Source organism: Actinoallomurus oryzae (assembly GCF_039541955.1).
Classification (GTDB): Bacteria; Actinomycetota; Actinomycetes; order Streptosporangiales; family Streptosporangiaceae; genus Actinoallomurus; species Actinoallomurus oryzae.
In genome coordinates, this window is record NZ_BAABHF010000058.1 from 56,430 (window position 1) to 159,353 (window position 102,924).

At 72.4% G+C, this 102,924-nt stretch carries 99 protein-coding genes and 1 tRNA gene (1 of these 100 cut by a window edge); 59 read left to right on the top strand and 41 right to left on the bottom strand.

Translation table 11 applies throughout. From position 1 onward, the window contains the following. Window positions 1-48 carry the 5' portion of a selenide, water dikinase SelD gene (selD, locus tag ABEA10_RS44905; protein ID WP_329234417.1) on the bottom strand. It extends 939 nt beyond the left edge of the window, so the window shows 48 of its 987 coding nt (coding positions 1-48); it begins with the start codon at window positions 46-48; its stop codon lies beyond the left edge, outside the window. Between the two features lie 119 nt (window positions 49-167). On the opposite strand from selD, the gene ABEA10_RS44910 reads away from it, so the two are divergent. The 4 genes from ABEA10_RS44910 to ABEA10_RS44925 all read left to right on the top strand — a co-directional run bounded on the left by ABEA10_RS44910 (window position 168) and on the right by ABEA10_RS44925 (window position 3,451). Next, the gene (locus tag ABEA10_RS44910; protein WP_345474824.1) at window positions 168-1,958 is read left to right on the top strand and encodes an AMP-dependent synthetase/ligase; all 1,791 of its coding nucleotides are present in this window, start codon (window positions 168-170) and stop codon (window positions 1,956-1,958) included. Between the two features lie 206 nt (window positions 1,959-2,164). Next, on the top strand, window positions 2,165-2,503 hold the full coding sequence (locus tag ABEA10_RS44915) for a DUF6412 domain-containing protein (RefSeq protein WP_345474825.1): 339 nt from the start codon (window positions 2,165-2,167) through the stop codon (window positions 2,501-2,503). Window positions 2,504-2,639: 136 nt separating this feature from the next. Continuing rightward, window positions 2,640-3,341 (top strand): YidC/Oxa1 family membrane protein insertase, encoded by a 702-nt coding sequence (locus tag ABEA10_RS44920; RefSeq protein ID WP_345474826.1) that lies wholly within the window; start codon window positions 2,640-2,642, stop codon window positions 3,339-3,341. A gap of 14 nt (window positions 3,342-3,355) precedes the next feature. Then, window positions 3,356-3,451 (top strand) — tRNA-Sec (locus ABEA10_RS44925). Window positions 3,452-3,846: 395 nt separating this feature from the next. On the opposite strand, the gene ABEA10_RS44930 is transcribed toward ABEA10_RS44925, so the two are convergent. After that, window positions 3,847-4,266 (bottom strand): winged helix-turn-helix transcriptional regulator, encoded by a 420-nt coding sequence (locus ABEA10_RS44930; RefSeq protein WP_345474827.1) that lies wholly within the window; start codon window positions 4,264-4,266, stop codon window positions 3,847-3,849. Window positions 4,267-4,373: 107 nt separating this feature from the next. Between ABEA10_RS44930 and ABEA10_RS44935 the strand changes: the two genes are divergently transcribed. After that, on the top strand, window positions 4,374-5,102 hold the full coding sequence (locus tag ABEA10_RS44935) for a DsbA family oxidoreductase (protein WP_345474828.1): 729 nt from the start codon (window positions 4,374-4,376) through the stop codon (window positions 5,100-5,102). Between the two features lie 80 nt (window positions 5,103-5,182). Further along, window positions 5,183-5,872, top strand: coding sequence for an SDR family NAD(P)-dependent oxidoreductase (locus ABEA10_RS44940; protein ID WP_345474829.1), 690 nt, complete (start codon window positions 5,183-5,185; stop codon window positions 5,870-5,872). A gap of 186 nt (window positions 5,873-6,058) precedes the next feature. On the opposite strand, the gene ABEA10_RS44945 is transcribed toward ABEA10_RS44940, so the two are convergent. Beyond that, window positions 6,059-7,111, bottom strand: coding sequence for an aldo/keto reductase (locus ABEA10_RS44945; RefSeq protein ID WP_345474830.1), 1,053 nt, complete (start codon window positions 7,109-7,111; stop codon window positions 6,059-6,061). Between the two features lie 121 nt (window positions 7,112-7,232). On the opposite strand from ABEA10_RS44945, the gene ABEA10_RS44950 reads away from it, so the two are divergent. Continuing rightward, window positions 7,233-7,838: a TetR/AcrR family transcriptional regulator gene (locus ABEA10_RS44950; RefSeq protein WP_345474831.1), complete on the top strand. Its 606-nt coding sequence runs from the start codon at window positions 7,233-7,235 to the stop codon at window positions 7,836-7,838. A gap of 38 nt (window positions 7,839-7,876) precedes the next feature. On the opposite strand, the gene ABEA10_RS44955 is transcribed toward ABEA10_RS44950, so the two are convergent. After that, the gene (locus tag ABEA10_RS44955; protein WP_345474832.1) at window positions 7,877-9,355 is read right to left on the bottom strand and encodes a carboxylesterase/lipase family protein; all 1,479 of its coding nucleotides are present in this window, start codon (window positions 9,353-9,355) and stop codon (window positions 7,877-7,879) included. Between the two features lie 83 nt (window positions 9,356-9,438). Here ABEA10_RS44955 and ABEA10_RS44960 point away from each other — a divergent pair, with 83 nt between their 5' ends. After that, a complete protein-coding gene (locus tag ABEA10_RS44960) occupies window positions 9,439-10,041 on the top strand; it encodes a TetR/AcrR family transcriptional regulator (RefSeq protein WP_345474833.1) in 603 nt (200 codons plus the stop codon). Window positions 10,042-10,089: 48 nt separating this feature from the next. Here the strand turns inward: ABEA10_RS44960 and ABEA10_RS44965 are convergent, their stop codons facing one another. From ABEA10_RS44965 to ABEA10_RS44975, 3 genes are all read right to left on the bottom strand, one after another. Then, window positions 10,090-10,983 carry an RNA polymerase sigma-70 factor gene (locus tag ABEA10_RS44965; RefSeq protein WP_345474834.1) on the bottom strand — a complete coding sequence of 298 codons (894 nt, stop codon included), beginning with the start codon at window positions 10,981-10,983 and terminating at the stop codon, window positions 10,090-10,092. Then, a complete protein-coding gene (locus ABEA10_RS44970) occupies window positions 10,980-11,537 on the bottom strand; it encodes a carboxymuconolactone decarboxylase family protein (RefSeq protein WP_345474835.1) in 558 nt (185 codons plus the stop codon). Before ABEA10_RS44970 ends, ABEA10_RS44965 begins: the two co-directional genes overlap by 4 nt. Window positions 11,538-11,917: 380 nt before the next feature. Further along, complete coding sequence (locus ABEA10_RS44975; RefSeq protein ID WP_345474836.1) at window positions 11,918-13,369, bottom strand: pyridoxal phosphate-dependent decarboxylase family protein; 1,452 nt, start codon at window positions 13,367-13,369, stop codon at window positions 11,918-11,920. Window positions 13,370-13,440: 71 nt separating this feature from the next. On the opposite strand from ABEA10_RS44975, the gene ABEA10_RS44980 reads away from it, so the two are divergent. After that, entirely contained in the window at window positions 13,441-14,406 is a 966-nt protein-coding gene (locus ABEA10_RS44980; protein WP_345474837.1) for a helix-turn-helix domain-containing protein, read from the top strand. A 76-nt stretch (window positions 14,407-14,482) separates the two neighbouring features. On the opposite strand, the gene ABEA10_RS44985 is transcribed toward ABEA10_RS44980, so the two are convergent. Next, window positions 14,483-15,427: a GNAT family N-acetyltransferase gene (locus tag ABEA10_RS44985; RefSeq protein WP_345474838.1), complete on the bottom strand. Its 945-nt coding sequence runs from the start codon at window positions 15,425-15,427 to the stop codon at window positions 14,483-14,485. A 198-nt stretch (window positions 15,428-15,625) separates the two neighbouring features. Further along, window positions 15,626-16,636: a hypothetical protein gene (locus ABEA10_RS44990; RefSeq protein ID WP_345474839.1), complete on the bottom strand. Its 1,011-nt coding sequence runs from the start codon at window positions 16,634-16,636 to the stop codon at window positions 15,626-15,628. Window positions 16,637-17,014: 378 nt separating this feature from the next. Between ABEA10_RS44990 and ABEA10_RS44995 the strand changes: the two genes are divergently transcribed. The 4 genes from ABEA10_RS44995 (at window position 17,015) to ABEA10_RS45010 (ending at window position 19,452) form a co-directional block, all read left to right on the top strand. Continuing rightward, on the top strand, window positions 17,015-17,806 hold the full coding sequence (locus tag ABEA10_RS44995) for a protein phosphatase 2C domain-containing protein (protein WP_345474840.1): 792 nt from the start codon (window positions 17,015-17,017) through the stop codon (window positions 17,804-17,806). Next, on the top strand, window positions 17,799-18,614 hold the full coding sequence (locus ABEA10_RS45000) for a hypothetical protein (RefSeq protein ID WP_345474841.1): 816 nt from the start codon (window positions 17,799-17,801) through the stop codon (window positions 18,612-18,614). Before ABEA10_RS44995 ends, ABEA10_RS45000 begins: the two co-directional genes overlap by 8 nt. 200 nt (window positions 18,615-18,814) lie before the next feature. Beyond that, window positions 18,815-19,060 (top strand): hypothetical protein, encoded by a 246-nt coding sequence (locus ABEA10_RS45005; protein ID WP_345474842.1) that lies wholly within the window; start codon window positions 18,815-18,817, stop codon window positions 19,058-19,060. After that, the gene (locus ABEA10_RS45010) at window positions 19,057-19,452 is read left to right on the top strand and encodes a hypothetical protein (RefSeq protein ID WP_345474843.1); all 396 of its coding nucleotides are present in this window, start codon (window positions 19,057-19,059) and stop codon (window positions 19,450-19,452) included. The genes ABEA10_RS45005 and ABEA10_RS45010 overlap by 4 nt, the downstream gene beginning before the upstream one ends. 9 nt (window positions 19,453-19,461) lie before the next feature. Here the strand turns inward: ABEA10_RS45010 and ABEA10_RS45015 are convergent, their stop codons facing one another. The 3 genes from ABEA10_RS45015 to ABEA10_RS45025 all read right to left on the bottom strand — a co-directional run bounded on the left by ABEA10_RS45015 (window position 19,462) and on the right by ABEA10_RS45025 (window position 21,422). Further along, window positions 19,462-19,935, bottom strand: coding sequence for a YflT domain-containing protein (locus ABEA10_RS45015; protein WP_345474844.1), 474 nt, complete (start codon window positions 19,933-19,935; stop codon window positions 19,462-19,464). Between the two features lie 76 nt (window positions 19,936-20,011). Continuing rightward, window positions 20,012-20,434 (bottom strand): DUF2795 domain-containing protein, encoded by a 423-nt coding sequence (locus ABEA10_RS45020; RefSeq protein WP_345474845.1) that lies wholly within the window; start codon window positions 20,432-20,434, stop codon window positions 20,012-20,014. A gap of 91 nt (window positions 20,435-20,525) precedes the next feature. Beyond that, entirely contained in the window at window positions 20,526-21,422 is an 897-nt protein-coding gene (locus ABEA10_RS45025; protein WP_345474846.1) for an alpha/beta hydrolase, read from the bottom strand. Between the two features lie 659 nt (window positions 21,423-22,081). Between ABEA10_RS45025 and ABEA10_RS45030 the strand changes: the two genes are divergently transcribed. The 3 genes from ABEA10_RS45030 (at window position 22,082) to ABEA10_RS45035 (ending at window position 23,829) form a co-directional block, all read left to right on the top strand. Next, complete coding sequence (locus ABEA10_RS45030; RefSeq protein ID WP_345474847.1) at window positions 22,082-22,954, top strand: helix-turn-helix domain-containing protein; 873 nt, start codon at window positions 22,082-22,084, stop codon at window positions 22,952-22,954. 49 nt (window positions 22,955-23,003) lie between these two features. Next, window positions 23,004-23,105, top strand: a complete 102-nt coding sequence (locus ABEA10_RS51460) for a DUF397 domain-containing protein (RefSeq protein WP_425551043.1) — start codon at window positions 23,004-23,006, stop codon at window positions 23,103-23,105. A gap of 460 nt (window positions 23,106-23,565) precedes the next feature. Then, window positions 23,566-23,829 carry a GlsB/YeaQ/YmgE family stress response membrane protein gene (locus ABEA10_RS45035; RefSeq protein WP_345474848.1) on the top strand — a complete coding sequence of 88 codons (264 nt, stop codon included), beginning with the start codon at window positions 23,566-23,568 and terminating at the stop codon, window positions 23,827-23,829. A 79-nt stretch (window positions 23,830-23,908) separates the two neighbouring features. Here the strand turns inward: ABEA10_RS45035 and ABEA10_RS45040 are convergent, their stop codons facing one another. The 3 genes from ABEA10_RS45040 to ABEA10_RS45050 form a co-directional block, all read right to left on the bottom strand. Beyond that, on the bottom strand, window positions 23,909-25,807 hold the full coding sequence (locus tag ABEA10_RS45040) for a propionyl-CoA synthetase (protein ID WP_345474849.1): 1,899 nt from the start codon (window positions 25,805-25,807) through the stop codon (window positions 23,909-23,911). A gap of 170 nt (window positions 25,808-25,977) precedes the next feature. Beyond that, entirely contained in the window at window positions 25,978-27,048 is a 1,071-nt protein-coding gene (locus ABEA10_RS45045; protein WP_345474850.1) for a lytic polysaccharide monooxygenase auxiliary activity family 9 protein, read from the bottom strand. Window positions 27,049-27,292: 244 nt separating this feature from the next. After that, window positions 27,293-28,279: an ornithine cyclodeaminase family protein gene (locus ABEA10_RS45050; RefSeq protein WP_345474851.1), complete on the bottom strand. Its 987-nt coding sequence runs from the start codon at window positions 28,277-28,279 to the stop codon at window positions 27,293-27,295. Between ABEA10_RS45050 and selA the strand changes: the two genes are divergently transcribed. From selA to cpt, 6 genes are all read left to right on the top strand, one after another. Next, window positions 28,278-29,564 (top strand): L-seryl-tRNA(Sec) selenium transferase, encoded by a 1,287-nt coding sequence (gene selA / locus ABEA10_RS45055; protein WP_345474852.1) that lies wholly within the window; start codon window positions 28,278-28,280, stop codon window positions 29,562-29,564. The genes ABEA10_RS45050 and selA overlap by 2 nt on opposite strands. After that, window positions 29,564-31,315: a selenocysteine-specific translation elongation factor gene (selB, locus tag ABEA10_RS45060; protein ID WP_345474853.1), complete on the top strand. Its 1,752-nt coding sequence runs from the start codon at window positions 29,564-29,566 to the stop codon at window positions 31,313-31,315. Before selA ends, selB begins: the two co-directional genes overlap by 1 nt. A 32-nt stretch (window positions 31,316-31,347) precedes the next feature. After that, window positions 31,348-31,659 (top strand): GNAT family N-acetyltransferase, encoded by a 312-nt coding sequence (locus ABEA10_RS45065; RefSeq protein ID WP_345474854.1) that lies wholly within the window; start codon window positions 31,348-31,350, stop codon window positions 31,657-31,659. Window positions 31,660-31,721: 62 nt separating this feature from the next. Then, entirely contained in the window at window positions 31,722-32,666 is a 945-nt protein-coding gene (locus tag ABEA10_RS45070) for a pirin family protein (RefSeq protein ID WP_345474855.1), read from the top strand. Window positions 32,667-32,780: 114 nt separating this feature from the next. After that, window positions 32,781-33,971 (top strand): RtcB family protein, encoded by a 1,191-nt coding sequence (locus ABEA10_RS45075; RefSeq protein WP_345474856.1) that lies wholly within the window; start codon window positions 32,781-32,783, stop codon window positions 33,969-33,971. Between the two features lie 17 nt (window positions 33,972-33,988). Beyond that, window positions 33,989-34,519 carry a chloramphenicol phosphotransferase CPT gene (gene cpt / locus ABEA10_RS45080; RefSeq protein WP_345474857.1) on the top strand — a complete coding sequence of 177 codons (531 nt, stop codon included), beginning with the start codon at window positions 33,989-33,991 and terminating at the stop codon, window positions 34,517-34,519. Window positions 34,520-34,635: 116 nt separating this feature from the next. On the opposite strand, the gene ABEA10_RS45085 is transcribed toward cpt, so the two are convergent. Further along, window positions 34,636-35,445: an alpha/beta hydrolase gene (locus ABEA10_RS45085; RefSeq protein ID WP_425551044.1), complete on the bottom strand. Its 810-nt coding sequence runs from the start codon at window positions 35,443-35,445 to the stop codon at window positions 34,636-34,638. Between the two features lie 93 nt (window positions 35,446-35,538). On the opposite strand from ABEA10_RS45085, the gene moaA reads away from it, so the two are divergent. The 5 genes from moaA to ABEA10_RS45110 all read left to right on the top strand — a co-directional run bounded on the left by moaA (window position 35,539) and on the right by ABEA10_RS45110 (window position 38,338). Next, window positions 35,539-36,522, top strand: coding sequence for a GTP 3',8-cyclase MoaA (gene moaA / locus ABEA10_RS45090; RefSeq protein ID WP_345474859.1), 984 nt, complete (start codon window positions 35,539-35,541; stop codon window positions 36,520-36,522). 75 nt (window positions 36,523-36,597) lie between these two features. Next, window positions 36,598-36,909, top strand: coding sequence for a DUF3467 domain-containing protein (locus ABEA10_RS45095; RefSeq protein WP_345474860.1), 312 nt, complete (start codon window positions 36,598-36,600; stop codon window positions 36,907-36,909). Beyond that, window positions 36,896-37,483: a molybdenum cofactor guanylyltransferase gene (gene mobA, locus ABEA10_RS45100; protein WP_345474861.1), complete on the top strand. Its 588-nt coding sequence runs from the start codon at window positions 36,896-36,898 to the stop codon at window positions 37,481-37,483. The genes ABEA10_RS45095 and mobA overlap by 14 nt, the downstream gene beginning before the upstream one ends. After that, on the top strand, window positions 37,476-37,709 hold the full coding sequence (locus ABEA10_RS45105; RefSeq protein WP_329234523.1) for a DUF6457 domain-containing protein: 234 nt from the start codon (window positions 37,476-37,478) through the stop codon (window positions 37,707-37,709). Before mobA ends, ABEA10_RS45105 begins: the two co-directional genes overlap by 8 nt. A gap of 74 nt (window positions 37,710-37,783) precedes the next feature. Further along, complete coding sequence (locus ABEA10_RS45110) at window positions 37,784-38,338, top strand: ferritin-like domain-containing protein (protein WP_345474862.1); 555 nt, start codon at window positions 37,784-37,786, stop codon at window positions 38,336-38,338. A 66-nt stretch (window positions 38,339-38,404) separates the two neighbouring features. On the opposite strand, the gene ABEA10_RS45115 is transcribed toward ABEA10_RS45110, so the two are convergent. From ABEA10_RS45115 to ABEA10_RS45125, 3 genes are all read right to left on the bottom strand, one after another. Continuing rightward, window positions 38,405-39,310, bottom strand: a complete 906-nt coding sequence (locus tag ABEA10_RS45115) for a DUF1275 family protein (protein WP_345474863.1) — start codon at window positions 39,308-39,310, stop codon at window positions 38,405-38,407. Window positions 39,311-39,427: 117 nt separating this feature from the next. Further along, on the bottom strand, window positions 39,428-39,634 hold the full coding sequence (locus ABEA10_RS45120) for a hypothetical protein (RefSeq protein WP_345474864.1): 207 nt from the start codon (window positions 39,632-39,634) through the stop codon (window positions 39,428-39,430). Window positions 39,635-39,794: 160 nt separating this feature from the next. Continuing rightward, entirely contained in the window at window positions 39,795-44,276 is a 4,482-nt protein-coding gene (locus ABEA10_RS45125) for an Hsp70 family protein (protein ID WP_345474865.1), read from the bottom strand. A gap of 267 nt (window positions 44,277-44,543) precedes the next feature. Here ABEA10_RS45125 and ABEA10_RS45130 point away from each other — a divergent pair, with 267 nt between their 5' ends. Both ABEA10_RS45130 and ABEA10_RS45135 read left to right on the top strand, forming a co-directional pair. After that, complete coding sequence (locus tag ABEA10_RS45130; protein WP_345474866.1) at window positions 44,544-45,518, top strand: ABC transporter ATP-binding protein; 975 nt, start codon at window positions 44,544-44,546, stop codon at window positions 45,516-45,518. Then, window positions 45,515-46,345 carry an ABC transporter permease gene (locus ABEA10_RS45135; protein ID WP_345474867.1) on the top strand — a complete coding sequence of 277 codons (831 nt, stop codon included), beginning with the start codon at window positions 45,515-45,517 and terminating at the stop codon, window positions 46,343-46,345. Before ABEA10_RS45130 ends, ABEA10_RS45135 begins: the two co-directional genes overlap by 4 nt. A gap of 297 nt (window positions 46,346-46,642) precedes the next feature. On the opposite strand, the gene ABEA10_RS45140 is transcribed toward ABEA10_RS45135, so the two are convergent. Together ABEA10_RS45140 and ABEA10_RS45145 are read right to left on the bottom strand one after the other, a co-directional pair. Further along, entirely contained in the window at window positions 46,643-47,044 is a 402-nt protein-coding gene (locus ABEA10_RS45140; RefSeq protein ID WP_345474868.1) for a DUF3099 domain-containing protein, read from the bottom strand. Between the two features lie 50 nt (window positions 47,045-47,094). Next, window positions 47,095-48,144 carry an alpha-hydroxy acid oxidase gene (locus ABEA10_RS45145; protein ID WP_345474869.1) on the bottom strand — a complete coding sequence of 350 codons (1,050 nt, stop codon included), beginning with the start codon at window positions 48,142-48,144 and terminating at the stop codon, window positions 47,095-47,097. A 220-nt stretch (window positions 48,145-48,364) separates the two neighbouring features. Here ABEA10_RS45145 and ABEA10_RS45150 point away from each other — a divergent pair, with 220 nt between their 5' ends. Further along, the gene (locus ABEA10_RS45150; RefSeq protein WP_345474870.1) at window positions 48,365-48,577 is read left to right on the top strand and encodes a dodecin; all 213 of its coding nucleotides are present in this window, start codon (window positions 48,365-48,367) and stop codon (window positions 48,575-48,577) included. 85 nt (window positions 48,578-48,662) lie between these two features. Here ABEA10_RS45150 and ABEA10_RS45155 read toward each other — a convergent pair whose 3' ends face one another. Both ABEA10_RS45155 and ABEA10_RS45160 read right to left on the bottom strand, forming a co-directional pair. Beyond that, window positions 48,663-50,042, bottom strand: a complete 1,380-nt coding sequence (locus tag ABEA10_RS45155) for a metallopeptidase TldD-related protein (protein WP_345474871.1) — start codon at window positions 50,040-50,042, stop codon at window positions 48,663-48,665. Continuing rightward, complete coding sequence (locus ABEA10_RS45160) at window positions 50,039-51,538, bottom strand: TldD/PmbA family protein (RefSeq protein WP_329234560.1); 1,500 nt, start codon at window positions 51,536-51,538, stop codon at window positions 50,039-50,041. The genes ABEA10_RS45155 and ABEA10_RS45160 overlap by 4 nt, the downstream gene beginning before the upstream one ends. A 116-nt stretch (window positions 51,539-51,654) precedes the next feature. On the opposite strand from ABEA10_RS45160, the gene fabG reads away from it, so the two are divergent. After that, window positions 51,655-52,359: a 3-oxoacyl-ACP reductase FabG gene (gene fabG / locus ABEA10_RS45165; protein WP_329234562.1), complete on the top strand. Its 705-nt coding sequence runs from the start codon at window positions 51,655-51,657 to the stop codon at window positions 52,357-52,359. Next, window positions 52,360-53,121 (top strand): enoyl-ACP reductase FabI, encoded by a 762-nt coding sequence (fabI, locus tag ABEA10_RS45170; RefSeq protein WP_345474872.1) that lies wholly within the window; start codon window positions 52,360-52,362, stop codon window positions 53,119-53,121. 207 nt (window positions 53,122-53,328) lie between these two features. On the opposite strand, the gene ABEA10_RS45175 is transcribed toward fabI, so the two are convergent. The 3 genes from ABEA10_RS45175 to ABEA10_RS45185 all read right to left on the bottom strand — a co-directional run bounded on the left by ABEA10_RS45175 (window position 53,329) and on the right by ABEA10_RS45185 (window position 57,098). Continuing rightward, window positions 53,329-54,288: a hypothetical protein gene (locus ABEA10_RS45175; RefSeq protein ID WP_345474873.1), complete on the bottom strand. Its 960-nt coding sequence runs from the start codon at window positions 54,286-54,288 to the stop codon at window positions 53,329-53,331. Window positions 54,289-54,452: 164 nt separating this feature from the next. Continuing rightward, entirely contained in the window at window positions 54,453-56,069 is a 1,617-nt protein-coding gene (locus ABEA10_RS45180; protein WP_345474874.1) for a helix-hairpin-helix domain-containing protein, read from the bottom strand. A gap of 84 nt (window positions 56,070-56,153) precedes the next feature. Further along, window positions 56,154-57,098 (bottom strand): aldo/keto reductase, encoded by a 945-nt coding sequence (locus ABEA10_RS45185; protein WP_329234575.1) that lies wholly within the window; start codon window positions 57,096-57,098, stop codon window positions 56,154-56,156. A gap of 346 nt (window positions 57,099-57,444) precedes the next feature. Here ABEA10_RS45185 and ABEA10_RS45190 point away from each other — a divergent pair, with 346 nt between their 5' ends. After that, window positions 57,445-58,263, top strand: coding sequence for an undecaprenyl-diphosphate phosphatase (locus tag ABEA10_RS45190; protein WP_329234576.1), 819 nt, complete (start codon window positions 57,445-57,447; stop codon window positions 58,261-58,263). A 26-nt stretch (window positions 58,264-58,289) separates the two neighbouring features. After that, on the top strand, window positions 58,290-58,946 hold the full coding sequence (locus ABEA10_RS45195; protein ID WP_345474875.1) for an MOSC domain-containing protein: 657 nt from the start codon (window positions 58,290-58,292) through the stop codon (window positions 58,944-58,946). Between the two features lie 51 nt (window positions 58,947-58,997). On the opposite strand, the gene corA is transcribed toward ABEA10_RS45195, so the two are convergent. Continuing rightward, window positions 58,998-59,969 carry a magnesium/cobalt transporter CorA gene (corA, locus tag ABEA10_RS45200; protein ID WP_345474876.1) on the bottom strand — a complete coding sequence of 324 codons (972 nt, stop codon included), beginning with the start codon at window positions 59,967-59,969 and terminating at the stop codon, window positions 58,998-59,000. Window positions 59,970-60,069: 100 nt separating this feature from the next. Between corA and ABEA10_RS45205 the strand changes: the two genes are divergently transcribed. The 4 genes from ABEA10_RS45205 to ABEA10_RS45220 are packed head-to-tail and all read left to right on the top strand — an operon-like array spanning window position 60,070 to window position 62,812. After that, window positions 60,070-60,732 (top strand): histidine phosphatase family protein, encoded by a 663-nt coding sequence (locus ABEA10_RS45205; RefSeq protein WP_345474877.1) that lies wholly within the window; start codon window positions 60,070-60,072, stop codon window positions 60,730-60,732. Window positions 60,733-60,742: 10 nt separating this feature from the next. Next, a complete protein-coding gene (locus ABEA10_RS45210; RefSeq protein WP_329234588.1) occupies window positions 60,743-61,291 on the top strand; it encodes a DUF3090 domain-containing protein in 549 nt (182 codons plus the stop codon). 27 nt (window positions 61,292-61,318) lie between these two features. Continuing rightward, window positions 61,319-62,083, top strand: a complete 765-nt coding sequence (locus ABEA10_RS45215) for an SCO1664 family protein (RefSeq protein WP_345474878.1) — start codon at window positions 61,319-61,321, stop codon at window positions 62,081-62,083. Beyond that, window positions 62,084-62,812, top strand: a complete 729-nt coding sequence (locus ABEA10_RS45220) for an NRDE family protein (protein ID WP_345474879.1) — start codon at window positions 62,084-62,086, stop codon at window positions 62,810-62,812. It abuts the gene before it with no gap. A gap of 31 nt (window positions 62,813-62,843) precedes the next feature. Here ABEA10_RS45220 and ABEA10_RS45225 read toward each other — a convergent pair whose 3' ends face one another. After that, window positions 62,844-63,806 carry an alpha/beta hydrolase gene (locus ABEA10_RS45225; protein WP_345474880.1) on the bottom strand — a complete coding sequence of 321 codons (963 nt, stop codon included), beginning with the start codon at window positions 63,804-63,806 and terminating at the stop codon, window positions 62,844-62,846. A 132-nt stretch (window positions 63,807-63,938) separates the two neighbouring features. Between ABEA10_RS45225 and mshC the strand changes: the two genes are divergently transcribed. From mshC to ABEA10_RS45260, 7 genes are all read left to right on the top strand, one after another. Then, the gene (mshC, locus tag ABEA10_RS45230; RefSeq protein ID WP_345474881.1) at window positions 63,939-65,192 is read left to right on the top strand and encodes a cysteine--1-D-myo-inosityl 2-amino-2-deoxy-alpha-D-glucopyranoside ligase; all 1,254 of its coding nucleotides are present in this window, start codon (window positions 63,939-63,941) and stop codon (window positions 65,190-65,192) included. Between the two features lie 243 nt (window positions 65,193-65,435). Further along, entirely contained in the window at window positions 65,436-66,467 is a 1,032-nt protein-coding gene (locus ABEA10_RS45235) for a LacI family DNA-binding transcriptional regulator (protein WP_345474882.1), read from the top strand. Between the two features lie 27 nt (window positions 66,468-66,494). Further along, window positions 66,495-67,769, top strand: a complete 1,275-nt coding sequence (locus ABEA10_RS45240) for an ABC transporter substrate-binding protein (RefSeq protein WP_345474883.1) — start codon at window positions 66,495-66,497, stop codon at window positions 67,767-67,769. Window positions 67,770-67,826: 57 nt separating this feature from the next. Further along, a complete protein-coding gene (locus tag ABEA10_RS45245) occupies window positions 67,827-68,837 on the top strand; it encodes a carbohydrate ABC transporter permease (RefSeq protein ID WP_345474884.1) in 1,011 nt (336 codons plus the stop codon). Further along, complete coding sequence (locus ABEA10_RS45250) at window positions 68,834-69,694, top strand: carbohydrate ABC transporter permease (protein WP_345474885.1); 861 nt, start codon at window positions 68,834-68,836, stop codon at window positions 69,692-69,694. The genes ABEA10_RS45245 and ABEA10_RS45250 overlap by 4 nt, the downstream gene beginning before the upstream one ends. Before the next feature lie 26 nt (window positions 69,695-69,720). After that, a complete protein-coding gene (locus ABEA10_RS45255) occupies window positions 69,721-71,355 on the top strand; it encodes a glycoside hydrolase family 13 protein (protein WP_345474886.1) in 1,635 nt (544 codons plus the stop codon). A gap of 62 nt (window positions 71,356-71,417) precedes the next feature. After that, window positions 71,418-74,006, top strand: coding sequence for a glucosidase family protein (locus ABEA10_RS45260; protein WP_345474887.1), 2,589 nt, complete (start codon window positions 71,418-71,420; stop codon window positions 74,004-74,006). Here ABEA10_RS45260 and ABEA10_RS45265 read toward each other — a convergent pair. Next, complete coding sequence (locus ABEA10_RS45265) at window positions 73,965-74,669, bottom strand: TetR/AcrR family transcriptional regulator C-terminal domain-containing protein (RefSeq protein WP_345474888.1); 705 nt, start codon at window positions 74,667-74,669, stop codon at window positions 73,965-73,967. The genes ABEA10_RS45260 and ABEA10_RS45265 overlap by 42 nt on opposite strands. 72 nt (window positions 74,670-74,741) lie before the next feature. Here ABEA10_RS45265 and ABEA10_RS45270 point away from each other — a divergent pair, with 72 nt between their 5' ends. Beyond that, a complete protein-coding gene (locus tag ABEA10_RS45270) occupies window positions 74,742-75,161 on the top strand; it encodes an ester cyclase (RefSeq protein ID WP_345474889.1) in 420 nt (139 codons plus the stop codon). Between the two features lie 27 nt (window positions 75,162-75,188). Here ABEA10_RS45270 and ABEA10_RS45275 read toward each other — a convergent pair whose 3' ends face one another. Beyond that, on the bottom strand, window positions 75,189-75,983 hold the full coding sequence (locus ABEA10_RS45275) for a TetR/AcrR family transcriptional regulator (protein ID WP_329234629.1): 795 nt from the start codon (window positions 75,981-75,983) through the stop codon (window positions 75,189-75,191). A 190-nt stretch (window positions 75,984-76,173) separates the two neighbouring features. Between ABEA10_RS45275 and ABEA10_RS45280 the strand changes: the two genes are divergently transcribed. Continuing rightward, window positions 76,174-78,072 (top strand): glycogen debranching N-terminal domain-containing protein, encoded by a 1,899-nt coding sequence (locus tag ABEA10_RS45280; protein WP_345474890.1) that lies wholly within the window; start codon window positions 76,174-76,176, stop codon window positions 78,070-78,072. Between the two features lie 41 nt (window positions 78,073-78,113). On the opposite strand, the gene ABEA10_RS45285 is transcribed toward ABEA10_RS45280, so the two are convergent. The 6 genes from ABEA10_RS45285 to ABEA10_RS45310 form a co-directional block, all read right to left on the bottom strand. After that, window positions 78,114-78,752 carry a response regulator transcription factor gene (locus ABEA10_RS45285; RefSeq protein ID WP_345474891.1) on the bottom strand — a complete coding sequence of 213 codons (639 nt, stop codon included), beginning with the start codon at window positions 78,750-78,752 and terminating at the stop codon, window positions 78,114-78,116. 13 nt (window positions 78,753-78,765) lie between these two features. Next, a complete protein-coding gene (locus tag ABEA10_RS45290; RefSeq protein ID WP_345474892.1) occupies window positions 78,766-80,133 on the bottom strand; it encodes a sensor histidine kinase in 1,368 nt (455 codons plus the stop codon). Window positions 80,134-80,148: 15 nt separating this feature from the next. Next, window positions 80,149-80,937 carry a hypothetical protein gene (locus tag ABEA10_RS45295; RefSeq protein WP_345474893.1) on the bottom strand — a complete coding sequence of 263 codons (789 nt, stop codon included), beginning with the start codon at window positions 80,935-80,937 and terminating at the stop codon, window positions 80,149-80,151. Continuing rightward, complete coding sequence (locus ABEA10_RS45300; protein ID WP_345474894.1) at window positions 80,934-81,701, bottom strand: ABC transporter ATP-binding protein; 768 nt, start codon at window positions 81,699-81,701, stop codon at window positions 80,934-80,936. Before ABEA10_RS45300 ends, ABEA10_RS45295 begins: the two co-directional genes overlap by 4 nt. 146 nt (window positions 81,702-81,847) lie before the next feature. Continuing rightward, window positions 81,848-82,702 carry a PAC2 family protein gene (locus ABEA10_RS45305; protein ID WP_329234647.1) on the bottom strand — a complete coding sequence of 285 codons (855 nt, stop codon included), beginning with the start codon at window positions 82,700-82,702 and terminating at the stop codon, window positions 81,848-81,850. 102 nt (window positions 82,703-82,804) lie between these two features. Then, window positions 82,805-83,263, bottom strand: a complete 459-nt coding sequence (locus ABEA10_RS45310) for a universal stress protein (protein WP_345474895.1) — start codon at window positions 83,261-83,263, stop codon at window positions 82,805-82,807. Window positions 83,264-83,455: 192 nt separating this feature from the next. On the opposite strand from ABEA10_RS45310, the gene ABEA10_RS45315 reads away from it, so the two are divergent. Beyond that, window positions 83,456-84,367 (top strand): aldo/keto reductase, encoded by a 912-nt coding sequence (locus tag ABEA10_RS45315; RefSeq protein ID WP_345474896.1) that lies wholly within the window; start codon window positions 83,456-83,458, stop codon window positions 84,365-84,367. 177 nt (window positions 84,368-84,544) lie between these two features. Continuing rightward, complete coding sequence (locus ABEA10_RS45320; RefSeq protein WP_345474897.1) at window positions 84,545-85,195, top strand: HAD family hydrolase; 651 nt, start codon at window positions 84,545-84,547, stop codon at window positions 85,193-85,195. On the opposite strand, the gene ABEA10_RS45325 is transcribed toward ABEA10_RS45320, so the two are convergent. Further along, window positions 85,192-86,376, bottom strand: a complete 1,185-nt coding sequence (locus tag ABEA10_RS45325; protein ID WP_345474898.1) for a cytochrome P450 family protein — start codon at window positions 86,374-86,376, stop codon at window positions 85,192-85,194. The two genes, ABEA10_RS45320 and ABEA10_RS45325, sit on opposite strands and share 4 nt — an antisense overlap. A 45-nt stretch (window positions 86,377-86,421) precedes the next feature. Continuing rightward, window positions 86,422-87,696, bottom strand: coding sequence for an MFS transporter (locus ABEA10_RS45330; protein ID WP_345474899.1), 1,275 nt, complete (start codon window positions 87,694-87,696; stop codon window positions 86,422-86,424). Between the two features lie 66 nt (window positions 87,697-87,762). Between ABEA10_RS45330 and ABEA10_RS45335 the strand changes: the two genes are divergently transcribed. The 8 genes from ABEA10_RS45335 to ABEA10_RS45370 all read left to right on the top strand — a co-directional run bounded on the left by ABEA10_RS45335 (window position 87,763) and on the right by ABEA10_RS45370 (window position 97,515). Continuing rightward, a complete protein-coding gene (locus ABEA10_RS45335) occupies window positions 87,763-88,731 on the top strand; it encodes a DUF5937 family protein (RefSeq protein WP_345474900.1) in 969 nt (322 codons plus the stop codon). 165 nt (window positions 88,732-88,896) lie between these two features. After that, complete coding sequence (locus ABEA10_RS45340; RefSeq protein WP_345474901.1) at window positions 88,897-89,334, top strand: hypothetical protein; 438 nt, start codon at window positions 88,897-88,899, stop codon at window positions 89,332-89,334. Between the two features lie 344 nt (window positions 89,335-89,678). Next, a complete protein-coding gene (locus ABEA10_RS45345) occupies window positions 89,679-90,680 on the top strand; it encodes an ABC transporter permease (RefSeq protein ID WP_345474902.1) in 1,002 nt (333 codons plus the stop codon). 60 nt (window positions 90,681-90,740) lie between these two features. Next, window positions 90,741-92,489, top strand: coding sequence for an ABC transporter substrate-binding protein (locus tag ABEA10_RS45350; RefSeq protein WP_345474903.1), 1,749 nt, complete (start codon window positions 90,741-90,743; stop codon window positions 92,487-92,489). Window positions 92,490-92,578: 89 nt separating this feature from the next. After that, on the top strand, window positions 92,579-93,592 hold the full coding sequence (locus ABEA10_RS45355) for an ABC transporter permease (RefSeq protein ID WP_345474904.1): 1,014 nt from the start codon (window positions 92,579-92,581) through the stop codon (window positions 93,590-93,592). Further along, on the top strand, window positions 93,589-94,638 hold the full coding sequence (locus ABEA10_RS45360) for an ABC transporter ATP-binding protein (RefSeq protein WP_345474905.1): 1,050 nt from the start codon (window positions 93,589-93,591) through the stop codon (window positions 94,636-94,638). Before ABEA10_RS45355 ends, ABEA10_RS45360 begins: the two co-directional genes overlap by 4 nt. Window positions 94,639-94,658: 20 nt before the next feature. After that, window positions 94,659-95,741 carry an ABC transporter ATP-binding protein gene (locus tag ABEA10_RS45365; protein ID WP_345474906.1) on the top strand — a complete coding sequence of 361 codons (1,083 nt, stop codon included), beginning with the start codon at window positions 94,659-94,661 and terminating at the stop codon, window positions 95,739-95,741. Window positions 95,742-95,826: 85 nt separating this feature from the next. Continuing rightward, complete coding sequence (locus ABEA10_RS45370; protein ID WP_345474907.1) at window positions 95,827-97,515, top strand: ABC transporter substrate-binding protein; 1,689 nt, start codon at window positions 95,827-95,829, stop codon at window positions 97,513-97,515. 139 nt (window positions 97,516-97,654) lie between these two features. Here ABEA10_RS45370 and ABEA10_RS45375 read toward each other — a convergent pair whose 3' ends face one another. From ABEA10_RS45375 to ABEA10_RS45385, 3 genes are all read right to left on the bottom strand, one after another. Then, a complete protein-coding gene (locus ABEA10_RS45375; RefSeq protein WP_329234688.1) occupies window positions 97,655-98,332 on the bottom strand; it encodes a response regulator transcription factor in 678 nt (225 codons plus the stop codon). Then, a complete protein-coding gene (locus ABEA10_RS45380) occupies window positions 98,329-99,528 on the bottom strand; it encodes a sensor histidine kinase (protein ID WP_345474908.1) in 1,200 nt (399 codons plus the stop codon). Before ABEA10_RS45380 ends, ABEA10_RS45375 begins: the two co-directional genes overlap by 4 nt. Window positions 99,529-99,679: 151 nt before the next feature. Beyond that, on the bottom strand, window positions 99,680-100,507 hold the full coding sequence (locus tag ABEA10_RS45385) for a RecB family exonuclease (RefSeq protein WP_425551045.1): 828 nt from the start codon (window positions 100,505-100,507) through the stop codon (window positions 99,680-99,682). Window positions 100,508-100,750: 243 nt separating this feature from the next. Here ABEA10_RS45385 and ABEA10_RS45390 point away from each other — a divergent pair, with 243 nt between their 5' ends. After that, a complete protein-coding gene (locus tag ABEA10_RS45390; RefSeq protein WP_345474910.1) occupies window positions 100,751-101,887 on the top strand; it encodes a site-2 protease family protein in 1,137 nt (378 codons plus the stop codon). Window positions 101,888-101,967: 80 nt separating this feature from the next. Next, window positions 101,968-102,873 carry a tRNA (adenine-N1)-methyltransferase gene (locus tag ABEA10_RS45395; RefSeq protein WP_345474911.1) on the top strand — a complete coding sequence of 302 codons (906 nt, stop codon included), beginning with the start codon at window positions 101,968-101,970 and terminating at the stop codon, window positions 102,871-102,873. Window positions 102,874-102,924 lie beyond the last annotated feature (51 nt).

Sequence of the window (102,924 nt, forward strand, 5' to 3'; positions counted from 1 at the left end):
GCAGGCGCAGCCGCCGCCGTGGGCGTACTGCGTGAGTCGATAGTTCATGGGGCCCTCCGCGTCGGTTCTCCACGATGGAACTTATCGCGTCGAAGCCCTTGTCCGAATCGCGTTCTACATGGTGCGATGCTGCCTTGTAAGCGAGCACTGACACCGGAGGCGTGCAAATGGGCGTGCTGGAGGAACGGGCCGAGGTCGAGAAGGCGATCGCGGGTGCCACGATCGCCGACGCCCTGCTGGAGACGGCGACGCGGCATCCGGACGCCCCCGCGTTCACCCAGGGTGAGGAGACCTTGACCTGGTCCGAGGCCCGGGAACGCGTGTTGCGGATCGCCGCCGCGTTCACCGCGCTCGGCCTGGAGCCCGGCGACACCGTCGCGCTGATGATGCCCAACCGTACCGAGCACGTCCTGGCCGACCTCGGCGTCGTGCACGCCGGCGGCATCCCGACCACCTTCTACGCGACGCTGGCGCCCGAGCAGATCGCGTACGTCGCCGGCGACTGCGACGCGCGGTACGCCGTCCTGGACGGGCCGTCCCAAGTCGAGCGCTGGGCGCCGGTCCTGTCCCGGCTGCCCGGCCTGCGGGCGGTGATCGTGCTGAACGACTGCCCGCCCGGCGATCCGTACCTGTCGTGGGAGTCGTTCCTGGGCATGGGGGAGGCCGGCGGCGAACGGTGGCGCGACCTCACGCCGGACTCCACGCTGACCGTGCTCTACACCTCGGGCACGACCGGCCGCCCCAAGGGCGTCATCATCACGCACCGCATGGCGCTGTACGAGTGCCGCGTCTCGGACATGACCTCCGAGCTCCCGGCGGGCAGCGTCGGTGTCTCCTACCTGCCGTTCGCCCACATCGCCGACCGGGTGATCAGCCTCTACCTGCCGGTCGTCCGCGGCACGCATGTCTACTTCTGCCCCGACCCGTCCCAGCTCGCGGCCACCCTGGCCAGGGCGCGCCCGCACGGCTTCTTCGGCGTGCCCCGCGTGTGGGAGAAGATGATGGCCGCCATCCAGGCCGTCCTCGCGGCGGAGCAGGACGACTCCCGGCGCGCCGCGGTCGCCGCCGCCATGGACGCCGGGCGGGCCTACGTCGAGTCCTGCGAGTACGGGCGGGAGACGACCCCGGCCGTGCTCGAGGCGTTCCAGCGCGCCGACGAGACCGTGCTCGCCCCGATGCGCGCCCTGATCGGCCTGGACCGCGTACGGCAGACGCTGAGCGCCGCCGCGCCGCTGCCGCTCGACGTGGCGCGCTTCTTCGCCGGCCTGGGCCTGCGCATCCTGGATGTGTACGGGATGACCGAGACGACCGGCGCGGCGACCGCGAACCGCCCGGACTCCTTCAAGCTCGGCACGGTCGGGCGGGCGATGCCGGGCATGGAGATCCGGATCGCCGACGACGGCGAGATCCTCATCCGGGGGACCATCTGCACGCCCGGCTACCTCAACCTGCCGTCGGAGGACCTGCTGGACGCCGATGGATGGGTGCACACCGGCGACCTCGGCGAACTCGACGACGACGGCTTCCTGAAGGTCGTCGACCGCAAGAAGGAGATCATCATCACCGCGGGCGGGGAGAACATCGCCCCGTCGCTCATCGAGAACCTGCTGAAGGAACACCCCCTGGTCGGCCAGGCCCTGGCCTACGGCGACGGACGGCGCTACGTGGTGGCCGTGCTGACCCTGGACGGCGAGGTGGCACCGGCCTGGGCCGCGGCGCGCGGCATCGAGGGAGACCTGGCGGACCTGGCCGCCCATCCGCTGGTCCTGGAGGAGATCGCCCGCGCGGTGGAGGCGGCCAACGGACGGCTGGCCCGCGTGCAACAGGTCAAACGCTGGCGCCTGCTGCCGGACGAGTGGACCCCGGAGAGCGAGGAGCTGACACCGACGCTGAAGCTGAAGCGCCGGGTGATCCACTCGAAGTACGCCGACACGTTCGCGGCCCTGTACGACGCCTGACCGGCCGCCAAGCGCCCGGCCGTTCGCCACGGCACAGGCCCCCTCGGCCACCCGCGCCGGGTTGATGCCCGGTCGGGGGCCGCTGCTCGGCGGTCGGCCCAGTCGGCTCACCGTCGGGTTCCCGCCCGGCCGAGGGGCGCCGGCCGTCCGTTCGCTCGGTCCGGATCTCTCGGGAACCGGCGGGACGCGGTGAGCGTCTGTAGGGCATGACCCGGATCCTGGCCGTCACCGTGGCGGTGCTGATCGCGGGCTGGGACGCCGCCGACGCGCTCACGCCGTCCGGGGTCCTGCTCGCCGCGGCGGCTCTCGCCGTCGCCGGGCTGGTGCTGCTCGCCGCACGCCGTCCGGCCGTGCGGCTCGCCCCGGAGGGTCCGGCGCGGTCGCAGGCGCTGCGCTCGCGCGCCCGCCGTACCGCCATCGTCCGGCTGTGCGACCCGGACGCCGCGGGCCGCCCGCGTCCCCGGGCACCGTCGGCCCGCACGCGGGCCGCCCAGCGTCTGTTTCACCCGACCGCTGCACCGGGGGCGCGTCTCCGCGCCGCCTGACCGGTTCCCCTCCTGCCCGGCGCGACACCGCCGGGCCGGTGAAACACCTGTGACCGCGGGTCTCCCGTGGCCGCCGCCGGACGCGGCCCTTTCGCCTGTCCTCTCCCGAGCACGAGCCGAAGGGTCTCCCCACCGCATGTTCGCACCGTTCGACGCCGCCGTCGGCGTCGCGTACCACCTCGTCACCGGGCTCACGTCCCTGCTGGAGCCGCTCACGGGCGGCCTCAGCGCCGCCGTCGCCATCGTCGTCTTCACCGCCTACGTCCGCCTGGCGCTGCTGCCGCTGAGCGTCCGCCAGGCACGGGCGAGCCGGGCGCGTCTACGCCTGGAACCCCAGGTCAGAAAGCTCCTCGACCGCCACCGCGCCGAACCGGTCCGCGCGCGTCAGGAGATCGGCGCCCTCTACCGCGCCGAGGGAACCTCGATGTGGGCCGGGATCGGCCCGTCGCTCCTGCAGATGCCCGTCTTCACCGTCGTCTACCGCCTGTTCCTCTCCCCGGCCGTGGGCGGCCACGCGAACCTGCTGCTGGCCCACACGCTGTTCGGCACACCGCTGGGCATGCGCTGGCTCCTGTCCGCGGGCGCCTTCGGCCCGCACGGCCTGGTGTTCCTGGGCCTGTTCGCCCTGCTCGCCCTCACGGCCTGGTGGACCTCCCGCCAGGCACGGCGCGGACCGGCCCCGCGAGGCGTCCTCGGCCGGGTGACCCGCGTCCTCCCGTACGGCACATTGCTGATCGCCGCGTACGTCCCCCTGGCCGCCGGCCTGTACCTCCTGACCACGACCCTGTGGACCGCGGCCGAACGCGCCACCCTCTGGCGCACCCCGGCCGCCACCTGAGTAGGCTCACGACCGGAGGCGGGAGGGTGCCTGGTGGCCCCCATGGTCTTCAAAACCACTGCACGGCGCTCGGCGTCGTGGGCGGGTTCGATTCCCGTACGCCTCCGCCACCTTCTCTTATAGCGTGCTGATCAGCGGAAATGCTGCAGCGTGCGGGTTCCGTGCACGCGTCATCGGATGCAGGGGAGTGCCGGCCTCGGCCCGCTGGTGCCACTGGGCGCGGAACATACGGGGGAGTTGGCGGCGGCCGCAGCCGCCGCGCACGTGACGGTGGCCGGCTACGCGGCCAAAGCCGATCGAGACCTTCACCCCGGCGGCGATGGTGCGGATGGACGCGCCGCGTGCGCGGCGGGCCGGGATCGCGGCGCGCTTATCGTCGTCGACCACCGGGCGGCGGCCGCCGCCCGGCCGCGGCGGCGGGCCGCCTCCAGACCGTCCGGCTCGGGTTATCGCCACTGGCCGTTCTGATGCGGGTGGTTGTCGTGGCGTCGGTGGCCGCAGCGGCTCAGGACCGGGACGCGGAGGAGGCGGTGGTGCCGGCGCGGGAACGGTTGGCGCGGATCTCGTCGTGGTGGTCGGCCGCCCAGCCGATCAGCTGCTTGACGATGTCGTTCAGGCCGCCGCCGAGCGGGGCGAGCGCGTACTCGACGCGCGGTGGCACCTCGGCGTAGGCGGTACGGCTGATCAACCCGTCCTCTGTGAGCTGGCGGAGGGTGTGGGTCAGCATGCGCTGGGAGATGCCCGGGATCTGGCGCTGCAAGTCGGTGTAGCGCATCGGGCCGCCCTCCAGGACGGCGATGATCAACATGCTCCACTTGTCGCCCACCCGGTCGAGCACCTGGCGGATGAAGTCCATGTGATCGGCGGGGATGCTCGCGCACGGCCCGACCGAAGCCGCCATCCCGATACCCGCGCTGTCCTGCATAGCGCCCGTTCCTCTCCGTCACGCACACCGATGTGCCTTTTGTATCGCCTTCCATACTGGCTCATAATGGCGTTACGAACAAATAGTAGGAATTGGAGGTCCGGGGCATGAAGGTAGAGATCTGGTCTGAGATCGCCTGCCCCTGGTGCGGTTTGGGCGGCCATCGGTTGGATCGGGCCGTGGAGCGATTCGAGCACAGCGGCCACGTAGAGGTGGTCCACCGCTCGTTCCCTCTGGGCAGTGGCCTCCCCGAGGACCGCACGCTCAGCGTCCGCGAATTCGTGCTGGCCAAGTACGGCGCCATCCCCGGGCAGGCCGGCGTACCGGATATCGAAGGCATGGCCGCCGCCGAGGGCCTGGCCCCCTACCGGGTCCTGGACAACCGAGTCGGGAACACCGACCTGGCCCACGAGTTCCTGGCCCACGCCTCCGCCGAAGGCAAGAACGGCGAAGCCTGGAACATGCTCTTCCGCGCCTACTTCGGCAAGGCCGAGTCGATCTTCACGCTCGACGACCTGCTCGGGTTCTCCGACAAGCTCGGTCTGGACCGTGAACAGGCTCGCCAGGCGCTCGCCGGCCGGCGCTACCGCCGTCAGGTACAGCAAGACGCACACCAGGCGCAGCGGCTCGGGGCAACCGGTGCCCCCTTCACCGTCATCGACGGCCGGTACGCCCTCGCGGGAGCGCAGGACACCGACACCCTGCTCGGCATCCTGCGCCAGGTCTGGGACGAGACCCACCCGACCGTTCTCGATGCCGACAACGACGCGGCGATCTGCGGCCCGGACAGCTGCGCGGTTCCCGCCGACCACGCCGACCACGCCGCCCACGCCTGATCCACACACCTGATCCACACACCGGCCGGGCATCGGGTCTCCGCATGTCCCGGCGATCACAACACGGAAGAGATCGCACTGTGCCCACTCTCGCCATCGTCGGCGCCGGCCCCGGCATGGGCCTGGCCATCGCCCGCACCTTCGGCAGCCGAGGCTTCGACGTCGCCCTGATCGCCCGAACCAAGGAGAAGCTGGAAACGCTGGTCGACCAGCTCGGACAGGAAGGCATCACGGCAGCCGCGTTCCCCGCCGACATCCTCGACCGCGCCTCACTGACCGATGCCCTGGACGCGGCCAAGGCCCACTTCGGCGGCATCGACGTGCTGGAGTATTCGCCGGCCCCGCACTCCCCGGTGCCCGGCCTCACCATGGCCGCCCCCTCGCAGGTCACCGTGGACAACCTGCAGCCGATGATCGAGTACGGCTTCTACGGCGCCGTCACCGCGGCCCAGGCGGTACTGCCCGCGATGCGCGAGGCGGGCGCCGGGACCCTGCTGTTCACCACCGGCGGCGGTTCCGTGGACCCGGTGCCGATGCTCGGCAACGCCAACGCCGCCCAGGCGGCCCTGCGCAACTGGGCGATCAACCTGAACAAGGAACTGGCCGGCACCGGCGTGCACGCCGCCCACGTAGCGATCAACGTCTGGATCGGCGAGGGCGTCGTGGACGCCCCGGAAGGCAGCCCGACGGCCACGCCCGAGCAGATCGCCCCCCTGTACTGGGACCTGCACGAAAACCGCGACCGCTCCGAGGCCGTCTTCAACGCCTGACCGGCCCGCTCACCCCCGTACTGTGCTCCAGCGTCCGCCCCGACATCTGCCAGGGCGCCGTCGACGTCGCGTCCATTGAGATCTGGCTCCGCGACCCCGTCCCGTGATCCAAGAAACACGGCCCAGACGACTGCTCGTGGAGACTTCGCGCAGGTGACAGTCGAATTCGCCCGGTGGTGAGCACGGTCAGATCACGGGAATCGGGTGGCGCCGGATGCGACCGGCGTCGCCGCCGAGGGTCGCGGGGAGTGCCGCGGTGGCCGACTCGTGCGGGACGCCGAGCGCGACGGCGCTGACCCGGTCGAGGCGGTCGTACTGCTCGTCGGTCAGGTCGAGGTCGAGCGCCTTCAGGTACTCATCGAGCTGGGCGGGCGTTCGCGGGCCGATGACCGGGACGACGGGCGTGGCGGCGCGGGCGGCGCGGCCACGCAGCCACGCCACCGACACCTGCGCGGCGGTGGCGCCGCTCTCCTCCGCGACGGCGAGGACGGCGTCGAGGACGGCGGTTCTCTGTTCGCCGTCCTCGACGCGCACGCCGACACCCCGAGCGGTCAGACGGCCTTCTCCGCCGTGCCGATACTTGCCGGTGAGCAGGCCGCCGGCCAGCGGGGAGTACAGGGCGGCGCCCAGGCCGAACGCCTCGGCCATCGGCAGCAGCTCGCGGTCGGCGGTGCGCTCGGCGAGGCTGTACTCGGCCTGCAGGCCGATGATCGGTGCCCGGTCGCGCAGCTCGGCGCCGGTCGCGGCGGCCGCGATTCGCCAGGCGGGAAAGTTGGACAGGCCGCCATGAAGGATCTTTCCGGCGCGGGTCAGGTCGTCGAAGGCGGCGACGATCTCCTCGACGGGGGTGAGGGTGTCGGGCAGGTGGACCCAGTAGAGGTCGACATAGTCGGTGCGCAGCCGTTTCAGGCTCGCCTCCAGCGAACGGACCATGGTCTTGCGACTGTTGCCGGTCTCGCCGACCCGGTTGTGGCCGGCGGCGCCGCACGTGTACTTGGTCGCGAGCACGAAATGGTCGCGGTCGGGGGCGAGCAACTCGCCCAGCAGGGTCTCGGCCTGCCCGCCCTGGTAACGGTCGGCGCTGTCGACGAACGTGCCACCCGCCTCGGCGAACGCCTCGAAGATCTCCCGTGATCGTTCCGGCCCGGCGCCGGTGGGCGCTGGGCCGAAGTTGGCGGTGCCGAGCGCGTACTCCGAGACGCGCAGGCCGGTGCGCCGGCCGAAGGTCGTGTAGTGCATGAGCCGGTCTTCCTTCCACGGGGACAACAAACCGGAATCTGATTCCGGCAAGCATACCGGAATCAGATTCCGATAAGCTCGGATCGCAGGCGGAACCGGCGGTGCACTGGAGGAGGCTGGGATGAACGCTTCGGACTCGGCGGCGTCCGGGAAACCGCTGCGCGCGCACGCCCTGCGCAACCGCAACGCGCTCCTGACCGCGGCGCGGGAGGCGTTCACCGCCGGCGAGGTGAACGTGCGCATCGAGGAGATCGCCCGCCGGGCCGGTGTCGGTGTCGGCACGCTCTACCGGCACTTCGAGACCCGTGAGGCTCTCATCGAGGCCGTCTACCGCAGCCGTGTGGACGACCTGTGCGCCATGGCGCCGCGCCTTCTGGACACGCTTCCGCCACACGAAGCGCTCCGCGCGTTCCTGGAGCAACTCGTCGCCCACTCCGCCGACAGCCAGGGCATGGCGGTCGCCCTCCAGACGCTCATGGACGGCCGGTCGTCGGTCTTCGCGCAGACCAGAACGGACATGGTCGAAGCGATCGCCACGCTCATGACCGCCGCGGCGCAGGCCGGCACGATCCGCGCCGACATCGCACCGCACACCGTCTTCCTGGCCATGGGCGGCATCTGCGCCTCCCACGACCAGCCCGGCTGGGAGACCGAGGCGCACACGGTCGTACGCCTGCTGCTCGACGGCCTGCGCCACACCGCTCAGGAGACCGGGCCGGTGCCGTAGAACCTTTTCGTGGTCGCGTTCCGTCTGGTTCCGCGTGCCTACGCGAGGTCGAAGGGGGCCGGGTCGTGTCGCTCCCAGATCCGGCGGGAGGCCTCTTCCGGGTAAGGCAGGGTCTTCGACTCGATATCCAGGACGCGAGTCAGCTGTCGCTCGGGCCGGTGGGCGGGCCACCCGGGGTCGCCGGCCGTGGCGAAGCGGACCCATGCCCGCTGCAGCTCGCGGGATACCGCCGAGACCTCCGGCGTCGGCCGGTCGCCGAAGAGGTGCCGACCGGCGGGGCTGTCCAGCGTGCCGAACGCTAGGGGAACGTCGAGGCTGTGGCAGGCGCCCAGGACTCCGCCGGACGCCGGGGCCGCCAGTCGCAGCTCGAAGAGAAAGGACGTGCCTCCAGCCGCCTGGTTCGCCTGGGCCAGCCGCAGTGAGGGCATCCGGAAGAGGGCATCGGAGTACACCAGTTCGAGCAGTTCTTCGGGGGTGGCCTGCGGGTAGGCGGCGCGGTAGGCGTCGGCGCCGTCCGGTGCCGGGGCGAACAGCTCCAGGGCCGTGTGTGCCTCGTCCTCAGTGAAGGTGCCCAGCCGCCCCATCATGACGCTGAACAGCCGGAATTCGTCGCGGGTGTGGCCGACGAGGAGCTCGATCCCGTCCGTACGGCCGTCGGTCAGCGCCCTCCAGGGTGTTTCGGTGAGCACCACGCCGTCGAGGACCGGGCACACGGCGACACCGATCTGCGAGAGCCGGCCCCAACGCTTGGGAAGGTCGGCGCCAAGGGCGGTGAGCTCGCCGGCCAGGCGCGAGGGGTCGATGCCGGACAGGGCTTCGGCGTCAGGTGCCGCACCGACCCGGCCCGCGAGCGCGGCGGTGACTTCTTCCGCCAGCGCACGGGTGCACAGCGATCCCGGCACCGAGTGCACGATGGCCCTGCGGAACAACCCCCGCGCCCGCTTCATCGTCAGCAGGGCCGCGACCGACCCCGCCCCGGCGGACTGTCCCGCCACCGTGACCTGGTCAGGGTCTCCGCCGAAAGCGGCGATATTGCGCTGTACCCATTCCAAGGCCGCGATCTGGTCGAGGAACCCGCGATTGGCCGGGGCGCCCTCGACGAGGGTGAAGCCCTCGGCCGCCACCCGGTAGTTGATGCTCACCACGACGAGGCCCGCGCCGGTCAGGGCCGCAGGGTCGTACATCGGGTCGCTGGAGGCCCCCGCGATGTAGGCACCACCGTGGATCCACACCAGCACGGGCAGCCCGGCCGTCCCCAGGTCCGGGGTGCTGACGTTGAGGGTGAGCCAGTCGTTCCCGGCCGAGCTCTCGGCCGTCGGTCCCGCCTGCGGAACCACGGGCCCGAACTCGGTCGCCTGCCGCGTTCCGTCCCACTCCTCGACCGGGACAGGCGCCTGGAAGCGCAGCGGCCCGACCGGCGACTGAGCGTAGGGGATGCCGCGGAACACCGCGTGCTCTCCCCGCCGGCGCCCTTCGAGGAGGCCCTCCGCGGTCCGTGCTCCTGGTCGTTCGGACATGCCACACCCTTCCTCCACGAACCGGCTCCCGGCTTTTACCGGTCACTAGTAATATGTCAACTGTATTGGAACAAGGAGGGACGATGCCCAAGCAGGTGGATCACCGTGAACGCCGCGAGACGATCGCCCGAGCACTGTGGCGCCTGGTGGAACAGCGCGGCATCGCGCACGCGAGCGTCCGCGAGGTCGCCAGGGAGGCGGGCATCTCCCACGGCGCGGTGCAGCACTACTTCGCCACCCGGGAAGAGATGTTGGTCTTCGCCATGGACTTCGTGTCCGAGCAGACATCACTGCGCGTCGCCGAAGGCGTCAGAGAGCTCGGCGACCCGCCGCACCCCCGGGACGTGCTCCGAGTGATGCTGACGGAGATGCTCCCTCTGCATCCCGACGCGCGTGCGACGAGCCGGATGAGCGCCGCCTACGTCCTGGAGGCACTGCACAACGCCAACCTCCATGCACGCGCACGCGACGGGTTGACCCATGGACGCGACCTCGTCGAGCAGATCGTCCGCCAAGCGATCGCCGATGGTCACATCGGCCCCGACCGCGACCCGGCGACAGAGACGAACCTGCTCCTGACGCTCACCGGCTTGACCCCGCTCATCGAACTGGACGTGATCGAGCCCCAAGAGGCCCTGACCTCCGTCGACCAGCACCTCGACCGGCTGTTCACGGACAAGGCCTGACCCCGCCGGAGACGTTCCGGTACGGACAGCCCGGAGACCGGCGAAGCCTCAGCTCCGCGTGACGTCCGGCGCGCTCGTGTCGCGTCGCCCCGCCGCCAGGTGTCGCAGCTTGTCCGGGTTGCGGATGATGTGGATCTCGGTGATCCGACCGTCCGCGACCTCGGCGCAGGCGACGCTGTCCGGGCGGCCCGCGACCGTGAGCAGCAGGCCGGGACGGCCGTTGACGTCCACCGCGTGGAGGCGGGGGTCGGCCATCGGCTGGGAGAGCACGGCGGCGAGGAAGCGGGCGACGTTCTTCGCGCCGCGCTGCGGGCGGACGGCGGCCTTCACCTTGCCTCCGCCGTCGCTCCAGGCCGTCACGTCCGGGGCGAGCAGCTCCATCATCCGGTTGAGGTCGCCACCGAGACAGGCGGCCAGGAACTCGTCGGTGACCCGCCGCCGTACCTCGGGCGGCGTGTCGTAGCGCGGCCGGCGGGACCGAACGTGTGACCTGGCCCGGTGGCCGACCTGCCGTACGGACGCCTCGCTGTGCTCCAGCATTCCGGCGATCTCCTTGAACGAGAAGCCGAAGACCTCCTTGAGCACGAAGACCGCTCGCTCCAACGGCGAGAGGGTGTCGAGCACGACGAGCATGGCGAGTGAGACCGACTCGGCCAACTCCACCTCCTCGGTCGCGTCGGGCCGGGTGACCAGCGGCTCGGGCAGCCACGGACCGACGTACCGCTCACGGGTGGCGGCCGCCGAGGCGAGCCGGTTGAGCGCGAGGTTGGTGATCGTACGGGTCAGATAGCCGACCGGGTTGTCGATCGGGGCGGACACCTGACTGCAGCGCAGCCAGGTGTCCTGCACCAGGTCTTCGGCGTCGGCGACGCTGCCGAGCATCCGGTAGGCGATGCCGAACAGCATGCGCCGGTGCTCCTGGAAGGTGGTCGCGTCGATCACGCTTGCGACGGTACCGCGCAGGCGTCCGAGAAGCCCTGGCTGGCCAGGCCGAAGGCGCTGTTCATGCGCGAGCGGAAGTTCTCCAGGGCGACGACGGCGGTCAGCTCGACGAAGGCGGCCTCACCGAGCCGTTCGACCAGGGCGGCGGCGAGCTCGTCGGCGACGCGGGGTTCGGTCTCGGTCATCGCCTCGGCGTACTCCAGGACGAGCAGCTCCATCTCGGTGAAGGCCTCCCGGTGGTCGCGCCACCGCGGGACCTTGGAGATCTTCTCCAGCGGGAGTCCGAGGGCGTCGGCCTCCCAGTGACCGAAGTCCATGCACCATGAGCAGCCGATCCTGGCCGCCGATGCCATGACGGCGAGGTGCTTGAGACCCGGGTCGAGCTTGTTCCACCTGGCCGCACCGCGCTCCTGCCGGACGTAGGTGAGCAGCACTCGCGCGTTGTGGCCCACGGCCAGGCCGGGGTCGAGCACCTTGCCGTAGGTACGCCGGGAGTACCAGGAGCCGATGCGGTTGAGCAGGGTCTCGGGCGGAGTGAGTGAGATCCGGGCCATGGCGAGTTCCTCCATCGTGTATCTCGCACCGGTGACTCGAGCGGGCCTTCCGCAGCAGGGGAAGGCTTCCGCAGGTGTGACAGGTGGGCCCGCCGGAGTGTGACATGCGATCATTCGGGGGAATCTCCGGTGCGGACTCCACCCAGACGCGCGCCACGTGCAGTCCGGCGTCGGGGGACGGCGCGCCGATGGCCCACATCGGCCGCAGCCGTCCCTCGCCGGGAATCGGCAGGCGGCGCCCGCCGGCCGCGTCGGGCGGGACGACCGGCGGAGAGCCCGGCGTCGCTCCGCCGTCGCCCGGGACGAGCGCGCAGGCACGAGCGAGAAGCTCAGGAACATCCACGCCCGCATTCTCCGCCTTCGCCGGAGGCGGCACGCCCTCACGCGCGCGAGCGCGCACGTGCGTCGTCCACGGCCCGGACGAGCGCTTCGATGTCGGCGGCGGTGGTGTGGTGGCTGATGACGCAGGCGCGCAGCGCGGCGCGGCCGTCCAGGGTGACGGGGCTGATCCAGGCGTGCCCGCCGGCCACGACCGCGTCCGCGAGCCCGGCGTGGTGGGCCCGGGACGCGTCGCCGGGCAGCTCGGCGGCGCCGGGGTCGGTGAAGCAGACGACGGGCAGCGGGGTGTCGTTGACGATGGTCCAGCCGCCGTCGAGGAGCCGGCGACGGAGGATGCCGGCGAGGCCGGCGTCGTGTTCCAGCTGGGCGGCGTAGCCGGTCCGTCCGGCGACGGCGAGGCTGAGGAACAGCTTCAGCCCCATGAACCGGCGCGACCACTGCTGGCTGGAGGTGTACGGGTCCACGGTGTCGGCGACGGCGCCCGGCATGTAGGAGGTGGTGACCCGGAAGGTCTCGGCGAGCCCGGCGGCGTCGGTGCACAGCAGGGCGCCCGCGCCCATCGGGACGCTGAGCCACTTGTGCGCGTCCACCGTGATCGAGTCGGCGCGCTCGATGCCGGTCAGGGCCCCGGCCAGCCGGTCGGACAGCGCCGCGGCGCCACCGTAGGCCGCGTCGACGTGCAGCCGCACGCCCTCCGCCGCGCAGAGGGCGGCGAGTTCGGGCAACGGGTCGATGACGCCCGCTCCGGTGGTGCCGGCCGTGCCGACCACCAGGAAGGGCAGGTCGCCGGCCCGGCGGTCGTCCGCGATCATGGCGGCCAGCCGGCCGAGGTCCAGCCGCAGGCCGGCGTCGACCGGCACGAGGCGGACCGCGTCGCGGCCGATGCCGGTGGCGTGCGCGATCTTCAACCAGGCCAGGTGGCTCTCGGCGGAGGCGTACAGCGTCGGCCGGCCGGGCAGTGCGCGCAGCCCGCCGGTGCCGTACCGGGGCCAGGTGCGGGTCAGCGCGAGTAGCACGGCCGTCAGGTTGGCCTCGGCGCCGCCGCTGGTGAACGACCCGGCCACCTCGTCGGCCGGGTACCCGAGCCGGTGGCCGAGGAAGCGCATCAGATGCGCCTCGATCTCCACCGCCGCCGGGGCGTGCGACCACGCCGCGAGTTGCGGGTTGGCCGCCGCGGCGAGCGTCTCGCCGACGACGCCCATCACCGTGGGCGCCGGGTTGAACAACCCGAAATAGCGCGGGTGCGCCGTGTGCACGCTCGTCTCGCGCAGCAACGCCATGACCTCGTCGACCGCCGTCTCCGGCGGGACGGGGGCGGCGAAGTCGTACGCGCTCACCGCCTTGCGCAACGCGCCCGCGTCCACCGGCCGGCCGACGGGCCGTGCCGGCAGCCGGGCGCGTTCTTCGCCGAGTACGTCCAGCACATGCCGCCACACGCGGGCGGCCGTCTCGGCGGAGGGATCGAGGAACGACTCGGACGACTCATCTGCCATGCGCCTCAGCCTCGCGGCCGGGCGCGCGACGGCCAAGTGGCGGGAACGACAACGACCGCTAAATTCGTGACATGAACGCGCGTGCCCAACCCCCCACGGTCGCCCTCGCCGTCACGGACGGAGTGCCGATCTTCGAGCTCGCCATCCCGTGTGAGGTGTTCGGCTACCCGCGGCCCGGCCTGACCGAAACCTGGTACGACTTCCGGGTGTGCGCGCCCGCCGGCGCCGTCCGGACCGCGGCGGGCTTCGCGCCCGTCACCGAGCACGGCCTCGACCGCCTCGCCGACGCCGACACCGTCATCGTCCCGGCGTGCCACAGCGTGCACGACACCCAGCCCGCCGAGCTCGTCGACGCCGTCCGCGCCGCGTACGAAAACGGCCGGCGGATCGTGTCGCTGTGCTCCGGGGCGTTCGTGCTCGCCGCCGCGGGAATCCTCGACGGGCGGACCGCGACCACCCACTGGATGCACGCCGATCTGCTCGCCCGCCGCCACCCCGAGGTACGCGTCGACGCGTCCGTGCTGTACACCGACGACGGCGACGTGCTCACCAGCGCGGGCACCGCGGCCGGTCTTGACCTGTGCCTGCACATCGTGCGTACCGACCACGGCGCCGCGGTCGCGAACGCCCTGGCGAAGCGGCTCGTCATGCCGCCGCACCGCCCCGGCGGCCAGGCCCAGTACATCGACGCCTGTCCCGTGCCCGACGACGCCGAGGAGCTCGGCCCGCTGCTGGACTGGGTCCGCGAACGCCTGGACCGGCCGCTGACCGTCGCGGCACTCGCCAGGCGGGCCAACCTCACCGAGCGCACCCTCATCCGCCGCTTCCGCGCCGCGACCGGCACCGCCCCGATGACCTGGTTGCGCAACATCCGGCTCGACCACGCCCGCTCCCTGCTGGAGACGACCGCGCTGCCCGTCGACCAGATCGCCGAGCGCTCCGGCCTCGGCAGCCCGGCCAACCTCCGCCACCACTTCACCCGGACCGTCGGCGTGTCGCCCAGCACGTACCGCCGAGCCTTCTCGGCGCGCACCTGACCCTCAGGCCGCGGCGAGAAGGGCGGCGGGGCCGCCGGAGACGGCGCGTGAACCGGCTCCGGCGGCCACGGGTGCGCTAACCCCACGTCATGTCGAGCTGGTGCTCGTACGGGGGGTAGCCGGCCCGCGCGAACGCCTTCGCCATCGGGGTGTTGCCCACATCCGTCGACGCCCGGATCCGGTCCACGCCCTGCGCGGCGAGGACCCGGGTGCCCTCGCCGAGGATCTCGTCGACGTACCCCCGTCCGCGGTGGGCCGGGCGTACACCGATGTAGGCGATGGTCGGGTTGTATCCGTTGTGCACCGGGATGACGAACCCCACGGGCTCGCCGTCCGGCAGCGTCGCGATCCGCCACCACTCCCGCGGGCTCCGGTAGCCGGTCAGCTCGTCCTCGTACTGCGCCTCGGCCGCCGCGCGGGCCGGCATGCGCGTCAGGTCGGCGCGGCCGTGGGCGTCGAGCGTGCCGTCCAGCACCTCGGCCATCAGCCCGATGAGCTCCTCGGCGTCGCCGACGGGACGGAAGACGAGCCGGCCGTCCGGCTCGGGGACGGGACCGCCGCGTCGCCACTCCATCCGCAGACGTTCGACGAGGGGACGGGCGCCCAGGTCCTCCAGCACGGACCTGCGCTCCTCGACCGCCCGGCGCGAATCGGGCGACTCGCGCCAGTCCGGTGGGACGAAACGGGTGTACTCCGGGATCGGGGCGCCCGGCGGGACGACCTCGGCCATCGCCGCCCTCAACAGGCGGGTACCCGCGTCGAGCCGGTCCGGCGCGGTGTCGTCGAGGTCGAAGATGTCGAGGAGGAACGGGGCGTCGTGGTGCGGCCGGCTCCACCAGGCGGCCCGGGCGACGAGACGGTCGCCGCGCAGGGCGACCCACATCCAGGAGGGTCTGCGTCGCCCTGCGGCGAGGTCGCCCGCGAACTCGCCGTTCGTCTGGTAGGGGAGCCGGGTGAAAAGCGGGAGTTCGTCCGGCCCGGTGAGCGGGCGCAGGGTCAGGTCGTTCTGTTCTACGGTCAAGCCACTCTCCAGTGGAGGCGTGCGCCCGTCCGTGCCGGGATCAGTGGTGGTCCACGTCCCGTGGGGGGCGGAGCGCGGTGATCAGCGGATGCATCGGCCTGCCCTCCTCTCGTACGTCGCGGGCCTCATGCGAGGCCGGAACACCAGTCCTACCCTCGCCCGGAGCCTGGCCGCAAACCCTTTTCCCCGTGATCCCGGTCAGTCGAACCTGACGTTCGCCAGGGCGGTCCGCGCGACCCGTTCGACCGTGCGCGCGGCGTCCGGTACGGACGTGGGCGCGATGAGGCGGACGGTGACGATCACGTTGGCCCGGCGTGCGATCAGGTCGGCCGTCGTCAGGCCGATCCCGGCGGTGCCGTCGGTGATCTCCCGTGCCTCGTCGGCGAGGCCGCGCACCGGCGCGGCGGTCCGGTCCGGGATGCGGGCCCCGGCCACCGTACGGCGGAAGCCGTCGTGCGCGGTCGCGCTGGCGCTCTCGAACGGGCCCTTGCGGGTCAGGCCCAGGCCGACCGAGAAGGTCCCGACGACGCCGGTTCTCCAGGTACAGCCCTCCTGTCGTTCGATGGGGCCGAGCAGGAGCAGGTCGGCGTCGGGCGTGCGGTCGCCGGGCGGAAGGAGCGCGTGGGCGGTCGACGCGAACATGGCGCACAGGCCGGGCAGCCGCCCGGCCTCGTGGCGCCACGGCCACGACGGATCGTTCCACGGCGCCTCCATCGCGGTCAGCAGCGCGAGACAGCCGACCCACACGGCGCCGCCGGCGGCGACGGCGCCCAGCCGGTGATGCGCGGCGCGTACGGGACGGCCGCTGCGCCGGGCCAGTTCGGCCACGGCCGCGTCGAAGACCGGGTCGGCGCGGTACCGGAACCGCGCGGGCGCGAAGAGCACCCGCGGCCGGTCGGTGATGACCTGCACCTTCTCCAGCAGGAGCCCACGGCGGAGCTCGACGCCCGTCACCTCCGGCCAGGGGATCGGCGGGCCGGCGGCGCTGCCCGGCCACCGTGCCTGCAGGTCCGCGGCGGTGAGGGCCAGCCGGCTGCGCGCCAGGACGGCCGGGTAGACGGAGAGGGCGGCACCCGTCGTGACCGCCATCACCATCGCGGGGGAGTAGGCGAGGAACGCCGCCCAGACGCACACCGCCGTGGCGGTCACCGCCAGCGCGCTCCACACCGTGCACCAGCACCGGAACCGGCGCGAGGAAGCCAGAATCACCGAAGCCATGGACCTGTCTCAGGGGTTAACCGCCGGGTCGAACTTTGTCATAATCCCTGTCATTTCGCCCGTAAGGTAATGCGCTGGGCGAGTCGCGCGCCTTCGTCCGCGCCGCCGAGGCCGGTGCCGATCGGCGCCGGGACCGGGCGCGTCTCACCGGGGCCCCACCGGGTGAGGTCCGCCGGCTCGGCGGCGGTCGGCCCGTACGCCCGGCCGGTTCGTCACCGGCCCTCGCTACCATCGCGGACGACATGAGCGAACGGAGCGAGCGAATCAAACAACACGCGCGCCTGGTCCCTCTCCCGACGAAGGAGGGCCCATGAGCGAGCGAGCCGGCAGTACCTCGCGCCCGGTCACACCTCCGGCGCGGGAGGTCTCGTGATCGCTTCCGATGAGACGCCGGCCGTCCCGCGTCCGGCGCAGGTGGGCTACGCGACGCGGGCCGCGCCCGGCGCGGTCAACGAGGATTACGTGGTGGCCGGCCCCGGCTGGGCGGTCGTGCTCGACGGCGCGACCGCGCCCGCCGGCGTCGACAGCGGTTGCGTGCACGACGTCGCCTGGCTGGTGCACCGGCTCGCGGCGGCGCTGAGCGCCCGCCTGGCGGCCGAGTCCGCCGGCGGCCTCCCCGACGTCCTGGCCGGGGCCATCAAGGACGTCTGCGCGGCGCACGGTGACACCTGTGACCTGGCCAACCCCGACAGCCCCTCCTCGACGGTCGCGATCGCCCGCTGGGACCGCGGCGAGCTGGAGTGCCTCGTGCTCGCCGACTCGCCCGTCGTGGTGCGGCGCACGGACGGCTCGGTCGTCGTCGTGGAGGACGACCGCCTCATGCGGCTCCCGGGCGGCCCTCCGTACACGCTCGAGACGGTCCGCTCCCACCGCAACCGGCCGGGCGGGTTCTGGGTCGCGAGCACCAGCCGCGCCGCCGCGTACGAGGCGGTCACCGCGACGTTCCGATGGGAGGACGTCGACACGGTCGCGCTGCTCAGCGACGGCGTGACGCGGCTGGTCGAGCGCTTCGGCCACACGTGGCCGGACCTGCTGCGGCAGCTGCGGAGCGCCGGGCCGGGCCGCGTGATCGACCTCGTACGGGAGGCCGAGCTCGCCGCGCCGGCCGCGCGCGGAAAGCCCCACGACGACGCCACCGCCCTGGTCGTGACGCGTGGCTGAGCCGGCGGAGCCCGGCCCGTCCCGGCACCTCGGCGCGCTCGGCCTGGCCCGCGACCCCATCGGGGATCCGCTGGTCTACCCGGGACGGCCGCCGGCGGAGTCCGGACTGCTGACCGGCGACCGCTTCCTTCCGCTGCGGGAGGAGCCCGGCACCCCGCCGGGAGGCCGGCGGCTGCCCGGCGGGGAGACCCTCGACGACGCCCTGATCGGCGCGGGCGGGCCACGGCTCGCGGACCGGCACCCCGTTCTGGCGGTCGGGTCCAACGGCTCGCCCGCCCAGGTGCACCGCAAGCTCACGGGACGTGCCCCGGTTCTGGTGCCGATGACGTACGCCGACGTGACCGGTCTCGTCCCCGGCGTGTCCGCGCATGTGAGCCGGCCCGGGTACGTCCCGGCGGCCCCGGTGCTCGAGCCGGGCGCCACCGCGCGGCTCATCGTCCTGTGGCTCGACGACGACCAGCTCGCCGTCGTGGACGCCACCGAGCCGAACTACCGCCGCCTGCGCACCCCGGGCGCCGTGCGCGTCTCACTGGGCGGCGTGCCGGTCGGCTGCGGACTGTACGCCGGGCGGCACGGCTGCCTCACCGATCGGAGGGGCCGGCCGTTCCGCCTGACCGCGCAGGCCACGCTGCTGGCGGCACTGCTCGCCGACCTGCCCGCGCTGGGCCGCCTCGCCGGCACGGACGACTCCGCCGAGCTGGCCGTGCGCGTCCGCCGCGACCCGGCGCTGCGCGAGGACATCCGGCTGCTGTGGCGCCGGGAGAACCGGGTCATCGAGCAGGCCGGGCTCACGCCCGACGGCGCCTGAGCAACGAACGCGAACGGCTCACCGCCGGATCCGCGGTCGTCCCGGCCGCCTGAGACCTTCGTCCAGGAGCCCGCCGGGCGGCCCGAGCCCCGCCGTACGACGCTCGCCGCGCAGGGGACTTCCGGGCGATCGCTGACGCGCGGAACCGGATTCACCAGCGAAGCCATACTTTTTCGCGGCTTTGGCCATACCATGGATCCATGGCCACGGAGAAGATCACGGTGACTGTACCCGCGGAGGTGCTGGAGAGCGCCCGCGCCGCCGTCGCGTCCGGAGCCGCGCCGAGCGTCTCGGCCTACGTCTCCGAAGCCGTACGCGACCGCGCGGCGCGCGACCGGCTCGTCGCCGCCGTGGAGAGCCGCTGGGGACCGTTCGACGACGAGGCGACCGACTGGGCGCGCCGGATATTCGAGAGTGGCGACGGGGACTCCCGGCGGACTCGGTGAACCTCTCCGGCCGCGTACTGGACGTTCCCGCACTGGTGGATCTCGCGACCGGCCGCAGCCAGCACATGCGCGCGCTGGTCGGCTTCGTCGCTGCCCGTGGCTACAGCCTGGTGGCGCCCGCGACCGCCCTGACGAAGGCCGCCACCATAGCCAACGAGCGCGGCCTGCAGGAGCTCGCCTGGGCGGTGGAGAGCGCCTCGGTGGTCGTGCTGGCCCTCGACGAGCGCAACGCGTTCGCCATCGGTGACGCCGCCCGCCAGGCCGGCATCCGCGACATCGTCGACGCGCACGTGGCACGGGCGGCCGCCGACCGGGGCTGGCCGATCGTCACCAGCGCGGAAGCGGCGGTCAAGTGGAAGACCCTCGGCCTGGCGGTGCAGAGCCTGCCCTGAGCCGCTTCGTCAGTGAGCGCTCTCGGGGGTGGACAGCACGGCCGACAGGAGCCGGCGCGCCTCATCGGCGAACGCCGCGTCGACCAGGAGGTCGTAGCGGTCCGCCACCACCGACCGCATCGACGTGTACGCCCTCTTCTGGAGGAAGTAGGCGACGGCCGAGAAGGCCGCGCCGAACAGGAGGCCCACGATGATCCCCGAGATCACCGCGCCCTCCACCACCCGGGGCGTGACGATCCAGAAGACGATGCCGATCAGGAGCCCGATCCACGCCCCGGTGCTCGCGCCGGTCAGCAGCGCACGGCCCAGCGTCCAGCGGCCGAGGATGCGCTCCTCCAGTTTCAGCCCGCTGCCCACGATCGTGACGTGTTCGACCGGGAACTTGTGCTCGGCGAGCAGGTCCACCGCGTGCTGGGCGGCCTCGTGACTGCTGTAGGTGCCCAAGACGACCTTGTGCGGTCCGACGGTGCTCCGTTCGCTCATTCTCCGACCCCCGTCTTCTGTTCATCGGTTACGGCGACTGACGCGTCGCCATGCGCCGCGCCGAAGTCAGGCGCGGTCATTCCTCTTCTGCGGCGACGGCATCGGCGACCGCCTCGGGCCGGTCGTACCGGCGGTCCGGAATGCGCCGTAGCGCCTCGACCACCGGCCATGGGGCGTCCTGACGCCCGGCGTGCGCGGCGAGATCGTCACGGCGCGCCGGATAGGACATATCGCCGAGATAACCGCTCGCCAGCTCCGCGAACGCCCGGCTCACCTCGGCGGGCCGCGAGTAGCGCCGGTCCGGGAGCTCACGCAGGGCCGCGATCACGCGGTCGCATTCTTCGCGGGCGTGCGCGAGAAGTTCGTCGCGAGTGGCGGGAAAACCGGCCTTGTGAAGGTGCCGCTGCAACAGGGCCGGACTGATCAATTTGGTATCGCCCATGAATTCGGTCGCCCCCCGATTGTTCGAACAACGCATCGAGAAACGCGCCCACGCCACGATGAAATCGGCCGGGCGTCATTCGACCTCATTTACGGAGTCTACCTTCGCCGCCGTGTCCCGGGGAAGTCGTCCCAGGTCAGGCGGTGTATCACGCGGATGTCAGCCGGCCGCCGAGAAAGGCGAGCTGCGCCGGCAGGCGCCGCAGCCAGAACGCGCCGTCATGGCATCCGCGCGTCATCGCCCCGGCGGGACGCAGCCGGTCGCGCAGCCGTCGCACCATCGGGGCGAACGGGTCGCTCGTCCCGCAGTCGACCCACGCCGGGACGCCGCGGAGCCTGCCCAGCCCGTGGAACACATCGTGCCGGGCGAAGTCCTCCGGGCCGTCGAAGGCCTGATGGTTGGTCCTGCGGGCGTTCGCGTACGACGGGAAGAGTGCGGGCGACGCCGCGACCATCGCGGCCATGCGCGGGGCGCCCACCGTCTCGGCGAGCACCAGCGCCCCGTACCCGCCCATGGACCAGCCGATCACCCCGAACCGGTCGGTCCGCGCACCCTTACGGCGCAGGAGCGGCAGCAGCTCGTCCGTGATCATCGCGATCGGGTCATCCCCGCTCGCTCGCGGGTGCCAGTAGGAGTTCGGCCCGCCGTCGACCGCCACCAGCGCGAACGGCGGCGTGCTCCGCGTCCGTACGGCCTCGGCGAGATAGCGGTCGAGCCGCAGGCCGCGGGCGGCGCTCGCCCCGGTGCCGCCGTTCCCGTGCAGTGCGACGGCGACCGGGAGGCCGCGCGGCGAGGTGACGCCCGCGGGCAGCACGACGGTCGCGGTGACGTCGGTGTTCCGGCGGCGCGAGTGGAAGGTCAGGGGGCGGACGACGCCCGCGGTGGCCGGCGCCTCCGGCAGTGTGCGGCACCGCCCGATCGCCCGGTCGAAGGCGACCTTGCCCGGCAGGACGTCCTCCTCGACGAGGATCGCCCCGGTGCCGCCGGCGACCGCGACGCCGCCCAGCGCCGCGCCCCCGAACACGAACGCCCGCCTCGACACCATGCGAAGGCCTCCTCCGATCGATCATCAGAGGTACCGACGCGAGCCGTCCCGGGCCGGTTCCCCTCCGCGCGTACCCGGGTGTGCGCGGAGGGGGCCGCGCCGACGGCGTACGGGCACGACCGAGCACGCGGCCGATCCCGCCCTCTCGGCGAGGGATCCGTGCTCGTCGCGGCCGTCACCGGCCCGAGGAGTTCGTACCGCCGGGCGACCCATGCCCCACCGCTCGCCGCACGCGAAAATGCGCCACCTGCGCGAACGTGCGATCCGTGGCGCGGCTGTCACCGTTCGCACGTCCGTACGGCCGGACATCCAGTACGATCCTGCACCGCCGCACCTCGCCGGTGGGGCGCTCGCCCCCTGCGGCATTCGTGCGCCCACGCCTCAGGTGTCACGATGGTTCTCACAGGGAAGGAAAGTCACACGAATCTCTGGTGTGAACCTCTATCGCTCCACAATCTTCGCAAGGTGTCCGATAGCGGATTGGGCGCTTGGCTGTTTGGTGTGTTGTCCGCTAAGGTCGTCTCGTTCGCAAGTTTCACTAAAAGGTGTAGCGGTGGTTTCTTGACTCCGTTACTTCCTGCCTCTATAACAGTTGCGGCAGATTTGTAGATTTCGGCTGACGGGAACACGCCATCGGCCCGGGTGGGAGAGGATTCAGGGTGCCCCGGCCCGGAAGTGCCACTGTCCGTAATCGTCGGCTCGCGGCTGAGCTGAGGCGTTTGCGGGAGACCGGCAATCTCACCGGTGACGACGTCGCCGAGCGGCTGGGATGGTCCGCCTCCAAGGTCAGCCGCCTGGAAAATGCGCGCCAGGCTCCGCGTTTCGCCGACGTCCGCCGGTTGCTGGACCTGTACGGCGTCGAGGGCTCGTACCGCGAGCAACTGCTCCAGCTCGCCCGTGACGCCGTACGCCGCGGTTGGTGGGAGGCGTTCTCCGACGCGCTGCCGGAGCAGTACGCCTCCTATATCGGCCTTGAGATCGAGGCCGAGAAGATCTGGCAGTGGGAGACACAGGTCGTGCCCGGTCTGTTGCAGACCGAAGCGTACGCCCAGGCGGTCGAGCAACGCTCGCACTCGACCGAGGTGATCCCGCCGAGCCGGGTCGACGCACGCGTGGAGGCCCGCCTGGCCCGGCAGAGGGTGCTCACCCGTGAGACGCCCCTCCAGCTGTCGGTCGTGCTGGACGAGGCCCTGCTGCTCAGGCGTTACGGCGACGCCGCCGTGATGGCCGAGCAACTCCAGCACCTCGAAGAGCTCTCCGTTCTCCCTAATTTGAGTATCCAAGTTCTTCCACTTGATGGACCTCATCCGATCGCGACGGGGTCCTTCACGCTTCTGCAATTCCCGTTGGTGGGCGGGATCAAGTTTCATGACGTCGTGTATATCGAACACCTCAACGGGTGCTCATATCTAGAAGAGGCAACCGAAACCTACCGGTATAGGCTTAGTTTCGAACGACTCAGTGCAGAGGCGCTCGGGCCAGCGGAGTCCATGGAGAAGATATCCAGGATAGCCCGGATGTGGACATCATGAAGAGGGGGGAGGTGGCCTGATAATGGGACAAGAAGTGCGCTTTGCGGAAATGGACTGGAAGAAAAGCTCTCGCAGTATGGCTAATCAGCAGTGTGTAGAAGTCGCGCCGGTTTCGTTGTTGGACGAGTCGGTAGAGTCTTCGTCTAACTAGGATATAGTACGCGGATTCGCCTTATCGGCCGCATCCGCTTCAAGGCCCACTTTCCCGGCTCCCACCGAATGGGGAAGTGGGCCGATATTTCGGCCTCACCCGGCCGTCGAGCTTGGGGATGTCGCAGGTTGACCGGCGAGAAGGCGTTTTCGGCCGGCCGAGGCCGTTCTACGAGACCGCTTGGAAAGAGTATTCGCGGCGGGTGCTGGAGGGATCCTCCAGAAGTGGGCGGGGCGGGAACCCGGGCAAGGCCGGAGGTCCGTGTCCGGCCACGGCTACCGCGAGGGCGTTCTGCGGCTGCGTGATCGCCGGGAATCGTTCCTCGCGCTGAGCTTGTCGTCCTGTGTGCGGCGAGTTTTCCTGGGCGCTCAGTGCTGGTATCGATGCCCGTCTTGTCGGGTATGCGTCTGTTACCGGTGTGTTCATCGGAGGTTGTTCTCGCGAACACGGGGGAGTCGCCATGACGATTGGCGGGATCATCACCGCGATCATCTTCGGTGCGATTATCGGCGCGATCGCGCGGTTGCTGGTGCCCGGGCGGCAGAACATGCCGATATGGCTGACCATCGCGGTCGGCATCGTCGCCGCCTTCATCGGCACGTGGATCGCCCACCTGCTCAACCTGAGGACGCACGGCTTCAACTTCTGGGAGACGATCTTCCAGATCATCGTCGCCGTGATCGGCGTTCTGCTCGTGACCACGCTGTGGCCCAGGAGAACCTAGCGCCCGGCTCGTGACAGCGGCCGCCGCCCCCCCGGGCACCGGGGTCATCCGGCGTTTCCGGCCGGGGGGTGACGGTGGATCAGCGTGTCTCGTGCGCGGTGGGCGGCCGGAGGATGGGGCGCAGGCGATCCAGCACCGTGGCGTCCTCGATGGTGGACGGCACCGGAACGTCGTCGCCGTCCGCGATGCCGCGCATCGTCCCACGGAGGATCTTGCCCGACCGCGTCTTCGGCAGGGCCGGCACCACCGAGACCTCCTTGAAGGCCGCGACCGGGCCGATCTGCTCACGTACCGCGCGCACGAGTTCGTCGCGCAGCCGTGGCTCGTCCACGTCCGTGCCGCTCTTCACGACGACGAAGCCGCGCGGCACCTGCCCTTTCAACGCGTCCCGTACCCCGACCACCGCGGCCTCGGCCACCGACGGGTGGGCGCACAGCACCTCCTCCATCGCTCCGGTCGACAGCCGGTGCCCGGCCACGTTGATGACGTCGTCGGTGCGGCCCATCACCCAGATGTAGCCGTCCTCGTCGATCGAGCCGCCGTCGCCGGTCAGATAGTGGCCCGGGAACCGGGACAGGTAGGACTCGATGTACCGCTCGTCGTCGTTCCACAGCGTGAGCAGCGTCCCGGGCGGCAGCGGCAGCCGGATCGCGATCTCGCCCTCGGCGCCGGGCGGGGCGATCGACCCGTCGGGCAGCAGCACCCGCACGTCGAAGCCGGGTACGGCGACGGTCGGCGAGCCGGGCTTGACGGGCATCGGCTCCAGGCCCCGCAGGTTCGCCGCGACCGGCCACCCGGTCTCGGTCTGCCACCAGTGGTCGATCACCGGGCGGTCGAGGATGCGCGTGGCCCAGTCGTACGTGCCCGGGTCGAGGCGTTCTCCCGCGAGGAACAGGGTGCGCAGCGCCGACAGGTCGTGCCCGGCGAGGAGACGGCCCTCCGGGTCCTCTTTCTTGACGGCCCGGATCGCGGTGGGCGCGGCGAACAGGGCGTTCACCCGGTGCTCGGCGGCCACCCGCCAGAACGCCCCGGCGTCCGGCGTGCCGACCGGCTTGCCCTCGTACAGCACCGTCGTACAGCCCGCGAGCAGGGGCGCGTAGACGATGTAGGAGTGCCCGACCACCCAGCCGACGTCCGAGGCGGCCCAGAACACGTCGCCGGCCGAGACGCCGTAGACGTTCGGCATCGTCCACCGCAGCGCGACTGCGTGCCCGCCGTTGTCACGGACGACGCCCTTGGGCCGGCCGGTCGTGCCGGAGGTGTAGAGGATGTAGAGCGGGTCGGTGGCGGCGACCGGTACGCAGTCGGCCGGGCTCGCCTCCGCCATCGCCTGGTCCCAGTCGACGTCGCGGCCGTCGACGAGCGGCGCCGGCGCCTGCGGACGCCGTACGATCACGCAGTCGCCGACCTTGTGGTCGGCGAGTTCGAGTGCCTCGTCCAGCATCGGCTTGTACTCGATCACCCGGTTGCCCTCGATGCCGCAGGACGCGGACACCACGACCTTGGGCCGGGCGTCGTCGATGCGGACGGCCAGTTCGCGGGGCGCGAAGCCGCCGAACACCACCGAGTGCACCGCGCCGATGCGCGCGCAGCCCAGCATCGCGATCACCGCCTGCGGGATCATCGGCAGGTAGAGGACGACCCGGTCGCCGCGTTCGACGCCGAGACCGCGGAGCACCCCGGCGAACCGCGCCGTCTCATCCCGCAGCTCCCGATAGGTGTAGGTCTGCCGCGTGCCGGTGACCGGGCTGTCGTAGATGAGCGCAGGCTGGTCGGCGCGGCCCTGCTCGACGTGCCGGTCGACGGCGTTGTCGCAGGTGTTGAGCTCCCCTCCGGCGAACCACCGGTAGAACGGCGCGGCGCCGTCGTCCAGCACCCGCTCGGGAGGAGTGCGCCAGCGGATGTCACGGGCGGCCTCCGCCCAGAACCGTGCCGGATCGCCGAGACTGCGTTCGTACGCGGCCGTGTAGGGGCCCATGTCGCACCTCCGCCAAAAGGGGACTCCACTATGGCGATCGCGTGCGCCACTTCGTCAAGACATCTCCACGGGCCGGGAGGCGCGGAACGCGTGTCCCGCGCCTCCCGGCCCTTGGCGGGCGGCCGGCGTTGGCGATCACTCGCCGCTGACGCCTGGCCGGGCGGCGATCGTCAGGCGGGCGGGCCGTCGGTGAACTCGACGTCGCAGCAGGAGACGAAGAACTCGCCGGTCATCCTGCCGTTGTCGTCGATCGGCCCGCCGTGGCCGCCCCAGATGCCGACGATGACGTGCCGGCCGACCTTGGGCGGCAGCGCTTCGGTGGTGTGGCGGGTGACGCCGGGATCGCCGTGAATCTCGGTCATGAACGGGGTCGGCTCGAGGTCCTCCCAGGTCAACGGAGTGCTGGGGTCCCAGTCGTCCCTGGTGACGAACCACTGGTGAGTCCAGGTCTCGCCGATGTGGTGGGCGGTGTAGGCGTACGAGAAGGCGTACTCGCCGGACGAGGACGCCAGCGTGGCGGTGGGCCAGTCGCCGACCAGGTCGAGCCCGGCGAAGGCGGGGTTGGCGGCGGAGGCGAGGTCACCGCCGCGGAAGAACTTGCGGTATTCGAGGTAGGAGCCGTTCCAGGGGGGATCGGCCTTCATCGCCTCCGCCGGCGGGACGACCTCCTGCCAGGTGCGGCCGGTGTTCAGCTGCCGTGCGCGTTCGCAGATCTCGGCGGGATCGTTGTCGCGGATCGCCCGTACGGCACGGCTGGGAGGGGAGCCGGCGCTTCCGTGCCGGGTGTTCCGGCGCGGCGGCGCGGCGGCCCGCGGCCCGCGGATCGGGTCGACGTACCGGCGGCTGTCGCCGGGGCGGACGGCGACGGTGACCTCGTCGGTGAACGCGCTCCACGAACCGTCGGAGAGTTTGGCGCGGACCTTGACCCGGTACTGCGGATAGGGATGGGCCCCCAGGCAGACCCAGTGGGTGCGCGCCAGCTGCCAGCCCGGTGCCCACGACGGCCAGTACAGAACGGCGGTCTGCCGGATCTGCCCGTCGTTGAGCCAGACCTCGTAGTAGTGCGGATAGGGCGCGTCGCCGTCGTTCCAGTCGGCCGGCGGCGGCCAGTCCGCCCCGTCGTTGTCGCCGACGGTCCAGGACAGCTGGAGGCCGTACAGGGTGACGTCGCCGTCGGTGCGATGGGCGGCCGTGGCGTGGAGGGTGTGCGGTGCCACGACCTCTGGGAGGGTTTCGGTCATCCGATCGCGTTCCTTGTCTGCCGGTTCGGTCGGGTTCGACGATCCGCCTGGCGTCTCACCGCGAGCGAGGGGTCCGGCCGCCGGCACGGCATCGCGTCTCGGGCGGCATGCGAATGACGCCACGGCCACGCCCGTCGTCCGGTTCCCCCGTCTCGCCGCGAGGGACGAGCCGTCACCCTCAGTATCCGTACCCGTGCGGTCCGTGTCGACGGAAAGTCCTTCTTTCCGGGTGCGAGACCGAGGATCAGGCGAGGAAGTCGAAGCGCGTCCCGGCCCGCGCGGTGCGGAAGGCGAGCCAGCTCAGCGCCAAGTCCTGCCACGGCAGGCCGACCGGTGCGTAAACGGTCACCTCCGCCTCGCCCGTGCGGCCGGCCTTACCGTCCAGCACCTCGCTCAGCGTGCCCGCGGCGTCCTCGGCTCCCAACCCGGCGTTGCCCAGCGCGCCCATCTCCAGCGACAGCGCGACGTCGTCGACGAACACCCGGCTCGCCCGCAGCAGGTCCGCGGCGAGCTCGGCCTTGCCCGGTTCGTCCGCGCCGAGTGACGTCACGTGCGCACCGGGCGCGACGTCGCCGGCGCGAAGGACCGGCTCCCGCGCCCAGGTGGCGGTGACGACGATCTCCGCCGCCGAGATCTCCGGCGGCGGCACCGGCCTTCCGCCGTGCCGGACGGCGAACGCCTCCGCGCGTGCCGGATCGCGGTCGGTGACGAGCAGCTCGCGTACCGGGCGCAGGCGGCGCAGCCCGCGGACCACCAGGTCCGCCTGGGCGCCCGCGCCGACGACCGCGACCGTGCCCGCGCCGGTAGGGGCCAGCGCGTGTGTGCCCAGGGCCGCCGCCAGGCCGGTGCGGTACGCGGTGACGGTGGCCGAGTCCAGCAGCGCCAGAAGCTCCCCGGTCGCCAGGTCGTGCAGGCAGACGACGCCCCGCAGGGCCGGGCCGGCGGACGGGAACTTGGCGTTCACCTTCACCGTGTACGCGGGCACTCCGTCGACCAGTCCGGGGATGAGCGCGGTGGCGGTCCCCGGACCGGGCAGGTCGGTGCGGACCCGGAGCGGGCGCACGGCGGGAGACAGAGGCAGGAACCCCGCGCGCAGCGCCTCCAGGCACGCCTCCGGGTCCAGGAGCCCTTCCAGGTCGGTGCGGTTCAGCAGCATTGTCACGCCGCCGATCCTCCCAGCGGCGTCGCCGAGCGTGGCGCGCGCCCGTCCGCGGTCATAGATTTCACGCATGGACACCCGACGCCGCGTGCCGCGTACCGATGCCGTGCTCGCCGATCCGCGCCTCGTCGAGGCGGCCGGCCGGCTGGGGCGGCGCATCGTCAAGGCGGCCGTCGCCGGGGCGCAGGAACGCGCCCGCGCCGGCGCGATCCCCGCCGAGGACGTCGCCGACGCCGCGGTGGCGTCGCTGCCGGCGACGGCCGCGAGCCTGCGGCCCGTGATCAACGCCACCGGCGTGCTGCTGCACACCAACCTGGGCCGCGCGCCCCTGTCGGAGGCCGCGTGCGCGGCGCTGGCCGAGGCCGCCGGCTGCACCGACGTGGAGTTCGACCTGGAGACCGGTGGGCGCGGCCGGCGCGGGCGCGGCGCGCTCGCCGCCCTCGCCGCCGCGTGCCCGGCGGCGGAGGCGGTGCACGTGGTGAACAACAACGCCGCCGCGCTCGTGCTCGCCGCCACCGCTCTGGCCCGGGACCGGGAGATCGTCATCAGCCGCGGCGAGATGGTGGAGATCGGCGACGGTTTCCGGCTGCCCGAGCTGCTGGCCTCGACCGGCGCGCGGCTGCGCGAGGTGGGCACCACCAACCGCACGACCGCCGCCGACTACGCCGAGGCGGTCGGCCCGGACACCGGCTTCGTGCTCAAGGTGCACCCCTCCAACTTCCGGATCGAGGGGTTCACCGCGGAGGCGCCGGTGCGGAGCCTGACCGGCCTCGGCGTGCCCGTCGTGGCCGACATCGGCTCCGGCCTGCTCGCGCCCGAGCCGCTGCTGCCCGCCGAGCCCGACGCCGCGACGGTGCTCGCCGACGGCGCCGACCTGGTCACCGCCAGCGGGGACAAGCTCCTCGGCGGCCCGCAGGCCGGGCTGCTGCTCGGCCGGTCGGAGCTGGTCGAACGCCTGCGGAGGCATCCCCTCGCGCGGGCGCTGCGCGTCGACAAGCTCACCCTCGCCGCGCTGGAGGCCTCGCTACGCGGACCGGAACCCCCGGCCGTACGAGCCCTGCACGCCGACCCGGTCACCGTCCGCGAGCGTGCGGCGCTGCTCGCCAAGGAGCTGGGCGGCCACGACGCGCGGGTCGTCGACTCGGCCGCCCGGGTCGGGGGCGGCGGCGCGCCCGGCGTCGAGCTGCCGAGCGCGGCCGTCAGCCTGCCGGAGGCCTGCGCCGTGCCGCTGCGCCGCGCCGGAATCGTGGGCCGGGTCGAGGACGGCCGCGTGCTGCTGGACCTGCGTGCGGTTCCGGCCGAGCTGGATCCCGCCGACCTCGCCGCCCGCGTACGCGCCGCGCTCGGGGAGCGCTAGTGCACGTCGTCGCGACCGCCGGCCACGTCGACCACGGCAAGTCGACCCTCGTCCGGCTGCTCACCGGGATGGAGCCCGACCGCTGGGCCGAGGAGCGCCGCCGCGGCATGACGATCGACCTGGGATTCGCCTGGACGGCCCTGGAACGGGGGGAGCGGCTGGCGTTCGTGGACGTGCCCGGGCACGAGCGGTTCGTCACGAACATGCTGGCCGGGGTCGGCCCGGTCCCGGCCGTCATGATCGTCGTGGCGGCGGACGAGGGCTGGATGCCGCAGTCCGCCGAGCACCTGGCCGCCATCGACGCGCTGCGGGTCCGCCACGGGCTGCTCGTCGTCACCCGCTCCGACCGCGCCGACCCGGCCAAGGCCCTCGCCCAGGCGCGTGCCGAGATCGCCCGCACCTCCCTGGGCGACGTGGAGGCGGTCACCGTCAGCGGCGCCACCGGCCATGGGCTGCCGGACCTGCGCGCCGCGCTCGGCCGCCTCATCACCCGTCTGCCCGCCCCCGACCCCGGCGCCCCCGTGCGCGTCTGGGTCGACCGCGCGTTCACCATCAAGGGCAGCGGCACGGTCGTCACCGGCACCCTGCCCGCCGGCACCGTACGCTCCGGAGGCGAACTGCTCCTCGACGGCCGCCCGGTCCGCGTGCGCGGTCTGCAGACGCTCAAGGAGAACGCCGCCGAGGTCTCCGCCGTCGCCCGGATCGCGATCAACCTGCGGGGCGTCGAGCGCGACGAGGTCTTCCGCGGCATGGCGCTGCACGCCGGCGAGTGGACCGTCACGGACCTTCTCGACGTCCGGGTGAAGGACGCCGCCCGACTGCCGCGCGAGCCGGTCCTGCACATCGGCTCGGCCGCCGTGCCCGTACGCCTGCGCCCGCTCGGCGACGACGCGGCGCGTCTCACCCTCGCCCGGCCCCTTCCGCTGCACATCGGCGACCGGCTGCTGCTGCGTGACCCCGGTGCCCGCCGGGTCACCGGAGCCGACGTCCTCGACGTGCGCCCGCCGGTCCTGCGGCGGCGCGGAGCGGCGGCCGCCCGGGCCCGCGAACTGGCCACCGGCGTGCCCGGCGCAGCGGAGCTGGTGCGCAGACACGGCCTGATCCGCCGGTCCGAGCTCGTCGCGATGGGCGTGACGCCCGAGAGTGAGCCGGTGACCGGCGACTGGCTCGCCGATCCCGCGCACTGGGCGTCCCTGCGCCGCCGGCTCGCCGAAGAGGTCGCGCGGCACGCCGCGGCCGACCCGCTGGCGCCCGGCCTGCCGGTCGAGGCCGCTCGCGCCCTGCTGGACCTGCCCGACCGGCGGCTCGTGGACGCGCTCGCCGGACCGCCGCTGCGCCTGGAGTCCGGCCGGGTGCACGCCGGCGACGCCGGGGGCCTGCCCGCCCCGGTCGCCGAGGCCGTACGGCGGCTGCGCGCCGACCTGGAGCGCGCCCCGTTCCGCGCGCCGGAGGCCGGCCGGCTCGCCGAGCTCGGGCTCACCGGGCGTGCCCTGGGCGCGGCCGTGCGGGCCGGCGCGCTGCTGCGCGTCGCGGAGGGCGTCGTCCTGCTGGCGGGAGCCGACGACCGGGCGGCGGACGTGCTCGCGTCGCTGCCGCAGCCGTTCACGGTCAGCGAGGCGCGCAAGGCCCTCGACACCAGCCGCCGCGTGGCCGTGCCGCTGCTGGAGCACCTGGACCGCCGCGGGCTCACCGTCCGCACCGGCGACCGCCGTACGCTCCGGGGCGGGCGTGGGTCCTCCGGCGGCCTCTGACACGATGGCCGGGCGGCGAAGGGAGAAGCCACATGGCCGAAGAGCTCACGGCGCTCGACGTGCGGCACGACGAGGAGAAGAAGCGGTATGAGGCGTGGTCCGGCGACACGCTCGCCGGGGTCGCCTACTACCGCGAGCGGGCCGACCGGACGATCTTCACCCACACCGAGGTCGAGGCGGCCTTCGAGGGCAAGGGCGTCGGCAAGGCCCTGGCCGCCGCCGCGCTCGACGACACCGTACGCCGCGGCCGTGCGATCGTTCCGCTGTGCCCGTTCATCGCCGCCTACCTGCGCAAGCACCCTGAGTACGAGGAGCACGTCCGCCGGCCCGACGGCGCCGCATGAGCGAGCGAATCGAAGACACGCGCCTGAGGATCGCTCCTCCGACGAAGGAGGACTCACGAGACGTGGACGCCCATCCGGCGATCACCGAGGCGCCGCCGGCGGCCGGTGAGGGCGCGGTGCTGGAGCTTTATGAGTCCCGGCAGGTGCCGCTCGGCGGCGTCCGCGGCATGCGGGTGGACCGGCTGCTGCCGCACCGGTCGCTGCCCACCGTCGGCGGCTGGTGCTTCCTCGACCGGTTCGGCCCGCAGCGCACCGACATGCGGGTGCTGCCCCACCAGCACACCGGCCTGCAGACGGTCACCTGGCCCCTGCGCGGCGAGATCCGGCATCGCGACAGCCTGGGCAACGACGTGCTCCTGCGGCCGGGGCAGCTGAACCTCATGACCGCGGGCCACGGCGTGTCGCACTCGGAGTTCTCCGTCGGGGACGCGCCGTTGCTGGACGCCCTCCAGCTCTGGCTGGCGCTGCCCGCCGGCCGCGCGGCCGGCGAGGCCGGGTTCGAGCAGCACACCGAACTGCCCGTGTACGAGGACGGCGGCCTGCGGGCGACCGTCTTCGCCGGCGGGCTCGGCGGTACGGTCTCGCCCGCCACCGTGTACACCCCGCTGGCCGGCGCCGACCTGGAACTCGCCCCCGGGACCGCCGCGAGCGTGCCGCTGCGCCCCGACTTCGAACACGCCCTGCTGGTCCTGTCCGGCGAGCTGGAGGTCGCCGGCACGCGGCTCGCCGCGGGGCCGCTGCTGTACCTCGGTACCGGACGCGACGAGGTGACCGTGTCGGCCGCCGCCGAGGCGCGTGCCGTCCTGCTCGGCGGCGAGCCGTTCCCCGACGAGCTGGTGATGTGGTGGAACTTCGTCGGGCGCAGCCACGAGGAGATCGCCGCGGCCCGCGCCGGCTGGGAGGAGGGCGACCGGTTCGGCACGGTTCCCGGGCACGGCGGTGAGCGCATCCCCGCGCCCGCGCTGCCCGGCGTACGCCTGCGGCCCCGGAGCCGTCGCTCCCGTTGACCTCGGTCGCGGCCGGCGTCTCCGCCTCGCCGCGGGGGAAAATGGGTTGAAACGGATGATCACTTTGCGGCGTCATAGTCACGGCACACCGCGGAATTCGGAGAGGAGATGGTGATGCCGTACACGATGCGAGGCGGTCACGTCCCGATCCGGATCTGGACCGATCCCGCCGAGGTCGAGCCGGGCGCGCTCGACCAGCTCCGCAACGTCGCGAACCTGCCCTGGGTGCACGGCGTGGCGGTCATGCCGGACGTGCACTACGGCAAGGGCGCGACGGTCGGCTCGGTCATCGCGATGCGCGACGCCGTGGCCCCCGCGGCGGTCGGGGTGGACATCGGCTGCGGAATGACCGCGGTCAAGTCCAGCCTCACCGTCGAGGACCTGCCCGACGACCTGAGCCGCCTGCGGGCCAAGATCGAGAAGGCCGTGCCGGTCGGGCGCGGCGCGCACAGGACGGCCGTGGACCCCTCGGCCGTGCCGGGGCTGAAGGAACGCGGCTGGTACGAGTTCTGGCAGGCCTACGACGAGCTGGCGCCGGTCGCCCGGTCCCGCCGGGGCCGCGCGACGTCCCAGCTGGGCACGCTCGGGTCCGGCAACCACTTCCTGGAGGTGTGCGCGGACGATGAGGGCGCGGTGTGGGCCGTGCTCCACTCGGGGTCGCGCAACATCGGCAAGGAGCTGGCCGAACACCACATCGAGGCCGCGATGCGGCTGCCGCACAACCAGGACCTGCCGGACCGCGACCTGGCGGTGTTCCTCAGCGGGACGCGCAAGATGGAGGAGTACCGCCGGGACCTGTTCTGGGCGCAGGACTACGCGCGGCGCAACCGCGCCGTGATGATGGCGCTGACCCAGAACGTCATCACGCGCTACTTCGCCGGCAAGCGGGTCCGCTGGGACGACGTCATCTCCTGCCACCACAACTACGTGGCGGAGGAGACCTACGACGGTGTCGAGCTGCTCGTCACCCGCAAGGGCGCGATCCGCGCGGGAGAGGGCGATCTCGGCATCATCCCGGGCTCGATGGCGACGGGCACCTACATCGTCCGCGGTCTGGGCAACGAGAAGGCCTTCAACTCCGCGTCGCACGGCGCGGGCCGCAGGATGAGCCGTAACCGGGCCAAGAAGTCCTTCACGGTCGACGACCTGATCGAGCAGACGCGGGGCGTCGAGTGCCGCAAGGACTCGGGTGTCATCGACGAGATCCCCGGCGCGTACAAGGACATCGAGTCGGTGATCGAGGCGCAGACCGACCTCGTGGAGGTCGTGGCCCACCTGCGTCAGCTCGTCTGTGTCAAGGGTTGACCCGGGACGCAGAGCTCATGACTCAGGTGATCGTTGTCAACGGCGGTTCCAGCTCGGGGAAGTCCGGGATCGTTCGGTGTCTGCAGGCGGTCCTGCCGGATCCATGGCTGGCCCTCGGCACGGACACCCTGGTCGCGGCGATGCCGGCGTCCATGCGGGCGTCGGACGGCGGGATCGAGTTCGCTCCGGACGGAGGGGTGGTCGTCGGTCCGGAGTTCCGAACGCTGGAAGCGGCATGGATCGCGGGAGTCGCCGCGATGGCCCGTGCGGGCGCCCGGGTCATCGTCGATGAGGTCTTCCTCGGCGGAGCGTACTCACAGCAGCGATGGCAGAAAGCCCTGGGCGACCTACGGGTGCTGTGGGTCGGCGTCCGGTGCGACGCCGCGGTGGCCGCAGGCCGTGAGGTCGCACGAGGCGATCGGACCATCGGGATGGCCGCGGCCCAGGCGGAACTGGTCCACCGGGGCGTGACCTATGACCTGGAGGTGGACACCACGCATGCGGAGGCGATGGAGTGCGCACGGACCATCGCCGCACATGCCAAGTGATCGACGGCCCGGCTGAGCCGGGCCGGAGCTCGTAATTCACACTGATCACAAAGACCGCGCACCGCGTCTGCGTCAAGGGCCGACCGGCGGCGCCCCGCCCGGGGCGCCGCCGTCGTTCAACCGCCGACGTGGCGTGTGGCGAACGCGGTGACGTCGGCCAGGACCTCGTCCTTGTTCGTCTCGTTGAAGACCTCGTGCCGGGCGCCGGGGTAGAGGATCTCGGTCAGGTCCTCGCCGCGGATCTGCTCGATGCCGATGCGCGTCTCGCGCAGCGGGACCAGCTCGTCGGCCTCTCCGTGCACCCACAGGGTCGGCAGGGCACCGAGCCGCCCGCCGTCCGCGATCGCCGACAGGCAGCGGTCGAACGCCGTCACCGTCGTGGGCTTGAACGGGCCGTGCCACACGAGCGGGTCGGCGGCGTACGCCGCGCCGACCGCAGGGTCACGGGACAGCGTCGCCGTGTCGATCGGGTCGTCGGGGATCTCCTCCACGCCGCGCAGCGCCGTGATCGGCCCCCACGGTCCCAGGACCGGCCCGGACAGGACGAGGGCGGCCAGCCCGTCGCGGTGGTGCTGGGCGTAGCGAGCCGCGATCATGCCGCCCATCGAGTGCCCGATCAGCACGACGGGCAGCCCGGGGTGGCGCTCGCGCGCGTGTTCCTCGACGGTGTGCAGGTCGGCGACGACCTCCTCGAAGTCGTGGACCAGGACCCGCTCGCCGTCCGACTTGCCGTGGCCGAGATGGTCCGGCCCGTACACCACCGCGCCGTGCCGCAGCAGCGTGTCCGCGACATACTCGTACCGCCCGATGTGCTCCCCGTAGCCGTGCGCCAGGAGCGCCACCCACCGCGGGGAGTCGGCGGGCCACTCGCGGGCGGTGATGCGTTCGCGTGCACCGGTGAAGTCCCATTCCATGTCCGCCATGATCGTTGTCCCGGCCGGGGAACACCAGACCCGCGATCGCGGTTCCGATACGGCATAGGCTGGGGGAATCGGCGGCTATTCAAGGGGGAATATTCCTTGCTGGTGGACGGCTACGGCCGGGTCGCGACCGACCTGCGGGTCTCGCTCACCGACCGCTGTAATCTCCGTTGCACTTACTGCATGCCCCCCGAGGGCCTCGAATGGCTGCCCAGGCCCGAGCTCCTCACCGACGACGAGGTGGTCCGCCTCGTCCGCATCGGCGTGGAGCGGCTCGGCATCACCGAGGTCCGCTACACCGGCGGCGAACCACTCCTGCGGCGGGGCCTGGTCGACATCGTCGCGCGGACGTCCGCCCTGGGCGCGGAGATCTCGCTGACCACCAACGGCATCGGGTTGACCCGGCTGGCCGCTCCGCTCGCCGAGGCCGGGCTCCATCGCGTCAACGTCTCCCTCGACACCCTCGACCGCGACACCTTCAAACGGCTCGCCCACCGCGACCGGCTGCCGGACGTGCTCGACGGGATGGCCGCGGCCGCGCAAGCCGGCCTGTGCCCGGTCAAGGTCAACGCCGTGCTCATGCGCGAGGTCAACGACGCGGACGCCGTGCCGCTGCTGCGGTTCTGCCTCGAACAGGGCTACGAGCTGCGCTTCATCGAGCAGATGCCCCTCGACGCCCAGCACGGCTGGCGGCGCGAGGGCATGATCACGGCCGATGAGATCCTCGATCGCCTCTCGGCCGCCTTCGACCTGACGCCCGAGCCCGGCGAGGCCCGCGGCAGCGCGCCCGCCGAGCGGTTCCTCATCGACGGCGGCCCGGCGACGGTCGGCGTCATCGGCTCGGTGACCCGTCCGTTCTGCGGGGCGTGCGACCGGGTGCGCCTCACCGCGGACGGCCAGATCCGCAACTGCCTGTTCGCCCGCGAGGAGTCCGACCTGCGCGACGCGATGCGCGCGGGCGCCTCCGACGAAGAGCTGGAGTCGCGCTGGCGCGCCGCGGTGGCGGCGAAGCGGCCCGGCCACGGCATCGATGATCCGAGTTTCCTGCAGCCGGCACGTCCGATGTCCGCCATCGGCGGGTAGAAAGGATCTCGTGACCGAGCGCAGGGAACTGGTAAGCACAGCACCTTGGGTCGCGGGGCCGATGAAGGAGGTGCCGTGACCGAGCGGCCGCACGAACATCGGGTCGAGATCACGGTCCCGCCGGATCATGAGGTCGGAGCGCACGCGAGTTTCGCCTCCGTCTGGCGTACACAGGACTCCTTCGTGATCGACTTCTCCACCGAGGTGCGCCCCTCCGAGGTGGCCGAGGACCCCGACAGCGGCACCCGTTACCTCCACGTGCCGGCGCGCGTGGTCGCCCGCGTCCGCATCCCGCCCAGCCAGGTCTGGGAACTGATGAAGTCACTGGAGCAGAACCTCAGCGCGTACGAGCGGGAGAACGCCAAGAGCACTCATGACGATCAGTGAGCCGGAGCCGTTCGACGCCGTGGTGCTCGCCGGTGGGGGAGCGCGGCGGCTCTCCGGAGCCGACAAACCCGGCGTGGTGGTCGGGGGACGCCCGCTGGTCGCGTGGGTCGGCGCGGCGGTGGCCTCCGCGGAGCGGATCGTCCTGGTCGGCCCGGCCCGTCCCGAGCTGCCGGAGGCGATCGTCGTCCGCGAGGATCCTCCGGGCGGCGGACCGGTCCCCGCGCTGCGCGCCGGGCTGACGCGGGTACGGGCGCCGTGGACGGCCGTCCTCGCCGCCGACCTGCCCTTCCTGCGGCCCGCGCACGTGGCCGGGCTGCGGCGGGAGGCGGCCGGCCGTACCGGGGCGGTGCTGGTCGACGCGGACGGCCGGCCGCAGTGGCTCGCCGGCGTCTGGCGGACCGCGGACCTGGCCGAGGCCCTCGCCGGCTACCGCGAGGCGTCGCTGCGCGGTCTGATGAATCCCCTGACGCCCCGTCTCGTACGGGCGCCCGAGGGAGAGTCGCCTTGGTATGACTGCGACACACCGTCGGACATCGCGACGGCGTCCCGGATGATCGGAGAGAACCGTGCTTGACGATTGGATCCGAGCGGCGTGCGCCGAGCTCGGGCTCGACCCGGCCGACATGCATCGCGACCTGATCCTCGACGTGGCCCGCGACGTCGCCCACGGCGTCGCGCGACCCGCCGCCCCGCTGACCGCCTACCTCATGGGCCTCGCCGTCGGCCGCGGCACTCCTGTACGCGACGCCGCCGCCCGCCTCACCGAGATGGCCGAGAGCTGGCCGGGCAATCCCGACTAGCTTCGGGCGCCGGGTGTAATCGCGCGGTGACGTGGTAGAGGGGCTGAGACAGGAACCACGATCCGGAGGCGGGCATGGCCGACTTTCTGACCGATATCGATACGCTCCGCAAGCGGGCGAGGGATGAGATCGAGAAGGGCGCGGTCACCGACGCGTACGGTGCCGACCTCCAGCGGGTCATCGAGGTGTGCAACGAGGCGCTGGCCACCGAGATCGTCTGCGTGCTGCGCTACAAGCGGCACTACTACACGGCGAGCGGCATCCACTCCGAGCCGGTGACGGCCGAGTTCCTCGAGCACGCGGCCGACGAGCAGCGGCACGCCGACCTGCTGGCCGAGCGGATCACCCAGCTGGGCGGGTCCCCGGACTTCGACCCCGCACGGCTGTCGGCGCGGTCCCACACCCAGTACGACGGGAGCGAGAACCTCGTCGACATGATCAAGGAGGATCTGATCGCCGAGCGCATCGCGATCGCCTCCTACACCGAGATCGCCCAGTGGATCGGCGACGGCGACCCCACGACACGCCGTCTCTTCGAGGAGCTGCTGGCCGACGAGGAAGAGCACGCGGACGACCTGAAGTCCCTCCTCGAACGCCTCCCGAAGGACCTGGAGAACCAGCGGTCGTAGGGGCCACCCGGCATGGGCCGCCGCTCTCTTGGGGGCGGCGGCCCCGGCGTCTCGGTGACCGGTCGATCAGCGGGCGAGGACGAGGACGACCGTGAGCGTGAGGGCGAGCGGCAGGGCCGGGGCGGCCGGCCGGGCCCAGACGAGCAGAACGGCGTCGAGCCCGGCACCCGCGAGGGCGGCGGCCAGCACGGCGAACCTCCGCCGCATGGTCGCGGGCACGCCGCTCGTGGCGAGTTCCGTGGTGAGCGTGGTGAGGGTGCCGGTGAGGTAGGTCGTCGCGGCGCCGGTGAGGGGCAGGGTGTTGACGCCCGCGCTCTGCGCGCCCATGGCGAACGCGGCGAGCGCGAGCATCCCGCTCTGCGCGACCGGCCCGGGCCGCCCTCCGGTCGCCAGCCAGCCGCCCAGCACGGCCGCCTGCGCGACGGGCACCACGGTGAGCACCGCGCGCACCCGCGCCGGCCACTCCGCCGTCACGGGCCGCCGCGGCGTGGACGGCCGCCCGGTACGGAGCCCGGACGGCCCGGCGGACGGCACGTGCCGCCGTCGCGCGGCACGGCCGAGGTAGGTGTCGCCGGACGGGCGTCCGCGTCCGTACCGGCGAGCGACCCCGGCGGCCCCGCGCGTACGGGCGCGGCGGAGCCGGTTCCGGCCGTACGAGCCGGTCGGCGTGAGCTCCCGGCCCCGTCGGCAGGAGGCCCGGGGGCGGTCCCCGATGTGGCGCGCACGGAGCCAGAGGGAGGCGGCGAGGACTCCCGCGACGTACGCCGTGATGGCGGCCACGGCCGCGACGGCCGCGTCGAGGCGCGCGTGCACGACCGAGACGCCGAGCAGGACGAGGTTTCCGGTCATGACGCTCGCGAACACCGCGCCGAGACCGGCGAAGCTGAAGGCGTCCACCGCGCCGGAGCCGAGCGCCAGCAGGACGACGGCCGCCGTGAGCCGGCCCGTCCGCGGTGTCCGCCGCTCGGCCACGGCGCCCCCCGACACCCTCGACGGCCCTGTCCAGCGCCGGTTATCCCCGGCGCGCGGCCTCACGACACGCGAGCCGCGGTGCCGTCCGCCCACCGGCGCCGGTCGTCCGGTCCGGGGTCAGCCCAGCTCGTCGACGGGCACGGTGTCGCGGAGGAAGCCCCGGCGGGACAGGAAGTCGCTCAGGTGCTCGCGGTGCTCGTCGCAGGCGAGCCAGACCTTGCGCCGGTCCGGTTCGTGGATCTTCGGGTTGTTCCAGCGCAGGGCCCAGCGTGCGTCGGCACGGCAGCCCTTGGCCGAGCACACGAGCGGCTCATCGGTCGTCACCGTCCCAGTCTGACGGATCTTCGCACCCGCGAGACGCCGCGGTCCGGAGAGACCGGCATCCGACCGGCCGGGCGTTCACGTCACCGGGCGGTCTCATCGGTGTCGACCGGCGGCCGCGGACGGTCGCCGGTCAGGGCGCCGGGCGGGCGCTCCGGTCACGTCACCGGGCGGGCTCATCGGTGTCGAGCAGCGGCCGCAGACCGTCGACGGTCAGGGCGAAGGTCGCCGGGCCGCTCTCCCGCCCGACCGTCAGCACGCCCACGACCTCGCCGAGCGCGTTCAGCAGCGGCCCGCCGCTGCCGGCGGGGCCGATCCGCAGCCCGGTCCGGAAGAGCCGCAGCCCTTGCTCGGGAAAGGACTCGAACCCGTCGACGACGCCGTCGAGCAGGGCGGGCGGACCGTCGCCGGCCGGTCCGGGAGCCCAGACGCGGTCGCCGATGCGTACGAGCTCGCCGTGCCCGAGCCGGAGCGGGCTGGGGGCGACCGGCTCGTCCAGGTGCAGTACCGCCACGTCCAGATGGGGCGAGTCGGGCAGCCCGATGCGCCGGACCGCGCTCGGGCCGGCCTCCGTGCCGACCCGGACCCGCGCGGGTTCGGCGAGGCCGTGCTCGGCCGCCGGGTCGTCGAGCCAGTGCCGGTTCGTGACCACCAGCCGGTCACCGAGGAGGAATCCGCTGCCGGTGACGGTGCCGCCGGCCCGCGTCACCGTGACGCGCACGAACGCCCGTCCGGCACGGGCGAGGAACGCGTCGGTCCCGTCGCCGTCCAGCACGGCGCAGCCCAGCCGCCCGGCCGCCGCGAGCAGCGCCGCGCGGTAGCCGCCGGCGTCGCCCACCTCGGCCAGGCAGCGCAGCCTCCGCTCGACGTCCTCGGGGTCCTCCGGCGGGTGGGGCAGCTCCTCCAGCGCCGCGAGGGCGCGTGCGTAGGCGCCGGTGTCGTGCAGGTTCCGGAAGCGGTGCAGCGGATCGGTCTCGGTGCCGGCCACCTTCTTAAGGACGGCGTTCCAGCGCGTCACCCGCGCGACGTGCTCGGCCAGCCGGTCGAGTCCCTCGCGCAGCCGGCGCTCCAGGTGCCGTGCCTCGTCCAGGTCACCGTCCGCGGCCGGCCGCCGCAGATGGTCGCGTGCCGCCGCGGCCAGGTCGCGCAGCGGGCCGCCGGCCAGCATCAGCTCGGTGCCGGCGTCGTTGGAGTCGTTGAAGATCTCCAGCATCACCCGCTGGGTCGCCTCGTTCAGGGGCGCCGACTGCGGCCGGTACGCGGCGAGCCGGCTCTGGAACTCCCGCCACAGTGCGTCGGGGTCGGCGAGCTCGGCCTCGTCGGCGAGCTCGGACAGCGCCCGGCGGACCTGTTCGGCCTCGATCTGCCGCTCGCGCCGCCGGGTCATCGCGTCGAGCTCCCTGGGCGACAGCAGTGTCGTGTCGGAGATCCGGATCGAGTTCGAGTTGCCCGTGTTCGTGTCCCGTGCCGTGACCTCCAGCACGCAGCTCTCGTCGATGGCGAACGTCACTTCGATCTCCGGGGTGCCCTTCGGCGTCGGCGGGATCCCGACGAGACGGAACTCGCCCACCTTCGCCTCGGCGGACAGGCTCCCGTTGAAGATCTCGACCTCCACCTCGGTCTGGTTGTCCCGCGTCGTCGTGTAGGTCTGCGCCGCCCGGGTGGGGATGGTCGTGTTGGCCGCGATCACCTCGGAGAACTCCGGGTGGTCGTCGTCGCCTCGGGCCTTGATGCCCATCGGCAGCGGGGTCACGTCGAGGAGCAGCAGGTCGCCGAGCTTCCCGTCGAGCACCGCGGCCTGGAGCGCCGCGCCGCAGGCCACGGCCGAACGCGGATCCTGGATCACCGTCCTCTGCCGGCCGAACACCTGCTCGACCAGCGCGCGTACCGGCGGCGACAGCATGGGCCCGCCGACCAGCACCAGGTGGTCCGGGGCTCCCTTGCTCTCCGCCGCGAAGGTCGCGCACAGGTCGCGCAGGGTCTCCAGCGGCCGTTCCAGCAGCCGGGTCAGCTCCTCCCGGCTCAGCTCCACGGTCACGTCGCGGCCGTCCACGAAGTGCATGAGCGAGTAGTGCGCCTGCTCCTGACCCGACAGGGCGATCTTGAGGTACTCGGCGGCGACCTCCAGCCGCCGGCGCGCGAGGCCGGACGCCGGCACCGTGACGCCCTGCCCCTTCAGCCTCTCCGCCAGGTCGCGGCTGATGACGCCGTCGAAGTCGTTGCCGCCGTAGGCGTTGTCGCCCATGGTCCGGCGCACCTCGTGGACACCGTCGGCGACCTCCAGGAGGCTCACGTCCAGGGTGCCGGCGCCGAGATCGACCACGGCCACGGTGCCGTCGAGACGGCGTTCGCGGGCCGCCATCATGCAGGCGGCGGTCGGCTCGTGGATGAGCCGTACCGGCTCCACGCCCGCGATCTCGCACGCGTGCCGCGTGGCGTGCTTCTGGTTGTTACGGAAGTACGCGGGGATCGTCAGGATCGCGCGTGGGCGGGCCAGCCGCAGGTCGTGGTTGTCCCGCAGCCAGTCCAGCCAGGCGTCGCGCACCTCGCCCAGCTCGGCCCTTGCCAGGTCGGCGACGCGTTCGCGCACGTGTTCGGCGAGCAGGTCCTCCACCATGCCGCGGGCGTGGTGGATCAGGCGCGCCGCCACCTCCTCCGGCCGGTACGTGCGGTCGCGGATGCGGAAGACCGCCTTGCCGCCCATCTTGCGCTTGGCGGACCCGATGTGGCCGAGCAGACGGCCCGCGAAGATCTCCTCGCCCGCGAGCCCGACCAGTTCGTTGCCGTCCTCGTCCAGGCTCAGGGTCGACGGGAACTGCCCGTGGCCCTTCCACGGGCACAGCACCGGGCGGCCGAGCTCGGTGTCGTAGATGGCGGCCGCGCTGGTCGTGGTGCCCAGGTCCAGTCCCCAGATCCGGGCGAACCGGCGGTCGATGTCGGCACGGGCCCGGTCCACCCACCCCGCCGCCCGTTCCTCGAACGGGCGGCGCCCGCGCAGGTCGAGGGCGTCCAGCGCGGCGGAGACCTCGGCGTGCAGGCCCGGGGACAGCACGCCCGCGTCGCGGACCTCACGCAGTTCGGCGGCGATCCGCCCGCCGGGCCCGGCGCGGCCGACCGCCCAGAGGCACCGACGGGCCAGTTCCTCCAGGTCCCCGGTACGGCGGAGGCACTCGGCCAGCCGAGGGTCCTCGATCGCGTCCTCGCCCAGCCACTCCGACAGGCAGGCGGCGGCCGCCGCGAAGTCGCCGGCGCGCATGAACAGCGCCGTGGCGGCGTCCGGCCGCCCGTCCTCCCGGTGCAGCCGGGCCGCCCCGACCAGGTCGCCGCCCGCCTCACGCGCCTCCGCGCGGGCGGCGCGGCTCTCGGGGGTGTCCTCGTCGCGCAGCACCCGGTCCGCCTCACCGAAGCGTCGCGCCCGCCGGTAGAGCCGGTAGGCCCGGTAGAGGTCGCCGGTCTCCTCGGCCAGGCGCGCGGCCTCGCCGTCCTCACCGGCGTGCTCCTCGAAGCGGCTCCACTCCGTCAGCACGGCGGAGTCGTCGCCGTCCGCCCGCACCGCCGCGCGGAAGTGCCGGCGCCCGGCGGCCAGGATCGCGGTCCGCAGCCCGGCCAGCTCCTCGCGGCGGTCGGCCACCGCCTCCGTGACCTCCGCGGCCCGATCCAGCTGGCCGATGAGCTCCTGGACCTGGCGCGCCGCGGCGAGGAACTCGTGCTCGTCCACCCGCTCATCGAGCTCACGGCGGCACGCCCCGGCCAACCGCGCCAGGTCGTCCGGGCGATCCGCGGGACAGGCGGCCAGGGCCTCGGCGGTCCTGCCGAGCCGTTCGAGGCACGCGCTCGCCCGGTCCGCCCGGCCGGCGTCCTGGAACGCCGGTAGCGCGTCGGCGTACCGGCCGGCCGCGAACAGCAGGTCCGCCAGGTGCACGGAAAGCGTCCGGGCCGCCGCCTCGTCGCCGAGCGACAGCGCCAGCTCACGCCCGGCCTCGATGTCGGCGGGACGTTTCGACGCCAGGCAGCATTCCAGTGCCTTCGCCCGCCGGGCGTTCGTGTCGGCGAGGCGTACCGCCTCCGCGCCGTGCCCGAGGAAGCGGTGCACCTCGAACGACTCCGGCAGCAGGCCTTCCGGCACCTGAGCCAGATAGGCCGACCACAGCGCCGCGTCGCGGTCCAGCGAGACGCGGGTCAGGTGCCCGCGCAACGCCCGCCCGAGCGTCGCGGCCTCCAGCAGGCCCAGATCCTGCCAGCGCTGCAGGTGCGCGACCAGCCGGTCGGCGTCGCCCTCGCGACCGAGTACGCCGGCCAGCCGGTCGAGCGCCTCGGCCCGCAGGTCATCGATCCGCAGCCGCGTCGCCAGCTCGAACACGGTGCTCAGAGTGTCGCGGTCCTCGCGCCGCGCCAGTTCGCGGAGCGCCTGGCGGTCCTCCGGCTCGAACGCCGCGGCGTACAGGTCGCCGGGAACGCGAGCGTCGTAGGACGCGAACAGGGCGACCGCGAGAGCCGGATCGGTGTCGAGCGCCAGTCCCATGGCGCGTGCGTACGCCCGCGCGCCCTTGGAGGTCACCGCTCCGCGGAACTCCTTTTCGACGCGTTCGACCGCACGGCGGAGACGGCGCGGCGCCCCAGTGAGGGACTCGCCTGAAATCGGCATCCTCGGGTCCTTCCTCCTGCTGGACGCCATTATGGCGACAAGCGAATCCACCCGGCGGGCGATCATGTGCCGCGGCCTGGACATCCGGCTCGTCCGCACCCGACTTTCGACGTCTCCCCACCGTCGGGTGGAGGAGGAAACATAGCCGGGTGGCGGCCCATATCAACCGAAGGATGGATCCGTCCGGGGTGCCACGGCGATTACCGTGATCAGCCTTACGTACCGCCATCAACACGCACTGCCATCAACCAACGCGGGATCTGGGAAATGATCGAGGCAAAGAACCTCACCAAGCGTTACGGCGACAAGATCGCCGTCAATGACCTGTCCTTCAGAGTCGAACCCGGACGGGTGACCGGCTTCCTCGGCCCGAACGGCGCCGGCAAGTCGACCACCATGCGTCTCATCCTCGGGTTGGACCGTCCTCACGGGGGCGACGCGACGATCAACGGTAAGCACTACCGTGACCTGCCCCGCCCGCTGCAGACGGTCGGGGCTCTGCTGGAGGCCCGCGCCGTCCACACGGGCCGCAGCGCGTACAACCACCTGCTCGCCCTGGCGCAGACGCAGGGCGTCGGCAAGAAGCGGATCGACGAGGTCATCCGCCTGGTGGGCCTGACCGACGTGGCGCACCGGCGCGCGGGCGGGTTCTCGCTGGGCATGGGGCAGCGGCTGGGCATCGCCGCGGCGCTGCTGGCCGACCCGTCCGTGCTCATCCTGGACGAGCCGGTCAACGGCCTCGACCCGGAGGGCATCGTCTGGATCCGTACGCTGATGAAGCGGCTCGCCGCCGAGGGCCGCACCGTCTTCGTGTCGAGCCACCTGATGAACGAGATGGCGGTCACCGCCGACCACCTCATCGTCATCGGCCGGGGCCGGCTCATCGCCGACTGCTCCACCGAGGAGTTCATCGAGCGCAGCACCGAGGAGGTCGTCGTCGTCCGCGCTCCCGACATCGAGGGCATCGCGGCGGCGGTCGAGCGCGAGGGCGGCAAGACGACCATGGGCGAGGACGGCCTGCTGTCCGTCACCCACATGCAGGCCGCCCGTGTCGGCGAGCTCGCCGCGGCCGGCGGATTCGTCCTCCACGAGCTCACGCCCAGGCGCGGGTCGCTCGAGGAGGCGTTCATGGAGCTCACGCGGGAGAGCGTGGAGTACGGAGGCGCGACCGCCGTACCACCGGTCCCGCAGCCCGTACCCGAGCCGCAGGCCATGCCGGAGCCGCAGGGAGAGACGCGATGACGACCGCCGCCCACGCCGTGAGGACCACCCCCGAGGTCCGTAAGCCCGGTTTCGGCCGTCTGCTGCTGTCGGAGTGGACCAAGATCCGTTCGGTGCGGTCGACCGTGTGGTCGCTCGTGCTGCTCGTGCTCCTCGATCTGGGCTTCACCGCCCTGCTCTGCGGCCTGACGGCGGCACAGTGGAGCAAGACCGACGTCACCGCGCAGGCGGCGATCAAGGCCGATCCCACGAGCACGATCCTCGGCAGCGGATTCTTTCTCAGCCAGCTGACTGTCTGCGTGCTGGGAGTCATGGTGATCGCGTCGGAGTACTCCACCGGAATGATCCGGGCGAGCCTCCTCGCGGTGCCGCGGCGGGTGCCGATGCTCGCGGCCAAGGCCGTCGTGTTCACCCTGCTGATCTTCGTGCTGGGCACGGCGGTCTCGTTCGCGTCGTTCTTCATCGGCCAGCCGATCCTGCACAGCAAGGCGCCGGTCTCGCTCGGCGATCCGGGCGTGCTGCGCGCCGTGATCGGCGGTGGGCTCTACCTGGCCATGCTCGGCCTGTTCGCGCTCGCGCTGGGCGCCATCATCCGCCACACGGCGGCCGGCATCACCGGCGTCATCGGGTTCGTCCTCGTGCTCGCCCCGCTGGCCGCGCTGCTGCCGGGAAGTCTTGGCAAGCACGTCCACGCGTACCTGCCCTCCGAGGCGGGTCAGCTCATCGCCAAGGCGCACCAGGCCGACCACGACCTTCTCACGCCCTGGCAGGGCTACGGGGTCTTCGCGATCTGGACCGTGGCGCTGCTGGTGATCGCGGCGGTGCAGCTGCGGAGCCGCGACGCCTGACGGACCGCCCCGGAACCCCGCGCATGGGGTGCCGTGGGCGGTCCCTCGACCGGCACAAGACGTCATCGCGGGCCCGGCCGACCGGCCGGGCCCGCGATGTTCTCGCATGTCGGGAGGGGTTTTCTTGAGGGGTTCAAGAAATGGCAACGCCGGGAGGATACGGGGGCAATCCTCCCGGCGTCGCAATCATCGGTGTTCCGACGGGGGCCCGGAACACCGGCACGGGCGCCCCGACGGGGGACCAGAGCGCCGGTACAAATCGTACACCGAACCCCCCCTGAGTTAGTCAAGACATTGTCACGAGCCGATTTGATCCCGAGGACCGGAAATCCGCTTTTGGTCCTTGGACTCCGGTTCATATGGGGCAAATCGGGCGGCGCTGTCCGGCTCGCGGCCTCCGTTGGCGAAGATCACCGCGACGTACGGCAGGACCACCGCGCCGATCAGCGCGATCACCGCCAGCCACCGTCCCGCGCCGTGCAGGGTCACGGCGAACACGATGCTCAGGACGAAGCAGAGGGCACGGATGCCCATGGTGAGCAGGTAACGGCGCTCGCGGTATCCGATGTCCTCCGACATCGGCCGCCGGGCGTCAGTGACCGTGTAGACGGCGTCATGCCCACGCCGCCGGAAGATGCCCTTCACACCTCCCACGTTATTCGCCCCCTGCGCCGGAATGGCAGCGGCCCCGGCGTGCATCGCCCCCGGCCTGCTGGGGGCCATGTGACAGGCGGGAAGCCGGGCGCCCGTCAGGCGCCCGCGGTGGGAGAGGAGGCGCACAGGCCGCGGCCGATGGCGGCGGCGGTCGTCACGCCGGCCAGGCCCATCGCGTGTGCCAGTTCGTCCGAGAGACTCGTCAGGCCGTCCGCCACCGCGTCCTCACCGCCGGTCGCGAGGTGCCACAGCACCGGCCGTCCGAGGAACACCGCCCGTGCGCCGAGCGCCAGCGCGCGCAGCACGTCGGTCCCCGTACGGATCCCTCCGTCGGCGTAGACCTCGACGCGGTCGCCCACCGCGTCGGCCACCTCCGGCAGCGCCACGGCGGTCGCCACCGCCCCGTCCAGCTGCCGCCCGCCGTGGTTGGACACCCACACCCCGGCCGCTCCGGCGGCGGCGCAGTCACGCGCGTCGTCGCCGCGCAGCACGCCCTTCACCACCACGGGCAGCCCGGAGATCTCGGCCAGCCACGCGATGTCGTCGTAGGTGACGTCGGCGGCCTGCTCGGCCAGAGCCCGGTCGAAGCCGTCCCCGAAGTTCACTCCGAAGATCTCATCGGGGATCAGGGCCGGATCGCGGTCGCGCCGCCGGCGGCCCAGGTACGGCGTGTCGCCCGTCAGCGCCAGCGCGGAGGCGCCCGCGGCGGCGGCGCGCCGTACGAGATCGGCGGTGAGGCCGCGGTCGCGCAGGACGTACACCTGGAACCACCACGGGCCCGCCTCGGCCGCCACCTCCTCGATCCGCCGCGAACTGCGCGAGGACACCGTCAGCAGCGCGCCGGCCCGCCGGGCCCCACGCGCCGTGGCGACCTCCCCGCCGGGGTGGGCGAGGACCTGGTAGCCCATCGGCGCCACGCACACCGGGGACGCCAGCTCGCGGCCGAGCACCCGCACGCGGGTGTCGACGGAGGACACGTCGCGCAGCACGTGCGGGCGCAGCGCGACGCGCCGCCAGGCGGCCGTGTTGGCCGCGAGCGTGCTCTCATCGCCCGAGCCGCCCGCGAAGAAGTCGAACACGGCCGGATCCAGCGCCCGCCGCGCGCGGTCCTGGAGTTCGCGGTAGCCGGAGTGAGGGACGGACACCGGTCACCGGCGCCCACGGGACGCCGCATGGCCACGAGGGCACGCGGGAAGAAGCACGATCACGCGATCATTATCACGGCACGGGAGGCGCCATGACCGAGGGGAATCGAAGACACGCCCCTGTGGTCACTCCCCCCGACGAAGGAGGACTCATGACCGAGCGAAGCGAGGGAATCGAAAGCGCGCCCCTGTGGTCACTCTCTCCGACGAAGGAGGACTCATGACCGAGCGCACCTATCGGGTGACCGAGATCGTCGGGACCTCGCCGGAGAGCGTGGACGCGGCCATCCGCAACGCCATCCGGCGCGCCGCCCAGACGCTGCGTCACCTGGACTGGTTCGAGGTGACGGAGGTACGGGGCCAGATCGTCGACGGCGAGGTCGCGCACTACCAGGTGGGACTCAAGGTCGGCTTCCGGCTCGAGGACGCCTGACCCGTACGCGGGCGGCGAAGAGGGCACACCCGGGGGACGCCGCGCCCCGGCGATCCGCCGTCGGGGCGCGGCGTACGGGTGAGGCTCAGTTCGCCTTGCTCACCGTCGACATGTTGAAGTCGGCCACGCGCAGGGGCGGCATCGCCGTGCGGGTGAAGTAGTCCGACCACTCGCGGCTCAGGGCGCGTTCGGTGCGGCCCGCCTCGGCGACCCGGGACAGCAGGCCGACCGGGCTCTCGTTGAAGCGGAAGTTGTTCACCTCGCCGACGACCTCGCCGTCCTCCACGAGGTAGACGCCGTCGCGCGTGAGGCCGGTCAGCAGCAGCGACTGCGGGTCGACCTCCCGGATGTACCACAGGCAGGTGAGCAGCAGCCCGCGGCGGGTGCTCGCGACCATGTCCTCCAGCGACGCCGTGGAGCCGGGGACCTCCATGAGGAGGTTGTCGACGCCGGGCGTGAGGGGCAGGCCGGTCAGCTCGGCGGACTGACGTGTCTGCAGCAGCGCGGCCAGCTTTCCCCCGGAGATCCAGTCGACCGGGTTCAGCGCCAGGCCGTTGTCGAAGACCGAGGACTCGCGGCTGGAGGCGTGCGCGACCACGAACGGCGTGCACTCCAGACCCGGCGCCGACGGGTCGCTGTAGAGGCGCACCGGCAGGTCCGACAGCGTGTCGCCGACGCGTGTCCCGCCGCCGGGGCGGCTGAAGACGGTACGGCCGTCCTGCGCGTCGCGGGCGCCCGCCGACCAGTACATGTACGTCATCAGGTCCGAGACCGGCCCCGGAGGCAGCAGCGTCTCGTAGCGCCCCGCCGGCAGCTCGACCCGGCGCTCGCCCCACTTCAGCCGCGCGCTCAGGCCGGCGGCCATGCCCGCCACGTCGACGTCGCGGAAGTCCGCGGTGCCCGTGCCCGCCCACGCCGACCGCGCCATGTCCGAGGTCTTGGCGTTCAGCTCGACCTTGCCCGTCGGCTCGTCGAAGCGCAGCCGCAGCCCCGCGGACGTGCCCAGGAAGGTGGAGCTCATCTCGTGCGTGGCGAAGCCGTACAGCAGCCGCTCGCCGTCCTGGGCCGCGGCGAACGCCTCGCCGAGCGCCGGCGCGAACCCCTCGAACACCCCGACCGAGGTCTCGGCCGGCGGGTCGTCCCACGCGCCGCCCGAGCCCGCCCGCGCGGCGTCGATCAACGGAGCGGAGTCCTCCGCCGGGCCGCTCTCCTCGGCCGAGCGCTCCGCCGCGCGTACGAGGTCCTCGACCTGGTCCGGTGTGACGCCGGCCCGCGAGACCATGCCGGTCGACTCGCCCGCGATCGCGATGACCGTGAGCCGGCGGGACCGGGTGACGCCGTTCGTGGTGAGCGTGTTGCCGGCCCAGCGCAGGTTGGCGCCGCTGGACTCGTCGGCGATCACGATGCAGCCGTCGGTGCGGGAGAACCCCAGCGCCCGCTCGACGGTCTCCTGGGGAGTGCTCACTGGCCGGCCTCCTTGACCGCGTTGAGGATGTTGACGCCGCGGAACAGGGCGGACGGCGCGCCGTGGCTCACCGGCGCGACCTGGCCCGGCTGGCCCTTGCCGCAGTTGAACGCCCCGCCGAGGACGTAGGTCTGGGGACCGCCCACGGCCTCCATGGAGTTCCAGAAGTCGGTGGTCACCGCCTGGTACGCCGCGTCGCGGAGCTGGCCCGCCAGCCGGCCGTTCTCGATGCGATAGAACCGCTGGCCGGTGAACTGGAAGTTGTAGCGCTGCATGTCGATCGACCAGCTCTTGTCGCCGACGATGTAGATGCCGCGGTCGACGCCGGAGATCAGCTCCTCGGTGGAGGGGCCGTCCGGCGCCGGCCGCAGCGAGACGTTCGCCATGCGCTGCAACGGCATGCTGGAGGGGGAGTCGGCGAACGCGCAGCCGTTCGAGCGCTCCCGCCCGGTCAGGTGTGCGATGCGCCGGTCGGTCTGGTAGCCGACGAACCGCCCGTCGCGGACGATGTCCCAGCTCTGCGTCTCGACGCCCTCGTCGTCGTAGCCGATGGTCGACAGGCCGTGCTCGGCCGTACGGTCGCCCACGATGTTCATCACCTTGGAGCCGTACTGCAGGCTGCCGAGCTTGTCCGGCGTCGCGAACGAGGTGCCCGCGTACGCCGCCTCGTAGCCCAGCGCGCGGTCCAGCTCGGTGGCGTGCCCGATCGACTCGTGGATGGTCAGCCACAGGTTGGACGGGTCGATGACGAGGTCGTACACCCCTGCCTCGACCGACGGCGCGGCCAGCTTCTCGGCGAGGTACTCCGGGATGCGGGCCAGCTCGTCGTCCCAGTCCCAGGCCGTGCCGGTGAGGTATTCGTACCCGCGCCCCGCGGGCGGGGCCAGGCTGCGCATCGTGTCGAAGCCGCTCTCGTGGAGGCCGACGGCGGTCACCACGGGCGCGAGGCGCACACGCTGCTGGGTGGTCACCGTGCCCGCGGCGTCGGCGTAGAACTTGTTCTCCTTCACCTGGAGCAGTGAGGCGTCGGAGTGGGCGACCCGGTCGTCGTCGAGCAGGCGGCGGCTCCAGTCGGTCAGCAGCGCCACCTTGTCGGCGATCGGCACGGTGAACGGGTCGACCTCGTAGGAGGAGACCCAGACCCGCTCGCCGTGCACCGGCTCGGGGGCGAGCTCGATGCGCTCGCGGTTGATGGCCGCGGCGACCTTGGCGACCTCCACCGCCTGCTCGGCCACGCGGACCGCCGCGTCCGGTGTCAGGTCGATGCCCGCGGCGAAGCCCCAGGTGCCGTCCTTGACGACGCGCACGGCGAAACCGAGGTCGTCGGCGTCGGCCGCGGTCTCCAGGCGGGCGTCGGACAGGCGCAACGTCTGGCGCCGGATGCGTTCGAGACGGAAGTCGGCGTGCTCGGCGCCGAGATCGCGGGCACGCGAGAGCGCGGCGTCGGCGAGCGCGCGCAACGGCAGGGCGGTGAACTCCTGATCGATCTGTCGCACTGCTGCAACCTATCGCGTCCTACAAAGAGGGGCAGGTCACCCTTGGCGGTGCCGTGCTCGTGCTACCCGTGGGTAGCGGAATAGGCTCGCCAGGATCCCGACTGGAGGTTTTCCGAATGACTCGCTCAGTCCTCGTCACCGGTGGCAACCGGGGAATCGGGCTGGCCATCGCTCACGAGCTCAAGGGCTCGGGAGACGCCGTCGCCGTGACCTACCGCTCCGGCGAGCCGCCCGAAGACCTGTTCGGCGTGCGCTGCGACATCACCAGCGCCGAGGACGTCGACGCGGCGTTCGGCAAGGTCGAGGCGGAGCAGGGACCCGTCGAGGTGCTGGTGGCCAACGCCGGCATCACCCGCGACAACCTGCTCGCGCTGATGAGCGAGGAGGAGTTCTCCTCCGTGCTCGACACCAACCTGACCGGGGCGTACCGCGTCGCCAAGCGCGCGGTGCGCGGAATGATGCGCAAGCGCAGGGGCCGCATCATCCTGGTCTCGTCGGTGGTCGGGCTGCTCGGCTCCGGAGGCCAGACGAACTACGCCGCCTCCAAGGCCGGGCTGATCGGCTTCGCCCGGTCCCTCGCCCGCGAACTGGGCTCGCGCGGCATCACCGTCAACGTCGTCGCACCCGGATTCGTCGCCACCGACATGACGGCGGCCCTGGGCGAGGACCGGCAGGCCGAGATCAAGAAGCAGATTCCGCTGGGCCGGATCGCCGAGCCGTCGGAGATCGCCAAGGCGGTACGGTTCCTGGCCGGCGACGACGCCGCCTACATCACCGGGGCGGTCATCCCGGTCGACGGCGGCCTTGGAATGGGGCACTGAATGGGCATTCTCGACGGTAAGCGCATCCTCGTCACGGGCGTCCTGACCGACGCCTCCATCGGCTTCCACATCGCGCGCCTGGCACAGCAGGAGGGCGCGACGGTCGTGCTGACCGGCTTCGGCCGCATGTCGCTCGTCGAGCGCATCGCCAAGCGCCTCCCCGAGCCCGCGCCGGTGATCGAGCTCGACGTCACCAACGACGAGCACCTCGCCGGCCTGGCCGGCCAGGTGAGCGCGCACGTCGACGGCCTCGACGGCGTCGCGCACTCGATCGCCTTCGCGCCGCAGACCGCGATGGGCGGCAACTTCATGAACACCGCGTGGGGCGACGTGGCCACCGCGGTGCAGATCTCGGCGTACTCCCTCAAGTCGCTCACCGCCGCCTGCCTGCCGCTGATGAAGGCCGGCGGCTCGGTGGTCGGCCTCGACTTCGACGCCGGTCAGGCGTGGCCTGTCTACGACTGGATGGGCGTGGCGAAGGCCGGCCTGGAGTCGACCTCGCGCTACCTCGCCAAGTACCTGGGCCCGGACAACGTACGGGTCAACCTCGTGGCGGCGGGCCCGCTCAAGACGATGGCGGCCAAGAGCATCCCGGGCTTCGACGAGTTCACCGACGTCTGGCCGGAGCGCGCGCCGCTCGGCTGGGACGTCGCCGACCCCGAGCCCACCGCCAAGGCGTGCGTGGCGCTGCTGTCGGACTGGTTCCCGGCGACGACCGGAGAGATCGTGCACGTCGACGGCGGAGTCCACGCCGTCGGCTGAGCGACCGCCCGGACCTCTGGCGCGCCACCGTCGGAGTGGTCGTCCGGGATGGCCGGAGAGATGCTGCACGTCGGCGGCTTCCACGCCGTCGGCCGGGCGTCCGCCCGGACTCCCGCCCCGCCGTGCTGCGGGGCTGGGGGTCCGGGCGGACGTCTGCTGGGCGCCGGCGTGCCGGGACGGGCCGGTCTGGCTTCCGTTCGGGTCGCGTCAGCCGCGGCGTGTCGCCGGGCCGCTCGACCGCCGGCGCCGGCAGCCCTCCTCCGCCACCGCGCGGCGGAACAGCAGGCTGGGGTTCAGCGTGGCCAGCGCACCGATGAGGCCGGATGCGGTCGCCACCAGCAAGGGCGGCAACGGCTCACCGTCCGGCGCCGACTCCGCGACCAGCAGGGCCGGCTCCGCGGCCAGGCGCTCGGCCTGGGGATCCGCCGTCGACCCGGGCACCACGGCCGGATCCCGGTCGGGTACGGCGGGCAGCGCGGCTGCCGCCGAAGAGCCCGGCGCGGACACGCCCGGACGCGCGTTGGCGGGCGGTGTGGGTACGTGCGGGATCGCGTCGGCGGTCGGTGCGGACACGGCCGGGTTCGTGTCGGTGGGCGGTGTGGGTTGGTCCGGGCTCGGGTCGGCGGTCGGTGCGGACACGGCCGGGTTCGTGTCGGCGGGCCGTGTGAGCGCAGCGGGGTTCGTGTCGGCGGGCGGTGTGGGTTGGTCCGGGCTCGGGTCGGCCGGCGGCGCGGGTACGTCCGGGCTCGTGTCGGTGGGCGGCGTGGGCACGCTCGGGTTCGGCTCGGTGGGCGGCGCGGGCGTAGCCGGGCTCGCGTCGGCGGGCGGCGTGGGCAGGTTCACCAGGTGGCTCACCGTGCCGTGGTGATGCGAGCGCGGCGCGGGCCTGTTCGCGGACTTCGGCTTGTGCTTGTGCTCGGCGGCAGGTTCGGGGGAGTGCCTGCTCGACGGTCCCGCGGACGACCTGGGCGGCTTCGCCGATATGCCCTTGCCCGCGCCGAGCAGGCCGCACAGCCGTTTGCCGAGCTTGCACGCGCCCACGCTCGCGGTGGCCGTCCCGGTCGCCGCGGACGCCGGTGCGGCCTCCGCGGCGAAGAAGACGAGCGCGCCGGCCGACAACGTCGCCGACGCCACCACCATGCGCCGCCGGTCTCGTCTCAGCGCCATATCGCTCCCCTTCGACGGGATCTGGTGAACGTCATGTCTCACCAGGATCCCAGGTGAGGCCTTACTTACCGCTCACTTACAGGTGAGTCAAGGCGCTGGTGTCGGCCCGGCGGCCGACGACGACCCGGCAGGGCGCCCGCACAGGACGACAGTGGGCACGGGCCCTACAGGTCGGCGAGGTTCTCGCGGAGCAGGTCGGCGAGTCTCGTACGGCGCGCCGACTCCTCGCGCTCGCGTACGGCGCGGGCCAGCTCCGGACCGGCCGCGTGCACGACCGACAGGTGGCGGCGTGCCCGGGTGAAGGCGCCGACGACCAGCGGCCGGCTCAGCGCGCCCGCGGCCTCGCCGGGCAGGACGGCGACGACGGCGGGCCACCGGGTGCCCTGCGCGCGGTGGACGGTCACCGCCCAGCCGTGCCGCAGCGACACGCCGGGCACCGACGCGGTACCGCCGGGGAAGGAGACCTCCACGGCGTCCTCGTCCGGCTTCGCCGCGACGACGGTGCCGAACTCGCCCGCGGCCGCCTGGGGCAGGTCCGCGACCGCCACCACGCGGTCGCCGGCGTCGTACGGGCCCGGGCCGGGGTTGAGACGCGCCTTGAGCGCCTGGTTGAGCGCGTCCGCCCCCGCCTCGCCGCGGCGGGCGGGCGTGACCACCAGGACGTCCTCGGCCGGGATGCCGAGCGCGCGGGGGATCGAGTCGGTGACGAGCTGCACGGTGCGGTGGGCCGCCTCCCGCGCCTCCCCGGCCGGCACGATGACCACCTCGCGGTCGGCCGGGTCCACCGGCACGAGAGCCCCCTCACGGGCCGCGGCGGCCACCCGCCCGATCGCCCCGCCCGGCGAGGCGGGCAGCGCCACGACCGGCAGGACGCCGCACGCGATCACGTCGCCGAGCACGCGGCCCGCGGCGAGCGGCGACGGCGCCGCCGGGTCGGCGGTGAGCACCAGGTGGGTGCCGTCCATGCACGCGTCGACCAGAGCCGCCGCGCGTTCGATGTCGAGGGTGTTCGCCTCGGCGACGACGACGATGTCGGCCTCGATCGGATGCTCGACGCCGCGCGCGTACCCGTCCGGGCCGGGTTCCAGCAGCCGGTGGACCCCCGAACGAGAACCGGCCGCGCCGCCCGCGTCGCCGGCGGCCCGGTCGGTCGCCGCGGTGACGACGACGCCGGGACGGCCCGCGAGCGCCCGCACGACCTCCTCGACGGCCTCCGGCGGCCCGGTGAGCACGCTGACGCCGTGCTCGAACACCTCCGCCGGCACGCCGTCGGCGGGCGGCAGCGGGTCGGCCATCGCGGTCAGCCGGGCGAGGCCCTCCGCGACCGCCTCCTCGGCCGCCGCGAGCGAGGCCAGGCCGAGTAGCTCGGTCTCCGACGCCTCGTCCATGACCGCGACGATCTCCCCGGCGCCGATGGCGGCGCGAACCGCCTCGACGGCGTCGCCGGGATCGTAGGTCTCCAGGGCGGACAGCAGCGACTTGGCCGGCGTCACGGTGTGACCGTCACCGGCCGCGCGCAGCAGCAGGTGGACGGCCAGCGCGCCGACGCGGCGCGGGTCGTGCGGCGCGGCCTCGGCGCCGAGGAGCCTGCGGGCGAAGAAGTCGGCCTGCTCGGGTCGTACGCCGGGCACGGCGAGCAGCCGCCAGGGGTTGTCCCGCAGCTCCCGTGCGGCGCCCGGTCCGAGGCACGCCGCCGCCTGGTGCGCGAGCCGCGCCGGAACCTCGGCCGACGCGAACAGCTCGAGCAGGTCCGCGGGTGGAGTGGAGGATGTCTCAGTCATCGACGGTCACCCTACGATGTCAGGCGCCCCCGCCGCTGCCGACCATGCCGCTCCGTGCCGGAAGCCTGTGGTGACCACACGGGATCAGTCGTCCTCGGAGGAGATGTCGTCCAGGGCGTCGCGGATCTCTCCGGGCAGGGTGATCTCCTCGGCCTCCAGCACGACGGAGAGCTGCCTCGCCGTACGCGCCCCGACGATCGGGGCCACCACGCCCGGCTGGTCGCGGACCCAGCTGAGCGCCACGGCGAGAGGCGACACGCCGAGCCCCTCGGCGGCCGTCGACACCGACTCGACGATCCGGGCGCAGCGGTCGTTCAGGTACGGCTGGACGAACTCGGCGTAGTGCGGGCTGGCCGCGCGGGAGTCGGCCGGGATGCCCGTGCGGTACTTGCCGGTCAGCACCCCGCGGCCCAGCGGCGAGTAGGGGAGCAGGCCCACTTCGAGCTGGAGCGACGCCGGCACCAGGTCATCCTCCACGTCACGCCGCAGCAGGGAGTACTCCGCCTGCGTGGAGACGATCGGCGTACGGCCCGGCCAGGCGCGCTGCCACGTCGCCGCGGCGGCGAGCTGCCAGGCGGCGTAGTTGGAGACCCCGGCGTACCGGGCGCGGCCGGAGGCGACGGCCTCGTCCAGCGCCGACAGCGTCTCCTCCATCGGCGTGCGGGGGTCGTACGCGTGGAGCTGCCACAGGTCGACGTGGTCCACGCGGAGGCGCTCGAGGGAGGCGTCCAGCGCGCGCAGCAGGTGACGGCGCGAGGCGTCGCGCGTCCCCTCGGCGGTCAGCACGGCCTTGGTCGCGATGACCAGGTCGTCACGGTCGACGACCTGGCCGACCAGCTCACCGATGACCCGCTCGCTGTCGCCGCCGCAGTAGACGTCGGCGGTGTCGAGGAGGCTGCCGCCCGCCTCGACGAAGGTCGTGAGCTGGTCGGCGGCGTCTTCGGCGCCGGTGTCGCCGCCCCACGTCATCGTGCCCAGGCCGAGGCGGGAAACGGACAGGCCGCTCCGGCCGAGGTGACGCTGCTCCATGCCTGGGGAGCGTATCGGGCGCGGAGCGGTTCGTCGGCACGTACCCGTACCGCTCGTTGGAGCCATGGCGGCAACGCATGTGTCGTCGGTACTCGGTCCGGTGGCGGTGGGTGGTGATTACTGGTGCCTCGATGTAGCGGTGGTGGGCGGGTGGTGCTGCGGACCGCCCGCGTCGGTCTGCGGGTCCCTTGGCGGGCCGTGGCCCGCCCCACAACACGTGGGGAGTCGCTCGCCCACCACAGCGAGGACCAGCCGACTCACCTTCCCCCATGAGGCGAATGTTGACTGACACGGCACTAGGCTTCCTGCGACATCGACTCATCGGTACGAGGAAGAGCCACCACCCGTGAACTTCGTCCAAGCCACCGTGCTCGGGATCGTCCAGGGACTCACCGAGTTTCTGCCGATCTCGAGTTCGGCCCACCTCCTGATCGTGCCCCGGCTGCTCGATTGGAAGGACCCGGGCGCGGCGTTCACCGCGGTGATCCAGCTCGGAACCATGCTCGCGGTGCTCATCTACTTCTGGCGCGACATCGTCCGGATCACCGTCACCTGGTTCCGCAGCCTGTTCAATCCGGACCTGCGTCACCACCTCGACGCCCGCATGGGCTGGTACGTCGGGCTCGGCACGATCCCCGTCTCGGTGGTCGGCCTGGCGTTCAACAGCGCCATCGAGGGTCCGGCCCGCAACCTGTGGATCAACGCGGGCAGCCTCATCGTCATGGGCCTGGTGCTCCTGATCGCCGAGTGGGCCGCCCGGCAGAAGCGCGAGATCGGCGACCTCAACATGCGCGACGGCCTCATCATCGGCGGCTTCCAGTGCCTCGCGCTGATCCCCGGATCGTCGCGGTCCGGCTCGACCATCACCGGCGGACTGTTCCTCGGCTACACGCGTGAGGCCGCGGCCCGCTACTCCTTCCTGCTGTCCATCCCGGCGGTGGTCCTGTCCGGCCTGTTCGAGCTGCGCAAGGTCGGCGACGGCTCGCTGCCCGTCGCGGGTACGGCCGTCGCCACCGTCGTGTCGTTCGTGGTCGGGTACGCCTCGATCGCGTGGCTGCTGAAGTTCCTCGTCCGCCACTCGACGCTGGTGTTCGTCTACTACCGGGTGGCGCTCGGCGGCATCCTCTTCGGCCTTCTCGCCGCCGGAGCCATCGCAGCCACGTGACCGGGTGGGCGGCGTACGGTCATGTCATGAAGGTCCTCTCCGTCAACGTCGGCACGCCGCACCCCAACCCCTGGAAGCGCCTGCCCGCCACCGGCATCGACAAGCGTCCCGTCGAGGGGCCGGTCGCCGTCACCGCGGCCGGGCCCAAGGGCACCGGCGAGGTCGGCCTCGCCGGTGACCACGCCCACGACGTCAAGCATCACGGCGGCACCGACCAGGCCGTCTACGCCTACGCCCGCGAGGACCTCGACCGGTGGGCGGCCGAGCTGATCCGGCCGCTGCCGAACGGCGTCTTCGGGGAGAACCTCACCACCGAGGGCCTGGACGTCAACGGCGCCCTGATCGGCGAACGCTGGCGGATCGGGCCCGACGTCGTCCTGGAGGTCTCCGCTCCGCGGACCCCGTGCGTGACCTTCGAGGGATGGCTGGGCGAGCCCGGCTGGATCAAACGGTTCATCGCCGCCGCGGTCCCCGGCCCGTACCTGCGGGTGATCGAGCCCGGCGAGGTCCGCGCCGGCGACCCGATCGCGATCGTGCACCGCCCGGACCACGACGTGACCGTCGCGCTCACCCTGCGGGCGCTGACGCGCGAACCCGAACTGCTCCCACGCCTGGCCCCCGCCGGCGACGCCCTCCACGCCGAGACGCGTGCCCTCCTCCGTCGCCGCACCCAGCCGAGCTAGGTGTGCCGTCCGGGGACGTCGGTGACAGGCGACACGCCCTGGAACCGCCCTCTACAGCCACCCGCTCTTGCGGAACCAGCGGTACAGGCCGACGCAGATGGTGACGATGACCAGCATCGCCGCCGGGTAGCCCCACCACTGGTGCAGCTCGGGCATGTGGTCGAAGTTCATGCCGTACACGCCGGTGACCATCGTCGGCACGGCGAGGATCGCCGCCCAGGCGGAGATCTTGCGCATGTCCTCGTTCTGCTGCATGCCGACCTGGGCGAGATGCGCGTTCAGCACGTTCGTCAGCAGCTCGTTGTGCGAGTCGACCTGCTCGTCGACGCGCAGCAGGTGGTCGAGCACGTCGCGGAAGTACTCCAGCGTGCCCTCGGCGACGCTCACGCGGCCCTTCACGATCTCCTGGAGCACGGGGATCAGCGGGTCCTCGGCGCCGCGGAACTCCAGCACCTCGCGCTTGAGCTCGTAGATGTCCTCGGTGACCGTGGTGCGCTGCGGGGCGAAGACGCGGCGTTCGAGGTCGATGATGTCGGTCTCGACCTCGTGGGCGATCGAGCCGTACTGGTCCACGACCTCGTCGAGAACCGTGTAGAGCACCGCGCTGGGCCCGTGGCGGAGCAGGTCCGGGTCGCCCTCCAGCCGCCGGCGCACGGCCTTCAGCGGCGCGCCCTCGCCGTGCCGGACGGTGATCACGAAGTCCTTGCCGAGGAACAGCATGATCTCGCCGACCTCGATGTCGGAGGTCTCGTCGATGTAGCGCAGCGACTTGATGACCACGAACAGCACGTCGCCGTAGCGCTCGAGCTTGGGCCGCTGGTGCGCGTGGACCGCGTCCTCGATCGCGAGAGGGTGCAGCTGCAGCTCGCCGGCGACCTGGTCGAACTCCTCGGTGCTCGGCTCGTGCAGGCCGATCCACATGAAGCTGTCGCCGAGCTCCCGCGCGGCGTCGAGCGCGTCGCTGAGATCGCCGTCGACATCGTCGCGGACGCCCTTCCGATAGATGGCGCAATCCATGATCATGACGACATTGTCCCGGAGGTGGCACGAACGGGGGCGCCACATGACCTACCCGTGACCTTGGGTGTCAATCGCTGCGCCGGGTGCGGCTACAGTTCACGACGTGGCAACTCTCCTCTTGGTGCGTCACGGGCTGACCGAGCTGACGGGGCCGGTGCTCGCCGGCTGGACGCCCGAGGTGCACCTCAACCAGCGCGGCCGTGAGCAGGCCGCCGAGCTCGCGGCGCGCCTCGCCCCCCTGCCTCTCGACCTGGTCGTCGCCAGCCCCCTCGAGCGCTGCCAGGAGACCGCGCGAGCCCTCCTCGACGGACGCGACGGCCTCCAGATGCGCACCGACGACCGGTTCGGCGAGGTCAGGTACGGCGACTGGACCGGGCGGCGCCTCGAAGAACTGGCCAAGGAGGACCTGTGGAAGGTCGTCCAGGCCCATCCCAGCGCCGCGCGGTTCCCCGGCGGTGAGGCACTGGCCGACGCCCAGCACCGCGCCGTGACCGCCGTGCGCGAGTGGAACGACACGCTCAAGCCGGACGCGATGTTCCTGGTCTGCAGCCACGGCGACATCATCAAGTCCATCGTGGCCGACGCCCTGGGCCTGCACCTGGACCAGTTCCAGCGCATCCAGGCCGACCCCGCGTCGCTGACCGTGATCCGTTACACGGAGACTCGCCCGTTCGTCCTCCGTCTGAACGACAACGGCGGGAAAGTCGACGATCTTCTTGCGAAGTCCGGCGAGGACAGTGACGCGCCCGTCGGTGGCGGAGCGTAGGGTCGTCCTCATGCCGGTCATCGCATACGACATGCCCGAAAGGTTTGTGGCGGGCACCGTTGGCCAGCCTGGCGACCGCACGTTCTTCCTGCAGGCTCGGGCGGGGCGCCGCGTCACGAGCGTCGGCCTGGAGAAGTTCCAGGTGACGCTGCTGGCAGAGCGCCTGGAGGAGCTGCTGGACGAGGTGCTGCGTCAGGGCGGCACGGCCGCGGTCCCCGCGGTCGCGCCGGTGGAGCTGCAGGACGACGAGCCGCTCGAACAGCCGATCGAGGAGGAGTTCCGCGTCGGCACGATGGCGCTGGCCTGGGATCCCGAAGATGAGCGCGTGGTCATCGAGGCGCAGGAGGTCACCGAGGGTGAGGAGGACGAGTCCGAGATCGGCAGCGAGGATCCCGCCGCCGTCGTGCTCCGGGTCCGCATCACCGCCGGCCAGGCCCGTGCCTTCGCCCAGCGCGCCCTGAAGATCGTCGCCGCCGGGCGGCCGCCCTGCCCGCTGTGCGGGCTGCCACTGGACGCTCAGGGTCACGTCTGTCCACGACAGAACGGCCATCTTGGCTGAAATGTCGATCGCACGGACACTAGAGCCATGAGTCAGCCCTCCCGGTACGGCGTCGGCGGTGACGGCTCGGTCGGTCCGGCCGACGTCGAGACCGCCATCCGTCTGCTGCAACACGGCGAGATCACCGTCGAGGGACGGCTCGTCGCGGCGACCAACGCGACCCTGTACTGCGCCATCGAGTTCGAGGACCTGCGGGCGAACTGCGTCTACAAGCCCGTCTCCGGCGAACGCCCGCTGTGGGACTTCCCGGACGGCACCCTCGCCGGCCGTGAGGTCGCGGCCTACGTCATCTCCGAGCAGATGGGCTGGCGCATCGTGCCCCCGACCGTCCACCGCGACGGCCCGTTCGGCCCCGGCATGGTCCAGCTGTGGATCGACCACGACCCCGACGTCGACGTGCTGGCCCTCTCGCGCGGCGACGACCCGGCCGTACGCCGCATGGCGGTCTTCGACGCCGTCGTCAACAACGCCGACCGCAAGGTCGGGCATCTGCTGCCGACCGCATCCGGCCACGTGTACGGCTGCGACCACGGCGTCTGCTTCTCCGACGAGTACAAGCTGCGCACCGTCCTGTGGCAGTGGCGCGGCAAGGACCTCACCGGAGAGGCGGTCGAGGCGTTGCAGCGGCTGCGCCACGCCTTCGCCCGCGACGGCCTCACCGCGCGGCTGCGGGCGCTCCTGAGCGAGGAGGAGGTCGAGGCCACCGTCGGCCGCGTCGACCTCATGCTCAAGCACCGCATCCACCCCTACCCTCCAGAGGACTGGCCCGCCATCCCCTGGCCACCCGTCTAGATGTGCACGGCGATCGTCGGGTACGACCCGCGCGCACGAGTCCCGGTCTTCCTCGCCGGCGTACGTGACGAGATGCTCGACCGGGCGTGGACTCCGCCCGCCCGGCACTGGCCCGGCCGTCCGGGCCTGATCGGCGGACGCGACGAGCTCGCCGGCGGCACCTGGCTGGCCGCCGATCCGGTGGCGCCGCGCGTGGCGTGCGTGCTCAACGGCCGGGGGCCCTTGGTGCCCGAGGAGCGCCGTCGTTCCCGTGGAGAGCTGCCCCTGCTGATCGCCGGGGGCGGCGAGCCCGACGGCGACCTGAGCCGGTACGACCCGTTCCATCTCATCGGCGCCGAGCCGGCGGGCGTACGCCTCTGGAGCTGGAACGGCGAGCGGCTGACCACCCGCGCGCTCGACCCGGGGGTGCACATCGTCGTCAACAGCGGTCTGGCCGAGCCGGGCACGCGATGCGACGACGACGGCCTGTCCGCCCGGGTGGCCCACTTCCGCCCGCTGTTCGAGGCGGCCCCCCGCGACCGCGCGAGCTGGCGCCGGCTGCTCGACGGCGACGGGCTCGACCCCGCCGACCCCCGGGCGCTCATCGTCCGCCGCGTGTACGGCGACGGCCGGGTCTGGGGCACGACCTCGATCTCGCTGACCACCCTCGGCGTGGACGCGATGACCGGCTATGACTTCACCGCGGCACCGGGCGATCCCGCGGCCTGGCGGCCCGTCCCGCTGTCCTGACCGCTCGCGGTACGCCCTTCACCACGTTCGCTCACGAGCCGGCGTCCGCCCACCCGCGGGCGAGGAACGCGAAGGCGTCCGGCAGCACGCTCCGCACGTAGTCCCAGTCGTGCCCGCCCGGTCGTACGACGAAGGTCGCGGGCACGCCGGCGTCGTCCAGCAGCTTCTTGAAACGCTGCGGCTCGCCGTCGACCACCGGGTTCGTCTCGTCTTCGGCGGCGGAGAGGAACACGCGGATCCGGCGGGCGGCGGCGACGTGCTCGTCCGGCCGGTTCGCCGCGATCAGGTCGGCCCGGTCGGCGAACATGTGCGAGGGGTCGTCGACGTGGAAGTAGCCGGAGATCGAGGCGACCGAGCCGAAGACGTCGGGGTGGCGCAGGGCGAGGTTCATCGAGCCGTAGCCGCCCATCGAGAAGCCGGCGATCGCCCGGTGCGCCGCGTCGCGCCGGTGCCTGCCCTCGACCGCCGGAACGACCTCGTCGAGGAGACGGTCCTCGATCCGGTCCGACCCGTCGGCGGCGTCCGCCCACTCGGTGTCGTCGTGGTGGCTGCCGTTGCCGTCGGGGACCGCGAGAACGAAGGGCGTGCCGCCGTGCGCGACATAGGACCGGACCTGGTCGGCCAGCCCCTCGTGCCGCACGATCGACTCCGGGTCGCTCGGGACGCCGTGCAGGAAGTACAGCACCGGGAGCGTCCGCGTCTCCGGCACGTCCGGGCGCCAGACGTACACGCCGTAGACCTTGTGGTCGGCCGGGTCGGTGATGTCGATCCGGCTGAGCCCGGGGCGGGCCGGCGACGGCGTGTCGCTCTCCCGCGCCCCGCGGGTGTCGGCCGAAGATCCGTGGTGCGCGCCGACGTTGACCGAGGCGTACGCCGTGCCGAGCGCGACGACCAGCGTCGCCGCCCACAGCGAAAGGCCGGCGAGGCGCCGGCCACGATGCTGGGTTTTGCGGTGTTTGGACACGATGCAGGCGGAGTCCCGGCGATCAGTCATGACGGGGGGTGAGCGCCACCAGGCTCGCACACCCGCGCCGGGCCGGTCGGCCGCCGCCGCCCACCAGGACAAATCTTTACCCGCCCGGATCCCCGTCCGCTGCCACCACCCGTCGCGGATAGGCTGCGGGGTATGCGATCGTGGCCTGCCCCCGAGGTCCCCAGCCTGGCCGGACACGGCCTGCCGCTCGCGGAGCCTCTCCTGAAACTGCACGACTCGGCCGCGGGTGCTCTGCGCCCGGTCAATCCGGGCCCGGTCGCCCGGATGTACGTCTGCGGCATCACCCCCTATGACGCCACCCATCTCGGACATGCCGCTACCTATCTCGCGTTCGACCTGGTCAACCGGGTCTGGCGCGACGCGGGCCACGAGGTGCACTACGTGCAGAACACCACCGACGTCGATGATCCTCTGCTGGAACGCGCCAACGACACCGGCGACGACTGGCGGGCCCTGGCCGCGCGGGAGATCGATCTCTACCGCGACGACATGACCGCGCTGCGCGTCCTGCCGCCGCGCGAGTACGCCGGCGCGGTGGAGTCGATCCCGCTGATCATCGAGTTCATCGAACGGCTGCGCTCGCGCGGCGCCGCGTACGACCTGGACGGCGACCTGTACTTTCCGGTCTCGGCCGATCCGGAGTTCGGCTCGGTGAGCGGCCTGACCACGGCGGACATGCTGCCGCTGTTCGCCGAACGCGGCGGCGACCCCGACCGCAGGGGCAAGAAGGACGCCCTCGACGCGCTGCTGTGGCAGGCCGCGCGGCCGGGCGAGCCGTCCTGGGACTCACCGTTCGGCCCGGGCCGTCCGGGCTGGCACGTGGAGTGCGCCGCCATCTCGGTGCACAACCTCGGCATGTCCTTCGACGTCGAGGGCGGCGGCTCCGACCTCGTCTTCCCGCACCACGAGATGGGCGCCTCGCACGCCGAGATCGCCACCGGCGAGCGCCCGCACGCCAAGGCGTACGTCCACGCGGGCATGGTGGCCCTCGACGGCGAGAAGATGTCCAAGTCTCGGGGGAACCTGGTGTTCGTCTCGGGCCTGCGCCGCGACGGCGCCGACCCGATGGCGATCCGGCTGGCGCTGCTGGCGCACCACTATCGCTCCGACTGGGAGTGGACCGCCGACGACCTGCCCGCCGCCGAGGCCCGGCTCGCCCGCTGGCGGGAGGCGGCGCGGCTGGCCGGTGGCCCGTCCGCGGCGTCCCTCGTCGCGGACGTCCGCCGTCACCTGGCCGACGACCTCGACGCCCCCTCGGCCCTCGCCGCGGTGGACCGCTGGGTGGACCACGCCCTGAGCGTCGTCGCCGAGGACCGCGAGGACGAGGGCACGGCGCCGGACCTGTTCCGCCTCGCCGTCGACGCGCTGCTGGGCATCGCCCTGTAGGGCCTGTCAGGGCCCGCCTCGAGGCCCCGCCGTCCGGCCGCGCGGAGCTCGCGGCCGGCGGGGACTCCGGGCCGGCCCTGCCGGTCCGCGCGCGGGCCGTATGCCGGACACGCGTTACTTATCCGGCCTGAACAACAGACGCGAAACAAGTGGCGATCTGTCCTTGACATGCGGGTGTGCCCGGTGCCAATTTGAACGATCAAACCGGCGATCGCCGGGCACCTGCTCCAAGGGAGACTCCCCATGGGCCGTGGCGGAGACGCGACCGGTGTGACGATCTCCGAGGTCGCCGCGGCGGCCGGGGTCTCACGCCAGACCGTCTCCAACGTGCTCAAAGCGCCCGAGCGGGTCGCGCCCGAGACGGCGGCGCGGGTGCGGCGGGCCATCGACGAGCTCGGCTACCGGCCCAACCGGGCCGCCCAGAACCTCCGGCAGCGCGCGAGCCGGTGCATCGGGCTGAAGATGGTCTCCCCGGCCGGCGTCAGCGATCTGTTCGACCGGTTCCTGCACGCGCTCACCGAGGCCGCGGGCGCAGCCGGGTACCACGTGCTGCTCTTCGGCGCGGCCGGTGACGAGCTCGCCACCTCCGAGGACCTGATCCGCACCGGCACGGTCGACGCGCTGGTCCTCGTCGACGTCGAGGTGGGCGACCCCCGGCTGCCCTGGTTCTCCCGGCGCGGCATCCCCTTCGTCTGCTTCGGCCGTCCGCGCGGGCAGGGGCGCGGGCGGTTCTGGTGGGCCGACGTGGACGGCGCGTACGGCGTCGCGTGTGCGGTGGACCACCTGGTCGCCCGGGGGCACCGCCGCGTCGCCTACCTCGGCTGGCCGCCGGGCAACGGTTTCGGCGACGACCGGCGCGCGGGCTGGCAGGAGGCGGTGCGGCGCCACGGCCTGGACGCCGGTGACCTCGTGGCGGCCAGTGCCGAGGACGTCGCGGCGGCGACCGCGGCGGCACGGCGGCTGCTGGGCCGGCCCGACCCGCCCACCGCGTTCGCCTGCGGCAGCGACACCTTCGCGGTCGGCGCGAGACTCGCCGGCGGTACCGGCCCGGACGGGTGGCCGAACCTGGAGGTCGTCGGCTTCGACGACTCCCCGGCCGTGATGTTGATGTCGCCGCCGATGTCGAGTGTCCGCCAGCCGCTCGACGAGGTCGCGCGGCGTGTCGTCGGACTCCTCATCGACCGGCTGGGTGGGGCCGAGACCCCACGGGAGGGGGTGATGCTGCGTCCAGATCTCGTCATACGGGAGTGGCGGGGGCCCGAGCCCGTGCACTGAGTGTGATTCCCAGAACGAGGAGTGAAAGTGGCATCGATCTCGACCATCGCGCGCGGGGTGGTGGCCGTCGTCGCGACGGTGACGCTCGCGGCGGCCTGCGGCAGCGGCTCGAAGACGAAGAGCGCCCCCACGAGCCAGGCGCTCACCGGGCGCGGTCCCATCACGCTGGCCCAGGGCAAGGACACCTCGGGCAACGTCCAGCACCTGATCGACGTGTGGAACAAGGCGCACCCCCAGGAGACGGTCCGGCTCATCGAGCTGCCGGAGAGCGCCGACCAGCAGCGCCAGCAGATGGTGCAGAACGCCCAGACCAAGTCCGACGCCTACACGGTGCTCAATCTCGACGTGGTGAACACCGCGGAGTTCGCGGCCAACCGGTGGGTCACGGCCCTGCCGAAGGACCAGTTCGACCTGTCGAAGTTCCTGCCCGCGGCGGTGCGGACCGGTGAGTACCGCGGCGCCCTGTACGCCGCGCCGTGGAAGACCGACGCGGGCCTGCTCTACTACCGCAAGGATCTGCTGCAGAAGGCGGGGATCAGCGCACCGCCGAAGACCTGGGCCGAGATGCAGACCGACTGCGGCAAGATCAAGGGCGTCGGCTGTTACTCCGGGCAGTTCGACAAGTACGAGGGCCTGACCTGCAACTTCTCCGAGGCCGTGGACAGTGCCGGCGGCGAGGTCGTGGATGATTCGGGCAAGCCGAACGTCAACACGCCGCAGGCCAAGCAGGGCCTGGACTTCCTCGTCCAGGGCTTCAAGAGCGGGATGATCCCCAAGGAGGCCATCACCTACGAGGAGGAGGACGCCCGCCGCGCCTTCGAGGCCGGCAAGCTCGTCTTCCTGCGCCAGTGGCCGTACCAGTGGGCGCTGTCGAACAAGGCGGCGAAGGTCAAGGGCAAGTTCGACGTGGCCCCGCTGCCGGGCCTGAACGGTCCCGGCTCGCCGACCCTCGGCGGACACAATCTGGCGATCTCCTCCTTCGCCAAGAACAAGGCCACCGCGCTGGACTTCATCAAGTACCTCACCAGCCCGGACACCGAGCGGGCCAACCTGCTCGCCAGCTCCGAGGCCCCGACGCTCGCCGCGCTGTACGACGAGCCCACGCTGCAGAAGAAGTTCCCCTACCTGCCGACGCTCAAGGCCTCCCTCCTCAACGCCAAGCCCCGGCCGCAGGCGGTGCGCTACAACGACGTCACGACCGCCATCCAGGAGTCGGTCTACGCGGCGCTGACCGGAAAGAGCACCACCGACCAGGCGCTCGCCGAACTGCAGTCCAAGCTCGGGCCGCTGACCCAGCAGTAGCGGCGCACCGTGGCGGGACGCGAGAGCGTCCCGCCACGGGCTTCCGGAGGAGGATTCATGACGACCACAACCACCGCCGGGCCGGCCGCGGCCCGCAGGAGACGGCGGGGCGACGTGCAGGGGTCCGGGCGCCTGGCCGCCACGCTGCTGTCGCCGACGTTCATCGTCCTCGCGCTCGTCGTCGGCTATCCGGTCATCGCGGCGTTCCGCGAGTCGCTGTACCAGCGCGGGCAGGGCCTGGACGCGCAGGGCTTCGTCGTCCAGGGCGACAAGTTCGTCGGCCTGCGCAACTACACCGACATCTTCACCGGCCCGAACTCCGGCGCGTTCTGGAACGCGTTCTGGAACACCACCTTCTTCACCGTCGTGACCGTCGCGCTGGAGACCGTGCTGGGCGTGGCGATGGCACTCGTCATGCACCGCGCCTTCCGCGGGCGCGGGTTCGTCCGCGCCAGCATCCTCGTGCCGTGGGCGATCCCGACCGTCGTGTCGGCGCTGCTGTGGCGCTGGGTGTTCCAGGCGGACGGCGTCGCCAACGCGGTCATCGGCAAGCAGGTGCTGTGGACCACCGAGGGGTTCCACGCCAAGATCGCCGTCATCATCGCCGACACGTGGAAGACGGCGCCGTTCGTCGGCCTGCTGGTGCTCGCCGGGCTCCAGGTGATCCCGCGTGAGGTGCACGAGGCGGCGCGCGTGGACGGCGCCGGCGCCTGGGCCGGGTTCTGGCGGATCACGCTGCCGATGGTCAAGCCGGTGCTGCTCGTCGCCGTACTGTTCCGGCTGCTGGACGTGCTGCGGATGTTCGACCTGCCGGCCGTGCTGATCGGCCTGCACAAGGACTCCGTCGAGACGCTGACCATGATCGCCTACGACGAGGCGACCAACCTGCGGTACGGCCCCGCGGCCGCGTACGCCACGGTCCTGTTCGTCTACGTCGCGGTCGTCGCGTACGCCTTCGTCAAGCTGCTCGGCGCCGACATCATCGGCGACATGCGGCAGGCGCGGACCGCCAGGCCCGCGAGCGCGAAGAAGAAGCCGCTGACCTCGGCGCGGAAGGTGACCACATGACCGCCGTCTCCGCCAGGCGCGGGGAGACCGGCCGGGCGCGCGCCGGCCGGATCCTCACCTATGCCGGCATCGCCGCCGTCGTGGTCTACTGCCTGGCGCCGTTCTACTGGATGACGGTGTCGGCGTTCCGCCGGCCGGAGGACCAGTTCGACAACGCGCCCCTGCCCAGCCCGTGGTCGGTGACGAACTTCACCGCGGTGTTCAAACCGGGCGTCGGCTTCGGCCGGTCGCTGCTGAACAGCCTCGTCGTCGCGGGCGTCACCACGGTGGTCACCCTGATCGTCGGCACGGTCACCGCCTACGCGCTGGCCCGGCTGACCTTCCGGTTCAAGAACGCGGTGCTCGCCATGATCATCGCCACGTCGATGTTCCCGAGCATCTCGCTGATCATCCCGCTGCTGAAGCTGTTCAGCGACATCGGGTGGATCAACACCTACCAGGCGATGATCGTGCCGTCGCTGTCGTTCGCGCTGCCGCTGTCGGTGTGGAATCTCACGGCGTTCTTCCGCCAGATGCCGTTCGAGCTGGAGCAGGCCGCGATGGTCGACGGCTGCACGCGAGGCGCGGCGTTCCGCAAGATCATCGTGCCGCTGGCCGCGCCGGGCGTGTTCACCACCGCGATCATCACGTTCATCGGCGCCTGGAACGAGTACATCATCGCGCTGAGCATGGTGAACAAGAAGGAGATGCAGACCGCCACCGTGTCGATCTCCAAGTTCACCGGGGCGTACGGTTTCGACCAGCCGTTCGGCACGCAGATGGCGGCCGGCGTGATCGTCACGGTCCCGCTCGTCATCGTCGTGCTGATCTTCCAGCGGCGCATCATCGCCGGTCTCACCGCGGGCGGTGTGAAGTGAACATCCCCCACCCCTGAAAGGACGACGTGCGAACGACGGACTCCGCGCCCTGGTGGCGCAGCGCTGTCATCTACCAGATCTACATCCGCAGCTTCGCCGACGGGAACGGCGACGGCGTCGGTGACATCGCCGGCATCCGGTCCCGGCTGCCGTACCTGCGCGACCTCGGCGTCGACGCCGTGTGGATCACGCCGTGGTACCCCTCGCCCATGGTCGACGCGGGGTACGACGTCGCCGACTACACCGGGATCGACCCGGCGTTCGGCACGATCGCCGACGCCGAGGCCTTCATCGCCGAGGCGCACGACCACGGGCTGCGCGTGATCCTCGACATCGTCCCCAACCACAGCTCCGACCGGCACGCCTGGTTCGAGGCCGCGCTGGCGGCCGGGCCCGGAAGCCCCGAACGCGACCGCTACGTCTTCCGCCCCGGCAAGGGGGAGCACGGCGAACTGCCGCCGAACGACTGGCGCGCCGCGTTCGGCGGCAGCGCCTGGACCCGCGTGCCCGACGGCGAGTGGTACCTCCACCTGTTCGCCGAGGCGCAGCCGGACCTCAACTGGGAGAACACCGAGGTCCGCCGCGACTTCGAGAAGATCCTCGCGTACTGGTTCGACCGCGGCGTCGACGGATTCCGCATCGACGTCGCCCACGGCCTGATCAAGCAGGAGGGCCTGCCCGACGCCGGCGAGTCCGTCGACGTGCTGGAGCCGACCAAGCGCGAGGACCATCCGCACTGGGACCGCGACGGCGTGCACGAGATCTTCCGCGACTGGCGAAAGGTGGCCGACCGCTACGACGGCGAGCGGGCCTTCGTCGCCGAGGCGTGGGTGAGCGGCCCGGCGCGGCTCGCCCGCTACGTGCGCCCCGGCGAGCTGCAGACCGCGTTCAACTTCGACTACCTGCGCGCTCCGTGGGACGCCGCGCGGCTCCGTGCGGTGATCGACAGCAGCCTGGACGCCCTCGGCGCCGTCGGCGCGCCCGCCACCTGGGTGCTGTCCAACCACGACGTCGTCCGGCACGTCACGCGGTACGGACGGCCGCACACCGAGGGGCGCGGCCCGCGCGCCGACGCGTCCGAGCCGCTCGACCTGGCCCTCGGCGTGCGCCGGGCCCGTGCGGCGGCACTGCTCATGCTCGCCCTGCCCGGCGGTGCCTACGTCTACCAGGGCGAGGAACTCGGGCTCGCCGAGGTCGAGGACATCCCGGAGGAGTCCCTGCAGGACCCCGTGTGGGAACGTTCCGGGCACACCGCGCGCGGACGGGACGGCTGCCGTGTGCCGCTCCCGTGGTCCGGTGACACGCCGCCCTACGGCTTCAGCCCGGACGGCGTGAGGACCTGGCTCCCGCAGCCGGCGTCCTGGTCGGGCCTCACCGTCGAGGCGGAGTCCGCCGACCCGGACTCGATGCTCGCGCTCTACCGCGCCGCGCTGCGGTTGCGGCGGGAGCACCCGGCGCTCGGCGAGGGCACGCTGCGCTGGCACGAGACCCCGGACGGCGTCCTGCTGTTCTCCCGCACGCCGGGCTTCGCCTGCGCGGTCAACCTGTCCGGCGAGCCGTACTCGCTGCCCGCCCATCACGACGTCCTGCTCGCCAGCGGTCCGATCGAGGGAGGTGCGCTGCCCCACGACACCGCCGTCTGGCTCGCCGTCGACGACTGAGAGACGGCACGGCGGCCGACCGTCCTGTACCTCGGGGGAGATCTCTTTTCGGAGGCATTCCCATGCGAAGACGTGCCGTCGCGTTCACGGCCACGTTCGTCCTGGTGGCCGGCGCCGTGCATGCGGCGCCGGCGCGGGCACGGGCGGCCGGCCCGCCGAAGTCCGCCGAGCTGTCCACGACGACCCGGTTGCCCGACCGGCGCGCCGTCGTCATCGGTGACCGCTTCTACTCGGTCTCCACCGAAGACGGCCTCTACCCGGCGACCGGCTGGCACACGCTGGGGGAGATGGGCGGATTCTGGACGCCGCCGCTGAAGCTCCTCGACGGCGTGTGGTTCGGCCTGGGCGGGCGGTGGCTGGGCGGCGCCCAGGCCAAGGCGGAGCGCTTCACCGCCGGCCAGGGCTACACCCGGATCGCCTACGAGACCGGCGGCGTGCGGGTCGAGCGGACCGACGTCGCGCCCGACGGCGTGCGCGCCGGGCTCATCGGCCTGCGGCTCACCGCGCCGACGGCCCGTACCGTGCGCCTGGACGTGGACGCGCACTCCGAACTGATGACGGCCTACCCGTGGGGCTCGACCACGCCGGACCAGAAGGCGGCCAACCTGCCCGACACCGGCGCGTACGAGGGTGGCGCGCTGGTGTTCCGCGAGCAGGGCACGCCGAAGGTCGCGAACGCCGCGCCGCACGACTTCGCGGCCATGGTCGCCGCAAACCGCACGCCGGTCGCCCACCAGCTCGGTGCCGGGCACCGCGGGCCGCAGGATCCGCCGGTGATCTGCCCGTCGACCGGCACCACGCCGGACCGATGCGACGACACAGACTTCGGCAAGGGCACCGGCGGGCGGTTGTCCTACGACGTGAAGCTGCCGAAGGGGCATGCGACGACGGTGTGGCTGGCCGTCGCCGGGTCCGACCACGGCTCCGGAGAGGCGCGCGCGGCGCTCGGCACGGCGCTGCGCGACCCGGCCGGGCTGCTCGCCCGCAAGGTCGCCGCACGCCGCGCGGTCGCCGCGAACACCGTGGTCGACCTGCCCGGCGACCGGCTGCTGCAACAGAGCGTCGAGTGGAGCAAGCAGAACCTGGCCGACTCCGTACAGCAGGCCGACGACCTGCACCTGCGGGTGACCAAGGAGGGCAAGGAGTACCCGGCGCCGAAGGGCACGCTCCCCAAGGCGCGCTGGATCGGCGCGGGCTGGCCGGACTACCCGTGGATCTTCGGCACGGACGGGGAGTTCACCTCGTTCGCGGCCGTCGCCGCGGGTGACTTCGACGCCGTGGAGAGCCACCTGCGGACGCTCCGCGACGTCAGCGACATCGTCAACGACAAGAGCGGCAAGGTCGTGCACGAGGTGGTCTCCGACGGGTCGGTGTACTTCGGCTCCAATGACTCGGCCGGCAACACCGACGAGACCGCGAAGTACCCCAGCGCGGCCGCGCTCGTGTGGCGCTGGACCGGCGACCGCCGCTTCCTGGACGACGTCTATGACTTCTCCAAGCGGAACATGCACTACATCGTGGACAAGCTCGACGTCGACAAGGACGGCTGGCCCGAGGGCCTCGGCAACGTCGAGCGGCCCGGCATGGGCGTGGAGAAGCTCGACAACGCGGTCTACACCGTGCGCGGCCTGTACGACCTGGCCGACATGGCGCGGGCGAAGGGCGACACCGCGACCGCGACCTGGGCCACCGCGCACGGCGACGACCTGGTGAAGCGGTTCGACCAGGCGTGGTGGTACGGCGGCGACACTCACCAGTTCGCCGACTCCCTCGACGACCCGGCGAACCCGGCGAACGACAACACGAAGATCTTCCAACGGCACTGGATCGGCCTGACCCCGCTCGACGCTCTCCTCGTACGGCCCGGGCAGGCCACGCGCCCGCCGGCCACCGACGCCCACGCCCGCGAGGTGCTCGACCAGCGAGAACGCCCCTGCTACAGCGGCGACAACGGGCTCTACCACACCGGCACGGGTCCGACCTCCGCCGAGGGCGGCAACAAGGGCCCGGCGTGTGACAGCGCGGTGTCGAGCGTGCAGAGCGACCGCGAGGCGTTCACCATCAACACCGGGATCATGGCGGTCGCCGAGGGCAACTACGGGCGGCTCGCGCAGCAGCGCCGCTACACCGACGACAACGCGCGGCAGCAGCTCGACCCGTCGCTGTTCGAGATGCCCGGGGCGATGCCGGAGATCGTGCCGAGCCCGGACTTCGACCCGCCGAACATCGACCGGCCGGAGACGGGACGCTCCATGGTCCTGCAGGCGTGGGGCGCGTACGGCAACCTGTGGCCGGTCGTGAGCCAGCAGCTCGGCGTCGCCCCGGATCTGGGCCGAGGCCGGCTGGCGGTCGTCCCCCAGGTCCCGCCGGGACAGCCGAGCGTGGCCGGCCGGAACATCCGCGTCGGCGCGGGCTCGGTGGACGTCTCCGCGGCGGCGTCCGCGGCGTCGCTGCGCACGGTCGTGACCTCACCGGCGGGGACGCACCTGCTCATCGGCCAGATGCTGCCCTCGGCGGCCACGGTCGCCTCGGTGACGCTGAACGGCCGCTCGGTGCCGTACGAGGTGCGGCGGACGGCGCGCGGCGGCGAGGTCGTGGCCGACGCGGGCTCACGCGGAGGCCGGTCCACCCTCGTGGTCACCCTGCGCTGACGCGGTACTCGCCCGGCCTCCCTCATCCGGGGAGCGCCGGGCGAGCATCCGCGCGAACCCGTCGATCAGGGCGTCCAGCGCGAAGGCGAACCGCGCCTCGTGGTCGGCCGGGGTGCCCAGACCGTCGCGGACGGCCTCGGCGAGGTGGGGGAGGGCGGCCGGGTCCGGGACGGCGAGCGCGGGCGGCGCGGCGCCCGGCGGGTCCACCTCGGCCAGGCAGTGGCCGGTGGTGAACGTCGCGACCGTGTTCACCACGTGGAAGGCCTCGCGCGTGCCGAAGCCGGCGGCGCGCAGGATCGCCACCGCCGTCTCCAGCTCCCGCAGCGCGGAGGGCGTGGTCACCGGCCGGGTCGCGACCAGCGGCACCACGCCGGGGTGCGCGAGCAGCTCGCGGCGGAACCCGGCGGTGAATCCGCGCAGCATCGCCTGCCAGCCGGCCGCCGGGTCGACGGTGAACGCGCGGGTGGCGGTGCGCTCGACCAGGCCGGACAGGAGCGCGTCCTTGTTCGGCACGTAGTGGTAGAGGGTCATCGCCTCGACGCCGAGCGCGGCGCCGAGCTTCCGCATGGACAGCCCGTCCACACCGACCTGGTCGACCAGCTCCAGCGCGGCGTCCAGCACCTTCTCCCGGGACAGCCCGGCCCGCTCGTGCCTGGTCGCCATCGCCCGCTCCTTGACTCTCTTACACCGTAAGAGCATCATAGCTTCGTCTTACAGTGTAAGAGAGGAAATGGCATGGACAACAAGGCCGTCGTACGGGGCTTCTTCGCGGCCGTCAGCGAGCGCCGGGCCGATGACCTCCCGGCCTTCATGGCGTCCGGCGTCATCGACCACAACAAGATGATCCATGGCGAGCCCGACGAGCCCGGTGCGGCGTTCGAGGGCATCCGGATGCAGCTCGCGGCGTTCGACCCGCTGCGGCTGCGCGTGGAGGAGCTGGTCGCCGAGGGGGACCGCGTGGTCGCCCGCCTCACCATGTCCGGCACGCACACCGGCACGCATGTCCGCATGCCGGAGCCGACCGGGCGCAGCTTCGAGAACGAGGCCATCTTCCTGTTCACCCTCGGCGACGGAAAGATCACCGAGATCCGTGGCGTCAGCGACCGCCTGGGCCTGTTCCTCCAGCTCGGCTGGGACTGGCCGACCATCGACTAGCGGACGGGAGCCTCTCCCGGCGGTCCGTCACGGGCCGGTGCGGTCGTGCGTGCGTTCGGCGACGAGTGCCGCGAAGCCGTCGAGCACGCACCGCAGGCCGAACGCGTACGCGTGGTCGGGGTCGTACGCCGCCTGGTGCGCCTCGCCCGCCGCGCTGCCGACGCGCGTGGCGAGCGGGTAACGCTCCGGGTCGAAGACGCGGGCGAGGAGGGGGGCGTTGGCCGCCCACCACTCCGCGTCCGACATGGCGCTGTCGCGGGCGGCCGCCTCCTTGTCGAGGGCGGTGCGGGCCGTCGACTGGACGAACGCGAGGAGGTGGGTGAGCGCGGCGTCCATCTCCACGTCGTCGAGGCCGAGCCCGTCGAACGCGCCGAGCTCGTGCTCGTACTTGGCCATCGTCCCGGGCCCCAGCGGCGGGCGGGTGACGGACAGGGCGGTCATCCAGGGATGCCGGCGGAAGAGCGCGCGGTTCTCGTGGGCGACGGCCTCGACGCGCGCCCGCCACGGGGTGCCGGCCGGGTGCTCGGTGCGGGGCATCCGCCGGTAGGCGGCGTCGACCATGAGGTCGAGCAGTTCGGCCTTGCCCGGGATGTAGGTGTAGAGCGTCATCGGCACGACGCCGAGCCCCTGGGCGACCCGCCGCATCGTCACGGCGTCCAGGCCCTCGGCGTCGGCGATGTCGATCGCGGCCCGGACGACGGCGTCGATGCTGAGCCGCGGCTTCGGCCCGCGCCCGGCCGTCTCCCGGCCCGCGTCACGCCACAGCAGCTCGAGAGTGCGCGCCGGGTCGCCCGCGCCGCCGCGGTCCTTCGCGTTCGCCATGGACCACATCCTGCCGTCGCCTCCCGCGCCGCGCGAACCGCCATCGCGTGCAGACGGTGCGTCACCCGGCTCCGTCCGCACCGGCGTCACCGACGCCTTCGAGACCGTCACCGGCCTGACGGACGCTGCGAGTGCCGACGGCGCGGAACGCCGTCATCATGGAGCGGACCCCCGCGAAACGGAGCAGATCGTGTCCGTCCCCGCCTCCCGTCCCACCGGCGCGCCCGGCCCTGCGCTGTACGAGCACCTGACCTGCGTCGCCGCCCCCGCGACCTGGCTGTCCCCGCCCGACGGCCGGCTCGCCGGCGGCCCCGGCGGCCTGTACGTCGCCGACCGCCGCGTGCTGTCGCGGCTCGTGCTGACCCTCGACGGCACCGAGCCCGAGCCCCGCGGCGCCGAGACCCTCGGCGGCGATCGCGTGCGCTTCACCGGCGCCTGCGGCGCCCTGACGGTCGAACGCGTCCGCGCCGTGCGGCCCGACGGCGGCACCGAGCGGATCACCGTGCGCAACGGCGGCGACGCCTCCGCCACGGTCACGCTCGCCGTGGCGGCGGCCACCGACCTCGCCCAGATCAGCGACGTCAAGGCCGGCGACCCGCCCCCGCCGGAGACGCCGCTGCACGACGGCGCCGTCGTCACCGGCCCCGACGGTTATGAGGTGCGGCTGGAGGGCCGTACGGAGGCGGTCCTCGTGCTGGAGCCCGGCGGCCGGTTCACCACGACCCTCACCGTACGGGCCGTGCCGCCACCGGTGCCGGGGTTCCGCCCCGCGCCGCCGGACGGCCCGCCGCCGTGGGCGCGGACGCCCCTGACCATGCGTTCGGCCGACCCGCGGCTGGACGCCCTGGTCGCCCAGGGGGTCGCCGACCTCGGCGCCCTGCTCCTCGCCGACGAGGGCGACCCGTACTGCGCGGCCGGCAGCCCCTGGTACCTCACGCTGTTCGGCCGCGACGCCCTGTGGGCCGTCCGGCTCGCGCTCCCGCTCGGCCATGAACTGGCCGCCGGCACCCTGCGGACGCTGGCCCGCCACCAAGGCGCCGGCCACGACCCGGTCACCGAGGAGGAGCCCGGCAAGATCCCGCACGAGCTGCGCCCCGCGTACGCGCCCGGGCGGCTGCCGCCGGTCTACTACGGCTCGGTCGACGCGACGGCCCTGTTCGTGGTGACGCTCGCCGAGGCGTCGCACTGGGGGATGCCCGCGCAGGAGGTCGAGGCGCTGCTGCCGGCCGCCGAGCGCGCGCTGGCCTGGCTCGGCACCTTCGAGGAGTTCGTGTCCTACCGTGGCTCGGCCGAACGGCTGCCCAACCAGGGCTGGAAGGACTCCAGCGACGGCATCCAGCACCTGGACGGCACGTCCGCGACCCCGCCGATCGCCCTGTCGGAGGTGCAGGCGTACGCCTACCAGGCGGCCGTGCTCGGCGCGGACCTGCTCGAGGCGTACGGCCGCGACGGCGACCGGCACCGGCGCTGGGCGCGGGGACTGGCCGCCCGGTTCCGCGCCCGGTTCTGGCTGGAGGACGGCTACCCGGCGATCGCCCTCGACGGGACGGGCGCGCCGGTCGACGGCCTGGCCTCCAACGCCGGCCACCTGCTCGGCACCGGCCTGCTCGACCGCGAGGAGGAGGCCCGTGTCGCGCGGCGGCTCGGAGAACTGAACTCCGGCTGGGGCTTGCGGACGCTCACCGGCGACGCCGCCGGCTTCGACCCGCTCTCGTACCACCGCGGGTCGGTCTGGCCGCACGACACGGCGATCGCGATGCTCGGCCTGAGCCGTTCGGGCCATCGGGAGCAGGCCGCGGAGCTGGCGCGCGGGCTGATCGCCGCGGCGCCCGCGTTCGGCCACCGGCTCCCGGAGCTGTTCGGCGGCCAGGCCCGTCGCGACGGTGTGGCGCCGGTGCCGTACCCCACGGCCTGCCGCCCGCAGGCATGGAGCGCCGCGGTGTCCCCGGCGCTGGTCACGGTGCTGTTCGGCCTCCAGCCGGACGGGCCGGGCCGGGTGACGGCCGCGCCGCTGCCGGGCTTCGGCCCGATGACGGTCACCGGCGTACGGGCGGGGACGGAGACGCTGACCTTCACGACCGAGGGCTGAGGCCCCGTTCGGGGCCTTCACCGGGCGGCGTGTTCCTCGTGTCACGATCGGAGGTAGTGCAGGACCGCCAGCACCCGGCGATTGTCGCCCTGTGAGGGCGGGAGGTCGAGCTTGGTGAAGATGCCGGCCACGTGCTTTTCCACCGACCCGGTGGAGATGCACAGGCTCGCGGCGATGCCGGCGTTGGAGCGGCCCTCGGCCATCAGGGCGAGCACTTCACGCTCGCGGAGGGTCAGCATGTCCAGGCCGGGCCGGCCGGCGCGGAGGAGCAGGCCGACGACCTCGGGATCGAGCGCGGTGCCGCCTGCGGCGACGCGAACCAGTGCGTCGGTGAACTCGGCCACGTCGGCGACCCGGTCCTTCAGCAGGTAGCCCATCTTCGCGGCACCGCCCTCGAGGAGCCGGGCGGCGTACCTGGGCTCGATGTACTGGGAGAAGACCAGCACCCCGGTCGCCGGATGGTCGCGACGGATGTCGATGGCCGCCCGCAGCCCTTCGTCGGTGTGGGTGGGCGGCATCCGGATGTCCACCACCGCGACGTCGGGACCGTGCTCGGCCACCGCGGTGAGCAGCGCCTCGCCGTCGGCCACGGCGGCGCACACCCGATGGCCACGGTCGGCGAGCAGCCGGATGAGGCCCTCCCGCATCATCGCGGCGTCTTCGGCGATCACGACACGCATGCTCTGGATGCTTTCACGCGTGCGGCGGCAGCCGGATGCTGACGCGGGTCGGCCCGCCGGGCGGGCTGGCGATATCCATCCGGCCGTCGACGGTACCGACCCGGTGAGCGAGTCCGGACAGGCCGGTGCCGCGGGCCGGGTCGGCCCCGCCGACGCCGTCGTCGGTCACGACGAGCAGCAGGCACCCGTTCGGTTCGGCCACGTGGATCGTGATCGTGTTGGCGTGGCTGTGCTTGACGGCGTTCGCGAGCAGCTCGGCCGCGCAGAAGTAGGCGATCGTCTCGATCGCGGGCGTGGGCCGGCTGGGGATCTCGGTGGTCACCTCCACCGGGATGGCGCTGCCGACGGCGAGGGTGGCCAGCGCATCGGACAGACCGGTGTCGAGTATCGGCGGGTGGATGCCCCTGGCCAGGTCGCGCAGCTCGCCGAGGGCGTCTTTGGCGCCCTGGTGGGCGGCCTCGACCAGCTCGCGGATCTGGGCGAGCTGGTCGAGGCCGTCGTCGCCGAGCTTCTCCTTGGCCAGGCCGAGGTTCATCGCGAGCGCGGCCAGCCGCGCCTGCGCGCCGTCGTGCAGGTCGCGTTCGAGCCGGCGCAGCAGCGCGGCGGAGTCGTCCACCGCCTGGGCCCGGGTCTGCTCCAGGTCGCGGACCCGCTGCATGAGCCTGCCGGGGCCGAGCAGATTGCGGATCAGCCACCGGTCCGCCAGCACGACCGCCCTGGTCACCCAGGGCGCGACCAACAACGACGCCGCGCCCGCCGCGAAGACGAGAAGCGTCCCAGGGTAGGTGGCGATGTGGAACGGGTGGCTCCGAAGCGGGGTCAGGAACGGAACCGGATCCAGGTGGACGTCGGGCGGGTGGTTGCGGAACAACCCCCACCAGAACGGGTAGCTCAGGTTGACCAACCCGGTGCCCCAGTACTCGACGGCGTACAGCCCCAGCAGTGCGACCGGAACTCTCAGCAGCAGGTACGCCACGGCGCGCCAGCCGGCGCCGTCGCGAAGCCTCGCGTCCAGCCGGCCGAGAACGCCCCGGCCGGGACGGAACGACGGCGGCTCCGCGACGCGCTCGCCGAGCAGCCGAGCCGTCAGACGGCGATGGAACGAGCCGAGCCGCCGCGCGAGGCGGGGCGCCAGAACGAGCAGCACCAGCGCACCGGCGGCCAGGCCGGCGAACGAGACGTTCTCCGGCTTGGCCGGGCCGGGCCCGAGGAATCCCATGATGATGAGGAACGCGACGGCGCCGACCGGCACGGCGATGCCGGTCGGCGCCGCGACGACGAGGTACAACAGCTCGGCCCGAGCACGGCGGGTGAACGGCTCCATCGCGATCGCGGTGAGCGTTCTCCTGACACTCGGCGGGTCCGTGGCCATCGCGCTCATCCGTTCATTGTCCGCTCAGGCGTCCCGGCGGACCAGCAGCCATGCCCCGGCCCCCAGCACGACGGCGGCGTACACGCAGAGCATGGCGAGCCCGGACCACGGCGACAGGATGTGATGCTGCGCGTCGCCCTGCGGCTTGACCGCGCTGAGCGAGGCCCCCACGATCGAGATCGGAACATACCCGATCACCGGCCGGGCGATCGCGACGATGAACTGCGCCAACACGAACACCCCGCCGACGAGTACGGCGATGGCGGCGGCGGTGTGCCGGACGATGGCGCCGATACCGAGACCGAGCAGCCCGATCAGGCACAGTCCCGCACCGGTCAGCACGACCGCTCGCAGCACCCCCGGCTGGCCGAGTGAAGGGGGCGGCACCCTGGCCGGCAGGGCGGCCCCGCCGGCCAGGAAGGCGAGGAACGCCCCGGCCTCTCCGAGCACCAGCACCGAGACCCCGTACACCGCCGTCTTCGCGGCGAGCAGCAGCCGCCGGTCGGGTACCGCGGCCAGTGTCGACCTGATCGCGCCGGAGGAGTACTCACCGGTCATGACGACCACACCCAGGACGCCGATCGTGAGCATCCCGGGGATCACGCCGGCGAGCGCGTTGTTCGTCAGGTCGCCGGACGCGTTCTTGGTGCCGGCTCCCACGACGGCGGCCATGCCGACCGCGCCGGCGAAGGTGATCGCCAGGGTCCACCACGTCGAGCGCAGGCTCCACAGCTTGACCCATTCCATCCGCGCCGCATGCCGGAAGCGGTAGTGCCCGGCCGGTGTCCGTGACTCCCACGTGGCGGTGGTCATGACGCTCCTCCTCGTCCCTGCGCTTCGAGATCGCTGCCCCGGGCCGCCGGGTCACCTCGATACTCGGCGCTGTCACGTGTCAGCGCGAAGAACGCGTCCTCCAGCGAGACCGACCGGGCGGACAGCTCGGCGACCGACGTGTCCGCGAGCAGCCGCCCTCGGCCGATCACCACGAGATGCTCGGCGGTCAGCGCGATCTCGCTGATCAGATGGCTGGAGACGAAGACCGTACGGCCTTCGGCGGCCAGCGCCTTCATCAGATCGCGTATCCAGCGGATCCCCTCGGGGTCCAGCCCGTTGACCGGTTCGTCGAACAGCAGTACGCCCGGGTCGCCGAGCAGCGCGGCGGCGACGCCGAGCCGCTGGGCCATGCCGAGGGAGAACGCCCCCGCTCTTCTCCGCCCGACGTCGGCGAGCCCGACGGCACCGAGGACCTCCTCCACCCGGCGGTCCGGGATACCGCTACCCGCCGCCAGCGCCCTCAGGTGGGATCGGGCGGACCGGCCGGGATGAAATGCCCTGGCTTCGAGCAGGGCCCCGACCTCCCGCAGCGGCCAGCCCAGCTCGCGGTACCGGCGCCCGCCGATCAGCGCGTCTCCGGAGTCCGGCTCGTCCAGGCCGAGGATCATGCGCATCGTGGTGGACTTCCCCGAACCGTTCGGGCCGAGAAATCCGGTCACGACGCCGGGCCGTACCTCGAAGTCCAGCCGGTCGACGGCGACGGTGGATCCATAGCGTTTGGTCAAACCACGAGCTTCGATCACAAAACCTCCCCATGTCGGGACATGGGGGCAACGCTACGAACCCAGGACGCCGCGGAGAACGAGGCAATCGCCCGACTTCATCCGGGGGATTTCCCCCACCGCACATCGATCGGCAGGCTTCCCGAAGAAGGGCGTGGTGCGGAGGATCAGCCGGGGTCGCCGCCGCCGCGGCGGCGCAGGTAGCGTTCGAACTCGCGGGCGATCGCGTCGCCGCTCGCCTCGGGGAGCTCGGTGGCGTCCTTCTGCTCCTCCAGCGCCCGGACGTACTCGGCCACCTCGGTGTCCTGCTCGGCCAGTTCGTTCACGCCGCGTTCCCAGGCGCGGGCCTGCTCGGGCAGGTCGCCCATGGGCACCGACACGTCGAGGAGGTCCTCCACCCAGCGCAGCAGGGCCAGCGTGGCCTTGGGAGAGGGCGGCTGGGCGACGTAGTGGGGCACGGCCGCCCACAGCGACACCGTCTCCAGCCCGGCCGTGGCGAAGGCGTCCTGCAGCACGCCGAGCACGCCGGTGGGGCCCTCGTAGCGGGCCGGTTCGAGCTGCAGGCGGCTGGTCAGGCCGGTGTCGGAGGAGGCCGCGGTCACCGGCACGGGCCGGGTGTGCGGCGCGTCGGCCAGCAGCGCGCCGAGCAGCACGGCCGTCTCGACGCCGAGCTCCAGCATGATCCCGACGATGTCCTGGCAGAACGACCGCCAGCGCATGTTCGGCTCGATGCCGTGGACGAGCACCACGTCGCGGTCGGAGCCGGGCAGCTTGGCCACGGACATCCGCGTCGTCGGCCAGCTGATGCGCCGGGTCTTGCCGTCGACCAGCTCGACGGTGGGCCGCGTCACCTGGAAGTCGTAATAGTCGTCCGGGTCCAGTGCGGCCAGCGGGGTGGCACCCCAGCTCTCCTCGAGATGCTGGATCACACCGCTCGCCGCTTCACCGGCGTCGTTCCACCCCTCGAAGGCGGCGATCACCACCGGCTCGACGAGCTCGGGCACATCGTCGAGCTCGACCACGCGCTGCCTCCTCATCGGTGCGTCCGTTACACGACATCTCAAGCCTATGTCCTGTAAGCCGCTCGATGCCCACCCGAGATCACCCGGGTGGGCCCGGAGGCGTCACTTGCCGTCGGTCGTACGGACGATCAGCACGTCACAGCGGGCCCGGTGGGACAGGTTGGCCGGGACGGAACCCAGGAGACGGCCGGCGAGGCTGTTGAGCCCCCGGTTGCCGACGACGAGCAGGTCGACGCCGCGCTCGTCGGCCAGCTCGAGCAGGGTGTCGACGGCGTCACCGGCCACGGCGACCTCCTCGACGTCCCGGGCGCCGGTGGCGATGGCCCGGTCGCGCGCCGCCCGCAGGGCGTCGTCGGCGGGGGTGGACCCCTCGACCTTGTAGGCCAGGTCGCCGAGCTGGTCGCCGGCGCGGGCGCGTTCGCGGTCCGGCATCGGGTGGTAGGCGCAGACCATGATCAGTTTCGCGCCGGCATCGGCCGCGACGCGGCCCGCGGCCTCGACGGCGAGAAACGATGAGGGGGAACCGTCGGTACCGACGAGGACCTTGCGGTACGAAGCCACGGATGCTCCTTAGGGCCGCCGTTGTCTGCCTTGTTGGAGATTGTGTCAGTAGGACAACGCCTCAGGGCCCCAACGGTGACGCGGCGACCGTGAGGTCGATCACCGCCGCGCGTGCCGGCGGCGCGCGGCGGAGCGTTCCATCACCCGAACCTGCCCGCCGACGAGCGGGAACGCGGTCGTAGAGTCGGCCTCATGACGAAGATCTCTGATACGGAACTCGACGTCTTCCCGCTCTGCCTGGGGGGCAATGTCTTCGGCTGGACCGCGGACGAGGACGCGTCCTTCGCGGTGCTCGACGCGTACGTGGCGGCGGGCGGCAACTTCATCGACACGGCCGACCTGTACGCCGGCGGCGAGTCCGAGAAGATCATCGGCCGGTGGCTGGCCCGGCGGGGCCGCCGCGACGACATCGTGATCGCCACCAAGGTGGGGATGGCGGGGGAGCGCGCGAACCTCAAGCCCGCGACGATCCGCGCCGCCGCCGAGGACTCGCTGCGGAGCCTGGGCGTCGACCACATCGACCTGTACTACGCGCACCGTGACGACCTCGGCACGCCGATCGAGGAGACCCTGGCCGCGTTCGACGACCTGGTACGCGAGGGCAAGGTCCGCTACATCGCGGCCTCCAACTACGAGGCGCCGCGCCTCGCCGCCGCCCTGAAGATCTCCGACACCGAGGGCCTGGCCCGCTACGTGGCCCTGCAGCCGCACTACAACCTCATGGAGCGCGGCTTCGAGCAGGACCTGGCCGGCCTGTGCGCGCAGGAGAACCTCGGCGTGATGCCCTACTTCGGCCTCGCCCGCGGGTTCCTCACCGGCAAGTACCGGCCGGGCGGCCCGGAGGGCGACAGCCCGCGCGCCGAACGCGCCCGCGAGCACCTGAACGACCGCGGCGTCGCCGTGCTCGGCGCCCTCGACGAGATCGCCGCCGCCCACGACACGAGCCTGGGCGCGGTGGCCCTCGCGTGGCTGCTGGCCCAGCCGACCGTGGTGGCGCCGATCGCCAGCGCGCGCAACACCGAGCAGCTCGCCGCGCTGCTGCCCATCGCCGACCTGACGCTCTCCGCCGACGAGCTGGAGCGTCTGGCCGGCGTCTCCGCCTGACCCCGCCACGAGCACGTCAGAGAGGGCGCCCGGAACCCCGTGCCCCGCTCACGCCCGGGGAGGGGTCCCGGGCGGCCTGGTTCGGCTGTCACGGACCCACCGGACGGCCGATGGCGTGAGAGGTCAGGTGCCTCGCATAGGCTCGGTGCTCCCGATCCCCGGCGCGCCGAGGAGGCGATGCAGGTGCTTGAGGCGGTCCTGTTCGACATGGACGGGCTGCTCGTGGACTCCGAACGGCTCTGGTACGAGAGCGAGGCCGAGGTCATGGCCGACCTGGGCGCTCCGTGGGGTCCGGAGGATCAGGAGTCGCTGGTCGGTGGCTCGATCGCCCGCACCGTCGCCTACATGCTGGCGCGCACCGGCCCGGTCGCCGACCCCGAGGACGTCGGTCGGCGGCTGCTGGCCGGCATGGCCGAGCGGCTGCGCGCGAACGTCCCGATGATGCCGGGCGCCAAGGAACTGCTCGATGAGGTACGCGAGGCGGGCGTCCCCTCCGCCCTGGTCTCCTCCACCCACCGCGCGCTGATGGAGCACGCCCTGGACGGCATCGGCCGCGACCGCCTGACCGTCACGGTCGCGGGCGACGAGGTCGCCCACACCAAGCCCCACCCCGAGCCGTACCTCACCGCGGCGCGGATCCTGGACGTCGACCCGCGCCGCTGTGTCGCGCTGGAGGACTCCCCGAGCGGCGTCGACAGCGCCACCGCGGCCGGCTGCCACGTCGTCGCCGTGCCCAGCGTGGTCGCGATCCCCGAGGCTCCCGGCCGTACGGTCGTGTCCTCGCTGCGCGAAGTCGACCTGCCCCGCCTGCGGTCCCTCGTCGGCTAGCGGCTCCGGGCCGTCCCGAGGGTGACGGGGAGGGTGCGGAGCCCCCGGTTGCGGAAGGAGTTGCGCCAGCGCAGCTCCTCCTCGGCGACGGCGAGCGCGAGGTGCGGGAAGCGCCGCAGGAGCGCGCCCACGCCGACCTCGACCTCCATTCGCGCCAGCGACGCGCCGAGACAGTAGTGGGGCCCGTGCCCGAATCCGAGGTGCGGGTTGTCGGCGCGGCCCAGGTCGAGGCGGTCCGCGTCGGGGTAGCGGTCCGGGTCGTGGTGGGCCGACACCAGGGAGAGCATGACCGTCTCTCCCGCCGGGATCGTCACCCCGCCGAGTTCGATGTCCGTCACGGGGAACCGCCGGATCGCCAGCTGCGGCGGCGGATCGAACCGCAACAGCTCGTCCACGGCCGCCGGGGTCGGCTCCGCGCGTGCCCGGGCCAGGGCCTCCGGCCGGGTCAGCAGGGCGACGAGGCCGTTGCCCAGCAGGTGCATCGTGTTCTCATAGCCGGCGAACAGGACCAGGAACGCGGCGGAGGTGAGTTCGTTCTCGCTGAGCCGGTCCTCTTCGTCGCGGAGCTGGACCAGCGTGCTGAGCATGTCCTCGCCCGGCGCGGCGCGCTTGGCCGCGATCAGGTCGACGATGAAGCGGTACAGCGAGCTCAGCGCGTCGCGTGCCTGCCGCGGGGTCTCCGGGGCGAGCAGGCCGTCGGTCCAGGAGCGGAATTCCCGCCGGTCCGCCGCGTCGACCCCGAGGAGCTCGCAGATCACGGTGATCGGCAGTGGTGCGCAATAGGCGGGGAGCAGGTCGACCTCGTCGCGTCCGTCGAGAGCGTCGAGCAATTCGTCGGCGATGCCCTGTACCCGGGGCCGCAGGCGCTCGACCTGACGCGGCGTGAACCCCTTCGCCACGATCCGGCGCAGCCGCGTGTGGGCCGGAGGATCCATGTTCAGCAGGTTCGCGTCCAAGGCGGGCGGCAGCGAGAACCCCTTGTACCCGCCGCTGGAATGCGCCTTGTCCAGCGACAGTCGCGGGTCGGCGAGCGCCTTGCGCACGTGGTCGTACCGGGTGACCAGCCACACCTGGGTGCCGTCGGGCGCGAGGGCGCGATGCACGGGTGCCTGTTCGCGGAGCCGGGCGTACGTGGCGCGGGGCGCGGTGACGAACTCGCCGTCGATCTCTATGGGCTGCACCGGCCCCAATCTACCGACGTTCCCCGCACCGTACGATCCGGTCCGTCACGTACCGTCACCGGCCCCGGCGGCCGGTGCGTCCGGGGCCCGGTGGACGGGTGCCGGGGCGACGGGGACGGGACGTACCGCGAGACGGCGAGGCGGACGGCACAGCGCGACCACCACCAGGCCCGCGCCGCCCGCGAACGTGATCGCCAGGTCCGGCGGCACGAACTCACCGAGCGCGCCCGCCGTGGCGAAGCCCACGCCCTGCGTCACCATCAGCCCCGCGGAGTTCAGCGCGTACGCGCGCCCGAGCAGCTCCGGCGGGGTCACGTCGAGCAGCAGCTGGTCCAGGCCGAGCACGTACGCGCCGCAGAGCCCGGCGGAGGTCAGCAGGACCAGCGCGGGAACCAGCGGCGGACGTGCGGCGAAGAACGCGAGGGGCACGAAGCCGCAGGCGGCCAGCGGTGCGCTCAGCCGGGCGCGGCGGGCGGCCGGGATCAGCCAGATCCCGGCCAGCTCGCCGACGACCGTGCCCACCGGGTCGGCGGCCAGCCACCATCCGGTCGCCGAGGCCGGCAGTCCTCGCCCGGCGACGGCGGGCGCCGCGAGCGCCTCCGGCCACGTCGTCAGGAACGGCACCAGCCAGCCCAGGAGCAGGACCCGCCGCAGCGGCCCGTTCGCCAGCACCCGCGTCACCCCGCGCAGCGAGTCCCCGGCGAGCGAGCCGCCGGCCCGCCCGCGCGCCGGCCGCCGCGCGAGCAGGACGCGCAGCACCAGCGCGGAGGCCGTGAACGTCACGGCCTCCACCCCCAGCACGGCGCGCGGCGGCAGGGCCGCGAGCAGCCCGCCGCCGGCCGCGTACCCGGCGACCTGGGCGCCCTGCCCCACCAGCCGCAGCAGCGAGCGCGCCGGCACCACGGCATCCGGCGGAAGAACGTCGGCGACCAGCGCGCCCCGTGCCCCGGTCGCGACCGGGGTCAGCAGGCTCATCGCGAACAGCAGCGCGAACAGCGTCGGCACCGGCACACCCGGCACGGTCATCGCCGCGACGATCGCGGCGCAGCCCAGGTCGCAGCCGGCCAGCAGCCGCCGCGACGGTACCCGGTCCACCAGGCCGGACAGCAGCGTCCCGCCGAACAGGTACGGCAGGAACGTCGCCGTGAAGACCAGCGCCGACAGCAGCGGCGAACGCGTCTGCCGGTAGACCAGCACGGTCAGCGCCAGCCCGGCGACGACGTAGCCGAGCATCGACACGACGAAGGCGCCGAACAGCGCGCGGAACTCGGCGGAGGCGAACGCGTCGCGGTAGCGCCCCGCCCGGGGGATGGTGCTCACGCCCCGAAGCTGGCAGAACCTACGCTGAGGGGGCGAAAGATTCGTTAGGGGGCGAATGTCGTGGCCGTGACGCGCCTCGTGGCGAGCGGCGGCGATCTGCTGCGCTGCCGGTTCGCCACCTCCCCGCTGTGGGAGACGGTGAACGCCGTGCGCGCGTTCGTCGACCCGCGCCCCCGCCCGTACCTGCGGCCCTGGTGGGAACAGGTGCGCGGCGCCCCTCCGGCGCACCGGCTGCTCGCCGTGCAGTCCCCGCGCGGCTACACGCCCGACTTCCTCAGCCCTCCGCCGCGTGAGGCCGCGCTCTCGGTGGAGGACCAGCTCGCCGCCGTGCGCGCGACCCCGCCCGAGCAGGTCCGGGCCGAGCTGTGCCGCGTCCACCCGTGCCGGTCACCGGCCGCCGTGCGCGCGATGATCGCCGACCCGGAGGCGGCGCGCGACGCTCTCGTCGCCGAGCTGGAGGACGCCTGGCGCCGGCTGGTGCTGCCCTGGTGGCCGCGGGTGCGGGAGCTGATCGACGCCGACATCGAGTACCGCTCACGGCTCCTGGCCGCGTACGGCCTCGGTCACGTCGTCGCCGGCCTGGACGAGCGCATCCGGTGGGCCGGGCAGTCCATCGTGATCGAGCCGGCCGGTGACGACGTCGAGCGGGAACTGGACGGCGACGGGCTGATCCTGATGCCGAGCGCCTTCGTGTGGCCCAGCGTCGCGGCGATCGTGGACCGGCCCTGGCAGCCGACGCTGGTCTACCCGGCCCGGGGCATCGGCGCGCTCCTGGGCGGGCGGGCGACGGCCCCGGTCCCGCTGGCCCGGCTTCTCGGCCGTACCCGGGCCCTGATCCTCGCCGACCTCGCCGAGCCGGCCACGACCGCGGCGCTCGCGGCCCGGCACGGCCTGGCGCCCTCCACGGTGTCGGCGCACCTGTCCGCGCTGGAGGGCGCGGGCCTGCTGACCCGGCGCCGCGCCGGTCACGAGGTGCGGTACCGGCGTACGCCGCTGGGCCGGGCGCTGGCCGAGGGGCTCATGCCGGGGGAGTAGCCCGAACCGTCCCGTGGAAGGAGTGGGATTCGCGTCATTACGTGTAACCATGGGAGGGCCAGCCGTACGTACGGATCCGTCCCAACGAGGTGCCGCCATGAGCGAACGAAGTGAGCGAATCCATGACACGGCGCTCCCGGTCACTCCTTCGGCGGAGGAGAACTCATGAGCGACTTCTTCCTCTTTTCGATCAGCCTGGCCGTCACGGTGCTGGGGTTGGCGGGCAGCTGGGCGGCCGCGCGCCGGCGCGGGGCGGCCTCCGGCCTGCGCGGTGCCGCGTGGTCGCTGGTTCCGCTGGGCGCCTACCTGACCGGCCTGACGAAGTTCCTGGCCGACCTGGTGTTCAGCCCGCTCAAGTGGGCGGGAGTGATCGTCCTGGGCCTCGGCGCGGTGCTGTACATGACCTCCGGCGTGATGCTGCGCCGGGGCGGTGGTGCGAAGGAGGGATCCGGCCGCGTCGATGCCGGCCGTGGCGACTCCGGTGGCGCGCCCAAGGCGGCCTCCAAGGGCCGGGCCAAGCCTGCGGTCGAGGAGCGGAAGGCGGCGGCCGACCCCGATCTGGCCGAGATCGAGCAGATCTTGAAGAACCGCGGGATCAGCTGATGACCTGCGGAAACGTGGGGCCGATGTGACTCGCGTGTGACGGCGTTCCTGCACATGTTCACGAGCGTGTAACACCGAATGTGGCCTTGATGACGACGAGATCACAATCGAGACACGGGTACTAGCGCCGACCTGCTCCCGGGCATGAAAGTCGTCCCGGGAGAGGTAGGTTCCCTCTCCAATGGGCGCGTATGGGCCTCATATGTCCTGTTTCGCATATGGGGTGGCCGATCGCTCCATTGACGGCAACGCCGCCGAGCGTGGGAGGTACCCCTAGTGACTGAGCGCAGCGAGGGAACCGTTCAACACAGCACTTTGGTCACGGTGCCGACGAAGGAGGTGCCGTGACCGCACCGATCGAGGTGTCGGGTTCCGAGGCCGAGGCGCAGCCGGAGGCCGTGCTCGCGGGCATGGGCGGCAAGGTCGAGGGCCGTTCGCTCGGTCAGATCGCCTGGATGCGGCTCCGGCGCGACAAGGTGGCCATGGCCGGTGGTGTCGTGGTGATCCTCCTGGTCCTCATGGCGATCTTCGCGCCGTTGCTGACGTCGTGGTTCGGCCACCCGACGAGCGAGTTCCACCAGGACCTGATCGACCCGAACCTCCAGCGTCCGCTGCACGGTCCCTGGCACTCGGGCATCAGCGGGAAGTACCTGCTCGGGATCGAGCCGACGAACGGCCGTGACATCTTCAGCCGGATCGTGTACGGCGCCCGGATCTCCCTGCTCATCGCCTCCCTCGCGACGCTGCTGTCGGTCGTCATCGGATCGACCCTCGGCATCATCGCCGGCTACTTCGGCGGCTGGGTCGACACTCTGATCGCCCGCGCGATGGACGTCTTCCTGGCCTTCCCGCTCCTGCTGTTCGCCATCGCGCTCGCCGGCGTGGTTCAGGGCAAGGTGTTCGGGCTGTCCGGCAACGGGCTGCGCATCGGCCTGCTGATCTTCATCATCGGGTTCTTCAACTGGGCCTACATCGGCCGGATCATCCGCGGGCAGACCCTGTCGCTGCGCGAACGGGAGTTCGTCGACGCCGCGCGCTCGATGGGCGCGCGGGCGCCCTACATCCTGTTCCGCGAGCTGCTGCCGAACCTCGTCGCGCCGATCCTGGTGTACTCCACGCTGCTGATCCCCACGAACATCCTGTTCGAGGCGGCGCTCTCCTATCTCGGGGTCGGTGTCAACGAGCCGACGCCCACGTGGGGCGGCATGCTCGCCCAGGCGGTTCCGATCTACTCGGTCGACCCATGGTTCATGATCGTTCCCGGCCTGGCGATCTTCATCACCGTTCTCGCCTTCAACCTGTTCGGCGACGGGCTGCGCGACGCCCTGGACCCCCGTGCCCGCTGATCACAGATGTGCCGATCGGACCGACTCTCAGCGTCGTTCCCCAAGGAGGAAGACAACCAAATGAGGAGAAGAACGCCTTTGGTGGCGGTGGGCGCCGCGCTCGCCCTCGCCCTGGCCGCGTGCGGCGGCACCGGCGGTTCCAACAGCGGTAGCGGAGGGAACGGCAAGTTCAACGAGGGCAACACCTCGGTGGTGAACGCGTCGACGAAGACCGGCGGCACGCTCCGCATCGGCACCGCCTCCGACTGGGACAGCACCGACCCGGCCGACACCTACTACGGGTGGTCCTGGGACTTCATCCGCCTGTACGGCCGGGCGCTGACGATGTTCAAGACCGTGCCCGGCAAGGACGGCCTGCAGCTGGTCCCCGACCTGGCCCAGAACCTCGGTCAGCACAGCGCCGACTTCAAGACCTGGACCTACAAGCTCAAGCCGGGCGTCAAGTACGAGGACGGCACGCCGGTCCGCGCCCAGGACGTCAAGTACGACGTCGAGCGCACGCTGGACAAGAACACCTTCCCGGACGGGCCGACGTACTTCGGTGACTTCCTCGACACCAAGGGCTACTCGTCGCCGTACAAGGACAAGACCCCGGGCAAGCTCGGCCTGAAGGCGATCGAGACGCCGGATGACAACACGATCGTCTTCCACCTGAAGAAGGCGTTCGCCGGCTTCGACTACTTCGCGATGCTGCCGGCCACCATCCCGGTGCCGCAGGCGAAGGACACGGGCACGAACTACAAGCTGCACCCGGTGTCCACCGGGCCGTACAAGTTCGAGAGCTACACGCCGGGCAAGCAGCTGAACCTGGTCCGCAACACCAACTGGGACCCCAGCACGGACCCGAACCGCAAGCAGCTGCCGGACCGCATCCAGGTGCAGATCGGCGTCAACGCCGACGACCTGGACAACCGGCTCATCGCCGGTTCGGCGGACATGGACATCCAGGGCCTGGGGCTGGGGGCCGCCGCCGCGGCCAAGGTCCAGTCGAACCCCAACCTGAAGAAGAACGCCGACTCGGCGGCGACCGCCCGGCTGGACTACGTGGCGATCTCCTCCTCGGTGCCGCCGTTCGACAACGTCCACTGCCGGAAGGCCGTGGAGTACGCCACCGACAAGCAGGCGATGCAGACGGCCTACGGCGGCCCGCTGTCCGGTGGTGACATCGCGACCCACCTGATGATGCCGCTGATCCCCGGCAACCAGGACATCAACCCCTACCCCTCCGGGGCGGGCAACCACGGCGACGTGGCCAAGGCCAAGCAGGAGCTGCAGGCGTGCGGTAAGCCGAACGGCTTCAGCACGGTCATCTCCGCGCGCACCGAGCGGACGAAGGAGCTCAACGCCGCTCTCGCGCTCCAGCAGGGCCTGCAGAAGGTCGGCATCAAGACCGAGATCAAGAAGTTCCCCACGGGCGACTACTTCAAGCTCTACGCCGGCAAGCCGGAGTACGTGAAGGACAACGGCATCGGCCTGATCATGATGTCCTGGGGCGCCGACTGGCCGGAGGGCTTCGGCTACCTCCAGCAGATCGTCGACAGCCGCGTCATCCGGACCGCGGGCAACACCAACCTCGGCGTGAAGGACCCGGCCGTCGACCAGCTGCTGGACAAGGCGGCGGTGACCGCCGACACCACCGCTCGCGGTGCGCTGTGGGCCCAGATCGACGCGAAGGTCATGGACGACGCCTACATCGTGCCGTTCCTGGATGAGAAGCACCTGCTCTACCGGCCGCCCACGGTGAAGAACGCGTACGTCAACCAGGGCCTCAACGGCTTCTACGACTACGCCCAGCTGGGCGTGAAGTAGCCGTCGGCAGAACCGTCCATAGAAGGCAGGTGAAGGCATCGGTGGACGGCGGGAGCTAACCGGCCCGCCGTCCACCGCAGCCAGGGACTGTGGTCAACTTCCTCCTCCGGCGACTGCTCGCCGCCATCGCCCTGCTCATCATCGTGAGCATGGTGACCTTCGCCATCTTCTTCCTCGTCCCGAGGCTGACCGGTGCGAGCAGCGCGGACCTGGCCTCGCGTTACGTGGGTAAGAGCGCGGGCCCCCAGGCGGTCCACGAAGTGGAGATCCGGCTCGGCCTGAACCGGCCGGTGGTGGTCCAGTACTGGGACTTCGTGAAGGGCATCGTCGTCGGGGCGCACTACGACTTCGGCCCCTCGAAGGTGTACTGCGCGCCGCCGTGCTTCGGCTACTCCTTCATCAACCAGACGCCGGTCTGGCCGGACCTGCTCGACCGGCTGCCGGTGACGCTGTCCCTCGCGGGCGGCGCGGCGGTGATCTGGCTGCTGTTCGGCGTGACCACCGGCGTGATCTCCGCGCTCAAGCGGGGCAGCGCGGTCGACCGGGTGTCGATGGGCGTCGCCCTCGCCGGGGTGTCGCTGCCGATCTTCTTCACCGGGCTGCTGTCATTGGCGATCTTCCGGGACCACCTGCAATGGTTCCCCGGCGCCGGCACCTATGTCGGGCTCACCCAGAATCCGGCGACCTGGGCCGCCAACCTCGTGCTGCCATGGGTCACGCTGGCGTTTCTGCAGGGCGCCTTGTACGCGCGGCTGACCCGCGCCGGGATGCTGGAGACGATGGGGGAGGACTACATCCGCACGGCACGCGCCAAGGGCCTGCCCGAACGCGTCGTGATCACGAGACACGCGCTGCGGGCCACCCTGACACCGGTGCTGACCATCTTCGGCATCGACCTGGGCACGCTGCTCGGCGGCGCGGTGCTGACCGAGGGCACCTTCTCCCTGCCGGGGCTCGGCAAGTTCGCGATCGACTCGATCAACAACAACGACCTGCCGCGGGTCCTCGGCGTCGTGATGATCGGAGCGTTCTTCATCGTGATCGCCAACCTCGTCGTGGACATCCTGTACGCGGTGATCGACCCGAGGGTGAGGCTCTCATGACGGAACCGAAGGCGACGGTGGAGGCGCCGCAGGCGTTCCTGGAGGTCCGGGACCTGCGCATTCACTTCCCGACCGACGACGGCCTGGTCCGGTCGGTCGACGGGCTGTCCTTCTCCCTGGAACGCGGCCGTACGCTCGGCATCGTGGGGGAGTCCGGCTCGGGCAAGAGCGTGACCAGCCTCGGCCTGCTGGGCCTGCACAACCGCAAGAACGCCCGGGTCTCCGGCGAGATCTGGCTGGACGGGCAGGAGATCGTCGGCTCGTCGGCCGACCAGGTGCGGCGCATGCGCGGCCGGAAGATGGCGATGATCTTCCAGGACCCGCTGTCGTCGATGCACCCCTTCTACACCATCGGCGCGCAGATCATCGAGGCGTACCGCCTGCACAACGACGTCTCCAAGCAGGTCGCCCGCAAGCACGCCATCGACATGCTCCACCGCGTCGGCATCCCGCAGCCGGACAAGCGGGTCGACGACTACCCGCACCAGTTCTCCGGCGGCATGCGCCAGCGCGCGATGATCGCGATGGCGCTGTCGTGCGACCCGGAGCTGCTCATCGCCGACGAGCCCACGACGGCCCTCGACGTGACCGTGCAGGCGCAGATCCTCGACCTGATCCGCGACCTGCAGCAGGAGTTCAACTCCGCGGTCATCATCATTACGCACGACCTCGGCGTGGTCGCCGAGCTGTCCGACGACATCCTGGTGATGTACGGCGGCCGATGCGTGGAGCACGGCGACGTGGAGGAGATCTTCCACGCGCCGGAGCACCCCTACACCTGGGGCCTGCTCGGCTCGATGCCCCGCCTGGACCGGGACCGTTCCGAGCGGCTCCTGCCGATCAAGGGCAGCCCGCCCAGCCTGATCAACGTGCCGCAGGGCTGCGCGTTCAGCCCCCGCTGCACGTACGCGGAGCTGAACCAGGGGCGCAGCGAGACCGAGCGCCCGGAGCTGCGCGAGGTCTCGCCCGGGCACCGGGTCGCCTGCCACCTGGACCGGCAGGACCGGCGGCGTCTCTGGGACGAAGAGGTACGGCCGAAGCTTTGAACGAGGAGACCGCGGGAGACATGGTGACGACACCTGACACGACGGTGGTGGAGGAGCCGCGGCCGTCGGGCCCGGAGGGTGACGCCCTGCTGGAGGTCAGCGGGCTGCGCAAGCACTTCCCGGTGACGCGCGGCGCGGTCGTCAAACGTCAGGTGGGCGCCGTCAAGGCCGTCGACGGCGTCGACTTCACCGTCCGTACGGGCCAGACTCTGGGCCTGGTGGGGGAGTCCGGCTGCGGCAAGACGACCACCGGCCGCATGATCACCCGCCTGCTGGAGCCCACGGACGGCCGTATCGTCTTCCAGGGCCGCGACATCACCCACGTGTCGCAGGGCGCGATGCGCCCGCTGCGCCGCGACATCCAGATGATCTTCCAGGATCCGTACTCGTCGCTGAACCCGCGCAAGACGGTCGGCTCGATCGTCGGCGCGCCGTTCCACCTGCAGAAGGTGGCGACCGAGGCGGGCGTGAAGAAGGCGGTGCAGGACCTGCTCGACGTGGTGGGCCTCAACCCCGAGCACTACAACCGGTATCCGCACGAGTTCTCCGGCGGGCAGCGGCAGCGCATCGGCATCGCCCGCACGCTCGCGCTGCGGCCGAAGCTCATCGTGGCGGACGAGCCGGTGTCGGCCCTGGACGTCTCGATCCAGGCGCAGGTCGTCAACCTGCTGGAGGACCTGCAGGACGAGTTCGACCTGACGTACGTGGTGATCGCGCACGACCTGTCGGTGGTCCGGCACATCTCCGACCAGGTCGGGGTCATGTACCTGGGCAAGATGGTGGAGCTGGGCGACAACGAGAGCCTGTACAGCGGCCCCATGCACCCGTACACGGTGGCGCTGCTGTCGGCGGTCCCGGTGCCGGACCCGAGCGTCCGCGGCGGACGCGAGCGGATCCGGCTGCAGGGCGACGTGCCCAGCCCCCTGAACCCGCCGCCGGCGTGCCGGTTCCACACTCGCTGCTGGAAGGCCCAGGAGGTGTGCGGCCAGGTGGAGCCGCCGATGGTGGAACTCCGGCCGGGTCACCAGGTCGCCTGCCACTTCCCGGAGAACGCCCCGGCGGACGCCGAGAACCGCGTCGCCAAGGCCGCCGGTATCGCCTGACGCGTCACCGCCCGCATGCCGTGCGTGGTGAACGTCTCACTTCGTGCGCTTGGTGCAATGATGCACTGGTTGCAATGATTTACGGGTGACAGGCAGATTCGCGGCATGCGTGGCGGTGCTCGTGCTCGGCCTGGCCGGGTGCGGCGGCGGGCAGGGCGGCGGGGTCCGGGCGGACACCACGTTCGACCAGGCGTCGACGCGAACCGTGCACCCCTCGTCGAGCCGCGGCGGCACGCTGCGGCTGCTCATGACCGACGCGCCGGTCTCGCTCGACCCCGGCGACCTCGGGTTCGCCTACGGTGCGGACCTGGCACGCCTGTACGCGCGCTCGCTCGTCACCTACGCCCCGGCCCCCGGCGCCGCCGGCCTGCGGCTCGTACCCGACCTGGCCGAAGGGCTCGGCAAGCCCAGTGACGGGGGCCGCACCTGGACCTACCGGCTCCGCCCCGGCCTGACCTACGAGAACGGCCGTGCCGTACGCGCGCAGGACGTCAAGTACGCGGTCGCGCGCAGCAACTACACCGCCGAGCTGAACGACGGCCCGCACGACCTGCGCGACGTCCTGTCCGGAACCTACTGGGGTCCGTACCTCGACGCGGACCTCGACCACTTCACCGGCGTCACGACGCCCGACGACCGCACGGTCGTCTTCCACCTCGGGCACCCGTTCGCCGACTTCGACCACCTGGTGGCGAGCCCGCAGACCGCGCCGGTGCCGCGCGACGCCGACACGAGACGAAAGTATGAGAAGCACCCCCTGTCCACCGGGCCGTACCGCTTCTCCCGCAATGACATCGGCGAGGGCTTCACCCTCGTCCGCAACCCCGAGTGGAAGAACGGCCCCGCCCGCCCGGCGCTGCCCGACCGGATCGAGGTCACCGAGAAGGTGGCCGCCGCCGACGTCGACGCCCGCCTGCTGGGCGGCGGCGCGGACGCCGACCCGACCGGCGCGGGCGTGCTGCCCCGGACCCGCGCGAGCATCCTGGCCTCGCCCGCCGAACGCGCGCGTGCCGACGACCCGCTGACCGGCCTCGTGCGGTACGCCATGCTGCCCCGGGGCGTACGGCCCCTGGACGACGTGCACTGCCGCCGTGCCGTGCAGTACGCCGTCGACCGCGTCGCCGTACGGGCCGCGTACGGCGGCCTCGCCGCCGGCGATGTCGCCACGACCGCGCTGCCCCCCACCGTCATCGGGTACCGCGCCGCGAACCCCTACCCGCACGACCTCGCCCGCGCGCGGCAGGAGCTGCGGGCCTGCGGCCGGCCGGACGGCTTCCACACCGGCCTGGCGGTACGCAGCGACCGGGCCGGGGACGTCGCCGCCGCCGGAGCGCTGAGCCGCGCGCTGGACGCGGTCGGCATCACCGTCCAGGTCACCAGGCTGTCGCCGTTCCAGTGGGGGAGCAGGGCCGGCTCACCCGCGTACGTGCACGCCCACCAGCTGGGCATCGTCCTGGACGCGCAGGCCGCGACGTACCCGACCGGGTACGGCTTCCTGGCACCGATCACCGGCGCGGTCACCAAGACCGCCAATCGCGACATCATGGAGCTGCGCGACCCGCGGCTGAAACGGATCCTCGCCGACGGCCTGAAGACCACCGACCCGGCCCGCCGCGCGAGCGCCTGGGCGGAGGCGGACCGGCAGCTGATGGCGGACGCCGCCCTGGTGCCGCTCCTCGACGAGCGGACCGTGACCTACCGTCCCGACTCGCTGCGTAACGTCTACGTCCACCCGGCCTACGGCATGTACGACCTGGCCGCCCTCGGCCGCTGACCCGCGGGGCCCGCGGCGGAGCCACCACGGGCGGGTCCTCCGCCCCGAGGACGAGAACACCGGCCTCGCCGCGGACCGGGGAACCCGCGGCGCCGGCCAGGTCCGCACGGGCGTCGCGGCGGGCGGCCGGGCCGGGGCGCTACGCCTGGCCGGGCTGGATCAGGCCCGTCTCGTAGGCGAACACCACGGCCTGGACGCGGTCGCGCAGTCCCAGCTTGGCCAGCAGGTTCCCCACATGGGTCTTGATCGTCGTCTCGCTCACCACGAGCTGCGCGGCGATCTCGGCGTTGGACAACCCCCGCGCCACATGCCGCAGCACCTCCAGCTCCCGCTCGGTCAGCATCGCCAGACCCCGCGGCGGCGCCTCCTCCCGTACCGACGGCAGCCGCGTCGCGAACCGGTCCAGGAGCCGCCGCGTCACGCTCGGCGCCACGATCGCGTCCCCGCCCGCGACGATACGGATCGCCGTGACCAGGTCCTCCGGCGGCGCGTCCTTGAGCAGGAACCCGCTCGCCCCGGCCCGTACCGCCTCCACGACGTACTCATCGAGGTCGAACGTGGTCAGGATCAGCACTCGTGGATCGTGCTTGGCCGCCTCCTCGCGGACGATCCGCCGCGTCGCCTCGATGCCGTCCACACCCGGCATCCGGATGTCCATCAGGACCACCTCCGGCAGCAGCGTGCGGGTCAGCTCCACCGCCTGCGCGCCGTCGCCTGCCTCGCCGACGACGGCGATGTCCGCCTCACCCTCCAGGATGAGACGGAACCCGGTGCGCAGCAGCGGCTGGTCATCGACCAGCAGCACCCTGATCGTCACGGAACCTCCAACGGGAATCGGGCGCGGACCTCGAACCCACCGCCCGAACGCGGTCCGATCCGCAGATCGCCACCATAGAGGGCGACCCGCTCACGCATGCCCATCAGCCCATGCCCGTTGCCGCCCCCGCCCGGCCGGCCCAGTCCCGCCACCAGCCCCCGGCCGTCATCCTCCACCTCGATCTCCAACTGACGATCGGCGTACTGGATGCGCACCCACGCCCGCGCCTGCGGCCCGGCGTGCTTCAGGGTGTTCGTCAGCGCCTCCTGCACCAGCCGGAACGCCGCCAGATCCACCCCCGGCGACAGCGACCGGCTCTCACCCTCGATCCACAGCTGGACCTGCAGGCCGGTCTCGCGCAACTGCTCCACCAGGCCGCTCACGTCGTTCACGCCCGGTTGCGGCGACAGCTCGCTGCGCGCCGGCTCCGCCTCGGTGCGCAGCACCCCCACCAGCCGCCGCATCTCCCCGAGCGCCGTACGGCCCATCTGCTCGATCGTGGACAGCGCGTCCTGCACCGCCTCCGGGTCGCGGTGCAGGATCCGCCGCGCCGCACCCGCCTGAACCGTCATCACACTCACATGATGGGCCACCACGTCATGCAGCTCACGGGCGATCCGCGAACGCTCCTCCGCCCGCGCCGCCCGCGAGTCGGCCTCGCGCGCCCGCTCCAGCCGCCGCGCCCGCGCCTCCAGCTCATCCAGGTACGCCCGGCGCAGCCGCAGGCTCCGCCCGATCCACCACCCTCCGGTGAACAGCACCGCGTTGCTCACCGCCTGCCAGAACGTGTGCCCCTGCGCGGCCATCGTGATGAGGTACGTCACCAGCGCCAGCACACCGACCGGCAGGCTCGTGCCCAGCCCGCGGTGCGAGGCCACGGAGTACAGCGCCACCAGGCACGCCAGGCCGGCGCCCAGCGTCGGCACGTAGCCCAGCACCGTCAGCAGGACGTTCCCGGCCAGCGTGAACGCCATCACCGGCACCGGCATGCGCCGGCGCAGCGTCAGCGACATCACCACGACCGACATCAGCACCGCGCACAGCACGTCGGGGTGCTTGCCGGGAAGGTCGCCGTAGGAGTTCTGGAACGCCGCCTCGACCAGGCAGGAGACCGTCAGGAACGCCGAAACGAGCGCATCCGCGACGACTGGACGCGCACCAAGCCACGCACGACGGCTGCGAATCAGCTCGGACACGCCTCAACGTTAGGGGCTCCGGCCCGCCGCGATCCCCTCCTGCACGCGGATCCGCCCTCCTCCGCAGGGAGGAGACCGCCGCCACCGCGGGAAGGAAGCGCGGAGCGACCACCGGGACCACCGGCCCCGCGCGCTCGCTACGGCCGGGCGCTCACAGGTCGTCGCGCTCCGGCCCCAGCGGCTCACCCTCCGCCGCGCTCCCCGCACCCGCGCTCGGCAGCGGCGGCAGCACGCCCCCGAACGACGGGCAGCGCTGCTTGTGGTCGCACCAGTCGCACAGGCGGCTCGTGCGCTCCCGCCACTCACCGGAGTCCATCGCCCGCCGGATCGCCTTCCACAGCGCCTCGACCTTGCGCTCCGTCGCCCGCAGGTCGGCCTCGTCCGGCGCGTACCGCAGGATCTCACCGTTGCCGAGATACATCAGCTGCAGCAGCCGCGGCACCGTGCCGTGCAACCGCCACAGCACCAGCGCGTAGAACTTCATCTGGAACAGCGCGCGCGCCTCGAAGTCGGCTCGCGGCGCCCGCCCGGTCTTGTAGTCGACCACGCGCACCTCACCGGTCGGCGCCACGTCGAGCCGGTCGATGTAGCCCCGCAGCTGCAGCCCCGACTCCAGGACCGTCTCGACGTACAGCTCACGGCTCGCGGGCTCCAGCCGCCGCGGATCCTCCAGCGCGAAGTAACGCTCCACCATCGCGCGCGCCTCGGCCAGCCACTCCTCCCGTGCGCCCTCGACACCGGCGCCGTCCCCGGCCTCCTCGTCGTCGAACAGCGTCGCCAGCTCCGGCTCCTCGGCCAGCAGCCGCTCCCACTCCGGCCCCAGCAACTCCAGCGCCGCCGCCGGTGTCCGCGCCGCCGCCGGCATGTCGAACAGCCGCTCCAGCACCGCGTGCACGAGCGTGCCCCGCACCTGCGCCGCGCTCGGCCGCTCCGGGATACGGTCGATCACCCGGAAGCGGTACAGCAACGGGCACGTCATGAAGTCGCCCGCCCGTGACGGCGACAGCGACCCGACCACCGTTACTCCGCCGGCCGACCCCCCCTCCTCGCCCGCTCCGCCGTCGGTCTCGGTGTTGATCTCGGTGGCCGTCATGCGCGTAACCCTAGGGCAGGCCGACGACAGAACATCGGCGAACCACCACCGCGGCACGACCGTGCCGGGCGCCGCGGCACCATCGCGTCGCGTGCCGTGTCCACGGGCGGTCCACGTAGCATCGGGGGCGTGGCAGACAGCGCGCCCCAGGGCGATCGGTCCGGCCCGGCTCAGCCGGGGATCCTCATGGGACGCCCGTTCGGCATCCCCATCTACGTCTCACGGACCTGGTTCATCGTGGCGATCGTCATCACCGTCATGTTCGAACCCCAGGTCGCCCAGCACGTCCACCGGCCCGTCAGCTACCTCGTGGCCCTCGCCTACGCCGTGCTGCTGTACGCCTCGGTCCTCGTCCACGAGATCGGCCACTCCGTCGTCGCCCGCTGCTTCGGCCTGCCCGTCCGCGCCATCACCCTCCACATCCTCGGCGGCGTCTCCGAGATCGAGGAGGAGCCCCGCACCCCCGGCCGCGAGTTCCTCGTCGCCGCCGCCGGCCCCCTCCTGTCCCTCGGCCTCGCCGTCGGCGGCTACGCCGTGCTCCTCGTCGTGCCCATGCCGGACGTCACCGTCCTGCTCATCGAGGCCCTCACCCTCGCCAACCTCCTCGTCGGCGTGTTCAACCTCCTGCCCGGCCTGCCCCTCGACGGCGGCCGGCTCGTCCGCGCCGCCGTCTGGAAGATCACCGGACGCCGGCGCACCGCCACCGTCGCCGCCGGCTGGGCCGGTCGCGCCGTCGCCGTCGCCGTGCTCGTCCTCGGCGCCGCGCTCTCGGCCACCGGCGGCGGCGACCGCTGGCTCACCGTCATCTGGGCCGCGCTCGTCGCCTCCTTCATCTGGGTCGGCGCCGGCGAGGCCATCCGCGTCGCCCGCGTCCGCGACCGCATCCCGCTCCTCAACGCCCGCGCCCTCGCCCGCCGCGCCGTCCGCGTACCCCAGAACACCCCCCTCGCCGAGGCCGTACGGCGTGCCCAGGAGGCCGGCGCCGGCGCCATCGTCGTCGTCGACCACGACGACGACCCCATCGGCATCGTCAGCGAGACCGCCGTCGCCGCCACGCCCGAGCAGCGGCGGCCCTGGGTCGACACCGCCGCCCTCACCCGCACGCTCGACCCCGGGATGGTCCTGCCCGCCGACATCGCCGGCGAGGACCTCGTCGCCGCCGTCAACCGCGCGCCCGCCTCCGAGTACCTCCTGGTCGAGCCGACCGGCGAGATGTACGGCGTGCTCGTCGCCCAGGACCTCGCCAAGACCTTCACCCGGGCCTGACGGAGGCCGCGCCACGGGCCGGGGCGCCCAGGCCCGGTGCCGGGGTCCGGGCGCCTCCCGGACCTCGGTAGCCTTGAGCCATGACCGAACCGATCGCCGGCTCCGCCATGCCCGCAGCCCCGCACGGGCCGTTCCGCCCCGGCGACAGGGTTCAGCTCACCGACCCCAAAGGGCGGGTCAACACGGTCACCCTCCAGCCCGGCAAGCTCTACCACAGCCACAAGGGCGCCATCCCGCACGACGACATCATCGGCAGCCCGGAGGGCAGCGTCTTCCGCTCCACCGGCGGCACCGAATACCTCGCCTTCCGGCCGCTCCTCGCCGACTACGCGCTCCGCATGCCCCGCGGCGCCGCCGTCGTCTACCCCAAGGACGCCGCCCAGATCGTCACCATGGCCGACATCTTCCCCGGCGCCCGCGTCGTCGAGGCCGGCGCCGGCTCCGGCGCGCTGACCTGCTGGCTCCTGCGCGCCGTCGGCGAACACGGCCTGGTCTCCTCCTACGAACGCCGCGAGGACTTCGCCGAGATCGCCCGCACCAACGTCGAGACCTACTTCGGCGGCCCGCACCCCGCCTGGCGCCTCACCCTCGGCTCCCTCGAAGACGCCCTCACCGACACCGACGTCGACCGCGTCGTCCTCGACATGCTCGCCCCCTGGGAATGCGTCGACGCCGTCGCCAAGGCCCTCGTCCCCGGCGGCCTCGTCTGCGCCTACGTCGCCACCACCACCCAGCTGTCCCGCGTCGTGGAGAGCCTGCGCGAGCACGGAGCCTTCGCCGAGCCGTACGCCTTCGAGACCCTCCTGCGCTCCTGGCACGTCGAAGGCCTCGCCGTACGTCCCGACCACCGCATGGTCGGCCACACCGGCTTCCTCGCCACCGCGCGCCGCCTCGCCGACGGCGTACGGCCCCCGGTGCGCCGTCGCCGGCCCGCCAAGGGCGCCCAGACCGCCGAGGCCCCCGCACCACCCGCACCGCTCGACTGACAGTGAGGATGTAGGTGAGCGCCTCCCGGTGGGGTCTGGCCCATCGACTGA

Coding starts and splice junctions, on each gene's coding strand:
- ABEA10_RS45025 (WP_345474846.1), bottom strand. CDS start 21,422: ATGGTGTCGAGGCGGGCGTTCGTGTTCGGGGGCGCGGCGCTGGGCGGC.
- ABEA10_RS45125 (WP_345474865.1), bottom strand. CDS start 44,276: ATGCCGATTTCAGGCGAGTCCCTCACTGGGGCGCCGCGCCGTCTCCGC.
- ABEA10_RS45035 (WP_345474848.1), top strand. CDS start 23,566: ATGACGATTGGCGGGATCATCACCGCGATCATCTTCGGTGCGATTATC.
- selA (WP_345474852.1), top strand. CDS start 28,278: ATGGACACCCGACGCCGCGTGCCGCGTACCGATGCCGTGCTCGCCGAT.
- ABEA10_RS44970 (WP_345474835.1), bottom strand. CDS start 11,537: ATGGCCCGGATCTCACTCACTCCGCCCGAGACCCTGCTCAACCGCATC.
- ABEA10_RS45270 (WP_345474889.1), top strand. CDS start 74,742: ATGGACAACAAGGCCGTCGTACGGGGCTTCTTCGCGGCCGTCAGCGAG.
- ABEA10_RS45130 (WP_345474866.1), top strand. CDS start 44,544: ATGATCGAGGCAAAGAACCTCACCAAGCGTTACGGCGACAAGATCGCC.
- ABEA10_RS45050 (WP_345474851.1), bottom strand. CDS start 28,279: ATGCGTGAAATCTATGACCGCGGACGGGCGCGCGCCACGCTCGGCGAC.
- ABEA10_RS45385 (WP_425551045.1), bottom strand. CDS start 100,507: ATGACGTGCCCGTTGCTGTACCGCTTCCGGGTGATCGACCGTATCCCG.
- ABEA10_RS45265 (WP_345474888.1), bottom strand. CDS start 74,669: ATGGCGACCAGGCACGAGCGGGCCGGGCTGTCCCGGGAGAAGGTGCTG.
- ABEA10_RS45135 (WP_345474867.1), top strand. CDS start 45,515: ATGACGACCGCCGCCCACGCCGTGAGGACCACCCCCGAGGTCCGTAAG.
- ABEA10_RS45040 (WP_345474849.1), bottom strand. CDS start 25,807: ATGGGCCCCTACACGGCCGCGTACGAACGCAGTCTCGGCGATCCGGCA.
- ABEA10_RS45065 (WP_345474854.1), top strand. CDS start 31,348: ATGGCCGAAGAGCTCACGGCGCTCGACGTGCGGCACGACGAGGAGAAG.
- cpt (WP_345474857.1), top strand. CDS start 33,989: ATGACTCAGGTGATCGTTGTCAACGGCGGTTCCAGCTCGGGGAAGTCC.
- corA (WP_345474876.1), bottom strand. CDS start 59,969: ATGATCATGGATTGCGCCATCTATCGGAAGGGCGTCCGCGACGATGTC.
- ABEA10_RS44955 (WP_345474832.1), bottom strand. CDS start 9,355: ATGTCCGAACGACCAGGAGCACGGACCGCGGAGGGCCTCCTCGAAGGG.
- ABEA10_RS44975 (WP_345474836.1), bottom strand. CDS start 13,369: ATGGCAGATGAGTCGTCCGAGTCGTTCCTCGATCCCTCCGCCGAGACG.
- ABEA10_RS44945 (WP_345474830.1), bottom strand. CDS start 7,111: ATGCACTACACGACCTTCGGCCGGCGCACCGGCCTGCGCGTCTCGGAG.
- ABEA10_RS45365 (WP_345474906.1), top strand. CDS start 94,659: ATGGTGACGACACCTGACACGACGGTGGTGGAGGAGCCGCGGCCGTCG.
- ABEA10_RS45290 (WP_345474892.1), bottom strand. CDS start 80,133: ATGAGCGCGATGGCCACGGACCCGCCGAGTGTCAGGAGAACGCTCACC.
- ABEA10_RS45320 (WP_345474897.1), top strand. CDS start 84,545: ATGCAGGTGCTTGAGGCGGTCCTGTTCGACATGGACGGGCTGCTCGTG.
- ABEA10_RS45295 (WP_345474893.1), bottom strand. CDS start 80,937: ATGACCACCGCCACGTGGGAGTCACGGACACCGGCCGGGCACTACCGC.
- ABEA10_RS51460 (WP_425551043.1), top strand. CDS start 23,004: ATGGACTGGAAGAAAAGCTCTCGCAGTATGGCTAATCAGCAGTGTGTA.
- ABEA10_RS45315 (WP_345474896.1), top strand. CDS start 83,456: ATGACGAAGATCTCTGATACGGAACTCGACGTCTTCCCGCTCTGCCTG.
- ABEA10_RS45360 (WP_345474905.1), top strand. CDS start 93,589: ATGACGGAACCGAAGGCGACGGTGGAGGCGCCGCAGGCGTTCCTGGAG.
- ABEA10_RS45185 (WP_329234575.1), bottom strand. CDS start 57,098: ATGGAGCAGCGTCACCTCGGCCGGAGCGGCCTGTCCGTTTCCCGCCTC.
- ABEA10_RS45235 (WP_345474882.1), top strand. CDS start 65,436: ATGGGCCGTGGCGGAGACGCGACCGGTGTGACGATCTCCGAGGTCGCC.
- ABEA10_RS45075 (WP_345474856.1), top strand. CDS start 32,781: ATGCCGTACACGATGCGAGGCGGTCACGTCCCGATCCGGATCTGGACC.
- mshC (WP_345474881.1), top strand. CDS start 63,939: ATGCGATCGTGGCCTGCCCCCGAGGTCCCCAGCCTGGCCGGACACGGC.
- ABEA10_RS44950 (WP_345474831.1), top strand. CDS start 7,233: ATGAACGCTTCGGACTCGGCGGCGTCCGGGAAACCGCTGCGCGCGCAC.
- ABEA10_RS45210 (WP_329234588.1), top strand. CDS start 60,743: ATGCCGGTCATCGCATACGACATGCCCGAAAGGTTTGTGGCGGGCACC.
- ABEA10_RS45350 (WP_345474903.1), top strand. CDS start 90,741: ATGAGGAGAAGAACGCCTTTGGTGGCGGTGGGCGCCGCGCTCGCCCTC.
- ABEA10_RS44960 (WP_345474833.1), top strand. CDS start 9,439: ATGCCCAAGCAGGTGGATCACCGTGAACGCCGCGAGACGATCGCCCGA.
- ABEA10_RS45015 (WP_345474844.1), bottom strand. CDS start 19,935: ATGAGCGAACGGAGCACCGTCGGACCGCACAAGGTCGTCTTGGGCACC.
- mobA (WP_345474861.1), top strand. CDS start 36,896: ATGACGATCAGTGAGCCGGAGCCGTTCGACGCCGTGGTGCTCGCCGGT.
- ABEA10_RS45245 (WP_345474884.1), top strand. CDS start 67,827: ATGACGACCACAACCACCGCCGGGCCGGCCGCGGCCCGCAGGAGACGG.
- ABEA10_RS44930 (WP_345474827.1), bottom strand. CDS start 4,266: ATGCAGGACAGCGCGGGTATCGGGATGGCGGCTTCGGTCGGGCCGTGC.
- ABEA10_RS44915 (WP_345474825.1), top strand. CDS start 2,165: ATGACCCGGATCCTGGCCGTCACCGTGGCGGTGCTGATCGCGGGCTGG.
- ABEA10_RS44910 (WP_345474824.1), top strand. CDS start 168: ATGGGCGTGCTGGAGGAACGGGCCGAGGTCGAGAAGGCGATCGCGGGT.
- ABEA10_RS45150 (WP_345474870.1), top strand. CDS start 48,365: ATGACCGAGCGCACCTATCGGGTGACCGAGATCGTCGGGACCTCGCCG.
- ABEA10_RS45005 (WP_345474842.1), top strand. CDS start 18,815: ATGGCCACGGAGAAGATCACGGTGACTGTACCCGCGGAGGTGCTGGAG.
- ABEA10_RS44935 (WP_345474828.1), top strand. CDS start 4,374: ATGAAGGTAGAGATCTGGTCTGAGATCGCCTGCCCCTGGTGCGGTTTG.
- ABEA10_RS45110 (WP_345474862.1), top strand. CDS start 37,784: ATGGCCGACTTTCTGACCGATATCGATACGCTCCGCAAGCGGGCGAGG.
- ABEA10_RS45140 (WP_345474868.1), bottom strand. CDS start 47,044: ATGCACGCCGGGGCCGCTGCCATTCCGGCGCAGGGGGCGAATAACGTG.
- ABEA10_RS45250 (WP_345474885.1), top strand. CDS start 68,834: ATGACCGCCGTCTCCGCCAGGCGCGGGGAGACCGGCCGGGCGCGCGCC.
- ABEA10_RS45275 (WP_329234629.1), bottom strand. CDS start 75,983: ATGGCGAACGCGAAGGACCGCGGCGGCGCGGGCGACCCGGCGCGCACT.
- ABEA10_RS45285 (WP_345474891.1), bottom strand. CDS start 78,752: ATGCGTGTCGTGATCGCCGAAGACGCCGCGATGATGCGGGAGGGCCTC.
- ABEA10_RS45220 (WP_345474879.1), top strand. CDS start 62,084: ATGTGCACGGCGATCGTCGGGTACGACCCGCGCGCACGAGTCCCGGTC.
- ABEA10_RS45340 (WP_345474901.1), top strand. CDS start 88,897: ATGAGCGACTTCTTCCTCTTTTCGATCAGCCTGGCCGTCACGGTGCTG.
- ABEA10_RS45395 (WP_345474911.1), top strand. CDS start 101,968: ATGACCGAACCGATCGCCGGCTCCGCCATGCCCGCAGCCCCGCACGGG.
- fabG (WP_329234562.1), top strand. CDS start 51,655: ATGACTCGCTCAGTCCTCGTCACCGGTGGCAACCGGGGAATCGGGCTG.
- ABEA10_RS45225 (WP_345474880.1), bottom strand. CDS start 63,806: ATGACTGATCGCCGGGACTCCGCCTGCATCGTGTCCAAACACCGCAAA.
- ABEA10_RS45195 (WP_345474875.1), top strand. CDS start 58,290: ATGAAGGTCCTCTCCGTCAACGTCGGCACGCCGCACCCCAACCCCTGG.
- ABEA10_RS44920 (WP_345474826.1), top strand. CDS start 2,640: ATGTTCGCACCGTTCGACGCCGCCGTCGGCGTCGCGTACCACCTCGTC.
- ABEA10_RS45180 (WP_345474874.1), bottom strand. CDS start 56,069: ATGACTGAGACATCCTCCACTCCACCCGCGGACCTGCTCGAGCTGTTC.
- ABEA10_RS45215 (WP_345474878.1), top strand. CDS start 61,319: ATGAGTCAGCCCTCCCGGTACGGCGTCGGCGGTGACGGCTCGGTCGGT.
- fabI (WP_345474872.1), top strand. CDS start 52,360: ATGGGCATTCTCGACGGTAAGCGCATCCTCGTCACGGGCGTCCTGACC.
- ABEA10_RS45260 (WP_345474887.1), top strand. CDS start 71,418: ATGCGAAGACGTGCCGTCGCGTTCACGGCCACGTTCGTCCTGGTGGCC.
- ABEA10_RS44980 (WP_345474837.1), top strand. CDS start 13,441: ATGAACGCGCGTGCCCAACCCCCCACGGTCGCCCTCGCCGTCACGGAC.
- ABEA10_RS45045 (WP_345474850.1), bottom strand. CDS start 27,048: ATGACCGAAACCCTCCCAGAGGTCGTGGCACCGCACACCCTCCACGCC.
- ABEA10_RS45175 (WP_345474873.1), bottom strand. CDS start 54,288: ATGGCGCTGAGACGAGACCGGCGGCGCATGGTGGTGGCGTCGGCGACG.